Source organism: Variovorax sp. CAN15 (assembly GCF_030462475.1).
GTDB lineage: Bacteria > Pseudomonadota > Gammaproteobacteria > Burkholderiales > Burkholderiaceae_C > Variovorax.
Genome location: NZ_JASMRZ010000012.1, coordinates 1 through 112,162, shown reverse-complemented (window position 1 = coordinate 112,162; position 112,162 = coordinate 1). Strand labels below are relative to the sequence as shown.

Sequence of the window (112,162 nt, the reverse complement as noted above, 5' to 3'; positions counted from 1 at the left end):
GCCATCCTGCCGCCCAACGGCGCCTACCCAGCGCTGGCGCTGCAAGCCAAGCCGCTGGCGCGCGACAAGCTCTTCTATTCGCGCATAGCTCTCGGCGTGAAGAGCGCCAAGGCCGCGCAGCTCGGCTGGAACAAGCGACCGCCGGGCTGGGCCGAGATCGCCAAGGCGGCCGGCGCCGGCCAGCTGCGCTACGGCATGACCAATGCCACCAGCTCCAACACCGGCATGAGCGCGCTCTTCGCCGTGGCCTCCGCGCTCGCGGGCAAGACCGAGGACCTGACCGCGCAGGACGTGGACGAGAAGACGCTGAAGGCCTTTCTCTCGGGCCAGAAGCTCACGGCAGGCAGCTCGGGCTGGCTCGCCGACTCCTACGTGAAGGACCCGTCCGCCATCGACGCGATGGTCAACTACGAGGCAGTGATCCTGCGCGCCAACGAGAAGCTGCCCGCCGCCGACAAGCTCACGCTGATCTACCCGCGCGACGGCATGATCTCGGCCGACTACCCGCTGATGCTGCTCAACGCCGACAAGCGCGATGCGTACACCAAGCTTGTCGCGACGCTCAAGGCCGCGCCCTTCCAGCGCGATGCACTCTCCGCCGCCTTTCTGCGCCCCGCCAATCCCGAAGTGGCAGCGGCCAGCGCGCTGCCCACCGCCGCCGTGGCCGAGCTGGGCTTTCCCAACCGGCTGGAGGTGATCGACGCGGTGCTCGGCACCTACCAGTCGCAATGGCGCAAGCCCGCCACCTCGATCTTCGTGCTCGACCTCAGCGGTTCCATGGCCGGCAAGCGGCTGGCATCGATGCGCGAGGCGCTCAAGCTGCTCTCGGGCGCGGACGAAGCGGCCAGCGCGAGCGCGCGCTACAGCGCCTTCCAGAGCCGCGAGCGCGTGGTGCTCATCACCTTCTCCACCGATGTGCAGGAACCGGTTTGGGTGCGCTTCGACGCCGACCACATCGCAGCCGCGCGCGAAGAGCTGCGCCGGCTGGCCGATTCGATGTCGGCCAACGGCGGCACCGCCATCTACTCTGCGCTGGCAGCGGCCGAAGACCTCGCGCGCAAGGAACAGCAGCGCGAGCCCGACCGCTTCGTGAGCATCGTGCTGCTGACCGATGGCGAGAACAACTCGGGCCTGAAGCTGCGCGACTTCCGCGAGCGCTACGCGGCAGGCGGTTTTCCGGCGCGCATCTTCCCGATCCTGTTCGGCGAGGCCAGCGTGAGCGAGATGCAGGAAATCGCGCAGCTCTCGGGCGGCCGCGAGTTCGACGGCCGCAAGCTGCAGCTGGGGCAGGTGTTCAAGGAAATCCGGGGCTACCAGTGATGCCGCAGCGTTCGCTGAAGCTGCGCGCGCTGTTGTTCCTCTACGGCAACGGCAACATCCTGGGCTGCGCGCTGGCGTTGCTGGGGCCGGCGCTGCTCTTCGCCGGCGTCATCGATCGGGGCTGGCTGCTCATCACCGCCGGCCTCTACGTTGCCGGCTGCCTGCTGGGCCGCAAGGCACCCGAGCTGGAGCGCCGCATCGAGGACAGCCTCAGCGTCGAGCAGACGCTGGAGCGCCTCGACCGCGTGGTCGCGCAGGCGCAGCCGCACCTCACCGAGGACATGCGCAAGAGCCTCGACAACGTGCGCGGCTCGGTGGGCGAGGTGCTGCCGCGCCTCGTGGGCGCGGGCTCGCACGGCGACGACCTGTTCACCGTGCGCGAGACCGTGCTGCGCTACCTGCCCGAGACGCTGGCCAACTACGTCGCGTTGCCACCGGCCTTTCGCATCACGCATGCGGTGAAGGACGGCAAGACCGCGCGCCAGCTGCTCGGCGAGCAGCTCGGCCTGCTCGACGCCAAACTGCGCGAGATCGTCGCCAACGTGGCTTCGAGCGATGCCGCCGCGCTGGTGGCCAATGGGCAGTTCCTCGAGAAGAAATTTCGGCAGCCGGATTTTCTGGCGGGCTGACGCCGTTCGAGCGCTCGTCGGGCTGCTCACGCAGCTGAAGGCACCGCGTCGTCCACGCTCCACGGCGCATACACCTCGGCGTGCAGATCGGGCGAATTCACCTTGGCCAGCAGGTCGCGCACGTCGTCCTTCACGCGCGCCAGCGACAGGCGCACGCCGCGCACGCGCACGTAGGCGGCGAAGTCGCACAGCGCCTCGATGCTGGTCGCGTCGAGGTCGGGCGATTCCTCCAGGCTCAGCACCATGCGCTGCAGGACCGGCGTGGCGTCGATGCGCGCGCGGATCGATGCGAACACTGCATCCGCGTTGCCGAAGAAAAGCGGCACCTCGGGCCGCGCGATGAGCACGCCCGGCGGCACCACCGCCTCGGGGTGGCGCGCGGTGTCGACGAAGTCGTGGCTCTGGCCCAGCCGCCCGAGCCAGCTCACCGTGGTGCGCGAGAAGCCGCGAAGCAGCAACAGCAGGCTCACGCCGATGGCTGCCAGCAGGCCGTTGAGCACGCCCAGCACCAGCACCGCCGCGACCGCCACCAGCGCCACGAGCCGATCGCGGCGCCAGTGGAAGTAGGGCCGCAGCGAGGCCGGGTTCAGCGTGTGGCTCACCGCGTGGATCACGATGGCCGCCAGCAGCGGCTCGGGCGTGTGCGCGATCCACGGCAGCAGCGTGAGCACCGCCACCAGCACCACCAGCCCTGCCACGATGCCCGCCGCGCGGCTCCTTGCACCGGCTGATTCGTTGGCCGACGTGGCCGAATAGCCCGCGCCCACCGGCATGCCCTGGAACAGCGCCGACAGCAGGTTCGCGCCGCCCAGCGCCAGCAGGTCGCGGTTGGCCGACACGTTGTCGCCATGGCGCATCGCGAAGGTGCGGATGGAGCCGTAGGACTCGGCATAGAGGATCAGCGCCATCGCGAAGGCCAGACCGCCGAGGTTCTGCCACTGCGCGCGGTCGAGCCGCGGCACCGCCGGATGCGAGAAGTCGAGCGAGATCGGCCCCACCGCCGCCACGCCCCATGCATGGCAGAAGCCCTGCACGTCGAGCACGATGCCCGCCACGATCACCAGCAGCGCCGCCGGCACCGCGCGCCAGCGTGCGAGGCCGCGCAGCAGCACCAGCGCCACCAGCGCCATGGCCGCGCCCGCGAGGTTCCAGTGCCGCCATTCGGCCACCACCCCGGTGAGGAGCCCGAGGAAATCGCTGTGCGCCGGATGCACGTCGAGCACCTTGGGCAACTGCTTGACCACGATGGTGAGCGCCAGCCCCAGCGCGAAGCCGCGCAGCACCGGCTTGGCGATCAGGCTGGACACCGCGCCAAGCCGGGCGACACCCGCGATGACGAAGAACACACCGGCGAGAAGAACGATGCCCATGCCCATCGCCAGCCGCGTGGCGGTGTCCACGCCAACGATCGAAGTGGTGGCCGCGAACAGCACGGCGGCCGAGGAAGATGTGGCGGAAACGATCGCGAAGCGGCTGCTGCCGAAGAGTCCATAGACCAGCAGCCCCGCGAAGAGCGCGATCACTCCGGCCTGCGGCGGCAGCCCCGCGATGCCCGAATAGGCCACAGCCTCGGGAAGCAGCAGGCCTGCGATGGAAATACCCGCCACGATGTCGGCGAAGCCGGGGCGGCGGGCGTTGGCTGTCGGAGTTGGTGCGGTTTCGGCGGCCATGGGCTGGCAAGTGTGCTTTTGTCGCCTCATGCTGGCAATGGCTGGCGGACCGGAAGCTGACTCGTCGAACGGGCATACTCCCGCGCGCCCGAAAACCACATTTCTCTACGACAAGGCTCCAATGTCAGGACACGGCTTTCACGTGCACGGCCCGCACGACCACGAACTCGAGCACGCCGCATCGGGCGGCCACGGAGACGGCCATGGACGCAGCCACGATCACCATGCGACGGAGACGACAACGGCGCATGAGCAATCCGGCGGCATGAGCACGACGAGCAAGATCGCGATGTGCACCGCCGTCATCGCCACCTTCGGCGCCATCTTCGCGTACATGGGCGGCGCCACCCAGGCCAACGCCGGCATCTACAAGAACAACGCTGCCATCAAGAAGACCGAAGCCTCCAACCAGTGGAATTACTTCCAGTCGAAGAGCACCAAGCAGGCCCTCGCCGAGTTCGCCCGCGACACCGCGACGGACGATGCACGCAGGCAAGGCTGGCAGGCCAAGGTGACGCGCTACGAGCAGGAGAAGACCGACATCCAGACCGAGGCGAAGAAGCTGGAGGCGGAGGCGAGCCAGTGGGATGCGAAGTCGGATGAGCAGATGCATCAGCATCATCGGTGGGCTCAGGCTACTACTGTGTTGCAGGTTTCTATTGCGCTGGCTGCCATTGCGTTGTTGACCAGGCGGAAGTGGCTGGAGAGGGCGATGTTTGGGGTGGCTGTGGCGGGGCTTGCTGTGGGTGGGTTGGCGGCGTTTCACCTATAGGCGCAGCCGCGCTCGGGCTGACTGAGTACCGGGCGCGTGAGTTACCTACTTCCACTGAATGCCCGTGATGGGATGTTCACGAAACCCACCAGTTCAGCACGAAAAAAGTGACGGGTCGTCAGGCAGGTGGAAGAGGATGTCACCTCGGCCTGCAAGCGGGCCGGCTCTGCTTACGAGGCGGCGGACGCCGCGCTCTCATTGTGCAACGCGCTCAGCCGCACCCAACGCCAATCGAGGGCGGCGGCTCGACGAGTTGGCGTACCGGGAACCACTTGCATGAAACCGGCCGGGCTCGCGCCCGCACGTCGAGCCGCCAAAACTGGAGACACGAACGACGAAGCCGCAGACCCTGCGCGGTGACTGCGGCTTTACGTCGCAGTGATTTCAGCGGGACGCCAATCCCGATCACGCCTTTGTTTGACGTGACGGGCGCTGCATAGCCACGCAGAGCGGCCTCACTGATCCCTCACTGATCTTCTTCCCGCCCCCGATACTGCCCCATCAAGACCTGCTGCACATTCGGCGGCACGGCCTCGTAGTGCGACAGCGTGATCGTGTACCGCCCCTGCCCACTCGTCATCGCATTGAGCCGCGACTGATAGCTCGCCAGTTCCGCCATGGGCACCTGCCCCCGCACAGCCGCAGCACCCGCCCCAAGAGTCGAAGTGCCGGTGACCAGCCCGCGCCGTGACGAAAGATCGCTCGTCACATCGCCCACGGCATGCTCGGGCGCCACGATCTCGATCTGCACGATCGGCTCCAGCACCACCGGCCTGGCCTCGCGGATGGCGGCCATGAATGCCTTGCGGCCGGCCGTGGCAAACGCGATGTCCTTGCTGTCCACGCTGTGGTGCTTGCCGTCGTGCACCACCACGCGCACGTCCACCACGGGGTAGCCCGCGATGGCGCCGCACGCCAGCACTTCGCGCACGCCTTTCTCGACGGCGGGAATGAACTGGCCCGGAATCGCGCCGCCCCTGACTTCGTCGGCGAACTCAAATCCATCGCCGCGCGCGAGCGGTTCGATGCGCAGAAAGACTTCGCCGAACTGGCCCGCGCCGCCGGTCTGTTTCTTGTGGCGGTGATGGCCCTCGGCTGGCGCGGTCACGGTCTCGCGGTAGGCGATGCGCGGCGGGCGTGTCTGGACTTCGAAGCGATACACCTCGCGCAGGCGGTCGAGCACCATGCGCAGGTGCAGCTCACCCAATCCGTAGAGAACTGTCTCGTTGGTCGCGACCACGTGCTCGATGCGCAAACAAGGGTCTTCGGCCGCAAGCTTGCCGACGATCTCCCATGCGCGCTGTTCGTCGCCGTGGCGCTTGGGCTCGACGGCCAGTCCGTGCACGGGCACCGGAAACTCCAGCGGCGCGAGATGCACATGGCTGTCTTCCGCCGCGTCGTGCAGCACGGCGTCGAACTGGATCTCTTCCACCTTCGCCACCGCCACGATGTCGCCCGGCACGGCGCGCGACACTTCCACGTGGTCCTTGCCCTGGAGCATGAACAGGTGTCCCACCTTGAAAGGCTTGCGGCCATCGCCGATGTAGAGCTGGCTGTCGCTCGCGACGGTGCCCTGGTGCACGCGCATGATGCCGAGCTTGCCGACGTAGGGGTCGCTCGTGACCTTGAACACATGCGCCAGCACATGCAGCGACGCATCGGGCCTGGCCTGCATCGGTTTGGCATCCGCGCCTTCGCCAAGCAGGAAGTCCGGTGGATTCGCTTCGCTCGGGTCGGGCAGCAGCTTGACGATGATGTCGAGCAGCTCCGCCGCACCCGCGCCGCTGCGCGCCGAGACGAAGCACACGGGAATCAGGTGCCCTTCGCGCAGCGCCTGTTCGAGCGGCGCATGCAGCTCGCTGGCGTCCACGTCGCCGTCCGTCAGGTAGCGCTCGACAAAAGCCGCGTCGACCTCGACGACCTGCTCGACCAGCGCGCGATGCGCCGCGTCGACGGCGCCGATGTCGGACTCGCCTTCGCGGTTGTAGAAGCAGTCGATCACGCGCGTGCCGCCGGCCGCGGGCAGGTTCAGCGGCAGGCATTCGCGGCCGAAGGTGGACTGGATCTGCTCGAGCAGGCCGGCGAGGTCGGCACCGGGGTCGTCGATTCTGTTGACGACGATCAGGCGCGCGAGGTGGCGCGAGGCCGCGTAGTCCATCATGCGCAGCGCCATCGGCTCGATGCCGGTGCTTGCGTTGACGACGACGGCGGCGGTTTCGACAGCCTCCAGCGCGGGCAGGCTCTGGCCCAGGAAGTCGGCGCCGCCGGGGGTGTCGATGAGATGGATGCGCGTGCCGTCGTGCACGAGGTGCATCAGCGACGCATTGAGCGAATGCTGCATCCGCTTCTCGAGCGGGTCATGGTCGCTGACGGTGGTGCCGCGTTCCACGCTGCCGCGTGCGCCGATGGCACCGGCCTCGTGCAGCAGGGTCTCAGCAAGGGAGGTCTTGCCGGACGCGGAGGCGCCGACGAGCGCCAGGGTTCGCACCGCTTCCATTTCGGCCGCGAGGCCGTTCGATCGGCTTGGCATGCGTGGCTCCTTCACGCCTGCAAACAGGCCCGGCGGCCCGCTTGGGCTCGGGTGCTGCGCGCGGACGCCGGGTCAGCCTACGGTATTGACCGTACCGATGCAAGCGGAAATGGCCGGGTCGCGAGGGGCCGTTCGCTAGACTGTGGGCGTGAACTCTTCCTCCGAGCCTCCCAGTAGGCCGCTGGCCTGCGCCAGCACTCTCCCGCAAAGCGGCGCTGCGACCGACCCCTGCGCAGCCGTCTTCCGCCTTCAGCCTCCCCAGTCGCCCGTTTCTGGCATGGCCCGCGCCATGCCGGACCGTGGTCATCCGCGCGCCTCCTTCCAGTCATGATCGAACTGCTCTCCGACCCGGCTGTCTGGCTCGGTCTTCTGACGCTGGTCGTCCTGGAGATCGTGCTGGGCATCGACAACCTAGTCTTCATCGCGATCCTCGCGGAGAAGCTGCCGCCGCACCAGCGCGACAGGGCTCGGCTCATCGGCCTGAGCCTTGCGCTCTTCATGCGGCTGGCGCTGCTGTCCATCGTCTCGTGGCTGGTGACGCTGACCACGCCGCTGTTCTCCCTGTGGGGGCAGGGCTTCTCGGGGCGCGACCTGATCCTGTTCGGCGGTGGCCTGTTCCTGCTGTTCAAGGCCACCTCCGAGCTGCACGAGCGGCTCGAAGGCGTTGCGGCGCGCACCACCGCCGGCCCGGTGGCCTACGCGAGCTTCACGCTGGTGGTCACGCAGATCGTGGTGCTCGACGCCGTGTTCTCGCTCGATGCAGTAATCACCGCCGTGGGCATGGTCGACCATCTGCCCGTGATGATGGCCGCGGTCATCATCTCCATCGGCATCATGCTGTGGGCCTCCAAGCCGCTCACCCGCTTCGTGAACGCGCACCCCACGGTGGTGATGCTGTGCCTGAGCTTCCTGCTGATGATCGGCCTGAGCCTCGTGGCCGAGGGCCTGGGCTTCCACATTCCCAAGGGCTACCTGTACGGCGCCATCGGCTTCTCCGTGATGATCGAGGCGCTGAACCAATGGGCGCGGCGCAACGAGCTGAAGCACGAGGCGCGCAGGCCGCTGCGCGAGCGCACGGCCGAGTCGGTGCTGAGGCTGCTGGGAGGCAGGGCGCGCGGTGAGCCCGCGCCCGGCGGTGCCGATGCGTCCGACGCAACGCCCGAAGCGCAGGAAGAGCCAGCCTTCGCCATCGAGGAGCGCAACATGGTGAGCGGCGTGCTCTCGCTGGCCGAGCGCACCGTGCGTTCGGTGATGACGCCGCGCGCCGATATCTCGTGGGTGGACCTCGACGACGATCCGGTGGCGGTGCGCGAGCAACTGCTCGACACGCCGCACGGCATCTTCCCCGTGTGCCGAGGCTCGCTCGACGAGGTGGTGGGCGTCGCGCGAGCCAAGGACCTGCTGGGCCAGCTGCTGCGCCACGGAAGGATCGACGAAGGCGCCGGCCTGCGCGCGCCCATCTACGTGCCCGAATCGACCACGGCCATCCGTCTCATCGACACGCTGCGCGGTGCGCGCGGCCAGCTCGCGCTGGTTGCCGACGAGCACGGCACGCTCACCGGCGTGGTGACGCCCATCGACGTGCTGGAGGCCATCGCCGGCGAGTTCCCGGACGAGGACGAGACGCTGGAGATCCTGCAGACCGCGCCCGATGCCTGGACCGTTTCCGGCGGCGCCGACCTGCACCTGCTGGAGCAGGCGCTGCAGACCCACGGCCTCGTGGGCGACGACGACAGCTACACCTCGGTGGCGGGCCTGCTGCTGGCGCGCTTCGGCGGGCTGCCGCCGCGCGATGCCCGCTGGACGCACGACGGGTACGATTTCGTGGTGACCGAGGTCGATGCGCAGCGCATCCGCACGGTCATCGTCCGCCGGGTGCCGGTGGACGACCCCGAAACCTGACCCGCACCGACCACCATGACCGCCAACCGCCGCCAGCCCGTCGCGCTGAACAGGGCCTACCGCCTGCTGAACCACGGCCCCACCGTGCTCGTGAGCGCCGCGCATGGCGGCAAGCGCAACATCATGGCCGCGGCCTGGGCCATGCCGCTGGACTTCGACCCGCCCAAGGTGGCGGTGGTGCTCGACAAGAGCACCTGGACGCGCGAGCTGCTCGAAGGCGCCGGCACTTTCGCGCTGCAGGTGCCGGTGCGCGCCCAGCTCGACCTGACGGAGACGCTGGGCAACAGCTCCGGCCGCGAGATCGTCGAGCAGTCGGGGCAGGACAAGTTCGCCACCTACGGCCTCTCTACCTTCGCGGGCAAGGCCACCGACGCGCCCCTGCTCGAAGGCTGCGCCGCCTGGCTCGAATGCAGGCTGCTGCCCGAGCCGTCCATCCAGCAGCGCTACGACCTGTTCCTCGGCGAGGTGATCGCCGCGCAGGCCGACGAGCGCGTGTTCTCCAACGGGCGCTGGCATTTCGACGGGCACGACGAGCTGCGCACGCTGCACCATGTGGCGGGCGGGCACTTCATCGTCGACGGTGAAGCGGTCGATGCGCGGCCGCTGCCGCCTGTCGTCCGTTAGCCGGGCTCAAGCCGAGCAGCTGCCGCCTGCCGCTGGTGCCATCGGCACGGCCCACGGCAAGCGCGAAGGCCGGGCCGCATCGAACCCGGGGAGCGGCGGCGCTGTTCGGAGGGGCATGGGCGAGGGCGAGAGGGTGCGCGCAGTCAGTCACGCGACCGGCCGGTTCGTCAGCCTCGCCGCAGGCACCGCGAGAGCGGCGCGAGCGTGATCCCGCTGTTGCGGCCGGCCTCGAGTGGCAGCGCGAGCAGCGCCTTGTACTCGCGCAGGCGCGCATCGCCGTGCGGGTCGCCGGGCATGATGCCGGCGGACGGATGGCACATGAGCACGTCGCCGGTACGGCAGGCCGAGAGCCATTCGCGCAGGCGCTGTTCGTGCCTGTGCATGTCGCCCGAGAAGTCGTAGACGCCCAGCAGCCGGTTGCTGGTGGGAATGCCGCGCCGCGCGGCCAGTGCCGCCAGCCGCGCACCGCCCAGCGCATGGATGACCCCGGCCTTCAGCCGGTCGGGCCCATGGCGCCAGCCCGGCGCCGTATTGCGGATCCACGGCGGTGACGAGGCATAGCGCCGCATGATCTCTTCCACCAGCAGGTCGCGCACCACCGGGAACTGGTGCACGTGCCGGTGCCCGTCCACGAAGGCGGGAGCGCGGCCCATGGCGTCCTCGAAGCGGGCGAACTGGTCGCGGATGTCGGCCTGCAGACCCGGCGCGAAGATGGTGCGCGTCCAGGTCCGCGCGAGCAGGCCGCCCAGCCCCGGCTCGGGCCCGCCGGGATGCACGGGCCGTGTGAGGTCCAGGTGCAGGCCGGTGTCGAACTCCGCCGGTTCCAGGCGCCGCAGCACCATGGCGCCGGCCAGCCACGCCTCGCGGCGCACCATGCCGCTGGTCGCGGAGATCTTTCGCCGCTCGGCAAGCTCGAACACGGCCGAGTTGATGCCCGCGCTCATGCCGAAGTCGTCGGCGCAGATGCAGAGGTAGCGGGGCGGTTCAGCCATTGCCGCCGTTCGTGCCGGAGGGGCGGGCAGAGGGCGGGGCGGAGGCCGGGTTGGGGAAGGGCACCGCATCCAGGCAGTGCGGGTCGCCCGTGGCGCTGCCCGGGAAGCGCCACGCCGCCAGCCCGTCGTTCACCGCCACCAGCTGCGCCTGATGCAGCCAGGGGTTCGCGAGATGCGCCGTGTTCGAGCCGATGAGCCAGGTGGTGCGCGGCACGCAAAGTACGTCCGCGACCTGCCTGCGATCGACCAGCGTGCGTGCCGCGCGCGCCGGATCGAAGCGGCTGGCGTCGAAGATTTCCTTTCGCCAGTTGTCGCGCGTGTCTCCGGCGGCGGCCTTCCAGTCGTCCGAGACCATCACCGGTTCTTTCAGGTTCCAGTAGAAGGGGATCTCGTAGTGGTAGCTGTCAAGCATCAGCACCTGGTCACCCGGTGCCACCGCTTGCCCAGCCGGCAGCCGCAGCCGCGTGCCCGGCGGCGAGGAGTACACCATCACCGCGATCACGCAGGCGATGCACACCGTCGCCGCCGCCAGGGTCGTTGCCCGCAGCCTGGGCAGCAGCGTCTCGGGCGGGCGTCCCGCCAGCACGCGCAGCGTGATCAGGTACGCCAGCGGGGGCAGCGCCGGCAGCACGTAGCCCACCAGCTTGGAGCGCGGCAGCGAGAAGAACACGACGATCACCGCGAGCCAGATCCACATCAGCCGGTCGATGTCCGGCTGGCGGGGTCGTGCCGCGTCGTCGTTCGCGCCGCGCGGCACGAATACCCAGGCGAACCAGGGCAGCGTGAGTCCCGCCAGCACCGGCAGATAGAACCAGAAGCCGTGCTCGTTGTTGAAGCCCGAGGACGCGAAGCGCCGGAAGTGCTGGGTGATGACGAAGTAGTCGAAGAACTCCGGATACTTCATCTGCATCGCGACGAACCACGGACCGGCCACGGCCAGCAGGATTGCCCAGCCCGGTACCCACAAGGCCATCCGCAGCGCCGCGAGCCTGCGCGTTGCCGCGCACCAGATGACGATCACCATGGCGGGCAGCACGAGGCCGATCAGCCCCTTGGCCAGTAGCCCGGCCGCCGCGAAGAGATAGGCGCCGGCCAGCAGCGCGCGCCACGGCTCCTCGCGCTCCCGGGCCAGCGCGGCGCCAGCCGCCAGCAGCACGGTGCAAGAGATGCAGCCCGCCACCAGCATGTCGAGGTTGGCGAACTGCGCGCCCAGGAAGAAAAAGGGCGTGGTTACCAGCACCACCGTGGACAGCAGCGCCAGCCGCACCGTCGACCAGCGGCGCAGGAAGAGAAAGAGCGCCGCCGCCGCCATGCAGCCCCCCAGTACGGAGGGTAGCCGCGCCGACCATTCGACCGGTCCGGTGACCGACATCGCCGCCGCGCCTATCCAGTAGAACAGCGGCGGTTTGTGAAAGAAGGGCAGGCCGTCGAGACGGGGCACCAGCCAGTCGCCCGAATGCAGCATGGCGAGTGCGACGCCACCGTAGCGGCCCTCGTCGGGCGCCATCAGCGGGCGCATCCATGCGGTGGCCAGCAGCCAGGCGAAGAGGGCGGCGATGAGCCATATCGGTTGAGGGGCGGTCCACCATGGGGAGGCTGGTCGTTTCATGTCTTCCCGGTCTCGAGTCCCGTGCCGCGCTCGCTGCGCACCACGTACAGCGGCCGTCCCTTCACTTCTTCGTAAATGCGCGCGATGTACTCGCCCACGATGCCGGTGGAGATCATCTGGATGCCGATGAAGAACATCAGGCTCACGACGATGGTGGTCCAGCCCGACACCTCGTTGCCGAACAGCAGATAGTTGATTGCCACGAAGGCGCCATACCCGAAGGCCGGCACCGCCAGCATCAGGCCCGCCACGCTCACCGCGCGCAGCGGCCAGGTGGTGAAGGCCGTGAGCCCGTCGATCGCCAGCCGCACCAGCCGGCGTGCGTTGAAGGTGCTGGTGCCCTCGGCGCGCGGCGCGGGCGTGTAGGGCAGCGCCACGGCACGGAAGCCCACCCATGCGTACAGGCCTTTCATGAAGCGGCTGCGCTCGGGCAGGCTCATGAGCGCGTCGACCACCTTGCGGTCCATCAGGCGGAAGTCGCCCGCGTCCTTGGGCACGGCGAAGCGGTCGGATGCGTTGACCAGGCTGTAGAAGAGCCTGCTGCCGAACTGCTTGAAGCGGCTTTCGTCGCTGCGCTGCTCGCGCACCGCGTACACCACCTCGGCGCCGGCCACCCACTGCGCGATCATGGTGTGGATGAGCTCGGGCGAGTGCTGCAGATCGCCGTCGAGCAGCACCACCGCGTCGCCCGTGGCGGCGGCGAGGCCGGCGGTGAGCGCGGCTTCCTTGCCGAAGTTGCGCGACAGCGAGATGCAGCGAAAGCCAGAGAGCTCGCACCAGGCTTCGGCCACGGCAACGGTGTCGTCGGTGCTGCCGTCGTCCACCACGATGATCTCCCAGCGCATGCGCGTGGCCCAGAGGATGTCTTCGAGCAGAGGCAGCAGGCGCCGCAGGTTCGGCCCCTCGTTGTAGCAGGGGATCACGCAGGAGATGCTGCGTGTCTCGTTCTGCGCGGCGGGTTGCGCGCCGGTGTCGGCTTCAGCGGCCAGCAAGGTGGCATCGCCGGTCTGCGGCAGGCGGATCGGTGCGCGCGCATGCCTGCTGTTGTCGGTCGAAGAAATCATGGATGCCTCCAGAATGAAGCGGCCGCCGCCGTGTCGTCGCGAGTGCGGCCTGCTGGCGACGGCGGAAAAGAAAGAAATCGGTGTGCAAGGTGCTGCGTGATGGCAAGCAGCCCGGCGATCGCGCCCCCCAGCAGCAGGCCGGCGGCAATGTCGAGCGGGAAATGCACGCCCACGTAGACGCGGCCCCAGCCGGTGGCGGCTGCGAGCGCCAGCAGCGGCAGGCTCAGCCTGCGCAGGCCGGGGCGCAGCAGGAAGGCCAGCGCCACCATGAACATCACGGTTGCGTGCGCGCTGGGCAATGAGCCGCGGCCGGCGTGCTCGATGTAGGCGGGTGCCAGCCCGAGAACGAAGGGGCGTGGCATGTTGACTGCCGTCGCGATCGCATGCGAGGCCATCGAAGCCAGGCCGGCGAACGCCGCGACGATGCACAGGTAGGCGCGCTCGGCGCGGTGCCGCCACAGCGCGAAGGCGAGCACGCCCGCGCACATCCAGCTGCCCCAGAGCGCGAAGGCGGATGCGACGGACAGCACCCACGGCGTCGGCTGGCTGCCGGCCGTGAGCCACAGGAAGAGCGTATGGTTCAGTGCGTTCATGACGCCACCTTCCCTGGCGTGATCTGGGGCCGTGGAAACTCGGGCGAACGAAGCCAGGCGGCGCGATGCGCGCAGCAATGAAAACCGGACATGGTCGAACCTTTCGACAGGTGAAGAGATGGCCCGCTGCGAGGCGCAGCAGACCGCCCGACGCGCGAGGCGTCGTCGTGTCTCAGCTGACGGAAGGTGGTGCGACGGTCGGCGGCAAGCGCCGCCAGGGCTGCGCTGGAGGTGGCGCGCCGCCGTGCGGCGGCACGCGTTCGGGCGCTTGGCGCACGATGGGAACGGTGAGCCGGGCGACGGCCATGGCCAGCGGCAACAGCGCGAGAACCATCGCCATCAGCGTGCTCAGCGCGAGATCGAAGGCATCGGGGTGGTCGATGCTCGCGGCAGCCTGTGCGAACAGCGTGGTCTCGCGGTCGGACGGATGGTCCGCGCGATCGTCGGCCTCGAACTGGGTGGTTTCGCTGGCGCCGCGTACGCGCAGCATCGGCTCGTCTTCCAGACCGTCGCAGCGGAAATGGGCCGCGATGAAGGGCTGCAGAAGAATCAGCAGCATGCCCGCCACACACCACGCCTTGTGGTGTGCGTCGACGAAACGGCGGACGCGTGCGAGCAACAGCATGCGCGAATGCTATGAGGCTCGTGTGAACCGAACCTGATCGGGCGGGTCAGCATCCCGCAAGGTTCCGGATGACGCCCGTATGAAAAAGGGCGTCGACGATGAGGTGCCTTGCGAACGTGAAAAAGGTCTCGCGCCGTACGGCTCGTCACACATCGAGGTAAACGTTCGTCAACTACGCTGCCGCGAGCGCGTTGGTCGCTGCATGCACGTGCTTTCGTGCGATTCACAAGGAGCGATCTTGAAGAAGACCCTTTTCCTGCTGGCGGCCAGTTCCGTGTTTGCCGTCTCTGCCTTTGCACAGCAACCAGCCGCTCCCGCGACGGCCAGCCCCGCCACGGCGCCGGCCGCTGCCACGGCACCTGCTCCAGCGGCGACGAAGCCCGCTGCCGCACCTGCTGCCGCTGCGCCAGCGGCCAAGCCCGCAGCCGCCCCTGCCGCCGGCCAGGTATGGGTCAACGGCAAGGTCTATCACTGCGCCAACGACAAGTACTTCGGCAAGACCAAGCGCGGCTCGTACATGTCCGAAGCCGATGCGAAGGCCAAGGGCGCGCACGCCGCCCACGGCAAGGCTTGCTGAGCATCGAAGTCATGTGAATAGCGCCCCGTCAGGGGCGCTTTCTATTTGGCGCAGCGAAAGGCCTTGCGCCCTCCAGAGCGGCGCGGCGGGCCCTAGAACACGAACGGAATGAACCGCCGCGTGCCGCGCATGTACGCGCGGTAGTCGTCGCCGAAGTGCGCGATGCACTCCTGCTCGTCGCGCAGCGCCGTCATGAACAGCAGCACCGTGGCCGCGAGCACCAGCGCCAGCGTGAGCCAGCTGAACTGCTTGAGGAAGGCGCCCCAGGCCAGCAGCATCAGCGCCGTGTACATGGGGTGGCGGATGTAGCGGAAGGCGCCGCTGCTGACGATGGCCGATGTCTTCTCGAAGCCGTAGAGGGCCGGGTCGTCGTTGCGCGCGTCGCTGGGCTTGCCCTTGGCCTTCAGCAGCCGCACGGCGTGGATCGGAAGCCAGATCGACACCACGAAGAAGAGCGACGAGATGATCTGCCTGGGCGAGAACGGATCGTCGTGCCACCAGGGCAGGTTCAGCACGATCAGCACCAGCATGCATTCCCACGCGAAGAAGCGGTAGAAACCGTGCGAGCCCGGCTGGCTCAGCGGGCCGCGCGACACGTACACCAGCGCGGCCGTGCCGGCAACGAAAAGGAAGATCTGGATCCAGAAGAGCATGGCGGGCGAATTTACACGGCCCGCGGGCTTCAGCCCGAAATGGAGAAGCCGCCGTCAACGGGAATTGCGGTTCCCGTCACGTAGTCCGACGCGGCGCTCGCCAGGAATACGGCCGTGCCGGCGATGTCGCCCGGCTGGCCCCAGCGGCCGGCGGCGGCGCGGGCCTTGACGCGCTCGTAGAGGCCGGGAATCTGGCTGCGCGCACCGTCGGTCAGCTCGGTCTCGAACCAGCCCGGCAGGATCGCGTTGACCTGGATGTTGTCCGCCGCCCAGGAGAGCGCCGTCGACTTGGTGAGCTGCACGATGCCGGCCTTGCTGGCGGCGTAGGCCGGTGCGTAGGGCGCGCCGAAGATCGACATCATCGAACCGATGTTGATGATCTTGCCGCCGCCCGCGGCCTTCAGGTGCGGGTGCGCGGCGCGGCTGCACAGGAAGGCGCTGGTGAGGTTGGTGTCCATCACCTTGTGCCACTCGTCCAGCGCGAGCTGGTCGACCGGCTTGCGCACCGTGGTGCCCGCGTTGTTGATGAGGATGTCGAGCCGGCCGCAGCGCGCGGCGGCATCGTCGAAGAGCCTGGCCACCGAGGCCTCGTCGCTCACGTCGGCCTCCAGCGCGAAGCTGTTGCTGCCCAGCGCCTTCAATGCCTCGACCGCGGCAGCCGATTTCTGCGCGTTGCGCGCGGCGACGATGACGCGGGCGCCGGCCTTGGCCAGCCCTTGCGCCATGCCGAGGCCGATGCCTCCGTTGCCGCCCGTGACGAGCGCGACTTTGCCGGTGAGGTCGAACATGGAAGACGGGGAGGAAGACATCAGGCGGTGGCCGAGGCGGCGGGCGCTTCGGGCTTCTTGGAAACGAGGGTCAGGATATCGTAGCTGGCGACCAGCTCGCCGTCCTGGTTCGTCACCTCCACGTCCCATGCCGCCACGCCCTGGCCCTGGCCGCTCGCGTCCTTCTTGTTGCGGTCGATCTTGCGCTTGCAGGTCAGGCGCGCGCGGATGGTGTCCCCGATGCCCACCGGCTTGGTGAAGCGCAGCGTGTCCAGGCCGTAGTTGGCCAGCACCGGCCCCGGCGAGGGCGACACGAACAGGCCCGCCGCCGCCGACAGCACGAAATAGCCGTGCGCGATGCGCTTGCCGAAGGGCGATTCCTTCGCCGCCACCTCGTCGAAGTGCATGTAGAAATAGTCGCCCGAGATGCCGCCGAAGGCCACGATGTCGGCCTCGCCGACGGTGCGGCGGTGGGTGAGCAGCGAATCGCCGACCCGCAGGTCTTCGAAATAGCGGCGGAAGGGGTGCACCTCGCTCTCGCGCACGGCCGCGCCGCGCACGTGCTCGCCGGTGATGGCGGCCAGCATGGTGGGCGAGCCCTGCACGGCGGTGCGCTGCAGGTAGTGCTTCACCGCGCGCAGGCCGCCGAGCTCCTCGCCGCCGCCCGCGCGGCCGGGGCCACCGTGCTTGAGCTGCGGCAGCGGCGAGCCGTGGCCGGTCGATTCGGCTGCGGCCTCGCGGTCGAGCACCAGCAGCCGGCCGTGCCATGCGGCGGCCACCGGAATGGCCTTGGCGGCGGTGGCCGGGTCGCGCGTGACCAGCGTGCCGACCAGGCTGCCCCGGCCGCGCGCGGCCAGCGCCAGCGCCTCGTCGATGCCGTCGTAGGGCATCAGCGTGCTGACGGGGCCGAAGGCTTCCACGTCGTGCGCTGCGTCGTGTTCGAGCGGCTTGCGGCTCAGGAGCAGCGTGGGCGCGAAGAAGGCGCCTTCGCTCACGCCGTCGCCCACGGGCGAAAAGCCGTCGCGCTCGCCGTACACCAGCTCGGCGCCCTGCAACAGCGTGGCCACGCGCTCGGCCACGTCGGCCTGCTGGTCGCGTGAGGCCAGCGCCCCCATGCGCACTTCCTCGCGCGAGGGGTCGCCCACCACCGTCTTCGCGAGCCGTGCGCGCAGGCGCTCGGCCACCGCGTCGAGGTGCTGGCGCGGCACGATGGCGCGGCGGATGGCCGTGCACTTCTGGCCGGCCTTGATGGTCATCTCGCGCGCCACTTCCTTCACGAAGAGATCGAACTCCTCGTCGTCGGGCGTCACGTCGGGCGCGAGGATCGCGCAGTTCAGCGAATCGGCCTCGGCATTGAACGGGATCGACTGGCGCACGATGTTCGGATGCACGCGCAGCTTGGCGGCCGTGTCGGCCGAGCCGGTAAAGGTGACCACGTCCGGCCCTTCGAGCCGGTCTAGCAGGTCGCCCGTGCTGCCGATGACCAGCTGCAGGCTGCCCGCGGGCAGGATGCCCGACTGCACGATGAGCCGCACCAGCGCTTCGGTCAGATAGCTGGTGGCCGTGGCCGGCTTGCCGATGCAGGGCATGCCCGCGAGGAAGCTGGGCGCGAACTTCTCGAGCAGGCCCCACACCGGGAAGTTGAACGCGTCGATGTGCACCGCCACGCCGCCGCGCGGCACCAGGATGTGCGTGCCCGCGAAGCCGCCCTTCTTGCCCAGCGGGAAGGCCGGGCCTTCGTGCACCAGGTTGCCCGAGGGCAGCTCGTTGGTGCCGATGCCGGCGTAGGCGCTCAGCGTGCCGGCGCCGCCTTCGATGTCGATCCAGCTGTCGGCGCGTGTCGCGCCCGTGTGGGCCGAGATGGCGTAGAGCGTTTCCTTGTTCGCAGCGATGTACTTGGCCAGTGCCTTCAGGCGCTCGGCGCGCTGCTGGAAGTCGAGCTTCATGAGCGCGGGAATGCCGGTGCGGCGCGCGTACTGCAGGGCTTCCGCGAAGTCGATCGCCTCGGCGTGCGTCGCGGCCACGGGCTTGCCGTTGACGGCGCTGCGCAGCTGCTGCGCGGCCTGCTGGCCGATCCAGCGGCCGGCGATGTAGCTTTGGAGGGTGGTGGTCATGGGCGGTGTCCTTTCCGTGTTGCTCCTTCCCCCTCTGGGGGAAGGTTGGGATGGGGGCTGTCCCCGAATTCAGGCCGTGTGGAGTTGGAGGCCGCGTGCCCCCACCCCGGCCCTCCCCCGGAAGGGGAGGGAGGAAAACCGGTCATTCCTTCTTGCCGATGCCCAGGTAGGTATCGATGATCCGTTGGTCGTGCAGCAGGTCGCGCGCTTTGCCTTCGAGCGCCACGGCGCCCATCTCAAGCACGTAGGCGCGGTCGGCCACCTGCAGCGCGGCGCGGGCGTTCTGTTCCACCAGCAGCACCGACACGCCATGGCTGCGCAGCTGCGACACCACGCGCAGCACCTCGCGCACCACCAGCGGGGCGAGGCCCAGCGAAGGCTCGTCGAGCATCAGCAGGCGGGGCCGCGCCATCAGCGCGCGGCCGATGGCCAGCATCTGGCGTTCGCCGCCTGAGAGCGTGGAGGCCATCTGCGGGCGGCGCTCCTTCAGGCGCGGAAAGATTTCGAAGATCTCGTCCATGCGGGCGCGCTGATCGCGCTTGCCCTTGCGCCACTGGTAGAAGCCGCCGAGCAGCAGGTTGTCTTCGACCGACATCTCGCCGAACAGCTCGCGCCGCTCGGGCACCAGAGCGACACCGCGCGCCACCATGGTCTCGACACTGGGGCGCGCCACGCGTTCGCCGTCGAGCATCAGCTGGCCGGTGGAAGGCAGCAGGCCCATGGCCGCGCACAGCAGCGTGGTCTTGCCGGCGCCATTGGGGCCGATGACGGTGACGATCTCGCCTTCGTTCACCTGCAGGCGCACGCTGTGCACCGCCTCGACGGTGCGATAGGCGACGCAGAAACTTTCCAGCCGAAGAATGGGATGGCTCATCGTGCGTCCTCAAGCAGTTCGTCGTCGGCGCCGCCCAGATAGGCTTCGAGCACGCGCGGGTTGGCCTGCACTTCGGCGGGCGTGCCGGTGGCGATGACGGTGCCGAACTCGAGCACCGTGATGCGGTCGGCGAGGTTCATCACGAATTCCATGTCGTGCTCCACCACCAGGATGCCGAGGCCTTCGGCGCGCAGTTGGGCGAGCAGCTCCGAGAGTGCGCGCTTCTCCAGGTGGCGCAGGCCGGCGGCGGGTTCGTCCAGCAGCAGCACCGAAGGCTGGCCGGCAAGCGCGCGGGCGATTTCCACTACGCGCTGCTGGCCCAGCGAGAGCGATGCGGCGGGTGTGTCGGCATGCGCACCGAGGCCGCAGCGTTCGATCTGCCTGCGGGCTTCGGCCATCAGCGCGGCCTCTTCAGCGCGGTCCAGGCGCAGCATGGCCGACAGCCAGCCGCGCTTCGCACGCAGGTGGGCACCGAGCGCCACGTTCTCGACCACGCTGCGCTGGCCGAGCAGGCGCACATGCTGGAAGGTGCGGCCCAGGCCCAGCGAGGCGAAGGCGCGCGAGGGCTTGCCTGACATCGGCTGCCCCACCAGGCGAACCTCGCCCGTGGTCGGGTCGTCCACGCCCGAGATCATGTTGAAGAAGGTGCTCTTGCCCGCCCCGTTGGGGCCGATCAGCGCGTGCACCTCGCCGGCCTTCAGCGTCATCGAGATGTCGTTGTTGGCCACCAGGCCGCCGAAGCGCTTGCTCACGCCGTTGGCTTGCAGCAGCAGCGTGCCGGCGGCAGGCACCGCGCGCTGCGCGAGCTGCACGGAGGTCGATGCGGCGGGGCCAGCGGCGGCACGCGGCACTTCGCGCACCCAGCGGCGCGAGAGCCGCGCGAGCGTGGGCCACAGGCCGTCGGCAAAGCGCTGCAGCACGAAGAGCATCAGCAGGCCGAACACCACCACTTCGAAGTTGCCGCTGGTGCCCAGCAGCGCGGGCAGCACGTCCTGCAGCTTTTCCTTCAGCAGCGTGATCAGCGTGGCGCCGAGCACCGCGCCCCAGAGATGGCCCGCGCCGCCGACCACCGCCATGAACAGCATCTCGATGCCGATGTTCAGGTTGAAGGGCGTGGGGTTCACGAAGCGCTGCATGTGCGCGTAGAGCCAGCCCGAGATGGCCGCGAGCAGGGCGGCCAGCACGAACAGCTTGATGYGGTGGCGCGCGGTGTCCACGCCCATCGACTCGGCCATCAGCCGGCCGCCCTTGAGCGCGCGGATGGCGCGGCCCTCGCGCGAGTCGAGCAGGTTGTGCATGGCCCACAGCGCGAGCAGCAGCACCGCCCAGATCACCACGCCCAGCATGCGCGGCGTGGCGAACGACACGCCCGCCACCACCAGCGGCGGAATGCCGGTGATGCCGGTCTGGCCGCCGAGGAACTCCATGTTGCCCAGCAGGAAGTACAGGCTCAGGCCCCAGGCGATGGTGCACAGCGGCAGGTAGTGGCCCGAGAGCCTGAGCGTGACCGCGCCGAGCGCCCACGCCAGCGCGAAGGTCAGCACCAGCCCGAGCAGCAGGCCCAGCCACGGCACCAGCGCCGAGCCCGCGAGGCCGCCGAGCCAGCCGGCGGCGGCGGGAGAGGTGCAGATCCACGCGGTGGCGTAGGCACCCATGCCGACGAAGGCGGCCTGGCCGAAGGAGGTCATGCCGCCCACGCCGGTCAGCAGCACGAGGCCCACGGCCACCAGCGCATACAGGCCGATGTTGCTGAGCACGCTGACGGTGAACTCGGGCAGCCAGCCCCAGGCCAGCGCGAGCGCGACGATGAAGACGAGGGTGAGCACGCGCGGCGTCACGAGCGGGCGGCCCTCGGGCACCGCGTTCACGGCGGCGGGAGCGGTGGTCGGTGAAGACGGGTTCATTCCTCGTCCTCCACGTGATGGCTGTTGAGCGAGCGCCACAGCAGCACCGGGATGATCAGGGTGAAGACCAGCACTTCCTTGTATGCGCTGGCCCAGAAAGAAGAAAAGGCCTCCAGCAGGCCGACCAGCAGCGCGCCCGCGAGCGCCAGTGGATAGCTCGCGAGCCCGCCGACGATGGCCGCCACGAAGCCCTTCAGGCCGATCAGGAAGCCGGTGTCGTAGTAGACCGTGGTGATCGGCGCGATCAGCAGGCCCGAGATGGCGCCGATGACGGCCGCCAGCGCGAAGCTCAGGTCGCCCGAGAGCTCGGTGGGAATGCCCGAGAGCCGCGCACCCACGCGGTTGATGGCGGTGGCGCGCAGCGCCTTGCCGACCATGGAGCGGCCGAAGAACCAGAACATGGCGACTACCAGCACCAGCGTGACGCCGACCACCACCAGCGACTGGCCGCTGACCGGAATGCCGCCGAGATCGAGGCGCAGTTCAGAGAACGCGCTGGTGCGCGAGCCCTCGGCGCCAAAGAAGAAGAGGCCGAGGCCGACCAGCACGCCATGCAGCGCCACCGAGACGATCAGCAGCATCAGCACGCTTGCGTCGGCCAGCGGGCGATACGCGACGCGGTACAGCAGCGGACCCAGCGGCGCGATCAGCACCAGCGTGGCGAGCGACTGCATCGCAAGGGAAGTGGGCTTGAAGCCGAGCACCAGCACCGCGGCCGCAACCGGGAAGGCCACGCACCAGGTCAGCGCCGAGCGCCAGTCGACGGTGGCGCCGCGCTTCCAGCGCCAGGCCTCCACCACCAGCACGATCGCCGCAAGCGCCAGCAGCAGCCACAGCGTGGAGGGTGCGCGGCCGCCTTGCAGCGCGGCCATGGAGAGCGCGCCGAAGGCGACGAACTCGCCCTGCGGGATGAAGATCACGCGCGTGACCGAAAACACCAGCACCAGCGCGAGCGCCATCAGTCCGTAGACCGCGCCGTTCACGATGCCGTCCTGCCCGAGCAGCAGGGCGATCTGCAAATCCATATGAAACCTTCGGGCTTGGCCCTTGTATCGAGTCAGTGCGTTGCATTGCTCCTTCCCCCTCTGGGGGAAGGCGGGGATGGGGGCAGGCGGCGTTAGTTCAGCGCAGTGCTTCATCGCATGCCGTCGTGCTCCCACCCCGCCCTCCCCCAGAGGGGGAGGGAGCGAAGACATCAGGGCTGGTATTTCCAGGCGCCGTTTTCGATCTTCACCATCACGCGTGCGCGCTGGTCGAGACCCAGGTGGTCGGTGGCCGTCATGTTGAACACGCCGTGCGCGCCGGCCACGTCCTTGGTCTGCTCCAGCGCGTCGCGCAGCGCGGCGCGGAACTCGGGCGTGCCGGGCTGGGCCTTCTTCAGCGCGACGGGCACGGCCGAGCTCATCAGCAGGCCGGCGTCCCAGGCGTGGCCGCCGAAGGTCGAGACCGAGCCCTTGCCGTAGGCGGCTTCATACGCGGCCACATAGGCGAGCGCGGACTTCTTCACCGGGTTGCTGGCCGGCAGCTGGTCGGCCACCAGCACGGGGCCGGCGGGCAGGAAGGTGCCTTCCACGTCCTTGCCGCCCACGCGCAGGAAGTCGGCGTTGGCCACGCCGTGGGTCTGGTACATCTTGCCGGTGTAGCCGCGTTCCTTCAGCGTCTTCTGCGGCAGCGCGGCCGGCGTGCCGGAGCCGGCGACCAGCACCGCGTCGGGCTTGGCGGCCATGATCTTCAGGGCCTGGCCGGTCACCGAGGTGTCGGTGCGGGCATAGCGCTCGTTGGCCACGATCTTGATCTTCTTCAGGTCGGCGGCCTTGGCGAACTCCTGCGACCAGCCTTCGCCGTACGCGTCGGAAAAACCGATGAAGGCGACTGTCTTCACGCCGTTGGCGGCCATGTGCTCGGCGATGGCCAGCGACATCATGATGTCGTTCTGCGGCGTCTTGAACACCCACTTCTTCTTGGCGTCCATCGGCTCGATGATGCGCGCCGACGCGGCCACCGAGATCATCGGCGTCTGTGCCTCGCTGGCCACGTCGATCATGGCGAGCGATGCCGGCGTGGTGGTCGAGCCCAGGATCACGTCGACCTTGTTCTCGGCGATGAGCTTGCGCGTGTTGTTGACGGCCGCGGTGGTGTCGGAGGCGTCGTCCAGCACGATGTAGTTGATCTTCTGCCCGCCGATCGTCTTGGGCATCAGCGAGATGGTGTTCTTCTCGGGGATGCCCAGCGAGGCTGCCGGGCCGGTGGCCGAGATGGTCACGCCGACGTTGACGTCGGCCCAGGCCGCGAGGGCCGTGGCGCACAGGGCGGCGGTCAGCAGGGGCTTGAAGAATTTCATGTTGCTTTGTCTCCGGGTTGAAAATCGATTGAGGCCTGAAGTATCTCCGTTGCAGGTGTCTTTTTCAGGGCACCCGTGGAACCGGCTTTGCCGGGCCACCGGGTGCGCCCCCTTGAGGGGGGATCCGAAGCGACACGAAGTGCGCGGAGATTCGGGGGTGGGTTCATCTTTCAGCGCTCGTCGAAGGAAAGCGTGACGCATTCGGTCAGAGGGTGCGCCTGGCAGGTCAATACGAAACCAGCGGCCACTTCATTCTTGTCGAGCGCGAAGTTTCTTTCCATGCGGACTTCCCCGTCCACGCACTTGGCGCGGCAGGTGCCGCACACGCCGGAGGTGCACGAGAACGGCACTTCGAGGCCCGCGGCCGATGCCGCGTCGAGGATGCTGGGCTGGCCTTCGGTGAAGGTGATCTCGCGCTGCAGCCCGTCGCGCACGATGGTGACTCGCGACTGCTTCGCGTCGCCCGGCTGCGCCTCGTGCACCACCGCGCCCACCTGCGTGGCCGAGGGCAGGGCGACGCCGAAGCGCTCGATGTGGATGCGGTCTTCCGGCACGCCGGCGGCCAGCAGCGCGGCCTCGGCCTCGTCGTTCATCTGGAACGGGCCGCACACGTACACATGGTCGATCTGCGCGGCGGGCACCACGCTTTGCAGGAACTCGCCGATCTTCTCGCGGTTCATCACGCCGAAGCCCAGTGGCGAATCGGTGTGCTCGTCGGAGAACACGTGCTGCAGCACGAGGCGCGTCATGTAGCGGTTCTTCAGGTCCTCGATCTCTTCCTTGAACATCGTGGACTGCAGCTGGCGGTTGCCGTAGATCAGCGTGAAGCGGCTTTGCGGCTCGCGCGCCAGCACCGTCTTCATGATCGACAGGATGGGCGTGATGCCGCTGCCGCCGGCAATGCCGACGTGGTGGCGCGCCAGCGTGGGCTCGATGGGCACGAAGAAGCGGCCCTGCGGCGCCATCACCTGCAGGGTGTCGCCGGGCTTCAGGCTGGCGTTGATCCAGTTGGAGAACACGCCGCCGCGCACCTTGCGCACGCCCACGCGCAGTTCGCCGTCGTCGAGGCCGGCGCAGATCGAATAGGAGCGGCGCAGGTCCTGGCCGTCGATGTCGTGGCGCAGTGTGAGGTACTGGCCCTGCGTGAAGCCGAAGACCTGCTGCAGGTCGGCCGGCACCTCGAAGGAGACGATGACGGCCTCGGCCGTGTCGGGCTCGATGGCCTTCACGCGCAGGGGGTGGAAGAGGGTGCTCATCGCGGGGGAAGTCTCAGATGGGTTTGAAGTGTTCGAAAGGTTCCCTGCACGCCATGCAGCGGTACAGGGCCTTGCAGGCGGTGGAGCCGAATGCGGAAAGGCGCTCGGTGCGCTCGCTCGCGCAACGCGGGCAGGCGATGCGTTCGCCTGCGATGCGGCCGAAGAGCTTGATCGGCATTGCGGTGCCGGCGGCCTGCTCGGCGTTCAGGTGCGCGGGCGGTGCGATTCCGTAGGCCTTGAGCTTGGCGCGGCCCTCGTCGCTGATCCAGTCGCTGGTCCAGGCGGGTGCGCGGCGCAATGTGGCGCGTGCGCGGCCCAGACCGGCCTGTTCGACGGCGGCCAGCACGTCGTGCTCGATGGCCTCGGTGGCGGGACAGCCTGAATAGGTCGGCGTGAGCACGATCTCCAGGCCGTCGTCGTGCTCGATCACGTCGCGCACGATGCCGAGGTCGCAGACCGACACGGCCGGCACCTCGGGGTCGGGCACGGTGCGCAGCACGGCCCATGCGGCGTCGACGCGCGAGGCCAGTGCGTTCACCACACGCCTCCGGGGAAGCTGCGCTGCAGGTGCTGCATCTCGGCAAGGATGTAGCCCATGTGCTCGCTGTGCACGCCGTGCTTGCCGGTGCTGCGGAAGGCGGCTTCCTTCGGCATGGCGAGGCCGGCGGCGTCCAGCACCTGCTGCATCTCGGCGAGCCAGGGTTCGCGCAGCTCGCTCCATGCCGGGCCGAGGCCGCTGGCGCTTGCGGCGGCATCCACCTCGTCGCTGAAGAAGAGCTCGGGCATGTAGAGCCACAGCTGCTTCAGCGCCTTCTCGGTGCGGCGGCGCGATTCCTCGGTGCCGTCGCCCAGGCGCACCACCCAGTCGCCCGAGTGCTGCTGGTGGTAGCGCGCTTCCTTCAGCGCCTTGCCGGCGATGGCGGCCACCTCGGGGTCGTTCGACGCGGCCAGGCGCTGCCACAGCAGCTTGAGCAGCGTCGAGACCATGGTGTTGCGCACCACGGCGAAGGCGAAGTCGCCGCGCGGCAGTTCGGCGATGGTGAGGTTGAAGTAGTCGCGCTCGTCGCGCAGGTAGGCGAGCTGGTCTTCGTCGTGCTCGCGGCCGGCGCCTTCGAGCTTGCCGGCGTGCGTGAGCAGCGCACGGGCCTGGCCGACGAGGTCGAGCGCGATGTTGGCCATCGCGATGTCTTCCTCCAGCACGGGCGCGTGGCCGCACCATTCGCCCAGGCGCTGCGCGAGCACGAGGCATGTGTCGCCGATGCGCAGCAGGTATTGCACGGCGGGCGTGCGGTTCAGTTCGATCGATGCTTGCATGATGTTCGCGTCAATGGCCGCTCACATGTGGTCGACCGACTTGGGCAAGGCATAGAAAGTCGGGTGGCGATACACCTTGTCCTCGGCCGGGTCGAAGAACATGTCCTTGTCGCCCGGGTCGCTGGCCACGATCTGGTCGGAGCGCACCACCCAGATGCTGCTGCCTTCCTGGCGGCGGGTGTAGACGTCGCGCGCCATCTGGATCGCCATCTTCGGGTCGGCGGCGTGCAGGCTGCCGCAGTGCTTGTGGTCGAGGCCGGCCTTGCTGCGCACGAACACTTCCCACAGGGGCCACTCTTGCTTCTGTTCGACGGTCATGCCGCCTCCTTCATAGGTTGTTTGCTGGCGTGGGCCATCGCGGCTTCGCGCACCCACGCGCCGTCTTCCCAGGCGTCGACGCGGGCCTGCAGGCGTTCGCGGTTGCAGGGGCCGTCGCCGCCGATCACGCGCCAGAACTCGCTCCAGTCGATGGCGCCGAAGTCGTGCGCCTGGCGCTCTTCGTTCCACTTGAGGTCGGGGTCGGGCAGGGTCACGCCTAGGATGCGGGCCTGCTCCACCGTGGCGTCGACGAACTTCTGGCGCAGCTCGTCGTTGCTGAAGCGCTTGATGCCCCAGCGCATCGACTGCGCGCTGTTGGGCGACTGGTCGTCCGGCGGGCCGAACATCATGATCGAGGGCCACCACCAGCGGTTGACCGCGTCCTGCACCATGGCCTTCTGCGCATCGGTGCCGTGGGTCATCATGGTCAGCAGCGATTCGTAGCCCTGGCGCTGGTGGAAGCTCTCCTCGCGGCAGATGCGGATCATGGCGCGCGCATACGGCGCGTACGAGCAGCGGCAGATCGGCACCTGGTTCATGATGGCCGCGCCGTCCACCAGCCAGCCGATGGTGCCCATGTCGGCCCAGGTCAGCGTGGGGTAGTTGAAGATCGAGCTGTACTTGGCCTTGCCGCTGTGCAGCGCCTCGAACATCTGGTCGCGCGAGGTGCCCAGCGTCTCGGCGGCGGCATACAGGTAGAGGCCGTGGCCCCCTTCGTCCTGCACCTTGGCCAGCAGGATGGCCTTGCGCTTGAGCGTGGGCGCGCGGCTGATCCAGTTGCCCTCGGGCAGCATGCCGACGATTTCCGAGTGCGCGTGCTGGCTGATCTGGCGCACCAGCGTCTTGCGGTAGTGCTCGGGCATCCAGTCCTTCGCCTCGATGAAGTCGCCGGCGTCGATGTGCGCGTCGAAGCGTTGCTCGAGCTGCATCTCCTCGGCGGAGCGCACGGCCTTCTGCTTGCCGTCGCCCGCGTCCTTGCCCATGGTGTCCATTGCCTGGGTGTACATGTGCGTGTCCTTTCGGTCGGTGTTGGAAGTGGCTTGTTTCAGCGCGGGCGCGTGTCGATCACGCGGCGCGCCTTGCCGGTCTGCGTGCGTTCCATCTCGTCGGGGCCATGCACCACCACGCGGGTGGAGATGCCGATGAGCGTCTTCACGCGGTGCTGCAGCCAATCGCCGATGGCAGCGCGGTCGGCCGAGGCGACGTCGGCCGGCTTGAGTTCGCAGTGGATCTCGACCTGGTCGAGCTTGTCGGCGCGGCTCACGTGCACCTGGTAGAGGCCCGAAAGTGCCTGGTGCGCGAGCACGATCTCTTCCACCTGCGTGGGGAAGACGTTGACGCCGCGGATGATCATCATGTCGTCGCTGCGCCCGACGATCTTGCCCATGCGGCGGAACGAGCGCGAGGTGGGTGGCAAGAGGCGCGTGAGGTCGCGCGTGCGGTAGCGCACGATGGGCATGGCCTCCTTGCTCAGCGAGGTGAAGACGAGCTCGCCTTCCTCGCCGTCGGCCTTCAGCTCGCCCGTCTCGGGGTCGATGATCTCGGGGTAGAAGTGGTCTTCCCAGATGACGGGGCCGTCCTTGCTCTCCACGCATTCGCTGGCCACGCCCGGGCCCATCACTTCGGAGAGGCCGTAGATGTCGACCGCGTCGATGCCGGCCCTGGCCTCGATGTCGCGGCGCATCGCCTCGGTCCACGGCTCGGCGCCGAAGATGCCGACCTTCAGCGAGCTGTCTTTCGCGTCCAGCCCCTGCCGCTCGAACTGCTCGATGATCACCTGCATGTAGCTGGGCGTGACCATGATGATGTCGGGCCTGAAGTCCTGGATGAGCTGCACCTGCTTCTCGGTCTGGCCGCCCGACATCGGGATGACGGTGCAGCCCGCGCGCTCGGCGCCGTAGTGCGCGCCCAGGCCGCCGGTGAAGAGGCCGTAGCCGTACGACACGTGCACCATGTCGCCGGGGCGGCCGCCCGCGGCGCGGATGGAGCGGGCGACGAGGTCGGCCCAGGTGTCGATGTCCTGCAGCGTGTAGCCCACCACGGTCGGCTTGCCGGTGGTGCCCGAGGAGGCGTGGATGCGCGCGACCTTCTCGCGCGGCACGGCGAACATGCCGAAGGGGTAGTTGTCGCGCAGGTCGCTCTTCACCGTGAACGGGAACTTCGACAGGTCGGCCAGCGACTTCAGGTCGTCAGGGTGAACGCCCTTGTCGTCGAAGGCACGGCGGTAGTGGGGCACGTGCTCGTAGGCGCGCTGCAGCGTGGTGCGCAGGCGGGCGAGCTGCAGCGCCGCGATCTCGTCGCGGCTGGCGGTCTCGATGGGCTCGAGCTCGCCGGGGGCGGGGCGTTTGACTGTCATGTGTGTTGTCTCCTCAGGCGGCTGCGGCGGCAGGCGGAACGGCCGGGCGGCCCTTGGCGGTGTAGGAGCGGCCGCGGAAGATCGCGACGCGCTCGCCGCGCTGATTGGTGATTTCGGTGTCGTACACGCCGGTGCGCCCGGCCTTCGACACCTCGTGGCAGCGCGCGGTGAGCACGTCGCCCTCGCGCGCGGGGGCGATGAAGTCGATGGCGAAGCCCGAGGCCACGGTCAGCTCGTCGTACGAGTTGCAGGCGAAGGCGAAGGTGGAGTCGGCCAGCGTGGCCATGAAGCCGCCGTGGCAGATGGCGTGGCCGTTGAGCATGTCCGGGCGCACGCGCATCTCGATGGTGGCCTGGCCGGGGCCGACCTCCACGATGTGCATGCCCAGGCCCTTGCTGGCGTTGTCGTTGGCGAACATGCCGTCGCGGACGTACTCGGCCGTCTGCTGGGGCGTGCGTTGGGTGTCGGTCATGGCTCAGCGATCCTTGAAGACGGGCGCGCGCTTGGCGCGGAAGGCTTCGACGCCTTCGCGGTAGTCGTTGGCGTTGCCCATCTCGCGCTGGATGCGGGCTTCTTCGGCAAGCGCCGCGCCCAGGTCCATGTGCTGTGCGGCGGCCATGGCCTCGCGGGTGGCGACAAGGGCGCGCGTGGGCATGCCGGCCAGCTTCGATGCGAGCGCGGCTGCGGTGCCGGCGAGTTCCGCGTCGTCCACGCACTGCCAGATCAGGCCGATGCGCGCGGCTTCCTCGGCGGACAGCTTGTCGCCGAGCATCGCGATGCCCAGCGCGCGCGCGGAGCCGACGAGGCGCGGCAGCAGCCAGGTGCCGCCGGTGTCGGGCACGAGGCCGATCTTGGTGAAGGCCTGGATGAAGCTGGCCGAACGCGCGGCCACCACGAGGTCGCAGCACAGCGCGAGGTTGGCGCCAGCGCCGGCTGCCACGCCGTTGACGGCGGCGATCACCGGCACGGGCATCGAGCGCAGGCGCGCGACCAGCGGGGCGTACCAGTTGGAGATGACGTGGCCCAGGTCCTTGGGCGCGGCGCCGGGCGTGGGGTCGGGCGCGACGGACGGGTCGGCCAGGTCCTGCCCCGCGCAGAAGGCGCGGCCTGCACCGGTGAGCACCACGCAGCGCACGCTCGCATCGCTCGCCGCGGCTTCCAGCTCGGCCATCAGTGCTTCGTGCAACTGGGTGGTGAAGCTGTTGAGCGCAGCGGGCCGGTTCAGGCTCAGCGTGCGCACGGCGCCGGCGTTGGCGGTGAGTACCAAAGGCTCAGTCATCGCGTGTCTCTTTCATCCTTATGGGTATGGGCCGGCGTGCAAACACTATTGACCGACCGTTCGGTTGATTTTAGGATCGACCCCGGCGGCGGCACAAGGCGGCTCGATCAGGGCAAACCCTGAGAGCCGCAAAAAGCCAGGCCCAGCCAAGACAAGGAGACAGACCGAATGCCCAGCTATTCCATCGACGGCGTGATCCCGGTCGTCGATCCGAGCGCCTACGTGCACCCCACGGCAGTGCTGATCGGCGACGTGATCGTCGGCCCCAACTGCTACGTGGGCCCCTGCGCCAGCCTGCGCGGCGACTTCGGCCGCATCGTGCTGGAGGAGGGCTCCAACGTGCAGGACCACTGCTGCATCCACGGCTTTCCGGACAACGACACGGTGGTGGAGGTCAACGGCCACATCGGCCACGGCGCGATCCTGCACAGCTGCATCGTGCGGCGCGACGCGCTGGTGGGCATGAACGCGGTGGTGATGGACGAGGCCGAGATCGGCGAGAAGGCCATCGTCGCCGCCTGCGCCTTCGTGCCGGCCGGCATGAAAGTGCCGGCGCGCACGCTGAGCGCGGGCATCCCGGCCAAGGTGAAGCGCGAGCTGACCGAGGACGAGATCGCCTGGAAGCTCGAAGGCACGCAGACCTACCAGGCGCTCACGGTGCGCAGCCTCGCGAGCCTGCACGAGGTGGAGCCGCTGACCGGCGTGGAGAAGAACCGCCCGCGCCTGCCGGCCACCGAGGTGCGTTCGCTCATCGCCACCAAGCGGGGCTGAGAGCCCGTTCGCGCTTGGTGCAAGATCGCGCGTTTCCTTCAACCGAACGACAACCGAGGAACAGCAACCGATGCCGCGTGGAAGATCCGCCACCTACGAGGACCAGCGCGAGTTCATCCTCGCGCAGGCCGCCCAGCTGTTCGCGCGCAGCGGCTATCCCGCCACCTCGATGAACCAGGTGGCCGAGGCCTGCGGCCTCTCGAAGGCCACGCTCTATCACTACTACAAGGACAAGAGCAGCCTGCTCATCAGCATCGCCGAGACGCACGTGTCCAGGCTCGCGGCACTGGTGGCCGAGGAAGAGGCCTCGACGCACACCGACGAGCAGCGCCTGCGCCGCTTCATCTACCGCATCGTCGAGGAATACGCCGGCGCGCAGGACGCGCACCGCGTGCTGACCGACGACGTGCGCTTCCTGGAAGAGGCCGACCGCGAGCGCGTGCTCGACAAGGAGCGCGAGGTGGTCGCGGGCTTCGCGCGCGCGGTGTCGGCCTTGCGCCCCGGCGCGCCCAGCGACGACCTCGCCAAGCCGCTGACCATGCTGCTCTTCGGCATGATCAACTGGATGTTCACCTGGATGAAGCCCGACGGCCGGCTCGACCACGCGGCCATCGCGCCGATCGTGGCCGACCTGTTCCTGGGCGGCATCGGGGCTGTGAAGTCGCCCGAGGCGACAGCTGCCCCGCGGGGCGCTAGAGAATCCGGTTGAACCAGAGCAGCGACAGCCCGGCCGACAGCAGCGTCAGCACCGCCGCGCACATTGCGAACAGTGCCGAAATCTCGGTTTCCTTCTTTTCCACCGTGAGCTTGGAGCTCAGCGTCTCGTAGACCTTCTTCAGGTCGTTCGCGGTGCCCGCGTAGAAATATTCGGCGTTGGTCTTGTTGGCGATGGCCTTGAGCGTGTCCTCGTCGAGCCGCACGCGCATCGACCAGCCTTCGAAGCCGATGGTCTCGCCGTCGACCGTGCCCACGCCCACCGTGTAGATGCGCACGCCGCGGTCGGCCGCTGCCTTGGCCGCGTCCAGCGGATCGACGCCGGTGGTGCGCTGGCCGTCGGTCAGCATGATGACCGCGGCCGAGGTGAAGGAGCCCGGCGCCACGGGCGTGAATTCCTTGAGCTTCTTCTCGTTCTGGTCGATCGCCGCGCCGCGCTGGCGGCTGGGCGAGCTGAACTGCTCGACGTCGATGCCCGCGTCGGGGAAGAGCGTGGCCAGCGACACCACGATGGCATTGCCGGTGGCGGTGGCGCGCTGCAGCTGGAAGCTGTCGATGGCGGTCATCAGGTCTTCATGGTTGGTGGTGGGCAACTGCGCCACCTGCGCGCTGCCCGCGAAGGCGACGATGCCAACCTTCACGCTGCGCGGCAGGTCCTTGATGAAGCTCTTGGCCGCTTCCTGCGCCGCCACCAGCCGGTTGGGCTGCACGTCGGCCGCGCGCATGCTGCCCGAGACGTCCATCGCCAGGATGATGGTCTGCTGGTTCGACGGCAGCACCACCACCGCCATAGGCCGCGCCGCGGCCACCAGCATCGCGGCCATGGCCAGCAGGAACAGGAGGGGCGGCAGGTGCCGCCGCAAGCTCTGCCCGGCGCCCATGGCCTCGCGCACGATCGACAGGCTGGCATAGCGCACCGCCAGCTTCTTCTTGCGCCGCAGCAGCCAGAGATAAAGCAGGATCAGCAGCGGCAGCGCCGCCAGCAGCCAGAGGAATTGAGGCCAGAGAAAAGTCATGCTGCCACCGCCTTCATGCCAGCCTGGCCGATGCGCGCGCGGCGCTTGCGCAGACCGGCGAAACGGACGATGGCTTCCACCAGGTCGTCATTGGTCGAGAGTTCGAGCGCGTCGACGCCGGCTCGCGCCAGTGCCTCGCGCAATGCGCTTTCGCGCTCGGCCGCCAGCCTGGCGAAGCGCTTGCGGAAGCCCGCGTCGTGGGTGTCGACCCACAGCTGCTCGCCAGTCTCGGCGTCGCGCAGCGGCACCAGGCCGAGGTCGGGCAGCTCCAGCTCGAGGGGGTCGAAGAGGCGCACCGCGACCACCTCGTGGCGCTGCACCAGCTGGCCCAGTGGGCGTTCCCAGCCCGGTTCGCTGAGGAAGTCGGACACCACGAACACCGTGGAGCGGCGCGGCATCAGCGTGGCGGCTGACTTGAGCAGGTCGTCCAGCCGCGTCATGCCTTTCTGCAAAGGCTCGGCCTTGCCGGCGCGCTTTTCCATCGCGTGCAGCAGGTGCAGCACATGGCGCCGCCCGGTGCGCGGCGGGATCACCGCCTCCAGGTCGCTGCCGTAGACCAGTGCGCCCACCCGGTTGCCGTGCCGCGTGAGCAGCCGCGCCAGCACGCCGACGAAGCCCGCCGAGATCTCGCGCTTGGCCTTCAGGCCAGAGCCGAAATCGACCGAGCGGCTCAGGTCGAGCACGAACCACGCGGCCATCTCGCGGTCTTCGGTGAACACGCGCACGTGCGGCGTCTGCAGCCGCGCGGTGACGTTCCAGTCGATGTGGCGCACGTCGTCGTGGTGCTGGTATTCGCGCAGGTCGGCCAGGTCGAGCCCGGTGCCGCGCATCAGCGTGCGGTAGTCGCCCTGCAGCAGGCCGTCGAGGCGGCGGATCACGGTCCATTCGAGCCGGCGCAGCGCGCGTTCGGCCCCGCCGGCTTCGATGGCGAGCCGGTCGTCGTTCGCGGCCGCTGGGGCCTTGCGCCACCAGCTTTTCATGCGATTCCGGGGAACACCGCGGAACCGGCTTTGCCGGGCCGCAGGTGTTGCCCCCTGCAAGGGGGTTGGCGAAGCGACACGAAGTGCGCGAAGACTGGGGGTGTGCTCATTTCAGGCCACCAGCTTTTCATGTTCCAGAGGCTTTGGAGGAGCGGGGACTGCGCGCATGATCTTCTCGACCAGGCTGTCCGGCGTCAGGCCTTCGGACAAGCCCTCGTAGGAAAGCGTCACGCGGTGGCGCAGCACGTCGGGTACCAGCGCCGTCATGTCTTCCGGCAGCGCATAGCTGCGGCCGCGCAAGAGTGCCAGCGCGCGCGCGCCTTCGGTCAGGCTGATGCTGGCGCGCGGGCTGGCGCCGAAGGTGATGAAGCGGCGCAGGTCCTTCAGGCCGTGCCTCTCGGGCGTGCGCGTGGCGGACACCAGCTTCACCGCATATTGAATCAGCGACGGGTCGACGTACACGCGCCGCGCCTCGGCCTGCAGCGCCGCGAGCTGCTCGGTGGTGGCGACCGGCGTGGCGCTGACGGGCGCGCCGATCACGCGCTGGACGATGACGAACTCTTCCTCGTCGGTGGGATAGTCGACCAGCACCTTCATCATGAAGCGGTCGACCTGCGCCTCGGGCAGCGGGTAGGTGCCCTCGGTCTCGATGGGGTTCTGCGTGGCCATCACGAGAAAGGGGCGCGGCACCTTGTGCGTCTCGCCCGCGATGGTCACCTGGCGCTCCTGCATCACTTCGAGCAGCGCGCTTTGCACCTTGGCCGGCGCGCGGTTGATTTCGTCGGCCAGCAGCAGGTTGGCGAACACCGGGCCCAGCGAGGTGCTGAAGTCGCCGGTCTTCTGGTTGTAGATGCGCGTGCCCACCAGGTCGGCGGGCACGAGGTCGGGCGTGAACTGGATGCGCTTGAACTGGCCGCGCACGGTGTCGGCCAGCGTCTTCACGGTGAGCGTCTTCGCCAGCCCCGGCACGCCTTCGACCAGCAGGTGCCCGCCCGCGAGCATGGCGACCATCACGCGCTCCAGGAACCGGTCCTGGCCCACGACCACGCGCTTCACCTCGTAGAGGATCTGCTCCATCAGTTCGGCCGTGCCGGCTGGCGTGGGATTGGAGGTGGTCTCTGCTGTGCTCATGCGAAGGGCTTTCGAGAGGAAGGGAAGAGAACAGGATCAGAAAGGCGGCGAACCCGCGGCCGATGCCGCGTTCTCGATGGGCACCGCGAAGCCGATGCCGATGAAGGTGCGCTGCTGCGTCGGGTTGAGGATGGCGGTGACGATGCCGAGCACCTCGCCGTCCATGTTGATGAGCGGGCCGCCCGAGTTGCCGGGGTTGGCGGCCGCGTCGAACTGGATCAGGTTGCCCAGTTCCTGCTTGCCCTCGGGCGAGCGGAACGAGCGCTTCAGGCCTGACACCACGCCGGCCGACACCGAAGGCCCGATGCCGAAGGGAAAACCCACCGCCGCGACCTGATCGCCGGGGCGCAGGTCGGCGGTGGAGCGCATGGTGGCGGGGATCAGGTCGTCGGGAATCTTCTGCGCCTGCAGCACCGCGAGGTCGTTCTCGGGCTGCACGCCGGTGATGGTGGCGGGCGCCTCCAGGCCGTCGTAGAAGGTGACCTTGATCTTGTCGGCGCCGGCGACCACGTGCAGGTTGGTGAGGATCACGCCCTTGTCGACGATCACCACGCCCGTGCCCACGCCGCGTTCGTACTCGCCCGGCGCACCGCCGTCGTTGGGCGCCTCGGGCGGCTTGCCCTTGGCCATGTTGCGCCCGCGCTTCTGGGTCTTGGCCTCGGGCGTATTCTTCTCCTCGCCGTAGCTCACCACGCGCACCACCGATGGCCGGATGATGTCGGCCGCCTTGGCCGCGGGCGAGGGCAGGGTGTTGGTCTGCAGCGTGCGCAGTACGGCCGCGTCGATGTCTTTCTGGGTGAGAACCTTGGCGCCAGGGCGCGGCGCCCACAGCACGGCGCCGGTGACCAGCGCGGCCGAGAGCATGACGAGCAGCGCGAAGCTGCGGCGGCCGGGTTGCCAGCCGGATTTCTTCACGGGGGCTTCAGGAGGTACGGAGCCGGCGCCGGCCGTCTCGGGCGATGGCGGCGCATCCGCCCGTTCGGCCGCCTCGTCTGCGGCCGGTGGCAGCGTGCGGGGCGAGCGGCTGTAGAAAGCGGGCCTGCGCATCGGAGTACCTCCGGCTTAAAAAATCGCGATCGCGTGTAGAGGAGTTCACAGTAGCACGCTTTCCGCGCCTGCGCATCCCATCGGGCATCATCGCGCGATGGCTACCTTCATCGATACCCACTGTCATCTGGACGCGCCCGAATTCGGTGCGGAGATGCCGGTGCTGCGCGCCCGGGCCGCCGAGCGCGGGGTCGCCTTGTGTGTGATCCCGGCCGTGGCCGTCTTCAACTTCGCCACGGTGCGCGAGCTGGCCCATGCGCAGGGCGATGCCTATGCGCTGGGCATCCACCCGCTGTGTACCGGCGAGGCGAAGGACGAGGATCTGGAAGCCCTCGATGCCGAGCTGGCCGCCCGCCGCGGCGACCCGAGGCTGGTGGCTGTCGGCGAGATCGGTCTGGACTACTTCGTGGAAGGGCTCGACGGCGAAAAGCAGGAGCGGTTTTTTCACACTCAGTTGCAACTGGCACGCAGGCACGGGTTACCCGTGCTCATCCACGTGCGGCGCTCGGTCGACAAGGTGCTCAAGCATCTGCGGCAGACGGCGGCCGGCCGGCCGTGGCAGGGCATTGCCCATGCGTTCAACGGCAGCGGGCAGCAGGCCGGTGCGTGCATCGAGCTCGGCCTCAAGCTCGGCTTCGGCGGCGCGGTGACCTTCGAGCGCGCCCTGCAGCTCCGGCGCCTGGCATCGACGCTGCCGATGGAGTCGATCGTGATGGAGACCGACGCGCCAGACATCCAGCCGCACTGGATCTACCGCACGCAGGCCCAGCGCGATGCCGGCGAGCCGCAAGGGCGCAACGAGCCGGCAGAGCTGCCGCGCATCGCTGAAGTGGTGGCGCGGTTGCGGGGCATCGGCATCGACGCGCTGGCCGAAGCGACCACTCGCAACGCGGTCGCGGCGCTGCCGAAGCTCCAAAGTCTGCTGTCCGTGTCGGATGGCCGGAAACCCCTCGCGTAGGCCGATGCCCCGAGTTGCGTCCAGGCGCGCCAAGGGCCCCTTTTTGCTGTCATCCTTGAAGTTCGAAGTGGCGTTGGTTGTGCAGTGGCACATCCGTCACTCCAATATTTCACTCAAAAAAGGAGCCTCTCCATGACCAAGTCCTTTGTTCGTACCGTTCCCGTCGTCGTCGCCCTGGCGTTGGCATCCGTCGGCCTGTCGGCCGTCGCGCAGACCGCAGCCACCACCACCGAGCCATCCACCACCGAGAAGGTGAAGGAAGCCGGCAAGGACGCGGTGCACGCCACCGAGCGCGGCGCTGAAAAGGCCTGGGACGCCACCAAGAGCACCACCAAGAAGGCCGTGAACGCGACCGAGCGCGGCACCAAGAAGGCCTGGAACGCGACCAAGCACACCACCAAGAAGGCGACCAGCGCCACCAAGAACGCAGCCGCCAAGACCGGCGAGGCCGTCGAGAACGCCGGCCACAAGACGGCCGACGGCATGCGTTCCACCGGCAAGGCCATCGGCGAGAAGATCCCCGGCACGGCCGAGAACGAAGCCGCCAAGAAGTAAGCAGTTCCGGACTGGTTCCGGACCTGTTGCGCAGCCCTTCCAGGCTTCGCGAAAGAACCCGCTTCGGCGGGTTTTTTCATGGGCGGCGAAAGCACGCGCGCGACAGTGGCACGATTGCCGCCCATGAATCCTCCCGCCGCATCCATGGCCGCCGCGAGCCCGCTGCTCACGGGGCTCGCGCCCATCGTGTCGCCGGCCACCGCCGTGCTGATCCTCGGCAGCTTTCCGGGGGTGAAGTCGCTCGAGCGGCAGCAGTACTATGCACACCCCCAAAACCAGTTCTGGAAGATCTTGCAAGCCGTGTGGCCCGACATTCCCCAGCCTTCGGGCGCCGACAGCTATGGGCCGCGCTGCCAGTGGCTGCTCGACCGCGGCCTGGGCGTGTGGGACGTGTACGCGTCCTGCGAGCGCGAGGGCAGTCTCGACTCGGCCATCCGCGCGCCCGTGGCGAACGACATCGCCGGCCTGCACCTGCCGAAGCTCGCGGCCATCGCGCACAACGGCGGCGAGAGCTTCAAGCATGCGCGCCACACGCGCACCCTTGGCGTGCCGGTCTACCAGCTGCCTTCCACCAGCCCCGCCAATGCGTCGTGGAGCTTCGAGCGCAAGCTCGCGGCCTGGCGCGAGGTCCTGGCCGCCCACCAACTAGTCGCCTGACCGGCCGCATCGATGGCATCGAGCAAAACTCCTGTTTCCCTCCCTGAAGTCAATTTCTCCGACTGGGGCGACATCCGCTACCTGCACCTCGGCACCGAATGGGTCCAGGGCTCCATGAAGCTCGATGCGCCCTTCGAGATCGAGCTCGAGTACGTGCAGCGCATGATGGCCTGGCTGCTCTTCGTCGACGGCAAGACCGTGGCCGGCCGCCATGCCATGCAGCTCGGCCTGGGCGCGGCCACGCTCACCAAGTTCAGCCGCAAGATCCTGCGCATGCGCACCACCGCGATCGAGCTCAATCCGCAGGTGGTGTCGGCCTGCCGCGGCTGGTTCAAGCTCCCGCCGGACGACCCGAAGCTGCGCGTGGTGATCGCCGATGCCGCCGCCGAGATCCGCAAGCCCGAGTGGCACGGCACGGTCGACGCGCTGCAGGTCGACCTGTACGACCACGAGGCCGCCGCGCCCGTGCTCGACAGCGAAGACTTCTATGCCGACTGCCGCGCGCTGCTCACTGAAGACGGCTGCATGACGGTCAACCTCTTCGGCCGCTCGTCGAGCTATGAGCGCAGCCTCGAGAAAATCTCCACCGCCTTCGGTGCCGACGCCGTCTGGGCCTTCAAGCCGACGCGCGAAGGCAACACGGTGGTGCTCGCGCAGCGCACGCCAAGCCGCCCGAAGCGCGAGGCGCTTGCCGAGCGCGCTCAAACGATCCAGACTCGCTGGGGCTTGCCCGCACCGAAATGGCTGCGGGTCTTCAAGCCACTGAATCCGACACTCACCCGAACCTGAACTCGAACGACCAACGGCACATGAGCGCTGTACCCGCTGCTTCCGCCCCCGCCCCGCTGGCCGCGCGCCACGAAGGCCCGCTCGACCTGCGCCGCCTGATCGAATGGCTCGCCGCCGATGGCGTGATCTCCCCCGTCGAGGCCAAGCGCACCATCGCACGCTGCGCGCAGGCCGAGAGCCGGCAGGCCCCGCTGGTGCGCCTGGCCAACGTGGCCATGACGCGCGAGAGCGACAACAAGCCGCTCGATCTCGAAATGCTCACGCAATGGCTCGCGGGCCGCGCGGGGCTCTCCTATCTGCGCATCGACCCGCTCAAGGTCGACGTGGGCAAGGTGGCCGACACCATGAGCGCGGCGTACGCCGAGCGCCACAAGGTGCTGCCGGTGCAGGTGCTGCCCAACGAGGTGGTGGTGGCCACGGCCGAGCCCTTCCTCACCGACTGGATTGGCGAGGTGGAGCGGCAGGCGCGCCGTTCGGTGCGGCGCGTGGTCGCCAACCCGGCCGACATCCAGCGCTACACGGCCGAGTTCTTCGCGCTCGCGAAGTCGGTGCGCGCCGCGCAGAAGGCCGGCGGCAACACCAGCACCACGAGCTTCGAGCAGCTGGTGGAGCTCGGCAAGAGCAACAAGCAACTCGACGCCAACGACCAGAGCGTGGTGCAGGTGGTCGACTGGCTGTGGCAGTACGCCTTCGACCAGCGCGCCAGCGACATCCACCTGGAGCCGCGCCGCGAGCAGGGCGTGATCCGCTTCCGCATCGACGGCATCCTGCATCCGGCCTACCAGATGCCCATGGGCGTGATGAACGCGATGGTCGCGCGCATCAAGCTGCTGGGCCGCATGGACGTGGTCGAGAAGCGCCGCCCGCTCGACGGCCGCATCAAGACCCGCAACATGCGCGGCGACGAAGTCGAAATGCGCCTGTCGACCCTGCCGACCGCCTTTGGCGAGAAGATGGTGATGCGCATCTTCGACCCCGACACCGCGGTGAAGGACCTCGACGCGCTGGGCTTCGCGCAGCACGACGCGCAGCGCTGGGAGCAGCTCGTCACCCGGCCCAACGGCATCATCCTGGTGACCGGGCCCACGGGCTCGGGCAAGACCACCACGCTGTACTCCACGCTCAAGCGCGTGGCGACCGAGGAGGTCAACGTCAGCACGGTGGAGGACCCGATCGAAATGATCGAGACCTCCTTCAACCAGACGCAGGTGCAGCCGCAGCTCGACTTCGGCTTCACCGAGGGCCTGCGCGCACTGATGCGGCAGGACCCGGACATCATCATGGTCGGCGAAATCCGCGACCTGGCGACCGCCGAGATGGCGGTGCAGGCCGCCCTCACCGGGCACCTCGTGTTCAGCACGCTGCACACCAACGATGCGCCCAGCGCCATCACGCGGCTGATGGAGCTGGGCGTGCCCTCTTACCTCATCAACGCCGTGATGCTGGGCGTGCTCGCCCAGCGCCTCGTGCGCACGCTGTGCCCCAACTGCAAGCAGCCCGACGACACCGTCACCCGCGAGAAGCTGGAGGCCATCGTCAAGCCCTGGCAGATCACGGGCTCGGTGCGCGCCTACAAGCCGGTGGGCTGCGTCGACTGCCGAATGACCGGCTACATGGGCCGCATGGGGCTCTACGAACTGCTGAGCGTCAGCGAGCCTTTCAAGAGCCAGGTCACGAAGGAGCCCAACCTCGCCGGGCTGCGCCGCCAGGCCGTGATCGACGGCATGCGGCCGCTGCGGCTGGCCGGCGCGTTGCGCGTGGCCGAGGGCGTGACGACCATCGAAGAGGTGCTGAGCGCCACGCCGCCGCTGGAGTAGGGCCTGTTCCCAGCCATCCGGGAGGCGATGAATACTCCCGGGTTATCCCTAAGACTTTGGTTAGTGGAATCCACATCGGCCTGACCGGAAGCTGACTGGACAATCCCGCATCGAAATTTGTTCGAGGAGACTGTTCGTGAAGATCAAGAGTCAGAAAGACTTTTTCTCGGGTCTGATGTTCACGGTGGTGGGTGTGGCGTTCGCATGGGGCGCCACCACCTACACCGTGGGCACCGGCGCCCGGATGGGACCGGGTTATTTCCCGTTGATGCTCGGCATCCTGATGGCCCTCATCGGCCTCGGGATCATGTTCACCGGGCTCACCGTCGAAACCACCGACGGCGAGAAGATCGGCAAGTGGGCCTGGAAGCAGGTGGTGTTCATCCTGGGCGCCAACCTCGCATTCGGCGTGCTGCTCGGCGGCCTGCCGAGCATCGGTGTTCCGGCCATGGGCATGATCATCGCCATCTACGCGCTGGTGATCATCTCCAGCCTCGCGGGCCACGAGTTCAAGCTGCCCAGCGTGCTGGTCCTGGCCACCGTGCTGGCCGTCGGCAGCTACGTCGCCTTCATCTGGGCGCTCAAGCTCCAGATCCAGGTCTGGCCGACCTTCATCACCGGTTGAGAAGAAAGCCGACCACATCATGGAATTGTTTGAACACCTCTCGATGGGTTTTGGCGTTGCCTTTACCTTCACCAACCTGCTGTACTGCCTGATCGGCTGCATCCTGGGCACGCTGATCGGCGTGCTGCCGGGCATCGGACCGGTCGCGACCATCGCGATGCTGCTGCCGGCCACGTACGCGCTGCCGCCCGTGTCGGCGCTGATCATGCTGGCCGGTATCTACTACGGTGCCCAGTACGGTGGTTCGACCACCGCGATCCTTGTGAACCTGCCTGGCGAGTCTTCATCGGTGGTGACGGTGATCGACGGCTACCAGATGGCGCGCAAGGGCCGTGCGGGCCCGGCGCTCGCCGCTGCCGGCCTGGGCTCGTTCTTCGCGGGCTGCGTGGGCACGCTGATCCTGGCCGCATTCGCGCCGCCGCTGACCGAGCTGGCCTTCAAGTTCGGCCCCTCCGAGTATTTCTCGCTGATGGTGCTGGGCCTGATCGGTGCCGTGGTGCTGGCTTCGGGCTCGCTGCTCAAGGCCATCGCGATGATCGTGCTGGGCCTGCTGATGGGCCTGGTCGGCACCGACGTGAATTCGGGTGTCGCCCGCTACAGCTTCGACATTCCGGAGCTCACCGACGGTATCGGCTTCGTGGCCATCGCCATGGGCGTGTTCGGCTACGGCGAAATCATCGCCAACCTTTCGCGCCCCGACGACGAGCGTGAAGTGTTCACCGCCAAGGTTTCGGGCCTGTTCCCGACCAAGGAAGACTTCAAGCGCATGACGCCCGCGGTGCTGCGCGGCACGGCGCTGGGTGCGGCCCTGGGCATCCTGCCGGGCGGTGGCGCGCTGCTGGCTGCCTTCGCGGCCTACACGATCGAGAAGAAGACCAAGCTGAAGCCGGGCGAAGTGCCCTTCGGCAAGGGCAACATCCGCGGCGTGGCGGCTCCCGAGTCGGCCAACAACGCCGGTGCGCAGACCTCCTTCATCCCGCTGCTGACGCTGGGCATTCCGCCCAACGCCGTGATGGCGCTGATGGTGGGCGCGATGACCATCCACAACATCCAGCCGGGCCCGCAGGTGATGACCAGCAACCCCGAGCTGTTCTGGGGCCTGATCGCCTCGATGTGGCTGGGCAACGCGATGCTGATCATCCTGAACCTGCCGCTGATCGGCATGTGGATCAAGCTGCTGTCGGTGCCCTACAAGTACCTGTTCCCGGCCATCGTGCTGTTCTGCGCGATCGGGGTGTACTCGACCAACAACAACACCTTCGACATCTGGATGGTGGGCATCTTCGGCCTGGTGGGCTACACCTTCTTCAAGCTGGGTTGCGAGCCTGCGCCGCTGCTGCTGGGCTTCATCCTCGGCCCGATGATGGAAGAGAACCTGCGCCGCTCGCTGCTGCTGTCGCGTGGCGACTGGAGCGTGTTCGTCACGCGCCCGATCTCGGCGAGCCTGCTGGCTGCCGCGGCCCTGCTCCTGATCATCGTGCTGCTGCCGGCCGTGAAGTCGAAGCGCGAAGAGGCTTTTGTCGAGGATTGAGTTCGCCCCCAGGCTGCGCGCACTTCGTGTCGCGCGCGCCAACCCCCTTCCGGGGGCAACACCTGCGGCCCGGCGAAGCCGGTTCCGCGGAGACCAGATTCGCCCCCAGGCTGCGCGCACTTCGTGTCGCTGCGCCAACCCCCTTCCGGGGGCAACACCTGCGGCCCGGCGAAGCCGGTTCCGCGGTGTTCCACGAAAGACGGCGCCCCCTTCGGGCGCCGTTTCTTTTTCAGGGCTTCTGCGCGCGCGGCGGCTTCATGTGCTGCCGCGCCATCGCCAGGAAGGCCATCGCGGCCGGGCTCAGCGGATGCTTGGCCAGCCGGATGGCGACCACCGGGTACTCCAGCACGGGGCGCGTCACGCCCACGGCGCGCAGGTTGCCGGGCATCAGCACTTCGACATAGCGCGGCGCCAGCGCCACGCCCGCGCCGGCCTGGATGAGGCCGAAGGCGGTCGACAGCATCGAGACGTGATGCACCACCCGCGGATACACGTTGGCCACGCTCGCCAGCTGGCGGCTCACGGCGCGCCACACGTTGGCGTCGGGGTTGACGTGGATGAAGGGCAGGTTTTCCAGATGCCTGGCCTCGACCGATTCATGCTGCGCCAGCGGATGGTCGTCGCGCACGAAGAGCGCCATGCGCTCGGTGAAGAGAGGCTCGGTCGCCAGTTCGGAATGCTTCTGGCCGATGTCCGAGCCGAAGCCCAGGTCGGCCTCCTGCGAGAGCACGCGCGAGATCATCTGCTCGGCCGTGCTGTCGAGCAGCGTGGCCGCGAGCGTGGGGTGTTTCTGCGAGAAGCGGCCCAGCAGCGGCGGCAGCAGGGCGCCCGCGGTCAGGTGGCCCACCGCGAGCACGATGCGGCCCTCGCGCAGCTGCGACTGCGAGCGGCAGGCGCCGACCGAGTCGTCGATCAGCCGCAGCGCGCGCACGGCGGTGTCGACCATCATCTGGCCCGCGTTGGTCATGCGGATGCGGCGCCCGCGCACCACCAGCGGCTGCGCGAGTTCTTCCTCGAGCCGCTTGATCAGATGGCTGATGGCGGGCTGGGTGAGCTGCAGGGCCTCCGCCGCCAGCGTGAAGCTGCCGGTCTCCGCCACCGCCGCGAGCGCCCGCAGCTGCTGCAGCGAGATTTCTTCAGCGAGGACTCTTGTCATAAGCAACGTTGATAGTTGAATAAGCCGAATTATCTGGCTTGATGCGCCAGCGGTGCATAGCATGCTCGGTTCCCACTGGCACAGAATTCTTTCCCGCACATGAAACGCCTCCAGTTCCTCCAGGTGCTCGCCGTCGCGCTGCTCGGCATGGCCGCCTCGTCCGCCAGCCTGGCGCAGGGCTATCCGAACAAGCCGATCCGGCTGATCGTTCCGTTCCCGGCGGCGGGTGCCACCGACCTTTTCGCCCGCACGCTGGGGCAGAAGATGGGCGACAAGCTGGGCACCACGCTGGTGGTCGACAACAAACCGGGCGCTGGCGGCGCCATCGGCTCCGACCAGGCCGCCAAGGCCGCGCCCGACGGCTACACCATCCTGCTGGCCACCACCAGCACGCACGCCATCGGCCCCGCCATCAGCAAGCTGCCCTACGACACGGTGCGCGACTTCACGCCCATCGCGCACGTTGGCGATGCCGCCAGCATCATGCTGGTGCCGGTCAATTCGCCCGCGAAGACGGTGCGCGAGTGGATCGACTACGCGAAGAAGAACCCCGGCAAGCTCAACTACGCATCGAGCGGCAACGGCACCATCGTGCAGCTCACGGCGGAGCTCTTCAAGGCGCAGGCCGGCGTGTTCGTCACGCACATTCCCTACAAGGGCACGGCGCTGGCCATTCCCGACCTGATCAGCGGCAAGGTCGACGTGCTGTTCGACTCGCTGCCCACCGGCATGCCGCACGTGCGCGACGGCCGCCTGCGCGCGCTCGGCGTCACCTCGCTCAAGCGCAGCCCGCTGGCGCCCGAACTGCCGCCCATCGCCGACACGCTGCCCGGCTACGAGTCGAACACCTGGTTCGGCTTCTACGGCCCGAAGAACCTGCCGGCGGACATCGTCGCGAAGATCAACAAGGCCGCCAACGACGCGCTGGCCGACCCCGAGGTCAAGGAAAAGCTCGCGCGCCTGGGCATCGAGCCCGCCGTGCCGGGCACGCCGGACCAGTTCGCGAAGATGGTCGCCACCGACGCAGCCAAATGGAAAAAGATCGTCATCGACCGCAAGATCACCAACGAGTGATGGCTCTCCCCCAGGCTGCGCGAACTTCGTTCGCTTCGCCAACCCCCTTCCGGGGGCAACACCTGCGGCCCGGCGAAGCCGGTTCCGCGGTGTTCCCGATTGTTCAAGTCATCTTTGAAGGCACGTCATGAAGTTTGACTACACCAACCCGTACCTCTCCACACGCATCCCGATCTTCGCGCGCAACGTGGTCTCGACCTCGCACCCGCTGGCCTCGCAGGCCGGGTTGCGCATCCTGCAGCAGGGCGGCAACGCGGTCGACGCGGCCATCGCCACCGCTGCCGTGATGACCCTGGTCGAGCCGGTGAGCAACGGCCTGGGCAGCGATGCCTTCTGCATCCTGTGGGACGGCAAGGAACTGCACGGCCTCAACGCCTCGGGCCCGGCGCCCAAGGCCTGGACGCCCGAGTACTTCAAGAACAAGTACGGCGCCGATGCCGCCACGCCGCCCATGCGCGGCATCGACTCGGTCACGGTGCCGGGCGCGGTGCGCGGCTGGGTCGCAATGAGCGAGCGCTTCGGCAAGCTGCCCTTCGCCGACCTGCTGGCGCCGGCCATCGACATCGCCGAGCGCGGCTACCTGGTGCCGCCGGTGGTGCAGGGCAAGTGGGCCGCGGCCGCGCCGCTGCTGGGTTCGCAGCCGGGCTTTGCCCAGACCTTCCTGCCCTGGGGCCGCGCGCCGGAGGTGGGCGAGATGTTCCGCTTCACGGCCGCCGCACGCGCGCTGAAGGCCATCGCACGCACCAGGGGCGAGGCCTACTACAACGGCGAGATCGCCGAGGCGCTGGCGAAGTTCTCCGTCGAGCAGGGCGGTGCGCTCACCGTGGCCGACCTCGCGGCCTACCAGCCCGAGTGGGTCAAGCCGATTTCGCGCGACTACCGCGGCCACACGCTGCACGAGATTCCGCCGAACGGCCAGGGCATCGCGGCGCTGATCGCGCTGGGCATCCTGGAGAAGTTCGACATCGCCTCGCTGCCGGTCGACTCGGTGCAGTCGCAGCATCTGCAGATCGAGGCCATGAAGCTGGCCTTCGCCGACGTGTACCGCTACGTGTCGGAGCGAAAGACCATGGAGGTGACGACCGAGCAGATGCTCGACGACGCCTACCTCGCCTCGCGCGCGCGCCTCATCGACGTGAAGAAGGCGCAGGACTTCAAGGCCGGCAACCCGGTGAAGGGCGGCACCATCTACCTCACGGCCGCCGACGAGAGCGGCATGATGGTGAGCTTCATCCAGAGCAACTACATGGGCTTCGGCTCGGGCTGCGTGGAGCCCGAATACGGCATCAGCCTGCAGAACCGCGGCCACGGTTTCAGCCTGAAGGCGGAGAGCCCGAACGTGGTGGCGCCGGGCAAGCGGCCGTTCCACACCATCATCCCGGCCTTCCTCACCAGGGACGGCCAGCCGGTCATGAGCTTCGGCGTGATGGGCGGCAACATGCAGCCGCAGGGCCACATGCAGACGCTGGTGCGCATGCTCGACTACAAGCAGAACCCGCAGGCCGCCTGCGACGCGCCGCGTTGGCGCTTCAACGCGGGGCTGGAGATCAACGTCGAGGCCGCGATGAACCCGGCCACGGTGCAGGGCCTGCGCGACCTGGGCCATCACCTGGAAGTGATCAACGACTCGTACCAGGACTTCGGCGCCGGCCAGTTCATCTGGCGCGCGGGCGAGCCCTCGGTGGAGGGCTACGTGGCCGCCAGCGACCCGCGCCGCGACGGCGTGGCCGCGGGGTACTGAGCGCAAGCCAGGGGTTTGCGCTTGCCGCGATGATCGGGGGATGAACAAGACAGCCGCGTCGGCAGGCATCTCTCCACAAGCTCCTCGCGATGCCGCCAGGAAGGGCATCGCCGCCGGCCTCGTCCTCGCCACGCTGGGCGCCATCGCGTTCAGCGGCAAGGCCATCATCGTCAAGCTCGCGTACCGCTACGGCGTGGATGCGGTCACGCTCATCATGCTGCGCATGCTCTTCGCGCTGCCGCTCTTCGCGCTGATGGCGTGGTGGGCCGGGCGCGGCAAGCCGGCGCTCACCGGGCGCGACTGGATCGGCGTGATCGGCCTGGGCTTCTCGGGCTACTACCTCGCGAGCTTCCTCGACTTCGCGGGGCTGGCCTACATCTCGGCCAGCTTCGAGCGGCTGATTCTTTACCTCAACCCCACGCTGGTGCTGTTCTTCGGCTGGCTGCTCTACCGGCGCCACCCGACGCGCCCGCAGGTGCTGGGCATGGTGGTGAGCTATGCCGGCGTGCTGCTGGTGTTCGGCCACGAACTCTGGACCGGTGGCGGCGGCAAGGGCGGCGGCGCGGCGGCCTGGGGCGCTTTCCTGGTGTTCCTGAGCGCGGTGAGCTACGCGGGCTATCTCGTCTACAGCGGCGAGTTCGTCAAGCGGCTGGGGTCGCTGCGGCTTGTGGGGCTGGCGACCACCGTGGCCTGCGTGCTGTGCATATTGCAGTTCGTGCTGACGCGGCCGATGAGCGTGGCGATGGCGGTGGCGCCGGAGGTGGTCTGGCTGTCGGTGCTCAATGCCACCCTGTGCACGGCGGTGCCGGTGCTGATGGTGATGATGGCCATCGAGCGCATCGGCCCCGCGATGGCGGCGCAGACCGGCATGATCGGGCCGCTGTCGACCATCCTGATGGGGGTGGTCATACTCGGCGAACCGTTCACGCCGTGGATCGCGGCGGGTACCGTGCTCGTGATTGCGGGCATTTTCGTTTTCACGCGCAAGGGGCGCTGAAGCCCCTGGCGCTTTTGTTTTCACTGGAGCAAGAACATGGATCTGGGTATTGCAGGCAAGACCGCGCTGGTGTGCGGCGCGAGCAAAGGGCTGGGCTACGGCTGCGCCGAGGCGCTGGTGCGCGAGGGCGTGAACGTGGTGATCGTGGCACGCGGCGCCGAGGCGCTGGAAGCCGCCGCGAAGAAGCTGACCGAGGCGGCTGGCGCTTCGGGCCCCTTCGTCAAGCAAGTGGCGGCCGACATCACCACCGAGGCCGGCCGCGCCGCGGTGTTCGCGCTGGGCCATGACTTCGACATCGTCGTCACCAATGCCGGCGGCCCGCCGCCCGGCGACTTCCGCAACTGGGACCGCGAGGCCTGGATCAAGGCGGTGGACGCCAACATGCTCACGCCCATCGAGCTCATCAAGGCCACGGTGGACGGCATGGCCAGGCGCGGCTACGGCCGCATCGTGAACATCACTTCCAGCTCGGTGAAGTCGCCCATCGACATCCTGGGCCTGTCGAACGGCGCGCGCAGCGGCCTCACCGGCTTCGTGGCCGGCGTGGCCCGCACCGCGGTGGCGGCGCAGGGCGTGACCATCAACAACCTGCTGCCGGGTTCTTTCGACACCGACCGCCTCAAGGGCACCATGGCCGGCGCCGCGCAGAAGTCGGGCCAGGACTTCGACACCGTGTGGGAAGCCCGCAAGAAGAACATCCCGGCCAAGCGCTTCGGCACGCCCGCCGAGTTCGGTGCCATCTGCGCGTTCCTGTGCAGCATGCAGGCCGGCTACATGACCGGCCAGAACATCCTGGCCGACGGCGGCGCCTACCCTGGCACCTACTGAGCGCGATTCACGAGAGCGACGGGAGGCGCATCGTGAGCAGGGAGTCATTCAAAAAAATAACGCTGGTCTCGGTCACCGGCCTGCCCGACGCGCGCGGCGCGGCGCTGGCGCTTCGGCACAGCCAGGCGCAGATGCCCGGTGCCCGCGCGCTGCTGTGCAGCCCGAAGGCGCCGGACGACCTTGCGCCCGGCATCGAACATCTGCCGATCGCGCCGCTGAACTACCACGAGTACAGCTGGTTCATGATGTTCGCGCTCTGGCGCGTGGTGCAGACCGAGTTCGCGCTCGTCGTGCAGGACGACGGCTGGGTTGTCAACGCCGCCAACTGGAGTGACGAGTTCCTGGGCTGCGACTACATCGGCGCGCCCATCCATCTCGCGAAGATCGATGCGTCCCAGGGCACGTACTGGCGCAACCGCTTCGAATGGGCCGACGAACTCGGCAAGCCCGGCCACGTCGTCACGCCGATACAGAACGGTGGCTTCAGCCTGCGCAGCCGGCGCTTCATGCGCGCGCTGGTCGACCATCCGCACATCCGCGTGGAGATTCCGCCGCCCGATGCGGTCGGCGGCGAGCCGCTCAGGATGCACTGGGACCACAACGCGCTGCTGGAGGACGTGCAGCTCAGCGGCGTGCTGCGCCCCGCGCTCGAAGCCGTGGGCATGCGCTTCGCGCCGCTGGAGCTGGCGCGCGGCTTCGCCATCGAGCACGCGGGGCCGCAGCTGCACCATGGCTACAACGCGATGCTGCTCTTCGGGCATCACGCAAAAGTGCGGCAGCTTGCAAGCCTGTCGCCGCTCACGCTGCGTTCGCTGATTCCGCTGTCTCAGCTCGACGGCTGGTATGGCGAGCGCGACATCCTGCAGATGTTCGAGCGCAACGGCTACCGCATCGAGTTCGCGCCGGAGCCCGAGGCGAAGACGGCGGCGATGCCCACGCGCAAGGTCTACGACTGCATCACCTACAACGGCGAGGCCGACATCCTCGCGGCGCGGCTGCACGAGCTGTCGGATTTGGTCGATTGCTTCGTCATCGTCGAGGCCGACCGCACCTTCAGCGGCGAACCGAAGGCGCTGCGCTTCGACCCCGCCGACCCGCGCATCGCGGCCTTCCTGCCGCGCATCCGCTACGTTGCGGTGCACGACATGCCGGTGGTCGACGAGGCGGCCGATGCTGCGGCGGTGGTGGGCGACTGGCATTTCGATACGCCGAAGTCCGGCTTCTGGATACGCGAGAAGTTCCAGCGCAACCAGGTCATGCGCGGGCTGCACGATGCAGCGCCGCACGACCTGGTGATGATCTCGGACGCCGACGAGATTCCGCGCGCCGAGATCGTCCGCGCGATGCGCGACGAGCGGCGGCACGAGGTGTTCGGCCTGTGCCTGGCCTTCTATTACTTCTACGCCAACTACCGCAACGTCGAGGGGCCCGAGGCGTCTTCGGTGTGGACGGTTGCGGCCACTCGAGCAACGCTCGACAGGCTCACGCCCGACCAGCTGCGCATGCGCGTGCGCAGCGGCGCGCAGCCGGGGCTGATCCTGGCGGATGCCGGCTGGCACTTCTCGTACCTTGCGATGAGCGAGGACGCGGTGCGCGCCAAGATCCGGGGCTTCGCGCACCAGGAATACAACTCGCAGGCCTTTCTCGATGCCATCGACATCCCCGCGCTGCTGGCTTCGGGGCGCGACCTCTACGACCGCCCGGGCTATGCCTGGCGCGTGGTGGACAAGGCCGAGGCGCCGCGCTGGATGCGCGAGCGGCCCGAACTGGCGCGGCTCTTCGCCTGAAGGCTGTTGTCAGCGTCGCGACGCCACCACGATCCCGCCCACGATCAGCAGGAACGCCGCGCCGTGATACCAGTGCGGCGGCTCCCGCAGGAAGGCCGCCGACAGCACCGCCGCGAACAGCGGCGTGAGGTTCATGAAGATGCTCGCCGCCTGCGGCCCCGCGCGCTGCACGCCGGTGCCCCAGCAGCGGTACGCCACCACGGCCGGGCCGATGCCGATGAACAGCATCGCAGCGATCAGCGGCCAGCCGAGCTCGATGTGCGCGGGCGTCAGTGTCCATTCGCCGGCGGCCAGCGCCCCCGACCACGCGAGGCCGAACACCAGCTGCGCCATCAGGAACGAGGCCCAGTCCTTGCGCACGGCGGTGGGCTCGTGCGTGCGCGCCAGCAGCCAGCTGTAGAAGGCCCAGGCGATGGTGCCCAAAATCATGTAGAGATCGCCCGGCACCAGCCGCAGCCCGAGCAGCTGCCGCCATTCGCCGCGGCTGAGCACCAGCAGCACGCCCGCCATCGACAGCAGCGCGCCGCCGATCTCGCGGCCGCTGACGCGCGCGCGAAAGAAGAGGGCGCCCACCGCCAGCATCCACAGCGGCAGGCTCGAGCCGACCAGCGTCACGTTGATGGGCGTGGAGGTCTGCAGCGCCAGGTACTGGAAGGCGTTGTACAGGCCGATGCCCAGCAGCCCGAGCACGGCGTAGCGCTTCCAGTGCGCCCACAGCGGGCTGTCGCGGCGCAGCACCTGCGCGGCCAGCGGCAGCAGCAGCACGAAGGCGATGACCCAGCGCACGAAATTCAGCGTGAGCGGCGAGACCAGCTCCCGCACCAGCCGGCCGACCACGGCATTGCCGGCCCAGAGCAGCGGAGGAACGACGAGGAGGAAGACGGTGAGGGGAGCGAGGCGCTGCGGCTGTGTCTGCATGGCCGCCGACTCTACCGGGCAATGATTCCCCGCGCCGTCGCCGGAAGCTCAAACATGGCAGGATGCCTTCCCCATTTTCTTTTCCCTTCTTTCCTTTCCAGAGCGTGGAGACCGCAACGATGAAGAGCAAAGCCGTCCGTATCGACCGCAATGGCGGTCCCGAAGAACTCAAGATCGTCGAGGTGGAAGTCGGCGAGCCCGGCCCGGGCGAGATTCGCATCCGCCACAAGGCCGTGGGCCTGAACTTCATCGACACCTACCAGCGCAGCGGGCTCTACCCGTTCCAGATGCCGCTGCAGCTCGGCATGGAGGCCTCGGGCGTGGTCGAGGCGGTGGGCGAGGGCGTCACCCACCTGAAGGCCGGCGACCGCGCCGCCTATGCCAGCCAGCCGCCCGGTGCCTACAGCGAGTTGCGCGTGATGCCGGCGAAGAACGTCTGCAAGCTGCCCGACGACATCTCCTTCGAGACCGGCGCGGCCATGATGCTCAAGGGCCTGACCACGCAGTACCTGCTGAAGAAAACGCTGCCGGCCGAAGGCCTGCAGGCCGGCGACTTCATCGTGTTCCATGCCGCGGCCGGTGGCGTCGGGCTCATCGCCTGCCAGTGGGCCAAGGCGCTGGGCCTGCAGCTGATCGGCACGGCCGGCAGCGACGCCAAGTGCAAGCTCGCGCTGGAGCATGGCGCGGCCCACGCCATCAACTACAGCACCGAGAACTTCGCGGCGCGCGTGAAGGAGATCACCGGCGGCAAGGGCGTGAAGGTGGTGTACGACTCGGTGGGCAAGGACACCTTCGAGGGCTCCATCGACTGCCTGCGCCCGTTCGGCCTGCTGGCCATCTTCGGCAACGGCTCGGGCCCGGTGCCGCCGGTCAACCTCGGCGTGCTGGCCTCCAAGGGCTCGCTCTACATCACCCGGCCCACGCTTTTCACCCACATGGCCACGCGCGAAAGCACGCAGGCGATGGCCGACGACCTGTTCGCCGTTGTGCGCAGCGGCGCGGTGAAGATCCCGATCGACCAGCGCTATCCGCTGGCCGAGGTGCAGCAGGCGCACCGCGACCTGGAAGCGCGCAAGACCACGGGCTGCACGATCCTCACGCTCTGACTCCGAGCGGGCAGGCCGCGCCGGTCTTGTCCTACCGGCGCAGGGGTGTCATGCCTTCGACTTGTGCCCAGCGCAATTTGTAGCCTGTGGAAACACAGCGCAAAGGCCAAAGGCGGCATAAGGCGCAGGCACACAGTTCAGAGGCAGCATCCGATGACCCCCGTTCGCACCTTCATCGTCGAAGACAACCCCACAATCCGCCGCAACCTCGCGGGCACCCTGCGAGAGGTGGCGAGGGTCGAGCCCGTCGGCGAGGCGGAGACCGAGGCCGAAGGTTCGCGCTGGCTCTCGGGCAATCTCTCGCAGTGGGACCTGGCCATCGTCGACCTGTTCCTGAAGGACGGCACCGGCTTTCGCGTGCTGGAGGCCTGCCGCAACCGCAGCCCCTCGCAGAAGATCGTGGTGCTGAGCAACTACGCGACGCCCGACATGCGGCGCAAGTGCACTCATCTGGGCGCCGATGCCGTGTTCGACAAAGCCACCGAGATCGAGGACCTGATCGAATATTGCCTGCGCCACCGTCAGGCGCAGTTCAGTTCGTCCACGGCACACTGAAGACGTGTGGTGAGGCGCTGTGGCGGGTCATTTGCCGGCCCCCCGGCGGCAAATACCGGAATTGGCCGAAAATCTCCCCCTGAAGGCGCGAGGAGCACGCGCCGGGCTCCGCAAAGTGGCGACCAGATTCATGCGCGGAAATCACACATTCCCCTGCTGAGTCGGCCCGCGCACCTGCAACGCGCGTGGCGTTCGTCCCGAGTTGCAACATGTCCCGCCCCCGTTTTCTTCCCGACAACTTCACCCTCGCGCTTCTCTCGGTCGTGACCCTCGCCAGCCTGCTGCCGGCCAGCGGGCGCCCCGCGCACTTCTTCGAGGGGCTGACCACGGTGGCGATCGGCCTGCTGTTCTTCCTGCACGGGGCCAAGCTGTCGCGCGAGGCGATCGTCAACGGGCTCATGCACTGGCGGCTGCATTTGCTGGTGTTCGCCAGCACTTTCGTGCTGTTCCCGGTGCTGGGGCTGGTGCTCAAGCCGATCCTGCTGCCGCTGGTGACGCCCGAGCTCTACACCGGCGTGCTGTACCTGTGCGTGCTGCCGGCCACCGTGCAGTCGGCCATCGCCTTCACCGCGATGGCCAGGGGCAACATGCCCGCTGCCATCTGCAGCGCGTCGGCCTCCACCTTGCTGGGCGTGTTCATCACGCCGGTGCTGGTCAACCTCGTGGTGCTGCCCAGCGGCGGCCATGGGGCTTCTTCCTCGCTGGACTCCATCGGCCGCATCCTGCTGCAGCTGATGGTGCCCTTCGCGGCCGGCCACCTGCTGCGTCCGCTGATCGGCAAGTGGATCCAGCGCCGCGCCGCGGTGCTGAAGTTCGTCGACCAGGGTTCGATCCTGCTGGTGGTCTACACCGCATTCAGCGCGGCAGTGATCGAGGGGCTGTGGAAGCAGGTGCCCGCGCACGCGCTGGTCGGCCTGCTGGTGGTGTGCGCGGTGGTGCTGGGCCTGGCGCTGAGCCTCACGACGCTGCTGGCGCGCAAGCTGGGCTTCGACACGGAAGACGAGATCACCATCGTCTTCTGCGGCTCCAAGAAGAGCCTGGCCAGCGGCATCCCGATGGCGAAGGTGCTCTTCGCTTCGCATGCGGTGGGCGCGATCGTGCTGCCGCTGATGCTGTTCCACCAGATGCAGCTGATGGTCTGCGCGGTGCTGGCGCAGCGCTATGCGCGGCGCGGGCGCGACGAGGCTTCGCTGCTGAAGACGGCCGGGCAGGCCAAGTAAGAACCAGGAGGGCGCTCAGCCCTCGATCTTCCCCAGCCGCGATTCCCTCAGCCGGCTGGGCGCCAGCGCTCCGGCCGACTCCAGGATCGGATACGCGATCGAGCAGATGTGCGAGTTGATGCGCTTCAGGTCGCTGATCAGGTCGATGTGCAGCGAGCTGGTCTCGATGCTCAGCGTGGTGCGGTCCGACAGCCGGTCGAGGTGGGTGGTGGCGTAGGCCCGTTCCAGGTCGCGGAAGCGCGCCTTTTCCTCCAGCAGCTTCTGCGCGTCGCGCACGTTGCCGTTGAGGAACACGCTCATGCTCAGCCGCAGGTTGGCCACCAGCCGCCCGTGCAGCTCGACGATCTCGGCCATGCCGGCTTCGGAGAAGTTGCGCTGCGGTTTGATCTTCTTGTCCTCGACGTCGATGATCACCCGTTCGATGATGTCGCCGATCTGCTCCATGTTGATCGTGAAGCTGATGATGTCGGTCCAGCGGCGGCTTTCCTCCTCGCCCAGCGCCTCGCGCGAGATGCGCGTCATGTAGTACTTGATGGCCGAGTAGAGCTCGTCCACCGTGTCGTCGAGCTGGCGCAGCTCCTGTGCCAGGCGCAGGTCGTTGTGTCGGATCACGTCCAGGATGCCGATCAGCATGGTCTCCACCACGTCGGCCTGGTGCAGCGCCTCGCGCGCGGCGTTCGAAATCGCGAGCGAGGGCGTCGACAGCGCCGAGGGGTCTAGGTGGTGCGGCCGCATGGTGCCGGCCGGCTGCTGAGGTTGCGGCAGCAGGTGCGTCACCAGCCTGGCGACCAGCTGGGTGAGGCCGATGAAGCCCACGCTGATCACGATGTTGAAGGCCAGGTGGAACAGCACCACGCCGTGCGTCTGGTTCGGCAGCTGGGGCTGCACGTAGCGGATCCACAGGCCGACGAAAGGCGCCACGATGGCCACGCCCAGCGCCTTGAAGAGCAGGTTGCCGATGGTCACCTGCCGCACCGCCACCGCCGACTTGGCCGTGGTCAGCACCGCCAGCAGGCCGCTGCCGAGGTTGGCGCCGAGCACCAGTCCGAGCGCCACGTCCAGCGGCACCACGTTCGAGCTGGCCATGGCCGCCACCAGCAGCACCACCGCCAGGCTTGAATAGGCCACGATGGCCAGCACCGAGCCGATGGTGATTTCCAGCAGCACGTCGCTGTTGATCGACGCCAGCAGCGCGCGGATGGCGGGCGAGGAGAAGAGGGGCTCGGTGGCTTCCACCACCAGCTGCAGCGCCAGCAGCATCAGGCCCAGCCCGATCAGCACCCGGCCGACGCGCCCCGCCACGGTGGCCGAGCGCGTGATGAAGAGCACCACCCCCACGAAGATGAACATCGGCGAGAGCCACGAAAGGTCTGCCGAGAACAGCACCGAGATCAGCGCCGTGCCCACGTCGGCGCCCCGCATCACCGCCAGCGCCGCCGGCAATGTGACCAGCCCCTGCCCGACGAAGGACGAGGTCATGAGCGAGGTGGCGGTGCTCGACTGCACCAGTGCCGTCACGCCGATGCCCGAGAGGGCGGCCGTGAAGCGGTTGCGCATGCTCTGTACGAGGATCTTGCGCAGGTTGGCGCCGAACACGCGAAGAACACCGGTTCGGACCAGGTGCGTGCCCCAGACCAGCAGGGCCACCGCCGCCAGCAGATTCAGGAGGTGCTTCATGGAGGTCGGGTTCTATCCTTTCTTTTCGTTATGGTTCGTTTTCGACCCCATTTTCCACAAGTGAGCGCTCAGGGCTAGTCGATGAGCGCTCCGTTGTCGTGGAACGGGTAGGGCCCCTCGAAGCTGCCCGATGCAGCCAGATGGGTGACGAGCCGGCGCTCGCGCGCGGACCAGGCATGCACCCGGAACGAAGGCGGCTCCAGCGTCCAGGCCGAGTCGGCATTGGGCGCCAGGTCGAGGCAGACCTGATGGGCCTGCGCCGGCGAGGTCGAGGCGATGGTGCCGCCGAAACGCACGTCGATGGCCCGGTGCAGGTGGCCGCAGATGATGCGCTCGACGTTCGGATGGCGCGAGACCAGTGCTTCGAGCGCATCGGCGCCCTCCAGCAGGCCGATTTCGTCCATGTGGCCGATCAGCGTCTCGAAGGGCGGATGGTGCATGGCGATGACGACCGGCTCGCCGCGGCAGGCGTCGAGCTGCGCCTCCAGCCAGGCCAGGCGCTTCTCGCACAGCGAGCCGTGGCTGGCGCGGGGCACGCAGGTGTCGAGCGCGAGCAGCCGCAGGGCGCCGATGCGCACCGAGTACTGGATGAAGCCGCCGTCATCCGTGCCCAGGTAGGCATGGTCGGGGAAGCTGCGGCGCAGCTGGTCGCGGTCGTCGTGGTTGCCGGGCATCAGGTAGACCGGCATGGTCAGCGGGGCCAGCAGGCGGGCCAGGTGCTCGTACTCGGCGGCGCGGCCGAAGTCGGTCAGGTCGCCGGTGACGACCACCGCGTCGGGCTGCTGGCGCAGGGCCAGCACCGACTGCACCGCGCGCTCCAGATACGGCGCCGTGTCTATGCGGCCATAGGCCAGCCTGCCCGGTTCGCGGATGTGCAGGTCGGTGAGCTGGACCAGGATGGTGTTGGCGGTTTCGGTCGTCGTCATGCGATGGTTTCTTCCTGCGACGTCATCAGGCGTTCGGGCTGGATGCGAAGCCCCACCGTGTCGCCCGGCCCGAAGGGATTGTCGCGCCCCACGTCGGCCATCAGCATGGGCTGGTCCTGCGCGCGCAGGTGCAGCTGAACGCGGTCGCCGAGGAAGGTGCGGCGCTCGACAACGGCGGCGCCCCAGTCCAGCTGGGGTGTGCCGACCTCGATGTCCTCGGGCCGCACCAGCAGGGTTTCATGGCTGCGCCACGCCTGCGGGCAGGGCAGGGTCGTTCCTCCGAGTCGGACAACGCCCTGGGCGATGGCGTCCTGCCCGCGCTCCAGCCGGTTGACCCGGCCCAGGAACTCGGCCACGAAGGGATGCGAGGGCGCGCGATACAGGTCTTCGCCGCGGCCCACCTGCACGATGCGGCCCGCGCGCATCACCGCGAGGCGGTCGGCGATGGCCAGCGCCTCCTGCTGGTCGTGCGTGACGTGGATGGCCGTGATGTGCAGGCGGCGCAGCAGCTCGGCCAGCTCGTCGCGCAGCGATTCCTTGAGCTTGGCGTCGAGCGCGGCCAGCGGCTCGTCGAGCAGCAGCACGCGCGGGCGCACGGCCACTGCGCGCGCCAGGGCCACGCGCTGGCGCTGGCCGCCGGAGAGTTCGGAGGGGCGCTTGTTCTCAAGGCCGCCCAGCCGCACCAGGTCGACCAACTCGCCGACGCTGCGCTTCTCTTCCTCGGGCGAAACGCCCCGGATGCGCAGGCCGTAGCCGATGTTGGCCGCCACGGTCATCTGCGGAAAGAGCGCATAGCTCTGGAACACCATGCCCACGCCGCGCTGCTCCACCGGGCGCTGCGTGACGTCCTGGTCGCCGAACACGATGCGGCTGCCCGCGTCGGGAGATTCCAGCCCGGCGATCAGCCGCAGCAGCGTGGTCTTGCCGCAGCCCGAGGGGCCGAGCAGCGCCAGCACCTCGCCGGCCTCCACGCGCAGGCTGGTGGGCTGCAGGCCGCGCGTGCCGTCGGTGTAGGTCTTCGCGCAGTTGGCGATGTCGATGGGGATTCGTTCAAGTTCCATGGCGCTTCTGAATGAGATTGGCAAGGTACTGCAGGCCCCACAGCACCGGAAGGATGACGGCGAAGAAGACCAGCGTGTAGGCCGATCCGATCTCGATGCGCATCGAGGCATAGCTGTCGGCCAGGCCCACGGGCAGCGTGCGGGTGAGCGGCGTGTGCAGCATCCAGGTGAGATTGAACTCGCCCACCGAGAGCGTGAACACCATCAGGCTGCCGGCCACGATGGCCGGGAACACCGCGGGCACCAGGATGCCCATGAAGCGCTGGCGGAAGTTCGCGCCCAGCGAGCGCGCGGCCTCCTCGAGCGCGAGCAGCTCGTCGCGCTGGAAGGCCGAGCCCACGGTACGCACCATGAACGGCAGCGTGAAGACGATGTGGCCCACGAGGATGAAGGCGAAGCTCTGGCGGAAGGCGGTGAGCTGGCCGTAGGCGAGTATCAGCGCGAGCGCCGTGGCCAGCCCCGGCACCGCGACCGGCAGCGTCAGCAACTCCTCGAAGACGCGTGCCGCGCGCGAGCGGCTGCGCGCCAGCGCGTAGGCGCAGGGCACGCCCAGCAGCACGGTGCCGGCGACGCAGGCCACGGCCAGCGCGAGCGACCAGCCCACGGTGCCGCCGTAGTTCTCCCACACCTCGGCCAGCCAGCGCAGCGTGAAGCCGCTCTTGATGCCCGTGCTGTAGTTGTTGACCAGGCCCGCCATCACCGACAGCAGCATGGGCGCGATCATGAAGAGGCTCACGATCACCGTCACCGCGAACAGGAACGGAGCCTTCGGTTGAGTGTTCTTGCGCATGGTGCGAGCCTCAGCGTGCGACGGGGTTGGCGCCGAAGCGGCGCGCCACGAACAGCACCATCCAGGTCACCACGCCCAGCGCGATCGACAGTGACGCGGCCAGTGCGAAGTTGGCGTAGTTGGTGAACTCGTTGTAGATGGTGATCGGGATCACCTCGAACTTGCTCGCCAGCGTGAAGGCGGTGCCGAATGCGCCCATCGAGGTGGCGAACAGGATCGCGCCGCAGGCCAGCGTGGTGGGCGCCAGCTCGGGCATCCACACGTCGCGCGCCACGCGCAGCCGCGAGGCGCCCAGCGAACGCGCGGCTTCCTCCAACTGCGTGTTCATCGATTCGGCCGCCGCGGCGTAGGTGGCGATGGCGCGCGGCAGCGAGAAATAAAGGTACGCCAGGAACAGCCCGAGCAGGCCGTAGGCGAAGGTGATGCGTTGGCCGAAGAGGCTGTCGCTCAGGTCCGCGACCACACCTTGCCGCCCGCCCAGCAGGATCACGAAGAAGCCGATGATCACGCCCGGGAACGACAGCGGCAGCGTGAGCAGCGACAGCAGCATGCGCTTGCCGACGAAGGCGCGGCGCGCGAGATAGATGCCCACGGCCGCGCCCAGCACCAGCGTGGCCAGCGTCACGGCGACCGAGAGCACGACGGTGTTGACCATGCTCGCGAGGTAGCGCGCGTCGGTCAGCACCGCGAAGTAGGTGGCCCAGCCCTTGCCGGCGGGCAGCGTAAGCAGGCGCACCACCGGCAGCAGCCAGAAGGCCGCGAAGAAGGCGGCCGCGGGCGCGACGCAGGCCAGCAGGCGCCAGCGCGGGTTCCAGGCACTGGCGGTCTTGGAGGATGTGGCTTGCGTCATCGCGCGCGGGGTCCGCTCAGCGGACTTCCTTCAGGTACTCGTCGGAGAAGGCCTTCTGAGCGKCGGCCATGCGGCCGTAGTCCACGCTCTTGGCGCGGGCGTATTCGCTGGCTGGCAGGAACTGCGCTTCGATGTCCTTGGGCATGGCGTTGGCGCGTACCGGACGCAGGTAGGCCTTGGCCCAGATCGCCTGGCCTTCGTCGGACAGGGTGAAGTCGAGCACCTTCTTCGCGTCGGCCGCGTGCGGGGCCTTGGCGACCAGGCTCATCACGTAGGGCACGGCGAGAGTGCCCTMGCTCGGGATCACGAAGGCGACGTTGGCCTTGTCCTTGTACTTGGCGCGGTAGGCGTTGAAGTCGTAGTCGAGCAGGATCGCGATCTCGCCCGACAGCACGCGCGCGTACGACGTCTGCTTCGGCACGATGGGCTCGTTCTTCTGCAGCGCCTTGAAGTAGTCGATGGCCGGCTTGAAGTTGTCGAGCGTGCCGCCGCGCGCCTCGTTCACCGCGACCGCGCCCACGTAGCCGACGAAGGCCGAGGCCGGGTCGAGGTAGCCGATCAGGCCCTTGTATTCGGGCTTGAGCAGGTCGGCCCACGACTTCGGCACCGGCTTGCCCTTGAGCGCGTCGACGTTGACCATGAAGCCCAGCGTGCCCGAGTGGATGGTGAACCAGTTGCCGGCCGGGTCCTTCATGCCGTCGGGAATGTCTTTCCAGGCGGCGGGCTTGTAGGGCTCGACCAGGCCGTCCTTGGCGGCCTGCACCGCGAAGGTCACGCCGAGGTAGGTGACGTCGGCCACGGGGCTGGCCTTCTCGGCCGACAACTGCGCGAGCGACTGGCCCGAGTTCTTGTTGTCGGGCGGCACGGTGATGCCGGTCTTGGCCTTGATGGCCTTGAGCTGCGTGCCCCAGTCGGCCCATTCGGTCGGGCAGTTGTAGCAGATGGCGGTCTGGGCCATGGCGCTGCCAGCGGCGAGCGCGGTGGCGATCAGCCCGAGGCGGGCCAGGCGATGAAAGCTGAGAGACATGATGAGAAAGCTCCTTGGATGGATGTAGGCAGTCAACGAGGGGTTATGAGGGTCAGGGAATCGCGGTGTTGTTGTCGTGTCTGTTGTTTTGGCTCTCGTGCACCGAGGCGCACGACTCGCCGTCTCGGAATGAATGGGCAAGCAGCAGGCTCGCGTCGGCCTGCAGCGCGGCGCCGCTGGCCATGGCCTGGATCAGCAATTCGACGCTGTGGCGGCCGATGTCGCCGCTGGGCTGGGCGATGGTGGTGAGCGCGGGCGTGAGGTCTTCGCCGAGCGCGATGCCGTCGAAGCCGACCACGCTGAGGTCGCCGGGCACCGACAGGCCGCTGAGGTACGCGGCGCGGATGCTGCGGATGGCCAGCAGGTCGTTGGAGCAGATCAGCGCGGTGGGCCGGTTGCGCGCCTGCAGCTGCTTCGAGAGCGCATCGACGGCCGTTTCGACGAAGGGCACCTCGATGAGCGCGGGCGCCGGCAGGCCGGCCTCGGCCATGCCCCTGCGGTAGCCGCGATAGCGCTGCTGCGCGCGGTCGGAGGCCGCAAGCGTGCCGCTGACCATCGCGATGCGGCGGTGGCCCAGCAGCACGAGCCGCGCCACCGCGTCGGCCACCGCGCCTTCGCTGTCGACCGACACGCAGGGGTGCGCGGGATGGCGGTTATAGGCCAGCACGTAGGGCACGCCGGCCGCCTGCAGGCGGGGCAGGGCGGCGGAGGTCGAGGGGTTCGAGACCACGAGGATCAGGCCATCGACGTTGCCGGCCAGCAGCAGGTGCACCGCGCGCTCTTCTTCGTCGATCCGGTAGCCGGTGGTGATCGGGATGATCGCGTAGCCCCCGGCGATGGCCGCGCGGGCGATGCCCTGCAGGCATTCGGCGAACGTGGGGTTCAGCAGGGTGGGAAGCACCACGCCGAGCACGCGGCTGCGCTGGGTGCGCAGGGTGCGCGCGCTGGCGTTGGGCACGTAGTTGAGCTCGCGTGCCACGCGTTCCACCAGCTCGCGCGTGGCGGGCGTCACCTTGTCCGGAAAGTTGAAGGCGCGCGAGACGGTGGCCACCGAGACCCCGGCTTTGGCTGCAACGGCTTGGATGCTCATCGTGCGGTGTTCATGTAATCGATTACATTGAACCGCGGCAGTATGACTTTGTTATGACATCGGGAGAAAGCGGGAAAAACCCTCGGCCTTGGCGCGAGCGAAGGCCCAAATAAGAAGGGGCCCGGCGGGCCCCTTCGAGAGAACGTTACTTGCCCCGGCGAACCCGCCGGATCTCGTCGACGATCAGGCAGATCGCCCCGAGCGTGATGGCGCTGTCCGCCGCGTTGAAGGCCGGGAAGTACCAGTTGCCCGCGTGGAAGCTCAGGAAGTCCACCACGTAGCCGTGCATCATCCGGTCGACCACGTTGCCGATGGCGCCGCCCAGGATGCAGGCCATGGAGAACGAAAACAGCTTCTGCCCAGCGTGCGACTTCAGCATCCACACGATGAACACCGCCGCGCCCACGCCGATGGCGGTGAACAGCCAGCGCTGCCAGCCCGAGTGGTCGGCGAGGAACGAGAAGGCGGCGCCCGTGTTGTGGGCGCGCACCACGTTGAAGAAGCTGGTGACGTAGGTGGCGTCGCCGAGCTTGTAGTAGCCCAGGATCAGCGTCTTGGTGAACTGGTCGATGATCACGATGATCACTGCCAGCCCGAGCCAGGGCCAGATGCTGCTGCCGCGCGAACGCGAGGCCGACATGGAGCGGGCGGCGGCCATCAGGCAAAGCTCCGCGATTCGCCGGCGCCGAACAGGTTGCTGGTGCAGCGCCCGCAGATGGTCGGGTGGGCCGTGTCGTGGCCCACGTCGTCGCGGTAGTGCCAGCAGCGTTCGCACTTCTGCGCGGTGCTCGGCGTCACCACCGTCGACAACGTCTCGCCGGCCGCCAGCGCGATGGCCGAGGTGATGAAGACGAACTTCAGGTCATCGCCCAGCGAGCCCAGCAGCGCGAAGTCATCGGCCGTGGCCGTCAGCTGCAGGTTGGCCTGCAGCGACGAGCCGACCTTGCCCTCGGCGCGCACGGCCTCGATGTCCTTGTTGACCACGTCGCGGATTTCGCGGATGCGGTTCCATTTGGCCAGCAGGGCCTCGTCGGGCGCTTCGAACTTGCTGTAGGTCTGCGTGAAGATCGAGTCGCCCGGCTTGCCTGTGCCCACGATCTTCCAGGCTTCCTCGGCGGTGAAGCTCAGGAAGGGCGCCATCCAGCGCAGCATCGCCTGCGAGATGTGCCACAGCGCCGTCTGCGCGCTGCGGCGTGCCAGCGAGCCCGGGGCCGTCGTGTAGAGACGGTCCTTCAGGATGTCCAGGTAGAAGCCGCCCAGGTCTTCCGAGCAGTAGATCTGCAGCTTGGCCACCACCGGGTGGAACTCGTACACCTTGTAGTGCGCGAGGACCTCGGCCTGGAACTGCGCCGCGCGCGACAGCGCGTAGCGGTCGATCTCGAACAGCTGGTCGAGCGGAACGCCGTCTTTTTCGATGTCGAAGTCGCTGGTGTTCGCGAGCAGGAAGCGCAGCGTGTTGCGGATGCGGCGGTAGGCGTCGACCACGCGGGCGAGGATCTTGTCGTCGCCCGCGATGTCGCCCGAGTAGTCGCTCGCGGCCACCCACAGGCGGATGATTTCCGAGCCCAGCTTGTTGCTGATTTCCTGCGGGTCGATGCCGTTCTTGAGCGACTTGCTCATCTTGATGCCCTTGGCATCGACCGTGAAGCCGTGCGTCAGCAGGCCCTTGTACGGTGCGCGGTCTTCCAGCATGCAGGCGATGAGCAGCGACGAATGGAACCAGCCGCGATGCTGGTCGTGGCCTTCGAGGTACAGGTCGGCCTCGGGGCCCGTCTCGTGGTGCACCGTGGGGTGCGTGCCGCGCAGCACGTGGGAGAAGGTCGAGCCCGAGTCGAACCACACCTCGAGGATGTCGGTGCTCTTGGTGTAGTGCGGCGCGTCTTCGGCACCGAGGATTTCCTCGACGGTGACACGGCTCCAGGCCTCGATGCCGCCCTTCTCGACGATGTCGGCGGCCTGGTCCAGGATTTCCATGGTGCGCGGATGCAGCTCGCCAGAATCCTTGTGCAGGAAGAACGGGATCGGCACCCCCCAGCTACGCTGGCGGCTGATGCACCAGTCGGGGCGCCCGGCGATCATGTCGTGCAGGCGCGCGCGGCCGTTCTCGGGGTAGAAGCTGGTCTGCTCGATGGCGTCGAGCGCGGTCTGGCGCAGCGTCTTGGGGGCCTTGTCCTTGGTGAACACGCCTTCGCCCTCGTCCATGCGCACGAACCACTGCGCCGCGGCGCGGTAGATCACCGGCGTCTTGTGGCGCCAGCAGTGCGGATAGCTGTGGGTGATGGTCTCGGTGGTCAGCAGGCGGTTGGCATCGCGCAGCGCGGCGATGATTTCCGGCACGGCCTTCCAGATGTTCTGGCCGCCGAAGAGCGGGAAATCGGGCGCGTAGCTGCCGTTGCCCTGAACCGGGTTCAGGATGTCGTCGTAGGCCACGCCGTGGGCGATGCAGGAGTTGAAGTCGTCCACGCCGTAGGCGGGCGAGGAGTGCACCAGGCCCGTGCCGTCGGTGGCGGTGGCGTAGTCGGCCAGGTACACGGGCGACAGGCGCCGGTAGCCGGCGTCCGCGTCGTACAGCGGATGCTCGAACTCCAGCCCGCCGAGCTTCTCGCCCTTGACCGTGGCCAGCACCTTGCCGTCCAGCGCATAGCGCGTCATGCACATCTCGACCAGCGAGTTGGCCAGGATCAGCAGGCCGCGCTCGGTGTCGACCAGCGAGTATTCGAGGTCGGGGTTGAGGTTGATGGCCTGGTTGGCCGGGATGGTCCACGCGGTGGTGGTCCAGATCACGGCGAAGATGTCGCCGAGGATCGTGTGGTCGGTGCCGAAGGCCTTGAGCACCTTCTCGCGCTCGTGCGCCTTGAAGGCCACGTCGATGGTCTGGCTCTTCTTGTCGGCGTACTCGATTTCGAACTCGGCCAGCGAGGAGCCGCAGTCGAAGCACCAGTACACGGGCTTCAGGCCGCGGTAGACGAAGCCGCGCTCGATCACGCGCTTGAACGCGCGCAGCTCGCCGGCTTCGTTGGCGAAGTCCATGGTCTTGTAGGGATGGTCCCATTCGCCCAGCACGCCCAGGCGCTGGAAGTCGGCCATCTGCTGGGCGATCTGGCCGGTGGCGAAGGCGCGGCTCCTGGCCTGCATCTCGTCGCGGCTCAGGTTGCGGCCGTACTGCTTTTCGATGGCGTTCTCGATCGGCAGGCCGTGGCAGTCCCAGCCGGGCACGTACAGGGCGTCGTAGCCTTCGAGCTGGCGCGCCTTGGTGATCATGTCCTTCAGGATCTTGTTCACCGCGTGGCCCATGTGGATCTGGCCGTTGGCGTAGGGTGGGCCGTCGTGCAGGATGAACTTGGGCGCGCCATGGCGGGCGTCGCGCAGGCGGTGGTAGACACCTTCATCATTCCATTCCTTCACCCAGCCCGGCTCGCGCTTGGGCAGGTCGCCGCGCATCGGGAAGGGGGTGTCGGGCAGGTTCAGCGTGGAACGGTAGTCTTTGGGAGAAGCGGCGTCAGACATGTTGGGTACGAAACAGAGGGGGCTTCGACAGGCTCGGCCCGAACTGCCCGGAAAAAAGGAGCGCGTCGGTGCGGGAGGTAAAGCCGTTCGCCCTGAGCTTGTCGAAGGGCGGCAGCACGGTGCGTGCAGGGCTAAATTCGATCGCGCGTGGTCTGGCGATGGGTTTCGGCGTGGGTCGAGGCAAAGAACGCGCGAGCGTCGCGGCCATCCTTCGCGATGCCCGCGGTGAGGGCTTCGAGGCTGGTATAGCGCAATTCGTCGTGCAGTTTGTGCAGAAGTTCCACGCGGACGATTTTACCGTAGGCCCCTTCGGCGCCCAGATGGGAGGGCCACTCCAGGCAATGGGTTTCGAGCAGCACCCGCCCGGCATTGACGTCGTTGGCGTCCAGCGAGGGGCGCACGCCGAGGTTGGCCACGCCCGGCAGGGGCTGTTCGGACAGGCCGTGCACCAGCACCGCGAAGATGCCGCTGGCAGCCGGTTTCCAATGTTTGAAGCGCAGGTTGAGTGTGCGAAAACCGTCGTCCTTGCCCGGCGCCGAGGCGCCCAGCGCCCGGCCCAGCTTGCGGCCATGGACCACATGGCCCGAGATGGTGTACGGGCGGCCCAGCAGCGTATGGGCGTCGGCCATTCGGCCTTCGGCCAGCGCCTCGCGCACGGCTGAGCTGGAAACCCGCAGGCCGTGAACCTCATAGCTGTTCATGCGCGCCACGTCGAAGCCGCGAGCGTCGCCGGCCGCGTCGAGCATGGCGTAGTCGCCGGCACGTTTGGCGCCGAAGCGGAAGTCGTCGCCCACCAGCACGTAGCGCGCGCCCAGGCCGTCGATCAGCACGTTCTGGATGAATTCCTCGGGCGATTGCGAGGCGAGCCGGGCGTCGAAGGGCAGCACGATGGTCTGCGCCACGCCGCAGGCCGCCAGCTCGCTGAGCTTGTCGCGCAGCGTGCCGATGCGCGCCGGTGCCAGGTCGGGCTTCTTGGTGATGGCGGCGAAATAGTCGCGCGGATGAGGTTCGAAGGTGAGCACGCAGCTGGGCAGCCCGCGCTGGCGGGCCTCGGTCTGCAGCAGCGCGAGCATGGCCTGGTGTCCACGGTGCACGCCGTCGAAATTGCCAATGGTGAGGGCGCAGGCGGGGGCTACGCCAGGGTGCCGGAAGCCACGAAAAACCTGCATCGGTGAGTATCTTTTTGATAGCGCCTTTCGCCCGTCAAATGGGCGAATCAGGCCGATTTGTCACAAAGCCGGTATATTGTGACGCAGTGCGTTGACCGGCGTGGGTCTCCAACGCGCTCCGTGTCCCTGGTCTTTCCGTGTTCTCTCCCTTTTCGAGGAGGCGTGTGTGAAGGTCTTGAAGCTGTCGGCCCAAGGGCTGCCCCAGTCATGGATTTCGCTGGAACAGGCGGTGATCCACTACGCGGCGGACGAAGTCCGCTGGGAAGTGGGCGCGCAGGTGGCGGTGTTCCGTGGCGGCCACAACGCGATCACCGGCGAGCAGTCGCAGATCGCGATCAACAGCATCATCGGCACCAAGGGCGTGCCGCGCATCAACCCCTTCGCGCTGCGCCCCGGCCTCACCAACAGCAAGCTCTTCGCGCGCGACCGCAACATCTGCGCCTACTGCGGCGGCCACTTCCACGAAGACGAGCTCACCCGCGAGCACATCATCCCGTTCGCCCAGAAGGGTATCGACACCTGGATGAACGTGGTCACCGCCTGCAAGCCGTGCAACCACCGCAAGAGCAGCCGCACGCCCGAGCAGGCCGGCATGCCCCTGCTGTACGCGCCCTACGTGCCCAGCCTCTGGGAAGACTTCATCCTGCGCAACCGCCGCATCCTGGCGGACCAGATGGAGTTCCTGATGGCGCACCTGCCGCAGAGCTCGCGGCTGCACGATTCCTAGCTGACCTGCGCTCTCAGCGCTTCCAGTCAGGCGGCCGTTTCTCGATGAAGGCCTGCACGCCTTCCAGTGCGCTCTCGTCCATCATGTTGCAGGCCATGGTCTGGCTGGCGTCGGCCAGCGCGGCTTCGATGCCGGTTTCGAGCTGGCGGTAGAACAGGGCCTTGCCCAGCGCCAGCGCCGTGCGGGGCTTGGCGACGATGCTGGCGACCAATGACTCGACCGCCGCATCCAGCTCTTCAGGCGGTGCCACGCGGTTGACCAGCCCCTTCTCGCGCGCCTCCTGCGCGCTGATGAATTCGCCCGTCACAAGCATCTCGAAGGCTTCCTTGCGCCCGAGGTTGCGCGAGAGCGTGACGCTCGGGGTGGCGCAGAAGAGGCCCACGTTCACGCCACTGACCGCGAAGCGGGCTTCGCTCGACGCGACCGCAAGGTCGCAGACGGCGACCAATTGGCAGCCAGCCGCCGTCGCGATGCCGTGCACGCGAGCGATCACCGGCACGGGCAGCTTCTGGATCGACAGCATCATCGCGCCGCAGCGCTCGAACAGCTGCTCGTAGTAGTCCAGCGAGGGGGATGCGCGCATTTCCTTCAGGTCGTGGCCGGCGCAGAAGGCCTTGCCAGCCCCGGCGATGACCACCGCGCGCACGTTGCCGTCGGCCGCGACCTCGGCCAATGCCCGCTCGAGCGCGCCGAGCAAGCCTTCTGAGAGCGCGTTGAACGCGGATGGCCGGTTCAACGTCAGCGTGACCACGCCGCGTGCGTCGCGCGACTGCAGGACGAAGGGGGCGTCGGTAACGTCGGTCATGGCCTGCTCCATCAGTACGTCAGCTCGAGCACGGTGACGTGCTCCCTCGCCGCCGGCCAGGTCAGGCCGGTGATGCGCTCGCCGTTGAATTCGCCGGTCACCGCACGCTGCGGCTCGGCGGCGGCGACGCGCAGCCGCGAGCTCGACACGCCCGCTCCCTTCGGCGGCACGCCCGCCGGCGGGCTCTGGCCGTCGAAGCGCATGGTGTCGCGCTGGGCGTCGAAGTAGCCGCGCGGCCGCGTGAAGACGACGACCGCGCCAGCGCTGCCGTCGGCCGGCGTGACGCGCTCCGGCTTCAGGTTCACCACGCCGCTGCTGCGCGGAAAGGGGCTGCGGTAGATGTGCGTGGTGCCGTAGCTGGGCGTGGCCAGCACGAATTCGTAGGACGCGTCGCCGCGCGCCTTGAAGGGGCCCCAGCGGCCGTCGGCGCCGATGGACTTGGTGAAGACCGCCTGGCCGAGCCGCGCGCCTGTGGCGGGATCGACTGCGTAGACGCTCACCGTGGCGCCGTTCAGCGACAGGTTCTCGGCACCGATCGCGCGGCCGTTGAGCACGACGTTGGCCTCGGGCGCGACCTCGGTGGTGCGCGGCGCCTGGCCGGTCAGGAACTGCCAGGTCGCAGCGAAGGCTGCGGGCGAGAACGAAGTCTCGCGGTGGTCGACGCGCGGCAGCACGATGTTGGTCGCGCCCTTGAGCGCCGGTCCGTCGAAGCCGATGTTGGTCGGCTTGCCGGGCGCGCCGATCCACACGCCGTCGGGCTGCGCGTACTTGTCGTTGTTGTCGGAGCGCAGGGTGAGCCACTTCACGCCGGGCGTGACTTCCTCGCCGTTCGGGCCCTTCGGCGCATTGAGCTGCTGCATGAAGCCCGAGAGCCCCGAGAACTCGTTGTTTTCGCGCAGGCCCTTCACCGCCCAGATGCCGTGCGCCGGGTTGCCGCCCAGCACCACGTGGCTCACTWCCGCCGCGCCGCCGCCGTTCTGCACGTAGTTGCGGATGGTGTTGCCGCCGCGCGAGTTGCCGATCAGCACCACCTTGCTCGCGCCGGTGGCCTTCAGCACCTTGTCGACCTCGGCCTTGAGGAACACGGCCGATTCGCCGGTCGAGCTGCGCCCTGGTTGCGCCACCGCGTCGTCGTCTCGCGCGAGCGGGTTGGGCTGGTCGACCGCGAACAGCCGGTCGCGCGGCCAGCCGTTCGACTCGAAGCGCCAGATCGTCGTCTGCCAGAGAGCGGCCGAGTCGCCGTTGCCGTGCATGAAGACGATGGGCGGGCGCTCGGTGTACGAGGGCGTGGGAGAGATGGCGCAGGCAGTGAGCATCGCGGTGGTGGTTCCTGCGGCCATGGCGACGAGGAGGGTACGGCGGGTCTGCATGTTTCGTTCCTGGGGTCCGGAGTGAGGGGCCAAGTGAAAACACCCGCCAGCGATGAGCGGGCGGGCGTTGGATGCTAGCGGAACACCGCGGAACCGGCTCTGCCGGGCCGCTGGTGTTGCCCCCGGTAGGGGTTGGCGAAGCGACACGAAGTGCGCGCAGCCGGGGGGCGAGCCTTGTCCTAGGCGAAGACGCCGGCGGTGTCCTGCATGCGGGCGGAGACCTCGCCCAGGTGGTGCAGCGTATCGCCGAAGACCATTTCCATCTGCGTGAGCTTGCGGAAGTAGTGGCTGCCGATGTATTCGTCGGTCACGCCGATGCCGCCGTGCAGCTGCACCGAGTTGGCGGCGATGTAGCGCATCGACACGCCGAGCTGGTACTTGGCGCGTGCCAGCGCCTGGCGGCGCTCGTCGGCCGGGGCGTTGAGCTTGAGCGTGGCGTAGTAGCTCATCGAGCGGGCCAGCTCGAGCTGCATCTTCATGTCGGCGACGCGGTGGCGCAGCGCCTGGAAGCTGGAGATGACCACGCCGAACTGCTTGCGCTGGTTCAGGTACTCGACGGTGAGGTCCACGGTCTTGTCCATCACGCCCACGCCCTCGGCGCAGGTGGCGGCGATGCCGACGTCCACCGCGTATTCGAGCGCGGCGAGGCCGTCGAGCGTGACCAGGGTTGCGTCGGCCTTGTCGAACACGACCTCGGCGGCACGGGAGCCGTCCTGCGTGCCGTAGCCGCGCGCTTCCACGCCGCTGGCGCTGCGCTCGACCAGGAAGAGGGCGATCTTGCCGTCGACCTTCGCCGGCACCAGGAAGGCATCGGCTTCGTCACCCACGGGCACAACGCTCTTGGCGCCGTTCAGCGACCAGCCGTCGCCGGCCTTGGCGGCATGCGCCTCGCACACGTCGAGGCGATAGCGCGCCTTGCGCTCCTGGTAGGCCAGCACGACGATGGCCTGGCCGCCCGCGATGCGCGGCAGCCAGCTTTCCTTGGTGTCTGCGCCCGCGTAGCCGCTGAGCACAGCGCCGGCGATCAGCGTCTGCGCGAAGGGCTCCAGCACGATGCCGCGGCCCAGTTCCTCCATGACGACCATGCCGGCCACCGGGCCCATGCCCAGGCCGCCGTCGTCTTCGCTGATATAGAGGCCGCCCAGGCCGAGTTCGGCCAGTTCGTCCCAGGCCTCGCGCGAGAAGCCGCCCTTGGCCTCGATGCCACGGCGGCGCTCGAAGTCATAGCCCTTGTCGACCCATTTGCGCACGGCGTCGCGCAGCTGTTCCTGGTCGTCGGTGAAATTGAAATCCATGTTCGTGTCTCCTCAGCCCAGGACCGTCTGCGCGACGATGTTGCGTTGCACTTCGTTGCTGCCACCGTAGATGGTGGTCTTGCGCATGTTGAAGAAGGTCGACGCCAGCGGCGCGAGCGCCGGGTTGCCGCCCGGGAAGTTGCCTTGCCAGCCGGCTTCCATCGCCTCGCGGATCAGCGGCAGCGAGTACGCGCCGCCGGCCAGCATCATCAGTTCGCTGTAGCGCTGCTGGATCTCGCTGCCGCGGATCTTGAGCAGGCCCGCAACGTCCAGCGAGTTCTTGCCCGAGGTGGCGGCCGAGAGCACGCGCAGCACCATCATCTCGAGCGCGACGATGTCGACTTCGAGCCTGGCGATCTCGTCGCGGAAGCGCTGGTCTTCGTACACGCCTTCGGACTTCGCGATGCGCTTGAGACGCTCGAGCTCGCGCTTGGCGCGGTTCACGTCGGCGATGTTGGTGCGCTCGTGCGAGAGCAAGTGCTTGGCGTAGGTCCAGCCCTTGTTCTCCTCGCCGATGAGGTTCTCGGCGGGCACTTCGACGTTGTCGAAGAACACTTCGTTGACTTCATGGCCGCCGTCGAGCAGCTTGATCGGACGCACGGTGACGCCGGGCGACTTCATGTCCAGCAGCAGGAAGCTGATGCCGGTCTGGGGCTTGCCGTCGCTGCTGGTGCGAACGAGGTTGAACATCCAGTCGCCATACTGGCCGAGGGTGGTCCAGGTCTTCTGGCCGTTGACGATGTACTTGTCGCCCTTGCGCTCTGCCTTGGTCTTCAGCGATGCGAGGTCGGAGCCCGAACCCGGTTCGCTGTAGCCCTGGCTCCACCAGACTTCGCCGCTGGCGATTCCGGGGAGGAAGCGCTTTTGCTGCTCGGCGTTGCCGAAGGCCATGATCACCGGGGCGACCATCACGGGGCCGAAGGGCACGATGCGCGGCGCGCCGGCCAGCGCGGTTTCTTCCTCGAACAGGTGGCGCTGGACGGCGGTCCAGCCCGGGCCGCCGAATTCCTTCGGCCAGCCGTAGCCCAGCCAGCCCTTCTTGCCGAGGATCTTGGCCCAGCCTTGCAGATCGTCGCGCGTCAGTTCGAGCGCGTTGTGTACCTTGTTCGAAATCTCCTTGGGGAGGTTTTCCTTGACCCAGGCGCGAACCTCTTCGCGGAACTTCTGTTCTTCGGGTGTGAAGCTCAAATCCATGCGTGCCTCGCTGTGTTGATCGGTTCACCGCAGACGCGGTTTGTCTCCGGAGCCACGAGTTTTAGCACGGTCGTGCTGTGATGCGGTGTCCGCGCCGCGACAAGCGCGGGTTGCAGTGCCCGTGGCGGACGCCGGATGCCGGGCACGGATAATCCCGCCTCCCATGAAGAACATCGTGATCCTGATCTCCGGCGGCGGCTCCAACATGGAGGCCATCGTGCGCGCCGCCGGGCGCGACCGCTGGGCCGAGCGCTTCGGCGCGCGCATCGCCGCCGTGGTGAGCAACAAGGCCGAGGCCGGCGGGCTGGCGATCGCCAGGGCCCAGGGCATCGACACCGCCGTGGTCCCGCACAAGGATTTCGCCACCCGCGAGGCTTTCGACGAGGCGCTGGCGAAGGTGGTCGACGGCCATGCGCCGGCGCTGGTGGTGCTGGCGGGGTTCATGCGCATCCTGACGCCGGGTTTCGTCAACCGCTATGCCGGCCGGCTGGTGAACATACATCCCTCGCTGCTACCTGCGTTTCCGGGGCTGAACACGCACCAGCGCGCCATCGAGGCAGGCTGCAAGGTGGCCGGCGTGACGGTCCATCAGGTTACAAGTGAGCTCGATCACGGGCCGATCCTGGCGCAGGCCGCCGTGCCGGTGCTGCCGGACGACACAGCCGCAACCCTGGCTGGACGGGTGCTCGCACAGGAGCATCTGTTGTATCCGCGTGCCATTGCGGGCTGGCTGGCGGATACATCGCGTCACAAAGAGTAAAGTTGTTTATATTCGCGGGTTTTCGGGAGTCCAGAAAGTGAAGAACCAATCGTTGTTGCTGGCGCTCGCCGGTGCTGCCCTGATGGTGGGCTGTGCCGCTCCGGCGCCCGCGCCCGCGGCAGCTCCTGCGCCGCCGCCGGAGCCGGTGTATCAGTGCAATGCGGACGGTGCCCGCTTTGCCGTTGGCCAGCCGCTGACGCCCCAGCTCGAAGCAGCCGCCCGCGTTCGCGCAGGCGCCGGCGCTGTGCGCGTGCTGAAGCCGGGCGAGGCGACCACGATGGAACTCAATGGCGGGCGGCTCAACCTCGACGTCGACGCCCGCAACCGCGTGACGGACGTCCGCTGCGGCTGACCCTCATCCGGCTTGCTGCGAAAAAGATGGCGGGCCAGCCAGGCAGGACAGCGTTGGCAGCCCGTCTGGTCAGATCGGTGTGAATCTTCTGCGCGCGACGCCGTCTACCTCCACGGTTTCGCCGAACATGGCAGCCGGCCGGACCCAGAGGCCGTGCGCACCGTACAGGGCCCGGTACAGCGTCATCGGCTCCAGCGTCTCGCTGTGGCGCACGGTGCCGAGCACTTCGTATTCACCGCCCTTGTAGTGGCGGTAGCGCCCGAGGGGCGTTTCGATCAGGGGAGGGAGGTCTTCGTCGTTCAACGGCGGCTTGCCTTTCTTCAAAAAACTGGCGGGCTTGATTTGACTGGAGTCGGATGGATCGCGCTGATTTTGTTCACCTGGTTCGACTGAGCGAGCATGCCAGTGCGGACGACAGCGCGCGCTACCGACGCAGCGTCGCGGCCTTTGCCGCGCTCGGCTACCTGTGGGTGCTGGGCTGCCTCGGGCTGTCGGTGGGCATCGTCGCCTGGGTGCTTTTCACGATCGGCGAACAGCGCTTCAACTTCACGCGCGGCTGGCTGCTGCTGTTCGCCCTGGGCCTGCTGTGGGCGACGCTTCGCGCGCTGTGGGTGCGCTTCGACGATCCCGAGGGTATCGAGTTGCGCCGCGAAGACGCGCCGGCGCTCTTCGAGGCTCTGGATCGCATACGCACCCGCATCAAGGGACCGCCGGTCCACCACGTCTACCTCGACGACGACTTCAACGCCAGCATCCGGCAGGTGCCGCGCTTCGGCCTGTTCGGCGGCGCCGTCAATTCGCTGAGCATCGGGCTGCCGCTTCTGATGATGCTCGACCGGCGGCGGCTGCTGTCGGTGCTGGCCCACGAATACGGCCACCTGCGCGGCAACCACGGCCAGCTGAGCGCGTGGATCTACCGCACCCGGCTGTCGTGGCTCAAGCTGGATGCCAGCCTGCAGCGCAACGAGGGCGTGATGGCGCTGTTCTCGCAGGCCTTCTTCCGCTGGTACTTTCCGCGCTTCGCGGCCAAGACCTTCGCGCTGGCCCGCCAGGACGAATACGAGGCCGATCGCATCTCGGGCCGGCTGCTGGGCGCATCCGTGGCTGCGGCCGCGCTGACCGAGATCGCGATCAAGGGCAACTGGTACGCCAACGAGTTCTGGCCCTGGCACTGGGCTCGCGCCGAGCACGAGCCGATGCCGCCGGGTCCCTTCGAGGCGCTGCGCAAGCGGGTGCGCACGCCTCCCGACGACGACTTCGCGCGCCAGGCGCTGCGCGAGGCGATGCGCCGTGTGAGCGACCTGGAAGACACCCACCCGGTGCTGCGCGACCGGCTGGAGGCGCTGGAGCAGAAGGCGGTCATGCCCGAGTGGTCGATGCGCCCGGCGCTCGAAATGCTGGTCGACCGCAAGAAATGGATCGCGCATTTCGACAGCCAGTGGCGCCGCGCCCATGCCGCCGACTGGAAGCAGCACCATGCGCACCGTTCGCGCATCCGCGAGCGCATCGCGGTGCTGGCGGCGCGCGGCGAGCGCAACACGCCGGATGAAATGGTCGAGTGGGCCGATTCCGAGCGGCGGCTCGACCCGTCGGCTCCCGTGCGCGTGCGCTACGAGAGCGCGCTGCAGATTGCTCCCGAACATCCCGGCGCACTGCGCGGACTTGCCCAGATGCTGCCGGCAAGCGACCGCGAGGCGCGGCTTGCGGTGCTCGAGCGCCTGCATGGTTCGGGCGCAGCCAGCCGGTGGTGGGCGGCCAAGAGCGCCGTCGCCTCGCTCGAGGACCCGGACTCGGGGCCGCACGACGAAGAAGCGCTGAAGCTGTGGCGCGGCCGGCTCAAGGAGGCGGAGGAGGCGGAAGCGCGTGCCTGGGAGGAGATCACAGGCACGCCGTTCTTCAGCCAGATTTCGCGCCACGACCTCAACGACTACGAACTGGGCGAGCTGCGGGCCGACCTCGTGCGCTGCCTGCCCGCGTCCCGGGCCTGGCTGGTGCGCAAGATCCTGCGCGAATTTCCCTGGCGCCGTGCCTACATCGTGTTCGTCGAGCTGCCGGGGCTTGACGACGAGGACCGATGGAATCTCTGCCGCCAGCTGGAGCAGACACTCACGCTGCCAGGCGCCGCGCTGGTGCTGTGGGCCGGCCATTCGCCGAAGCTGGAAGACATCGAGCGCGAGGCTTTCGGAGCGGTCTGGGTGCGCGACGCCTAGCCTTTCGGGCCGGGTTCCCCGCGGCTGAGACAATCGGGGGATGCATCCCAAAGCCCTGTTGGAGGCGACCGCCGATCTGGTCGGCCTCGTCCTGAAGTTCGATCATCCTGCCGACCAGGTCGTGTCGCGGTTCTTCCGCGACCACCGCGAGTTCGGCCCGCGCGAGCGCGCGACGCTTGCCGAAACCGTCTACACCGTGCTTCGCAAGAAGCTGCTTTTCGACCACCTCTCGCCCTCCGGCAGCGGCTCGAAGGAGCGCCGCATGGCGATCCTGGGCTTCCATGGCCCTCGCGATTTCCTGAAAAGCGCGCTCAACGACACCGAGAAGCGCTGGCTCGACAACTGTGACGCCGTGAAGCCCGACGACCTGCTGGAGCGCCATCGCCACAACCTCCCCGAGTGGCTGGTGGCGCCGCTGAAGGCGCAGCTCGGCAACGGCTTCTGGCCGCTGGTCGAGGCCCTGCAGCAGCCCGCGCCGCTCGATCTGCGCGTCAATGCGCTGACCGACAAGCGCGCGGATGTTAAGGCGGAGCTTGCGCTGGCTGCTATCAAATCGGAAGCGACGCCGTTTTCGCCCTGGGGCCTGCGCATCGACGGCAAGCCTGCGCTGACCAAGCTGGATGCCTTTGCCCGCGGCGCCATCGAGGTGCAGGACGAGGGCTCGCAGCTGCTGGCTCTGCTGCTGGATGCCAAGCGTGGCGAGATGGTGGTCGATTTCTGCGCCGGCGCCGGCGGCAAGACGCTGGCCATCGGCGCGACGATGCGCAACACCGGCCGGCTCTACGCCTTCGACACCTCGGCGCATCGGCTGGACGCGCTCAAGCCGCGTCTGGCGCGCAGCAAGCTGTCGAACGTGCATCCGGCCGCCATCGCCCACGAGCGCGACGACCGGATCAAGCGCCTCGCGGGCAAGATCGACCGCGTGCTGGTCGACGCGCCCTGTTCGGGGCTGGGTACGCTGCGGCGCAATCCGGATCTGAAATGGCGGCAGTCGCCCAAGTCGGTGGAGGAATTGACGGTCAAGCAGACGGCCATCCTGCAGAGCGCCGCGCGGCTGGTGAAGTCGGGCGGGCGTCTGGTTTACGCCACCTGCAGCGTGCTGCCGGAGGAAAACGAGGCGATCGCCGAGGCTTTCAGCGCCGCCAATCCCGACTTCGTGCCTGTGGATGTGGCGGAATTGCTGCAGGGGCTCAAGGTCGAGGGTTTCGAGGCGCTGTGCTCCGGCGGGGAGGGCGCCAGGCGCTACCTGCGGCTGTGGCCGCACCTCCATTCGACCGACGGTTTCTTTGCCGCGGCCTGGAACCGGAAATAGAGGACGGACTCCAAACTAGGGTTAATCTGCGATTTTCGTGAAGGTTTAAAGGGGTTGTTTTAGGCCCTCGGACCTTAAAATCGGGGGTTATCTGAAGACCGCACCTTCGTGCGGCCATGATGGAGTACCTGACTCAATGTTGCTTCCTGACTCCGCCGTTCTGAATGCGGCCATCCAATGGCTCGGACACGGCCTGTGGGACCTCGCATGGTGGCAAGTCGTGCTGTACACGCTCGCCACCACGCACATCACGATTGCCGCGGTCACGATCTTCCTGCACCGCACGCAAACGCACCGGGCCATGGATCTGGGCCCGATCCCGTCGCATTTCTTCCGCTTCTGGCTCTGGATCGGCACCGGCATGGTGACGAAGGAGTGGGTCGCGATCCACCGCAAGCACCACGCCAAGTGCGAAACCCAGGACGACCCGCACAGCCCGCAGGTCAAGGGCATCGAAGAAGTGCTCTGGCGCGGCGCCGAGCTGTATCGCGCCGAATCGAAGAACAAGGAAACGATGGAGCGCTACGGTCACGGCACGCCCGATGACTGGATCGAGCGCAACCTGTATTCGCGCTACAGCTGGCAGGGCGTCGGCCTGATGCTGGTTCTGAACCTGGCGCTGTTCGGCACGCTCGGCATGGCCGTGTGGGCTGTGCAGATGCTCTGGATCCCGATCACCGCCGCCGGTGTGATCAACGGCATCGGCCACTACTGGGGCTATCGCAACTTCGAGGCGCCCGATGCCAGCCGCAACATCATGCCCTGGGGGCTGATCATCGGCGGCGAAGAGTTGCACAACAACCACCACACGTACCCGACCTCGGCCAAGTTCTCGGTCAAGAAGTACGAGTTCGACATCGGCTGGATCTACATCCAGGCGCTGCAGAAGCTGGGCTGGGCCAAGGTCAAGAAGGTGCCGCCGAAGATGCTGATGGGCGACATCCAGCCCGTGGCCAACGAGAAGACGCTCGAGGCCGTCATCGCCAACCGCTACGAAGTCATGGCAGGTTATGCGCGCGAAATGCGGCGTGCCACCAGCCAGGAGCTGGAGACGCTGAAGACCAAGGGTGCAGACCTGTCCGTGCTCAAGGCTGCCAAGCGCTGGCTGCATCGCGACGACGACAAGGTGCCTGCCTCGGCCCGCTCGCACGTGGTGCAGGCCCGTGCCGCGCATCCGGTGCTCGACAAGATGGTCACGATGCGCGAAGAGTTGCGCCAGCTGTGGCTCAACACCTCGCAGTCGCGCGAGCAACTGGCGGCCGATCTGGCGGCTTGGTGCCATCGTGCGGAAGCCAGCGGTATTGCTGGCTTGCGCGACTTCTCGACCCGTCTGCGCGCTGCCCGCGCCTGACGCTAAAAAAGGGCTTGTCCCTGAATGAAAGCCGGCCTGAGGGCCGGCTTTTTTATGCCCGTCGTTTTCCGCATGGATGCCAAATGCTCGACAAGAACGTGAAACGAAATAGACGGGCAATAAAAAACCCGCTGTGTTTGCAGCGGGTTTTTTATTTGGAGAAACCGGGCCGAATTACTTCAGCTTGATTTCCTTGTATTCGACGTGCTTGCGCGCCTTGGGGTCGAACTTCATGATCGACATCTTTTCAGGCATCGTCTTCTTGTTCTTGCTGGTCGTGTAGAAGTGGCCGGTACCCGCAGTGGATTCCAGCTTGATCTTTTCGCGTCCGCCTTTGCTCGTTGCCATGATTCAGCTCCTTAGGCTTGGCCGCGTGCGCGCAGGTCTGCGAGCACGGAATCGATACCGTTCTTGTCGATCAGGCGCAGCGCAGCGCTAGAAACACGCAGGCGAACCCAGCGGTTTTCGGTCTCGACCCAGAAACGGCGGTATTGCAGGTTCGGCAGGAACCGGCGCTTGGTTTTGTTGTTGGCGTGGGAAACGTTGTTTCCGACCATCGGGCCCTTGCCCGTTACGTCGCATACGCGTGCCATGAGGACACTCTTTCTTGAACAGCTGGCACCGGTGCGATCAGGGCGATCGCAGGTGTTTTGCAGCTTGACCTCGCCAGAAAACGGGTGGCGGTACCCCGGCTTCGCCGCGACCCGGAAGAGGGTCCTGTTTCGGCAAAGCCTCGGATTATAGCCCTTTTGAGCGCCCGCCGGTTACAGCGTGCCGTCCTGCTCCAGGAAGCGTTGTGCGTCGAGTGCGGCCATGCAACCGGTGCCGGCGCTGGTGATGGCCTGGCGGTAGACGTTGTCCTGCACGTCGCCAGCGGCGAAAACGCCCGGAATGCTGGTCATCGTCGCGAAGCCCTGCAGCCCGGAGCGGGTCAGGATGTAGTTGTCCTTCATCTCCAGCTGGCCCTGGAAGATGTCGGTGTTGGGGTGATGCCCGATGGCGATGAAGCAGCCCTTGAGGTCGATCTGCTCGGTGGCGCCGGTCTGCGTGTTCTTGATTCGGATGCCCGTCACGCCCGTGTCGTCGCCCAGCACCTGGTCGAGCTCGTTGTGCAGCTTCAGCACGATCTTGCCCTCGGCGACCTTCTCCTTGACCTTGTCGATCAGGATCGGCTCGGCGCGGAACTTGTCGCGGCGGTGCACCAGGGTGACCTTGTTCGCGATGTTGGCGAGGTAAAGCGCCTCCTCGACAGCCGTGTTGCCGCCGCCGATCACACAGACCTCCTGCTCGCGGTAGAAGAAGCCGTCGCAGGTCGCGCATGCGGAAACGCCGCGGCCCATGAACTTCTGCTCGGAGTCGAGGCCCAGGTACTTCGCGGAAGCGCCGGTGGCGATGATCAGCGAGTCGCAGGTGTAGGTGCCGCTGTCGCCGGTGAGGGTGAAGGGGCGCTTGCTCAGGTCGACCTTGTTGATGTGGTCGAACACGATCTGCGTCTTGAAACGTTCCGCATGCTCGAGGAAGCGCTGCATGAGGTCGGGGCCTTGCACGCCGTGGACGTCGGCCGGCCAGTTGTCGACCTCGGTTGTGGTCATCAACTGCCCGCCCTGGGCGATGCCGGTGATGAGCAGGGGCTGCAGATTTGCGCGTGCTGCATAGACGGCGGCGGTATAGCCGGCGGGGCCTGAGCCCAGAATCAAAACCTTGGCGTGTTGGGGAGCGGACATGAGTAGAAAACCTAGGATGGACGCTGCTTCAGCGTGTACATTTTCAGGGTGGTAGCGATATATATGGAGTATCACTGCCCGGTTCAACACCGGGTAAACGGTGTTTTCAATGCGCGCGATTGTAGTAATCCATCGGCTTGCTGCTTTCTGGATTGCTCCGCCCGCTGTCTCAGGGATTGATAAATGTCGATGCTGTCCAACCTCGAATTGCTTCGGCGCGTTCCATTGTTCGCGTCGTTGACGGCCACGCAGTCCGCCAGCATCGCGGACGCGATCATCAAGAAGCGCTTCAAGCGCGCGGAAGTCGTCGTGGAGCAGGGCAAGAAGTCCGATGCGCTCTACATCATTCTGACGGGGCGGGCGCGCGTCACCAGCGCCGACAGCCGCGGGCGCGAGGTCATCCTCGCCACGCTGCACCCCGGCGACTACCTGGGCGAGATGAGCCTGATCGACGACGAGCCGCATTCAGCCACCGTGCGCACCGAGATCCAGTGCGACGTGCTCATGCTGGGCCGCGATGCCTTCGCGCGTTGCCTGCCCGAGAACTCCTCCATGGCCTACAACATCATGCGCGGCCTCGTGCAGCGCCTGCGCCATGCCGACCGCAAGATCGAGTCGCTTGCGCTGATGGACGTCTACGGGCGCGTGGCCCGCTCGCTGCTCGAGTTCGCCATCGAGGACGGCGCAGGCAACCTCAAGGTGCGCGACAAGATCTCCCGCCAGGACCTGGCCAAGATGGTCGGCGCCTCGCGCGAAATGGTGAGCCGCGTGATGAAGGATCTCGAAGAGCGCGGTTTCGTCCAGACGCAGGAAGACGGATCGATGATCGTCAAGGAACGGCTCCTGTCGCTGGCCTGAGCCTCCAGGGCCGGGGTCGCCGTTACCGGCGGCCCCGGCCTTTTGTTGTAGTGTTCGTGCATCCGGCCCCTGTTTCCCGAGGCCGGGAGCCGTGTTTTTCATGACCTATTCGCTGAATACGCTTCAATCTTCTTCTGCCGCCGAAGGGCAACCGGTGCGCGTGCGCGCCATGCGCTTCGCCCACGAGATCACGCTGATCGCAGGATTCGCAGCGCTGCTGTTCTGGCTGCTCTCGATGCTGAGCTTCACGCCCTCCGACGCCGCCTGGTCCACATCGGGCACCGGGGGCGAAATCAAGAACTGGGGCGGCCGCATCGGCGCCTGGCTCGCTGACGGCAGCTACTACGCCGCCGGCTACTCCGTCTGGTGGTGCCTTTTCGCCGGGCTGCGGGCATGGCTCTCCTCGCTGGCCAGTTGGCTGCGTGGCGGCGAGCCTGCGTCTTCCGAGCAGCCTGCGCCGCGCGGGCGTTTCAACCGCAGCCGCCTTGCCTTCTGGCTCGGCCTGATCCTGCTGCTTTGCGCGAGCACCGTGCTCGAATGGTCGCGCCTGTACCGGCTGGAAGCCCACCTGCCGGGCTCCGGCGGTGGTGCGCTGGGATATTTGGTTGGGCCGGCCAGCGTGCGCTGGATGGGATTCACCGGTTCCGCGCTGGTCGCCATCGCCGGCGGCGTGATCGGCTCCGCGCTGGTGTTCCGCTTCTCCTGGAGCCTGATCGCCGAACGCATCGGCGCCCGCTTCTATTCGCTTTTCGAGTCGCGCCGCGAGAAGCGTGAATTGGCTGCCGACATCGCCATGGGCAAGCAGGCCGCCCGCGAGCGCGCGGAGGCTGACGAGTCCGCCTACTCGCGTGGCGACATCGATTCCGGCCGCTCCGAGCCTTCGCTGTCGCCGGCGTCCGGTGGTTTTGCAGGTGGCAATGGTGCTGGCGACGAAATCCCCGTCGACCCGCGCCCCAAGCGCCGTCCCTCATCTCCGCCTGTGCAGATCGAACCCGCGATGACCGAGGTGCCTCGCAGCGACCGCGTCGTCAAGGAGCGCCAGAAGCCGCTTTTCAACGAACTGCCCGATAGCAAGCTGCCGCAGGTCGACCTGCTCGACGCCGCGCAGGCGCGCCAGGAAACGGTGTCGGCCGACACGCTCGAGATGACCTCGCGCATGATCGAGAAGAAACTGAAAGACTTCGGCGTCGAGGTGCGCGTGGTGCTGGCCTCGCCGGGCCCGGTCATCACGCGCTACGAGATCGAGCCTGCCACTGGTGTCAAGGGTTCGCAGATCGTCAACCTCGCAAAGGACCTGGCGCGCTCTCTCTCGCTGGTGTCTATCCGGGTGGTCGAGACCATTCCGGGCAAGAACTACATGGCGCTGGAGCTGCCGAACGCCAAGCGCCAGTCGATCAAGCTCAGCGAAATCCTGGGCTCGCAGGTCTACAACGAAGGCAAGTCGATGCTCACCATGGGCCTCGGCAAGGACATCATCGGCAACCCGGTGGTGGCCGACCTCGCGAAGATGCCGCACGTGCTGGTGGCCGGTACCACCGGCTCGGGCAAGTCGGTGGGTATCAACGCGATGATCCTGTCGCTGCTCTACAAGGCCGAGGCGCGCGACGTGCGCCTGCTCATGATCGACCCGAAGATGCTCGAGATGTCGGTCTACGAAGGCATCCCGCACCTGCTGGCGCCCGTGGTCACCGACATGCGCCAGGCCGCGCACGGCCTGAACTGGTGCGTGGCCGAGATGGAGCGCCGCTACAAGCTCATGAGCAAGCTGGGCGTGCGCAACCTGGCCGGCTACAACACCAAGATCGACGAAGCCAAGGCGCGTGAGGAGTTCATCTACAACCCCTTCAGCCTCACGCCCGACGACCCCGAGCCGCTCAAGCGCGAGCCGCACATCGTCGTGGTCATCGACGAACTGGCCGACCTGATGATGGTGGTCGGCAAGAAGATCGAAGAGCTGATCGCCCGCCTCGCGCAGAAGGCGCGCGCGGCCGGCATCCACCTGATCCTTGCCACCCAGCGCCCAAGCGTGGACGTGATCACCGGCCTCATCAAGGCCAACATCCCGACTCGCATCGCCTTCCAGGTGTCGAGCAAGATCGACAGCCGCACCATCCTCGACCAGATGGGCGCCGAGGCGCTGCTGGGCATGGGCGACATGCTCTACATGCCCAGCGGCACCGGCCTGCCGATCCGCGTGCACGGCGCCTTCGTGAGTGACGACGAGGTGCACCGGGTGGTGGCCTACCTCAAGAGCCAGGGCGAGCCCGACTACATCGAGGGCGTGCTCGAAGGCGGCACCGTCGATGGCGACGGTGAGGGCGACCTGCTCGGCGGCGGTGGCGACGGCGAGAAAGACCCGATGTACGACCAGGCGGTCGAGGTGGTGCTCAAGAACCGCAAGGCCAGCATCTCGCTGGTGCAGCGTCATCTGAAGATCGGCTACAACCGCGCCGCGCGCCTCGTCGAGGACATGGAGAAGGCCGGCCTCGTCAGTGCCATGAGCGGCAGCGGTCAGCGCGAGATCCTGGTGCCGGCGCGCGCGGCCGAGTGAGCGGTCGCGAAGCCGCTGCTATTCAGGTTACGTGCTGAAAGGCAATTTGCAAAAGCGCCGAGCGGCATTGCAAATCTTCATCCAGACCTACACCTGCCGCAATTCGCGACGGGTAGGGTCGAAAGCCTGATGCCACAGCCATTCAGAGGAATCCAAATTGAAATTGCGTCACTGGCTACTGATCGGCCTGCTGAGTTCCGTCAACGCCTGGGCAGGCGGGCTCGACAGCCTCGAAACCTTCGTGAAGACGGTGAAGTCCGGCCGTGCCGACTTCACCCAGACCGTCACCGCCCCCGCGCGCGAGGGGCAGCCGGGCCGCACCAAGACTTCGACCGGCACCTTCGAATTCCAGCGTCCCGGCAAATTCAAGTTCGACTACCAGAAGCCCTTTGCCCAGAGCATCGTGGCCGACGGCAGGACGCTCTGGCTCTACGACGCTGACCTGAACCAGGTCACGCAGCGCGCGCAGGCGCAAGCGCTGGGTTCCACGCCCGCGGCGCTGATCGCCGCGGCACCCGACCTGAAGGCCCTGCAGGCCGATTTCACCCTCGAGTCCGTGCCCGACCGCGACGGCCTGCAGTGGGTCAAGGCCACGCCGAAGAACAAGGAAGGCCAACTGCAGAGCGTGCAGGTCGGCTTCCAGGGCGATGCACTGGCGGCGCTCGAGATCCTCGACAGCTTCGGCCAGCGCTCTGTGCTCAAGTTCAGCAAGGTTGAAGTGAATCCTTCGCTGCCGGCCAGCGTGTTCGACTTCAAGCCGCCGGCCGGCGCGGACGTCGTCAAGCAATAAGCAAGCAGCAAGCAAGCTCACCGGATTGGCCTCCACCGCCCACCAGCCCCTCGCCGAGCGCCTGCGTCCCAAGACATTGGGCGAGGTGATCGGCCAGCAGCACCTGCTCGGCCCGGGCATGCCGCTGCGCATCGCCTTCGAATCGGGCCAGCCGCATTCCTGCATCCTCTGGGGGCCGCCTGGCACGGGCAAGACCACCATCGCGCGCCTGATGGCCGATGCCTTCGATGCGCAGTTCCTGAGCATCAGCGCGGTGCTCGGCGGCGTGAAGGACATCCGCGAGGCGGTCGAGCGCGCCACCGCCGCGCGCGACGGGCTGACGCAGCAGCGCACCATCGTCTTCGTCGACGAGGTGCACCGCTTCAACAAGAGCCAGCAGGATGCCTTCCTGCCGCACGTGGAGTCGGGCCTCTTCACCTTCATTGGCGCGACCACCGAGAACCCCTCGTTCGAGGTCAACTCCGCGTTGCTGTCGCGTGCCGCCGTCTACGTGCTGCAGTCGCTCGACGAGGGCAACCTCAAGCAGATCGTGGCGCGGGCGCAGGCGATACAGGCGGTGCCCGCCATCGACGACACCGCGGTCGACCGCCTCGTGGCCTATGCCGACGGCGATGCCCGAAGGCTGCTCAACACGCTCGAAACCCTGGCGGTCGCGGCACGCGCCGAGAAGCTCGACCACATCACCGACGAATGGCTGCTGCGCGTGCTCGGCGAGCGCATGCGCCGCTACGACAAGGGCGGGGAGCAGTTCTACGACACCATCAGCGCGCTGCACAAGTCGGTGCGCGGCAGCGACCCCGATGCCGCGCTCTACTGGTTCGTGCGCATGCTCGACGGCGGCGCCGATCCACGCTACATGGCGCGCCGGCTGGTGCGCATGGCCAGCGAAGACATCGGCCTGGCCGACCCGCGCGCGCTGCGCCTCGCGCTCGACGCTGCCGAGGTGTATGAGCGGCTGGGTACCCCCGAGGGCGAACTCGCGCTGGCCGAGTGCGTGGTCTACCTCGCGATCGCGCCCAAGTCGAACGCCGTCTACAAGGCCTACAACGCGGTACGCGCCCTCGTGAAGACCGACACCACGCGCCCGGTGCCCATGCACCTGCGCAATGCGCCGACCAAGCTCATGAAGCAGCTCGACTACGGCAAGGGCTACCGCTATGCGCACGACGAGGAGGGCGGTTTCGCCGCCGGCGAGCGCTACCTTCCCGACGGCCTGGAAGGCCAGGTCTTCTACGAACCGGTGGAGCGTGGACTCGAGATCCGCATCGCGGAAAAGCTGCGCGACCTGCGCCGGCGCAACGACGAAGCCAAGGGCTGATACGGCTGTCTATACCCTGTTGCAGCATGCGCGCAAAGCGTGCATGACCCCACGCGCATACAGCATGACGTGAGCGGGTAAACCCCGGTCCGCGCGCACCGAATCGGCGCTGGCGCGTGACTACAATCCCGCCCACAAATCCGCCGGCGACACATGTTGGCTGGTTTTTTGCTTGTCAAGCCAGGGGCGCCAAACCGGTGTCCCGGTGGGTGAATGGCACCCCAACGGTGCAACACATAGGAAATCGCGTTATGGACATTTTGCTGCAGCAGATCATCAACGGTCTGGTTCTCGGCAGCATGTACGCCTTGATAGCCCTGGGCTATACCATGGTGTACGGCATCATCAATCTGATCAACTTTGCGCACGGCGAGGTGCTGATGGTGGGGGCTCTCACGAGCTGGACCATCATCGGGCTCATGAAGGACGGCATGCCCAACACACCGGGCTGGCTGATCCTCCTCATCGCGCTGATCATTGCCTGCGTCGTCGCGGCGACCCTCAACTTCGTGATCGAGAAGGTGGCCTACCGGCCGCTGCGCAACAGCCCCAAGCTCGCGCCGCTCATTACCGCCATCGGCATGTCGATCCTGCTGCAGACGCTGGCGATGATCATCTGGAAGCCGACCAACAAGGCGTATCCGACGCTGCTGCCTTCCGACCCGATCCACCTCGGCGGCGCGGTCATCTCGCCCACCCAGGTCATGATCCTCAGCGTCACGGCGTTCTCGCTCGTGGTGCTCATGTGGCTGGTCAACTACACCAAGCTCGGCCGCGCGATGCGCGCCACCGCCGAGAATCCGCGCGTCGCCGCGCTGATGGGCATCCGCCCCGACATGGTCATCTCGGCCACCTTCATCATCGGCGCCGTGCTCGCGGCCATCGCGGGCGTGATGTATGCCTCCAACTACGGCATCGCGCAGCACGCGATGGGCTTCCTGCCCGGCCTCAAGGCCTTCACCGCGGCCGTGTTCGGCGGCATCGGCAACCTGGCCGGCGCGGTGGTCGGCGGCATCCTGCTCGGCCTCATCGAAGCCATCGGCTCCGGCTACATCGGAACGATCACCGGCGGTGTGCTGGGCAGCAACTACAGCGACATCTTCGCGTTCATCGTGCTGATCGTCATGCTCACGCTGCGTCCGTCCGGCCTGCTGGGCGAACGCGTGGCCGACCGCGCCTGAGGAGCTTGCGATCATGAAGAACAGCAAGAACCTCGCTCTCTGCCTCATCGGCGCCATTGCCGTGCTCGCGCTGCCGCTGCTGCTGCAGATGCAGGGCAACGCCTGGGTGCGCATCGCCGACATCGCACTGCTCTACGTGCTGCWGGCCCTGGGCCTGAACATCGTGGTCGGCTATGCCGGCCTGCTCGACCTGGGCTACGTCGCCTTCTTCGCGGTGGGGGCCTACCTCTTCGCATTGATGGGCTCATCGCATCTGACCGAAACCTTCCCGTGGTTCGCCCAGATGTTCCCGAACGGCATGCACACCTCGCTGCTGATCGTGATACCGGCGGCCTTCGTGCTGGCGGCGGTGCTCGGCGTGCTGCTGGGCGCGCCCACGCTGAAGCTGCGCGGCGACTACCTCGCCATCGTCACGCTCGGCTTCGGTGAAATCATCCGCGTGTTCCTGAACAACCTCGACCAGCCGGTGAACATCACCAACGGTCCGAAGGGCATCACCTCGATCGACTCGATCAAGTTCTGGGGGCTCGACCTGGGCAAGCCGCTGAAGTTCGACGGCTTCACCATCTCCTCGGTCACGCTCTACTACTACCTGTTCCTGGCGCTGGTGCTGGTCACCATCCTCATCTCGCATCGCCTGCAGCTCTCGCGCATCGGCCGCGCATGGATGGCCATCCGCGAGGACGAGATCGCCGCCAAGGCCATGGGCATCAACACCCGCAACATGAAGCTGCTGGCCTTCGGCATGGGCGCCAGCTTCGGCGGCGTCTCGGGCGCGATGTTCGCGGCCTTCCAGGGCTTCGTGTCGCCCGAGTCCTTCAGCCTGATGGAGTCGGTGATGATCGTGGCCATGGTGGTGCTGGGCGGCATCGGGCACCTGCCCGGCGTCATCCTCGGCGCGGTGCTGCTGGCGGCATTGCCCGAAGTGCTGCGCTATGTAGCCGGCCCGCTGCAATCGCTGACCGACGGCCGCCTCGATGCTTCCATCCTGCGCCAGCTGTTCATCGCGCTGGCCATGATCGTCATCATGCTGATGCGCCCGCGCGGCCTGTGGCCCTCGCCCGAGCATGGCAAGACGCTCGCCAAGAAGGGCGTGGCGCCCGTCGACCCGGCCCATGCGGCCGTGGCGCCCGGATCGCTGCAGACCCACGCGCCGGGCGTCGACACGCCCGCAGACGAACTGCCGGGCGCGGCTTCCCGTCCCATGTCGATCAATCCCTGAACGCCCGAGGAAGAATCAACATGACGACAGAGACCATCCTCGACGTTCGCGGCATCTCCAAGCGCTTCGGCGGGCTGCAGGCCCTCTCGGACGTGGGCATCACCATCAAGCGCGGCCAGGTCTACGGACTGATCGGCCCCAACGGCGCCGGCAAGACCACCTTCTTCAACGTGATCACCGGCCTGTACACGCCCGACAGCGGCACGTTCGAACTCGCGGGCAAGCCCTACCAGCCGACGGCGGTGCATGAAGTGGCAAAGGCCGGCATCGCGCGCACCTTCCAGAACATCCGCCTCTTCGCCGAAATGACGGCGCTCGAGAACGTGATGGTCGGGCGCCACATCCGCACCCATTCAGGCGTGCTCGGTGCGATGTTCCGCACCGGCGGCTTCAAGGCCGAGGAGAAGGCCATCGCCGACCGCGCGCACGAACTGCTCGACTATGTGGGCATCGGCAAGTTCGCCGACTACAAGGCGCGCACGCTGTCGTACGGCGACCAGCGCCGCCTGGAAATCGCTCGCGCGCTGGCCACCGACCCGCAGCTCATCGCGCTCGACGAGCCGGCCGCCGGCATGAACTCCACCGAGAAGGTGGCGCTGCGCGAGCTGATCGACCGCATCCGCCGCGACAACCGCACCATCCTGATCATCGAGCACGACGTCAAGCTCATCATGGGCCTGTGCGACCGCGTGACCGTGCTGGACTACGGCAAGCAGATCGCCGAGGGCACCCCGATGGACGTGCAGAAGAACGAGAAGGTGATCGAGGCCTACCTCGGCACCGGAGGACATTGAGATGACGACCGCAACGATGAGCGAACAAGACACCGCGGCCGGCACCGCGCAAGCCAGGACGGCCGGCAAGACGCTGCTGAAAGTCAGCGGCCTGAAGGTCGGCTACGGCGGCATCCAGGCCGTCAAGGGCGTGGACTTCGAGGTGCGCGAGGGCGAGCTGGTCTCGCTGATCGGCTCCAACGGGGCTGGCAAGACCACCACGATGAAGGCCATCACCGGCACACTGCCGGCCGGAGCCGGCAGCATCGAGTTCCTGGGCCGCAGCATCAAGGGCCGCGGCGCGTGGGACCTGGTGGAAGAGGGCCTCGTGATGGTGCCGGAAGGCCGTGGCGTGTTCACGCGCATGACCATCACCGAGAACCTGCAGATCGGCGCCTACATCCGCAAGGACAAGGCAGCCATCGCGAGCGACATGGAGCGCGTGTTCGTCACCTTCCCGCGCCTGCGCGAGCGCAAGGACCAGCTGGCCGGCACCATGTCGGGCGGCGAACAGCAGATGCTGGCCATGGGCCGTGCGCTCATGGCGCGCCCCAAGGTGCTGCTGCTGGACGAGCCCACCATGGGCCTGTCGCCGATCATGTGCGACAAGATCTTCGAGGTGGTGCAGACCGTGGCCTCGCAGGGCGTGACCATCCTGCTGGTGGAGCAGAACGCCAACCGCGCGCTGCAATTGGCCGACCGCGGCTACGTGATGGAGTCCGGGCTCATCACCATGAGCGGCGATGCCAAGAGCCTGCTGAGCGACCCGCGCGTTCGCGCGGCCTACCTGGGCGAATAAGCCCAGCCCGCCGGCTCTCCGGACTCGTCTTTTCCCCGATCCGTTCCAGTAACACCGCGGCACCGGCTCTGCCGGGCCGCAGGTGTTGCCCCCTGCAAAGGGGGTTGGCGCAGCGGTACGAAGTGCGCGAAGCCCCGGGGGTCAGTCGACCTTTGCTCCGGTGGCCTTGACGACCTTCTCGTACTTGGCCAGTTCGCTCTTCATGAAGGCACCGAACTGCTCGGGCGAGCTGCCCACGGGCTCGGCCAGCAGCGAAGCGAAGCGCGTCTTCGTCTCCGGCGCGTTCAGTGCCGCCACGAAGGCCTGGTTGAGCTTCATGACCACGTCGTGTGGCGTCCCGGCCGGCGCGACCAGGCCCCACCAGGTGTCGATGGAGAAGCCCTTGAGCGTGTCGGCCACGGGCGGCACGTCGGGTAGCGAGCTGCTGCGCTGCAGCGTCGTCACCGCGAGCGCCTTGAGCTTGCCCGAGCGTATGTTCGGCGCGGCGGTGGCGAGGTTGTCGAAGTTGAAGTCGACCTGGCCCGAGATCAGCGCCAGTTGCGCCGGATTGCCGCCGTTGTACGGAATGTGCAGCGCGAAGATGCCCGCTTCCTTCTTGAACAGCTCGCCCGCGAGGTGCCCCGCGCTGCCGTTGCCGCCGCTGCCGTAGTTCAGCTTGGCGGGGTTGGCCTTGGCGTAGCGGATCAGGTCGGCCACGCTGTTGATGTTCAGGCGCTTTGCCGTGTCGGCGTTCATCACCAGCACGTTGGGCACGCGGACCATCTGAGTGATCGGCGCGAAGTCGGTCGCGGCGTTGAATGGCATCTTGCTGTAGAGCCACGGGTTCACCGCGTTGGTGGCGGTGGCGGCGATGCCGATCGTCAGGCCATCGGCTGGCGCCTTCGCCACCGCGTCGGCGCCGATGTTGCCGCCCGCGCCGGGCTTGTTGTCGATGATGACCGTACCCAGCGTGTCCTTCACGCGTTCGGCCAGGATGCGCGCGGTGTTGTCGATCGGTCCGCCCGCCGCATAGGGAACCACTAGGCGGATGGGGCGCTGCGATTGCTGCGCCATGGCCTGGCCGGTGCCCAGCAGGGCGGTGGTGCTTGCGATCAGGGAGAGGAGGAAGTGTCTCGTCTTCATTTTGTTCTTGGGTCAGTCGTTTTCGGGGATCAAGGGTGGATGGATCTCAGGGCAGGGCCTTGTCCGCCTCCGTGGTGAACGCGTCGGCGAAGAATTCTTCCTCGGGCAGACCCGCCAGCGCCACGTAGTCGCGCTTGGCCGAGTCGACCACGATGGGCGCGCCGCAGGCATACACCTGGTGGCCGGAAAGGTCGGCGAAGTCTTCGAGCACGGCCCGGTGGACGAAGCCGGTGCGGCCGGTCCAGTTGTCCTCGGGCGTGGCGTTGGAGACCACCGGCACGTAGCGAAGGTTCGGCATCTGTGCCATCTGCTCGCGCAGCCAGCCGTCCATGTACAGGTCCTCGGGGCGGCGGCCGCCCCAGTAGAGCGTGGCGGGCCGGTCGATGCCCTTGAACCGCATGTGCTCCAGCAGTGCCTTGATCGGCGCGAAGCCCGTGCCGGAGGCCAGCAGGATCATCGGCTTGTCGGAGTCCTCGCGCAGGAAGAAGCTGCCGAAGGGGCCTTCGATGCGCAGGATCTCCTTTTCCTTCATCGTGCCGAACACGTGGTCGGTGAACTTGCCGCCGGGCAGGTGCCGCAGGTGCAACTCGATGCCCGTGCCGGGCTGGGCCAGCGTGTGCGGCGCATTGGCCATCGAGTAGCTGCGGCGCGCGCCGTCGCGCAGGATGAATTCGACGTACTGGCCGGCGTGGAACTGCAGCGGTTCGCCGGCCGGCAGCTGCAGGCGTACCAGCATCACGTCGTGCGACTGGCGGGTGAGGGCCATCACCCGCACCGGCATCTTGCGGATCGGCAGCGCGCCGGCCTCGGTGACCTGGCGAGATTCGAGCACCACGTCGCTCGTGGGATGGGCGCAGCAGGTGAGCACGTAGCCGGCGAGTTGCTCCTCGGCGCTCAGGGCCTTGCTCTGGTGCGGGCCGAGGGTGACCTCGCCCGAGAGCTTCTTGCACTTGCAGGAGCCGCAGGCGCCGTCCTTGCAGCCGTAGGGCAGGCCGATGCCCTGGCGGATGCCCGCGGCCAGGATGGTTTCGTCGCCCTGGACCACGAAATGGCGCCCGCTGGGCTCGACGGTGATGGAAAAGCCCGCTTCGTGCGGCGCTGTGGCAGTCATCGGTATTCTTCGAGGGGTAATGCTCTTTCCGGGCCGCCTGCGGCCAGGGGAGCAGCAACTGAATTGGGAAGACGGGAACAGGATTTTGCCTTCAATCAATAGCCCCTCCGGCGCGCTGCCAGCGCGGTTCCGGCGAGAACGCCTGCTGATCGTCGGTTGCGGCGATGTCGGCCAGCGCGTGGCGCGCGACCTGCGCGGCCGCATGCAACTGGTGGCGCTCACTTCATCGGCCGACCGCGTGGGAGCCCTGCGCGCGGCCGGAATACGCCCCCTGGTAGGCAACCTGGACGATCCGGCCACCCTTCGCCGCCTCGCCGGCATCGCCACCCGCGTGCTGCACCTGGCGCCCCCCGCGCGCGACGGCGGCCCCGCCTGGTGGCGCGACCAGCGCACCACGACGCTGGCGCGGGCCCTGCGGCTGCGCTCCGTGCCTTCGGCTTTCGTCTACGGCTCCACCAGCGGCGTCTATGGCGACTGCGGCGGCGCCCGCATCGACGAAACCCGCACGGTGTGCCCCGACACCCCGCGCTCCCACCGCCGCGTCGATGCCGAACGCGCCGTGCGCTGGCTCGGCCGCAGCGCGGGCGTGCGCGCCAGCATCCTGCGCATTCCCGGCATCTACGCGCCCGACCGCGAGAACGGCACCCCCCGCGCCCGCCTGCAGCGCGGCACGCCCGTGCTGCGGCGCGAGGACGACGTCTACACCAGCCACATCCACGCCGACGACCTCGCCCGAGCCTGCATCGCCGCGCTCTACCGCGGCAAGCCGCAGCGCGTCGTGCACGCCGCGGACGACACCGAACTGCGCATGGGCGACTACATGGACCTCGCCGCCGACCTCTACGGCATGCCCCGCCCGCCCCGAGTAGCCCGAGGCGAGGCCGAGCGGCAGCTTCCGCTGCAACTGCTGAGCTTCATGGGGGAATCGCGCCGGCTGGACAACACAAGGCTGAAGCGCGAGCTAAGGGTGCGCCTGGCGCACCCGACGGTGCACACCGGCCTGCGCGAAGAGACCGAGCTGAAATAAAAAGGAAGAGAGAAGGGGCCCTATTCCAGGGACACCGTGTAACCGGCTCCGCCGGGCCACCGGTGTCGCCCCCGGAAGGGGGTTGGCGAAGCGACACGAAGTGCGCGAAGCCTGGGGGAGAGCCAAGTTCTGCCGGGCCACCGGTGTCGCCCCCGGAAGGGGGTTGGCGCAGCGACACGAAGTGCGCGAAGCCTGGGGGAGAGCCAAGCTGGTGCCCGGGGCCGGAATCGAACCGGCACGCCTTGCGGCGGGGGATTTTGAGTCCCCTGCGTCTACCAATTTCACCACCCGGGCAGGGTTCTGAACGAAGCCCAAAATTATGGCACAGTGGCTGCATGAATTACCCGACGATCGAAGACGCCATCGGCAAGACCCCTCTGGTCGCACTGCAACGCATCAATGCCGCAGAAAACGCCAGGCGCGGCAACGTGATTCTCGGCAAGCTCGAAGGCAACAATCCCGCCGGTTCCGTTAAGGACAGGCCGGCCCTCTCGATGATTCGGCGCGCAGAGGAACGCGGCGAAATCAAGCCCGGCGACACGCTCATCGAAGCCACCTCCGGCAACACCGGCATCGCGCTTGCGATGGCCGCAGCCATCAAGGGCTACCGCATGGTGCTCATCATGCCGGAGGACCTCTCCGTGGAGCGCGCACAGACCATGAAGGCCTTCGGCGCCGAACTGGTGCTCACGCCCAAGAGCGGCGGCATGGAATACGCGCGCGATCTTGCCGAGCAGATGGTGGCCCAGGGCAAGGGCCGCGTGCTCGACCAGTTCGCCAACCCCGACAACCCGCGCATCCACTACGAGACCACCGGCCCCGAGATCTGGGCCGACACCAAGGGCAAGGTCACGCACTTCGTGAGCGCCATGGGCACCACCGGCACCATCACCGGCGTCTCGCGCTTCCTGAAAGAGAAGAACCCGGCCGTGCGCATCATCGGCGCGCAGCCGGCCGAAGGCTCGCGCATTCCGGGCATTCGCAAGTGGCCCGCCGAGTACCTGCCGAAGATCTTCGATCCCAGCCGCGTCGACGAGGAAATCAGCGTGAGCCAGAGCGATGCCGAAGAGATGTGCCGCCGCCTCGCGCGCGAGGAAGGCATCTTMGGCGGCATCTCTGCCGCAGGCGCGCTGTGGGCCGCGCTTGAAGTGTCGAAGACGGTGGAGAACGCCACCATCGTCTTCGTGGTCTGCGACCGCGGCGACCGTTATCTCTCCACCGGCGTCTTCCCCGCCTGACAAGGCCCGCCCCCAGGCTATGCGCACTTCGTGTCGCTTCGCCAACCCCCTCCGGGGGCAACACCTGCAGCCCGGCAAAGCCGGTTCTGCGGTGTTCCTGGAAGGGGCCACTACTCAACAACAAGAAGGCTGAGAACCCCATGCCCCATCCCAAGTTCTGCCAGGTCTGTGCCACGCCGCTCGAGTGGATCGCGCTGATGGAAGACGGCGGCCCCAAGGAGCGCCTGCGCTGCACCAACTGCGGCCACACGCACTGGAACAACCCGACTCCCGTGCTCGCCGCCATCGTCGAGTACCGCGGACAGGTGCTGCTGGCGCGCAATGCGGCGTGGCCCGGCAAGATGTTCGCGCTCATCACCGGCTTCATGGAAGCCGGCGAAACGCCCGAGGAAGGCATCGCGCGCGAGGTGAAGGAAGAAACCAACCTCGACGTGAGCGCCACGAAGATCGTCGGCGCCTACGACTTCCAGCGCATGAACCAGGTGATCATCGCCTACCACGTGGTGGCCGACGGCGAGGTGAAGCTCTCGCCCGAGCTTGTCGACTACCGCCTCTACGACCTGCCCGATCTCAAGTGCTGGCCCGCCGGCACAGGCTATGCGCTGGCCGACTGGCTGCGCACGCGCGGCCACGAACCGGTGTTCTTCACCGCCGCCGAGAATGAGGAGCGCCGCCGCGGCCTCAACTTGCCCCCGGAGCCCGGCAATGCAAGTTGATCGCGAACTCGACACGCGCGGCCTGAACTGCCCGCTGCCCATCCTCAAGGCGAAGAAGTCGCTCAACGAGATGGCGAGCGGCCAACTGCTGAAGGTGGTGTCGACCGACCCTGGCTCGATCCGCGACTTCCAGGCCTTTGCGCGCCAGACCGGCAACGAGCTGATGGAGCAGGAGACCGTCGGCACCGACTTCATCCATGTGCTGAAGCGCCGCTGAAGTACAGCAGCGACGACAAAAAAGAAAAGGGCCGCTGTCGCGGCCCTTCGTGCATCTGCTCGAAGCGGTGGATTACAGCTTCAGGCTCTTGAGGTACTCGCGGAAATCCGCGCCCACTTCGGGGTGCGCCAGCGCCAGTTCCACCGATGCCTGCAGGAAGCCTTCCTTGCTGCCGCAGTCGTAGCGGATGCCCTTGTACGAGTACGCATACACCGATTCCTTCTTCATCAGCGCCGCGATGCCGTCGGTGAGCTGGATCTCGCCGCCCGCGCCCTTGGGCTGGTTGCGGATCTCGTCGAACACGCCCGGCGTGAGGATGTAGCGGCCTGCCACGCCGAGGCGCGAGGGCGCTTCTTCGGGCTTCGGCTTCTCGACCATGCGGCTGACCTTCACCAGGCCTTCTTCGACCTTGTCGCCGGCCACGATGCCGTAGCGCTTGACGTGTTCGAGCGGCACTTCCTGCACCGCGAGCAGCGAGCCGCCGAGGCGGCCGAAGGCTTCGGTCATCTGCGCCAGCACCGGTTGGCCGCCGTCGGGGCCGACCATCAGGTCGTCCGCCAGCAGCACGGCGAAAGGCTCGTTGCCGACCAGGTGCTCGGCGCACAGCACCGCGTGGCCCAGGCCCAGCATGCGCGGCTGGCGCACATACGAGCAGGTCATGTCGTCGGGCATGACCGAGCGGGCGATGTTCAGCAGGGCGGTCTTGCCGCTGGCCTCGAGCTGGCTCTCGAGTTCGTAGGCGGTGTCGTAGTGGTCTTCGATGGCGCGCTTGTTGCGGCCGGTCACGAAGATCATGTCGCGGATGCCGGCTGCATACGCCTCTTCGACGGCGTACTGGATCAGCGGCTTGTCGACCACCGGCAGCATTTCCTTGGGTTGCGCCTTCGTGGCCGGCAGGAAGCGGGTACCGAAGCCGGCAACGGGGAATACGGCCTTGCGGATGCGGGTCGCGGATGTGGACATGGGCGGTTCAGCGTCTTTCGTCAAAGAGGGGGATGGCAGGATGCGAAACGGCGCGCAGCCGCTCCAGGCATCCTAAACGCCTTCGAAACCCGGAGTCTGTCAGCCGAGGCGTACAAGCTGATCGCGCAAACGTTCCAGAGTGGCGGTGAAGTCAGTCAGACGTTTACGTTCCTGCTCGATCACGGCCGGCGGGGCCTTCGCGACGAACGCTTCGTTACCCAGCTTGGAGTGCACCTTGGCGATCTCGCCCTCGACGCGCGCGACTTCCTTGCCGATGCGAACCTTCTCCGCGGCCTTGTCGATCTCCATGTGCAGGCACAGGCGCGCGGCACCCACCACCGCGACCGGCGCGGCTTCGGCGGCAGCCGACCACGAGGCCTCGTCGTCGAAGACCTTCACTTCTTTGAGCTTGGCGAGCGCCTGCAGCACCGGCGCGGATTCGCGCAGGAAGGCCGCGCCTTCGGCATCGTCGGCCACCGCGTAGAGCGGCAGGCGCGTGGCGGGCGATACGTTCATCTCGCCGCGCAGCGTGCGGCAGGCATCCACCAGCGCCTTCAGCCGCGCCACATGCGCCTCGGCGGCCTCGTCGATCTTCTCGGGCTGGCTCTTCGGATAGGCGGCGACCATGATCGACTCGCCCTCACGTCCTGCAACCTTCGAAACCTTCTGCCACAGCTCTTCCGTGATGAACGGAATCACCGGGTGCGCCAGGCGCAGCAGCGTCTCGAGCACACGGATCAGCGTGCGGCGCGTGGCGCGCTTCTGCGCGTCGTCGCCGGTCTGGATCTGCACCTTGGCGATTTCCAGGTACCAGTCGCAGAACTCGTCCCAGGCGAACTGGTAGATCGCGGTGGCCACGTTGTCGAGGCGGTACTCCTCGAAGCCCTGGGCCACCTCGGCCTCCACGCGCTGCAGCTTCGACACGATCCAGTAGTCGGCGCGGCTGAACTTCAGGTAGCCGTGCGCCTTGCCGCCGACCTTGCAGTCCTCCTTGCTGTGCTCCAGCAGGCCGCAGTCCTGGCCTTCGCAGTTCATCAGCACGAAGCGCGTGGCATTCCACAGCTTGTTGCAGAAGTTGCGATAGCCCTCGCAGCGCTTCGAGTCGAAGTTGATGCTGCGGCCCAATGAGGCCAGCGAGGCGAAGGTGAAGCGCAGCGCGTCGGCGCCGAAGGCCGGGATGCCGTCGGGAAACTCTTTTTGCGTGTTCTTGCGAACGGCCGGCGCCGTCTCTGGCTTGCGCAGGCCCTGCGTGCGCTTGTCCAGGAGCGCGGGCAGCTCGATGCCGTCGATCAGGTCCACCGGGTCGAGCACGTTGCCTTCGGACTTGCTCATCTTCTTGCCCTGCGCGTCGCGCACCAGGCCGTGGATGTACACGTGCTTGAACGGCACCTTGCCGATGAAGTGCTTGGTCATCATGATCATCCGGGCGACCCAGAAGAAGATGATGTCGTAGCCCGTCACCAGCACGGTCGAGGGCAGGTACAGGTCGAGGTCCTGCGTCTTCTCCGGCCAACCGAGGGAAGAGAAGGGCACCAGCGCCGACGAATACCAGGTGTCGAGCACGTCCTCGTCGCGCACCAGCTTCCTGCCGGGCGCCTTGGCCTGCGCGGCGGCTTCGTCTTCCGCCACGTACACGTTGCCTTCCTCGTCGTACCAGGCGGGAATCTGGTGGCCCCACCACAGCTGGCGCGAGATGGTCCAGTCCTGGATGTTCTCCATCCAGTGGTTGTAGGTGTTGACCCAGTTCTCGGGCACGAAGCGCACCTCGCCCGACTTCACCACGTCGATGGCCTTCTGCGCGATCGACTGGCCGTCGGCGCCAGGGCGCGTCATGGCCACGTACCACTGGTCGGTGAGCATCGGCTCGACGATGGCGCCCGAGCGCGCGCAGCGCGGCACCATCAGCTTGTGCTTCTTCACCTCGACCAGCAGGCCCAGCGCGTCGAGGTCGGCCACGATGGCCTTGCGCGCCACGAAGCGGTCGAGGCCGCGGTACTTCTCGGGGGCGTTGTCGTTGATGGTGGCGTCGAGCGTGAGCACGCCGATCATGTCCAGCTTGTGGCGCTGGCCGACGGCGTAGTCGTTGTAGTCGTGCGCGGGCGTGACCTTCACGACGCCGGTGCCGAACTCCTTGTCGACGTAGTCGTCGGCAATGATCGGGATCAGCCGGTCCACCAGCGGCAGCTTCACGCGCTGGCCGATGAGATGCTTGTAGCGCTCGTCTTCGGGGTGGACCATCACGGCCGTGTCGCCGAGCATGGTCTCCGGCCGGGTGGTGGCCACGGTCAGCGTGCCGCTGCCGTCTTCGAGCGGGTAGGCGATGTGCCAGAGCGAGCCGTCTTCCTCTTCGCTTTCCACTTCGAGGTCGCTCACCGAGGTCTTGAGCACCGGGTCCCAGTTGCCAAGGCGCTTGCCGCGGTAGATCAGGCCTTCCTCGTACAGCTTCACGAAGGTGTGGGTGACGACCTTGGAGAGGTCGTCGTCCATGGTGAAGTACTCGCGGCTCCAGTCCACCGTGTCGCCCATGCGGCGCATCTGCTCGGTGATGGTGTTGCCCGACTTTTCCTTCCACTCCCACACGCGCGCCACGAAGTTCTTGCGGCCCAGGTCATGGCGGCTGACCTTCTGCTCCTGCAGCTGGCGCTCCACCACGATCTGCGTCGCGATGCCCGCATGGTCGGTGCCCGGCACCCACAGCGTGTTGTCGCCCTTCATGCGGTGGTAGCGCGTGAGGCTGTCCATGATCGTCTGGTTGAACGCATGGCCCATGTGCAGCGTGCCCGTCACGTTGGGCGGCGGCAGCTGGATCGCGAACGATTCGGCGCCTTCCCTGGGTTGCTGCGTGCCTCTGAAGCCGGCCTTTGCATAGCCGCGCTTCTCCCATTCGGGGCCCCAGTGCGCCTCGATGGCGGCGGGCTCGAACGATTTGGAAAGGCTGTCCAGACCAGGCTGGGCGGGAGGGGTGGTGGGTTCGCTCATGGGGAAATGCAGAACGGCCCTTGGGGAGCCGTTGGGGGACACAGGTGAGGTAGCCCGCGATTTTACCGGGGCGGCTCCCCGTCACGGCCGCCACTGATAATTCCGGCATGCTGTTCCTGCTTTCCCCTGCGAAGTCGCTCGACTACGAAACCCCCGTCCCCTCCGAAATCCCCGCCACCCAGCCCCATTTCGAATCGCCCCGCGGCCCCTCGGTCGAACTCATCAAGCTGCTGCGCGAGAAGTCGCCCCAGCAGATCTCCGAGCTCATGAGCCTGTCGGACAAGCTCTCGGCCCTGAACGTGGCCCGCTACGAAGCCTGGTCCAGCAAGAGCAGCCCGAAGAACGCCCGCCAGGCCGCCTTCGCCTTCGACGGCGACGTCTACGGCGGGCTCGATGCCCGCACCCTCACGAAGGCGCAGCTGGCCTGGGCGCAGGACCACGTCTGCATCCTCAGCGGCCTCTACGGCCTGCTGCGCCCGCTCGACCTGCTGCAGCCCTATCGCCTCGAGATGGGCACCCAGCTCGCCAACCGCCACGGCAAGGACCTCTACGCCTTCTGGGGCTCGCGCATCGCCGAGCACCTGAACCAGCGCCTCGCGGCCGACAGCTCGCCGGTGGTCATCAACGTCGCGTCGAACGAGTACTTCAAGTCGGTGGACCGCAAGGTGCTCAAGGCCCGTGTGGTCGAATGCGTGTTCGAGGAGTGGAAGGGCGACAGGTACAAGATCGTGAGCTTCTTCGCCAAGCGTGCCCGGGGCCTGATGGCGCGCTGGGCCGTGCAGCACAAGGCGGCCACGCCCAAGGCACTGGAAAAGTTCGACCTCGAGGGTTATGGTTTCGACGCTCAGGTATCGACAGCCGAAAGGCTGGTGTTCAGGAGAAGGCTGGGATGACCCCCAGTCTTCGCGCACTTCGTGTCGCTTCGCCAACCCCCTTCCAGGGGGCAACGCCGGCGGCCCGGCAAAGCCGGTTCCGCGGTGTTCCTGGTGCGAGCAGCGGTGGTTTCATGCGTCTTGAGTCTTGGCGCAACTTGGAGGAATACTGAGATGTCGCAAGCGATCAGTCCGGAACTGCGCGAATGGCTGGTGGCCCAGCTCGCGGCCGGGCATTCGGTGCCGGCGCTGCGCGCGTCCATGCGCGCGGCGGGCTGGCAGGACGCCGCCGCCGACGTGGCGCTGGCCCAGCTCGAAGCCGGTTTCCCGAACGTGGAAGTCGCGCTGCCGCCCGTGCAGGCGAAGATGCCCGGGCCCGACCTCGACGGCGCGCCGCTTTACATCGACGCGGGCGATCGCCGCGTGCAGGTGCTGCAGACCATGCGGCATCCGCGCGTGGTGGTCTTCGGCAACCTGCTGTCGGCCGAGGAGTGCGAAGGCCTGATCGCCGCCGCGCGCGTGCGGCTCGCGCGCTCGCTCACGGTCGAGACGCGCACCGGCGGCGAGGTGCTCAACGTCGACCGCACCAGCGACGGCATGTTCTTCGAGCGCGGCGAGAACGAGATCGTCGCGCGCCTCGAGCAGCGCATCGCCGCGCTGCTGCGCTGGCCGCTCGAGTTCGGCGAGGGCCTGCAGATCCTGCGTTACGCCCCCGGTGCGCAGTACCGCCCGCACTACGACTACTTCGACCCCAGCGAGCCCGGCACGCCCACCATCCTCAAGCGCGGCGGCCAGCGCGTCGCCACGCTGGTGATGTACCTGCAGGAGCCCGAGGGCGGCGGCGCCACCACCTTTCCCGACGTGGGCCTCGAAGTGGCCCCGGCGCGCGGCTGCGGCGTGTTCTTCAGCTACGACCGGCCCGACCCCGTCACCCGCACCCTGCACGGCGGCGCGCCGGTGCTGGCGGGCGAGAAATGGGTCGCCACCAAGTGGCTGCGCGAGCGCGAGTTCAAGTAAGCGCAGGCACAGCGAAGCAATCGATGAAAGTCACCGCCAACGGGCTGCAGATCGAGGTCGACGACAGCGGAGGCGAAGGGCGCCCCGTCATCCTGCTCATCATGGGTCTGGGCATGCAGCTCGTCGCGTGGCCGACGGCCTTCGTGCAGCAGCTGGTGGACGCGGGCTTTCGCGTGGTGCGCCACGACAACCGCGACATCGGCCTGAGCCAGGGCTTCGACCACGCGGGCGTGGGCAACCTCGTGTGGGAAACCATCCGCCACCGGCTCGGCCTGAAGGTGCGTTCGGCCTACACCCTGCAGGACATGGCGCTCGATTCGCTCGGCGTGCTCGACGCGCTGGGCATCGGCAAGGCCCACATCGTCGGCGCCTCCATGGGCGGCATGATCGCCCAGCGCATCGCCGCTTTCGCGCCGCAGCGCAGCACCAGCCTCGTGAGCATCATGAGTTCCAGCGGCGCGCGCGGCCTGCCCGGCCCGCGCCGCGAGGTCACCTCCATGCTCATGCGCCGCCCGGCGGGCCGCGACGAGGCCGCGCTGGTCGCGCACAGTATCCGGCTGCTGCGGCTCATCCAGAGCCCGGCCTATCCGCAGACCGACGAGGAGCTTTCCGAGCGGCTCGTCTTCAGCATGCGCCGCTCCTACCATCCGGCCGGCCTGATGCGGCAGATGCTGGCCATCGGTGCCGACGACGAGCGCCCCAGGCTGCTGCCGAGCATCCAGTCGCCCACGCTGGTGCTGCACGGCGATGCCGATGCGCTCGTGCCCATCGCCTGCGGCGAAGACACGGCCCGGCGCATTCCGGGCTCGAAATTCGTTTCCGTTCCCGGCATGGGCCACGACCTGCCGCCCGAGGTGTGCGCCATCCTCGCCGACCACATCGCACCGTTCGCGCACGCGGCCGAAGCCAGAAATTCAAAGCCATGAGCACAGACCACAACCCCAACACCCCCGAGCAATCGCAACTGGGCCGTGCCTCGGCCTACGCCGACCACTACGACCCCTCGCTGCTGTTCCCCATCGCGCGCGCCACGCAGCGCGAGGCCATGGGCATCAAGGCCGGTGCTTTGCCCTTCTTCGGCGCCGACCTATGGACCGCCTTCGAGGTGAGCTGGCTCAACCTGCGCGGCAAGCCGCAGCTGGCCATCGCGCACTTCACCATCCCCTGCGAGACGCCCAACATCATCGAGAGCAAGAGCTTCAAGCTCTACCTCAACAGTTTCAACAACAGCCAGTTCGCCAGCGTCGACGCGGTGCGCGAGCGCCTGCGTGCCGACCTGTCGGAGGCTGCGTGGCGCGGCAGCGACCAGCAGGCCACCATCGGCGTGACCCTGCTGGCGCCCGACATGTTCGACCGCGAGCCGGTGCACGAGCTCGACGGCCTCGACCTCGACCGCCTCGACATCGAGTGCAGTCACTACCAGCCCACGCCCGAGCTGCTGAGCAGCGACGCCACGCAGGCCCCCGTCAACGAGACCCTCACCAGCCGCCTGCTGAAAAGCAACTGCCTCGTCACCGGCCAGCCCGACTGGGGCAGCGTGCAGATCCGCTACAGCGGCCCGCCCATCGACCAGGCCGGCCTGCTCGCGTACATCATCAGCTTCCGAAACCACAACGAGTTCCACGAACCCTGCGCCGAGCGCATGTTCACGGACATCTGGAGCCGCTGCAAGCCGACCAAGCTCGCGGTGTATGCGCGCTACACGCGGCGCGGCGGGCTGGACATCAATCCGTTCCGCACGAGCTGGCCGCAGGCGCTGCCGCCGAACATCCGGACGGCAAGGCAGTAAAGCCCGGGGGGCCGGCCGCCGAAGCCCCTCTTCGGAAACCCCAAACCCGCTGTCGCCCTCCCTGTGGCATTCTGGATTTCGCCCGCGACCCCGCGGGCGAACGAACATCCACAGCAGAGGCAAGCATGGTTGAAGGAAAAGTGGTCGTCGTCACCGGCGCGGGCGGCGGCATCGGGCGCGACATCGCGCTGGCGATGGCGGCGCATGGCGCGAAGGTGGTGGTCAACGACATCGGCGCGGCGCTCGATGGTGCCGGCGGCAGCGCTGGGCCGGCGCAGCAGGTGGCCGACGAGATCCGCGCGGCCGGCGGGCAGGCCGTGCCCAGCACCGACAGCGTGGCCGATGCCGCGAGCGCGGCGCGTATCGTCGAATGCGCCGTAGAGAGCTTCGGGCGCATCGACGCGGTGGTGAACAACGCCGGCATCCTGCGCGACCGCTTCTTCCACAAGATGTCGGTGGACGAGTGGGACTCGGTGCTCAAGGTGCACCTGTACGGCGCGTACTTCACGAGCCGCGCGGCCGCCACGCACTTCAAGGAGCAGAACTCGGGCGCGCTGGTGCACATGACCTCGACCTCGGGCCTCATCGGCAACTTCGGGCAGGCCAACTACGCGGCGGCCAAGCTCGGCATCGTGGCGCTGTCGAAGTCGATCGCGCTGGACATGCAGAAATTCAACGTGCGCTCCAACTGCATCGCGCCCTTCGCCTGGAGCCGCATGATCGGCGCGATTCCCACCGACACCGACGAGCAGCGCGCCCGCGTCGACAAGATCAAGCAGATGACGCCCGCCAAGGTCGCGCCGCTGGCGGTCTACCTTGCGAGCGACGCCGCGGCGGCGGTCAACGGCCAGATCTTCTCGGTGCGCAACAACGAGATCTCGCTCATCAGCCAGCCGCGCCCGGTGCGCTCCATCCACCGCTCGGAGGGCTGGACGCCGCAGAGCATCGCCGAGCACGCCATGCCCGCGATGCGCGCCAGCTTCTTCGAGCTCGACCGCTCGGCGGACGTGTTCAGCTGGGACCCGGTCTGAGGACAAACCCGCACGGGGCGGCGAGCGGGCTCATTCGCCGGACAATGCGCGTTCCGTTTCCCCTTGATACCGGCGCCCGGTGAACCTGCACTTCGACCTGTTCGACCTGAAACTGTTCGTCTACGTGGCGGACGCGCACAGCCTCACGCGCGGCGCGGAGAAGGCCTGCATCTCGCTGGCCGCCGCCTCCACGCGCATCAAGCAGATGGAAGAAGCCGTGGGCGGCAAGCTGCTGCATCGCAGCGCGCAGGGCGTGAGCCTCACGGCGGCGGGGCAGGCGGTGCTCTACCACGCCAAGCGCGTGATGCAGCAGATGGAGCACCTGCGCTGCGACATGCAGGACTTCGGCAAGGGCATCAAGGGCCACGTGCGGGTGTTCGCCAACACCACTTCCATCACCGAATACCTGCCGCAGAAGCTGGCGGGCTTCCTCACGCAGCATCCGGCCGTGCAGGTGGACCTGCGCGAATACCTCAGCGAGGAGATCGTGCGCGCGGTGGCGGACGGCGAGGCCGACATCGGCATCCTCGCGGGCGACGTGCATACGGGCGACTTCGACGCGCGCCCCTTCGGCAGCAACCAGCTCGTGCTGGTGGTGCCTGCCACGCACCGCCTCGCGGGCGCGCCCTCGGTGGCCTTTGCCGACACGCTCGAAGAGCAGCACGTGGGCCTGCACCACGGCAGCGCCATCCACCGCTTCCTGCAGCGCCGGGCCGAACTCGCGGGGCGCGGCTTCAACCCGCGCATCCAGGTCAGCAGCTTCGAGGCCATCTGCCTGATGATCGAGGCGGGTGTTGGCGTCGGCGTGCTGCCGGCGTCGTCGGCGCAGCGGCTGTCGATGGCCATGCGCATCTCGACCGTGGCGCTCAGCGACGCCTGGGCCGAGCGCGAGCTGAAGCTGATCGCGCGCAGCCGCGAGCAGCTGCCAGCCTCCGCGCGCGAACTGTTCGACCACCTCGTCGCGTCATGACGCTCACCCCCAGGCTTCGCGCACTTCGTGTCGCTTCGCCAACCCCCTTGCAGGGGGCAACACCTGCGGCCCGGCAAAGCCGGTTCCGCGGTGTTCCTGACCTTGGCCGTGGCGAGCGAGCGCATCGTGGGCGATACATCGGCTCCTCGAAACACCTGAACGACGGGGGCGCATGTCCGCCGACCTGAAGTCGCTGCGCCTGTTCGTGACCGTGGCCGATCACGGCAGCATCAGCGAGGGCGCCAAGCGCTGCCACATCGCGCTCGCGGCGGCCAGCAAACGAATCTCCGACCTCGAAGCCCGCGCGCGGCTGCCGCTGCTGGTGCGCCATGCGCGCGGCGTCACGCTCACCTCGGCGGGCCACGGGCTGCTGCTGCATGCGCGCGCCGTGCTCTCGGCCATGGACCGGCTGGGCGCCGAACTCGACGACTTCCAGAACGGCGTGGCCGGCGTGGTCAGCATCACGGCCAATGCGTCGACCATCGCGCAGTTCCTGCCGGCGCAGATCGGCTCCTTCCTGCGCCTGCACCCTGTGCTGAAGATCGATTTGCAGGAGCGCGCCAGCACCGAGGTGGTGAAGGCGGTGCAGGCGGGTCTTGCCGACATCGGCGTGATCGAGGGCAACACGCCCGCCGACGGCCTCGAATGCCTGCCCTACCGCACCGACGAGCTGGCCGTGGTGGTTGCGCGCGACCATCCGCTGGCGCGGCGCAGGCGCATCGGCGTGGACGAGGTGCTGCGCCACGACCACATCGTGGTGCGCGAAGGCACGGCCCTGCACCGAGTGCTGCTGGCCGCCGCTCTGGAGGCCGGCGTGCCGCTGAAGGTGCGCATGCAGGTGGGCAGCTTCGACATGGTCTGCCGCATGGTGGAGCAGGGCGTGGGCATCGGCGTGCTGCCCTATGCGGCCATCCTGCCGCAGCTGCAGATACTGAAGCTGCGCTGCCTGAAGCTCGACGCGCCGTGGGCGCTGCGCCGGCACCTGCTGTGCGTGCGCAGGCAGCAGGACCTGACGGTGGCCGCGCGCTCGGTGCTGGAGCACCTGGGTTTGCCCGACTGAGCTGCCGGATCCGTCGAGCCTTCGCGCCGCGCGAAGCCTCGCTCCCGCCAAAAACGAATTGTTCTCCGGCGGCGCGCGCGCAAAGATGCGCGCTCCAGCAAAGGAGACAGACTTGAAGATCGTTCGCGTCAGCGCCACGCCGCTGAACATTCCCGTCACCATCGACGTGGTCGGCCTGAACAAGCAGACCTCGCTGTCGCTGTGCCTCACCGAGATCGAGACCGACACCGGCCTCGTCGGCCACGGCATGACGGCCATCACCGAGGAGGAAATCATCGCCGCCGCCGTGCGCGAGGTGGCCGGCCCCGCGCTGGTCGGCGAAGACCCGATGGCCACCGAGCGCCTGTGGGAAAAGCTCTATTGGCTGCTCTCGCCGCGCGGCCAGACCGGCTACGCGAGCCACACCATCGCCGCGCTCGACATCGCGCTGTGGGACATCAAGGCCCGTGCGCTCGGCCAGCCGCTGTGGCGCCTGCTGGGCGGCGCGCGCGCGAAGGTGCCGGTGTACGCCACCTTCGGCTTCGGCTTCTTCGAGCGCGACCAGCTCGCGGCTGCCGCCAAGCTGTGGGTGTCGCAGGGCTTCCAGCGGCTGAAGATGACCGTGGGCAACCACGCGCTCGCGCGCCGCGACGAACCTCGGCCGCTCGACGAAGTCATCGCGGAAGACGTGCGCCGCGTCGCCGCCGTGCGCGAGGCCGTGGGCCCCGATGTCAAGCTCTACGTCGACGCCAACTGCGGCCTCGACCTGTTCCACGCCACCGAGCTGGCACACCGCATCGAGCCCTACGGCATCAGTTTCTTCGAGGAGCCGCTCACGCAGAACGACGTGCGCCAGATGGCCCAGCTGCGCTCGCGCACCCGCATTCCGCTGGCCTGCGGGCAGAACGAGGGCCTGGCCTTCCGCTTTCGCGACCTGCTGGTGAACCAGGCCGCCGACGTGCTGCAGCCCAACGTGACCATCTCGGGCGGCTACTCGCAGGTGCTGAAGATCGCCGGCATGGCGCAGGCCTTCAACGTGCCCATCGACAACGGCGGCGCATGGCCCTTCCACAACATGCACCTGCACGCGGGCGTGTCGAATGGCGGACTGGTCGAGTACCACTACGTCGCGGTGCAGATGCTCAAGCAGATCTTCGACGGCCTGCCCGTGCCCGACCAGGGCTGGCTCACGCTGCCCGAGACACCGGGCCTGGGCTTCGCGCCGAACGCGGATCGCGTGCGCGAGCTGGCGAAGCTGCCGACCTCGCACGGCAAGGGCAAGGCCTGAGCCACACTTTCTTCCCACACGACCGCGCCGCGACAGACGGCCGGCGTCCGACACAGACAACGGAGACATGATGAAAGCCAGACAAGCGATTCGACCGCCCGCGCGCCGCCATGCATTGCGCGCGATGGCCGCCCTCGGACTCATGGGTGCCCTCGCGGCGCCCATGGCCTGGGCCCAGGCCCAGAAGTACCCCGACAAGCCCATCCGCCTCATCGTCGGCTATTCGGCCGGCGGTGGCGTCGACGCGGTAGCGCGCCTGCTCGGCACGCGGCTGTCGAATGTGCTGGGCCAGCAGGTGCTGGTGGAGAACCGCACCGGCGCCACCGGCCTCATCGCAGCCGATTTCGTCGCCAAGGCGCCGCCCGACGGCTATACGCTGATGATGGGCGACAGCGCCTTGCTCGCCGCCAAGCTGCTGCAGCCGAAGATCGCGCTGGACCCGCTCACCAGCTTCAAGCCGGTGGCGGGGGCCTTCATCTCGCCGCTGATGATCGTGGCCGGCAACGATTTCCCCGCGAAGACGCCGGCCGAGCTGGTGAAGGAGCTCAAGGCCAACGCCTCGCGCTACTCGTACGCCACCTCGGGCGTGGGCACGGTGCAGCACCTGGGCTTCGAGATGCTCAAGCAGGCCACGGGCAGCCAGGTGGTGCACGTGCCGTATCGCGGCGCCGCGCAGATCGTGCCCGACGTGATCGGCGGCCAGATTCCCCTCGGCGTGGTGAGTGCCACCGCCGGCATGGCGCAGGCCAAGGCGGGCAAGCTGCGCGCGCTGGCGATGATGAACACCGCCAAGCTCGAAGGCGCGGAAAGCGTGCCGCCGCTGGCCGATGCCCTGCCGGGCTTCGACGTGGCGCCGCGCATCTTCGTGCTGGCGCCGGCCGGCACGCCCAACGACATCGTCGACAAGCTGTCGGCCGCGGTGAAATCGGTGCTCGACACGCCCGAAGCCGGCACCGCGGCTGCCGCCCAGGGCACGCTGCGTGCCTACTCGACGCCGGCCCAGCTCGGCAAGGACATGGCGGCGGAGACTTTGCGGTGGAAAAAGATCATCGCGGACCAGCACATCGTGGCCGAGGGGAGCTGAGCATGGCGCAGCCTCATCTGGGCCTGATCGTGCCGCCGGCGGCGGGCGCGGTGCCGGTGGACGGTCCGCTGCTGTACGGCGAGCGCATCCGCTTCAGCGCGCTCGGGCTGGGCCTGGGCGAGATCTCCACGCGCGGCTATCTGGACGTGATCGATTCGGTGGTCGGGAAGGCCGTGGCGCTCAAGGAGGAGGGCGTTTCCGCGATCTCGCTCATGGGAACCTCGCTGAGCTTCTTTCGCGGCGCCGACTTCAACCGCCAGCTCGAGATCGAGATGGCGCGCGCCACCGGCCTGCCTTGCACCACCATGAGCAACGCCATCGTCAACGGGCTGCGGCACCTGAAGGTGCGGCGCGTGGCGGTGGCCACGGCCTACATCGACGAGGTCAACGCGCAGCTGCGCCGCTACCTGGAGCACAGCGGCTTCGAGCCACTGGCGCTCGAAGGCCTGTCGATCTCCGACGTGCAGGCCGTGGGCAAGGTGCCGACCAAGGCGCTGGTGGACCTTTGCGTGAAGGTGTTCGAGGCCAGGCCGGGCGCCGACGGCATCCTGATCTCCTGCGGCGGACTGGTCACGCTCGATGCGGTGCGCGAGGTCGAGGAGCGCCTGCAGGTGCCCGTGGTGTCCAGCTCGCCCGCCGGCTTCTGGGACCTGGCGCGCACCGCGGGGCTCGATGCGCGCTCGCCGGGCTGCGGCCGGCTCTTCGCCTGGACCGCGCCGGCCTGAACGGTTTCAGGCCAGCCAGAGTCCCACGCGCGGCGTGTCGGCCAGCTGCCAGATGCGCTGGCACAGCGCCTTGGCTTCCTCCGCCGTCGCGCCTTCGCCGTAGTGCGCGAGGCGCTGCATCTTGTCCTCGATCTCGACGCGGCTCAGGCTGTTGCCGGGGTCGCCCTTGGGCTCGTCGACGCGGCCCTGCAACGTGCGGCCGTCGGCGGTCCGCACGCTGACCTTGCCGATCCAGCGTGCGGGGTAGGCGGTGTCCACCTCCTCGTCGAGCTGCATCGTCACCTTCTCGCGGAAGGCCGAGACCTCGGGCGCGAGGAAGTCGCGGTCGAACTCGCCCAGGCCCGCGCGGCCGTGCACCGCGATCAGACCCAGCACCGTGCCCATCGAGAACTTGCCCTGGTGAACCGTGGCGGGCACGTCCACACGGCCCAGCACGTCGATGGCGCCCTGGTGCACGTGCGTGGTCACGCCCGACACGTCGGCAGGCTTCAGCTTGTTCTGCGTCATCACCTGCAGCAGCGCGTCGGCGGCGGGATGGGTGTGGCGGCAGGAGGCGTGGTACTTGAAGGAGGTCTCGGCCAGTGTCCAGCGCGTGCCGAGGCCGTCGGTGAGCCTGGCCGGGTCGGCGTCGCTGGACATGCCCACGCCCAGGCCCTGCGCGCCTTCGAGGATCTTCGCGGCGCCCGTGAAGCCGTCCTGCGCGAGGTAAGCCGACATCAGGCCGCTGGCGGCGGCGTGCGCGCAATGCAGCTGCTTGGAATCGGCCGCGTCGCGCAAAAACTCCCACACACCGGCCGACTGCGTGCCGGCCGAGCCGAAGGCGTGCAGCATCTGCCGCGGCGTTAGCTCCAGCAGCCGGCCCACCGCCGCGGCTGCGGCGAGCGTGCCGGCCGTCGCGGTCGTGTGGAAGGTCTTGTAGTGCGAGCGGCCGAGGAATTCGCCGACTCGGATGCCGACCTCATAGCCCGCGACAACGGCCGTGAGCAGTTGCGCGCCGCTCGCGCCGATGCTCTGCGCCACGGCCAGCGCGGGCGCGATGACGACTGCGGCCGGGTGGAACACCGAGCCGTTGTGCACGTCGTCCTGCTCCACGAAATGCGAGGCGGCCGCGTTGACCAGCGCCGCGAAAACCGGCGAGGTGGTGCGGCGCGAAGTCAGCAGCTCGCTGGGGCCCTCGGCGGGGCCCATCATCTGCGCGAATCGTTCGATGCTGCGCACCGGCCGTGCGGTGCGCGCGGCGAGCACGGAGCCCAGCCAGTCGAGCATCAGGTCCTCGGTGCGGCGAAGCACGGGGGCGGGGATGGCGTCGAACCTCAGCTCGGCGGCGAAAGTCGCGAGCACCTTGCTCGGATGATCAACAGCAGCGGACGTCATGAATGATCCTTTCGTGGAATGCCGCGGAACCGGCTTTGCCGGGCCGCAGGCGTTGCCCCCTGCAAGGGGGGTGGCGAAGCGACACGAAGTGCGCGAAGCCTGGGGGTTAGTCAAAAGGAACGGGGGAGGCCGAGCATGTGCTCCGCCACGTAGCTCAGGATCAGGTTCGTCGAGATCGGCGCCACCTGGTACAGCCGCGTCTCCCTGAACTTGCGCTCGATGTCGTATTCGCAGGCGAAGCCGAAGCCGCCGTGGAATTGCAGGCAGGCGTTGGCCGCCTCCCAGCTCGCCTTGGCCGCGAGGTACTTCGCCATGTTGGCCTGCGCGCCGCAGGGCTGGTGCGCGTCGAAGAGGCGGCAGGCCTCGTAGCGCATGAGGTTGGCCGCCTCCACCTCGATGAAGGACTCGGCGATGGGGAACTGCACGCCCTGGTTCTGGCCGATGGGCCGGCCGAACACCACGCGTTCCTTCGTGTACTTCGTGACCCGGTCGATGAACCAGTAGCCGTCGCCGATGCACTCGGCCGCGATCAGCGTGCGCTCGGCGTTCAGCCCGTCGAGGATGTACTTGAAGCCCTGGCCTTCCTCGCCGATGAGGTTCTCGGCCGGGATCTCCAGGTTCTCGAAGAACAGCTCGTTGGTCTCGTGGTTGACCATGTTGAGGATGGGCCGTACCTCGAGCCCCTTGCCGATGGCCTCGCGCAGGTCGACGATGAAGATCGACATGCCTTCCGACTTCTTCTTCACCTCCGAAAGCGGCGTGGTGCGCGCCAGCAAAATCATCAGGTCGGAGTGCTGGATGCGCGAGATCCACACCTTCTGGCCGTTGACCACGTAGCGGTCGCCCTTCTTCACGGCGGTGGTCTTGATCTTCGTGGTGTCGGTGCCGGTGGTGGGCTCGGTCACGCCCATGGACTGCAGGCGCAGCTCGCCGTTGGCGATCTTCGGCAGGTAGGCGCGCTTCTGGGCCTCGCTGCCGTGGCGCAGCAGCGTGCCCATGTTGTACATCTGGCCGTGGCAGGCGCCGGAGTTGCCGCCGCAGCGGTTGATCTCTTCCATGATCACCGAGGCCTCGGTCAGGCCCAGGCCCGAGCCGCCGTACTCCTGCGGGATCAGCGCGGCCATCCATCCGGCCCTGGTGAGCGCGTCGACGAATTCGGCAGGGTAGCCGCGCGCTTCGTCGATCTTGCGGAAGTAGGCGTCGGGAAACTGCGCGCACAGGTCGCGCACCGCGTCGCGGATGTCGGGAAAGTTCTTGTCGTTGGCGTTGTTCATCGATTTCTGCTCAATCCTGGCGGGGGCCGCCCGCTTCCTTTTCCACGCGCTGCCAGATCTCGATGGCCATCGGGTCGTCGATCTCCTCCAGGATGTGGCCCACGAGGCCGATGGCGCGCGCCATCACGCCGAAGCCGCGGATGATCTTCCAGGGAAAGCCGAACTCGGCCGCGATCGCACCGATGGCGCCGGTGGCGTTGATCGGCAGCGATTTGCCCGAGACGCGCTCGGCTTCTTCCTGCACCGCCTGCATCAGCGCGACATAGTGCGTGGAAAGCCCGTTCTCCGCCGCGATCTGGAAGAGACGCGGCGTGCGCGGGTCGATGGGCTTGTGCAGCGGATGGCCCAGCCCCGGCACGATCAGCTTGCGCGCGCGGTGGTCGGCCACGATGTCCCTGGCCATGTCGGCCAGCGGGCGCGAGGGCTTCTCGCCGAAGGGAATGGCCTCGTAGAGCATCTTCGCCGCGCCCTCGGTGCTGCCGACGAACACCGTGCCCAGTCCGCACAGGCCGGCCGCCACGGCCGCCTGCAGCGCCTCGGGCGCGCCTGCGTAGGTGAGGCGCGCGGCCAGCGCGCTGGGCGTGACGCCGTGCTCCACCAGCGTGACGACGATGGCGTTGAAGGTCACCGACTCCTGCGGCGTGGGGATGCGCCCGGTCAGCTCCAGGAAGGCCATGTCGCCGAGGTTGAGGTGGCCGAGGATCTCCGAGGGCAGGTCGCGCCCGCGCACGGTGATCCTGTCGGGCGTGCTGTGGCCCAGCTCGGTGTGCAGGGATTTCTTGATCTTGGTGGTCATGGGGGCGAATCTAGCCCCACGCGCGCGCAGCGGCTCTCTGATTGCGAAACCCTCCCTTCGGCAAATGCAAATGCCGCTTTGCGGGGGCTTCTGTCACGCTGCGGCGATGGATCTGGAATCACTTGCCGCCGTGCGCGAATCCGCGCTGGACTACTTCAATCGCAGCCGTGCCCTGCAGCGTCGGCGCGCTCGCATGGAGCGCCCCGGCACCGACGAGGCCGACGAGGCCGAGGGCTGGCAGGACATCGCCGCGCTCGGCTGGCCCGGCATGCTGGCGCCCGAATCGGCCGGCGGGCTCGCGCTGGGGCTCGACGGCGCGGCGGAAATCTTCCGCGCGGCGGGCGAGCATGCGGCCCCCGAGCCGCTGCTTGCCGTGGCGGGGCTCGGCGCGCTGCTGCTGGCACGGCTGGGAACGCCCGGCGCCGACGCCTTGCTCGCCGAACTGGTCGCGGGCCGCAGCCTGCCCGCGCTGGCCTGGCAGGAGAGCGCGGGCGATCTGAGCGCGGTGCCGTTGGCCTGCGGCTGCGAGCGTCGCTCTGGCGGCGGCGTGCTGCTGCAGGGCGAGAAGCTCATGGCGCTGCCCGGCGCGGCCGCCAGCGGCTGGCTGGTGTCGGCGCGCGGCGAGGACGACGCGGTGCTGCTGTGGGTGCCGCGCGGCACCGAAGGCGTGAGCGAGACGCCCGTGCCGCTGATCGACGGCAGCCAGGCCTCGAACCTGCGCTTCGAGCAGGTCGCGCTGCCGGCCGGCGCGGTGCTTGCCGAAGGACCGGCCGCGCAGGAGGCGC

General features: G+C 67.8%; 104 protein-coding genes, 1 tRNA gene and 1 pseudogene (1 of these 106 cut by a window edge). 52 read left to right on the top strand and 54 right to left on the bottom strand.

Features of this window, described 5'->3' with window-relative positions; genetic code table 11:
* A protein-coding gene (locus tag QMO14_RS11700) for a substrate-binding domain-containing protein (RefSeq protein ID WP_301507372.1) crosses the window boundary here: on the top strand, positions 1-1,320 show its 3' portion. The gene continues 273 nt to the left of window position 1, outside the view; only the last 1,320 of its 1,593 coding nucleotides appear in the window; the start codon falls outside the window, past its left edge; it ends in the stop codon at positions 1,318-1,320.
* Complete coding sequence (locus QMO14_RS11695; RefSeq protein ID WP_301507370.1) at positions 1,320-1,949, top strand: hypothetical protein; 630 nt, start codon at positions 1,320-1,322, stop codon at positions 1,947-1,949. Before QMO14_RS11700 ends, QMO14_RS11695 begins: the two co-directional genes overlap by 1 nt.
* 26 nt (positions 1,950-1,975) lie before the next feature.
* Here the strand turns inward: QMO14_RS11695 and QMO14_RS11690 are convergent, their stop codons facing one another.
* A complete protein-coding gene (locus QMO14_RS11690) occupies positions 1,976-3,619 on the bottom strand; it encodes a SulP family inorganic anion transporter (RefSeq protein WP_301507368.1) in 1,644 nt (547 codons plus the stop codon).
* A gap of 121 nt (positions 3,620-3,740) precedes the next feature.
* On the opposite strand from QMO14_RS11690, the gene QMO14_RS11685 reads away from it, so the two are divergent.
* Positions 3,741-4,391: a DUF4337 domain-containing protein gene (locus QMO14_RS11685; RefSeq protein ID WP_301507392.1), complete on the top strand. Its 651-nt coding sequence runs from the start codon at positions 3,741-3,743 to the stop codon at positions 4,389-4,391.
* Positions 4,392-4,857: 466 nt separating this feature from the next.
* On the opposite strand, the gene fusA is transcribed toward QMO14_RS11685, so the two are convergent.
* The gene (fusA, locus tag QMO14_RS11680) at positions 4,858-6,921 is read right to left on the bottom strand and encodes an elongation factor G (RefSeq protein ID WP_301507366.1); all 2,064 of its coding nucleotides are present in this window, start codon (positions 6,919-6,921) and stop codon (positions 4,858-4,860) included.
* A gap of 330 nt (positions 6,922-7,251) precedes the next feature.
* Between fusA and QMO14_RS11675 the strand changes: the two genes are divergently transcribed.
* Together QMO14_RS11675 and QMO14_RS11670 are read left to right on the top strand one after the other, a co-directional pair.
* Positions 7,252-8,823, top strand: coding sequence for a TerC family protein (locus tag QMO14_RS11675; RefSeq protein ID WP_301507391.1), 1,572 nt, complete (start codon positions 7,252-7,254; stop codon positions 8,821-8,823).
* Positions 8,824-8,838: 15 nt separating this feature from the next.
* Positions 8,839-9,447: a flavin reductase family protein gene (locus tag QMO14_RS11670; protein ID WP_301507364.1), complete on the top strand. Its 609-nt coding sequence runs from the start codon at positions 8,839-8,841 to the stop codon at positions 9,445-9,447.
* 167 nt (positions 9,448-9,614) lie between these two features.
* Here the strand turns inward: QMO14_RS11670 and QMO14_RS11665 are convergent, their stop codons facing one another.
* The 5 genes from QMO14_RS11665 to QMO14_RS11645 form a co-directional block, all read right to left on the bottom strand.
* A complete protein-coding gene (locus QMO14_RS11665) occupies positions 9,615-10,439 on the bottom strand; it encodes a ChbG/HpnK family deacetylase (RefSeq protein ID WP_301507362.1) in 825 nt (274 codons plus the stop codon).
* Positions 10,432-12,048 carry a glycosyltransferase family 39 protein gene (locus tag QMO14_RS11660; protein ID WP_301507360.1) on the bottom strand — a complete coding sequence of 539 codons (1,617 nt, stop codon included), beginning with the start codon at positions 12,046-12,048 and terminating at the stop codon, positions 10,432-10,434. Before QMO14_RS11660 ends, QMO14_RS11665 begins: the two co-directional genes overlap by 8 nt.
* Positions 12,045-13,112 (bottom strand): glycosyltransferase family 2 protein, encoded by a 1,068-nt coding sequence (locus tag QMO14_RS11655; protein ID WP_301507358.1) that lies wholly within the window; start codon positions 13,110-13,112, stop codon positions 12,045-12,047. Before QMO14_RS11655 ends, QMO14_RS11660 begins: the two co-directional genes overlap by 4 nt.
* The gene (locus QMO14_RS11650; RefSeq protein WP_301507357.1) at positions 13,109-13,705 is read right to left on the bottom strand and encodes a phosphatase PAP2 family protein; all 597 of its coding nucleotides are present in this window, start codon (positions 13,703-13,705) and stop codon (positions 13,109-13,111) included. Before QMO14_RS11650 ends, QMO14_RS11655 begins: the two co-directional genes overlap by 4 nt.
* Before the next feature lie 172 nt (positions 13,706-13,877).
* A complete protein-coding gene (locus QMO14_RS11645) occupies positions 13,878-14,330 on the bottom strand; it encodes a hypothetical protein (RefSeq protein ID WP_301507354.1) in 453 nt (150 codons plus the stop codon).
* A gap of 238 nt (positions 14,331-14,568) precedes the next feature.
* Between QMO14_RS11645 and QMO14_RS11640 the strand changes: the two genes are divergently transcribed.
* A complete protein-coding gene (locus QMO14_RS11640) occupies positions 14,569-14,907 on the top strand; it encodes a hypothetical protein (protein WP_301507352.1) in 339 nt (112 codons plus the stop codon).
* A 92-nt stretch (positions 14,908-14,999) separates the two neighbouring features.
* On the opposite strand, the gene QMO14_RS11635 is transcribed toward QMO14_RS11640, so the two are convergent.
* The 15 genes from QMO14_RS11635 to QMO14_RS11565 all read right to left on the bottom strand — a co-directional run bounded on the left by QMO14_RS11635 (position 15,000) and on the right by QMO14_RS11565 (position 30,083).
* On the bottom strand, positions 15,000-15,560 hold the full coding sequence (locus QMO14_RS11635; protein WP_301507350.1) for an isoprenylcysteine carboxylmethyltransferase family protein: 561 nt from the start codon (positions 15,558-15,560) through the stop codon (positions 15,000-15,002).
* 29 nt (positions 15,561-15,589) lie between these two features.
* Positions 15,590-16,369: an SDR family NAD(P)-dependent oxidoreductase gene (locus tag QMO14_RS11630; protein WP_301507348.1), complete on the bottom strand. Its 780-nt coding sequence runs from the start codon at positions 16,367-16,369 to the stop codon at positions 15,590-15,592.
* Positions 16,369-18,441, bottom strand: a complete 2,073-nt coding sequence (gene paaZ, locus QMO14_RS11625) for a phenylacetic acid degradation bifunctional protein PaaZ (protein WP_301507346.1) — start codon at positions 18,439-18,441, stop codon at positions 16,369-16,371. Before paaZ ends, QMO14_RS11630 begins: the two co-directional genes overlap by 1 nt.
* 142 nt (positions 18,442-18,583) lie before the next feature.
* Positions 18,584-19,315, bottom strand: a complete 732-nt coding sequence (locus QMO14_RS11620; protein ID WP_301507344.1) for an ABC transporter ATP-binding protein — start codon at positions 19,313-19,315, stop codon at positions 18,584-18,586.
* Positions 19,312-21,219 (bottom strand): branched-chain amino acid ABC transporter ATP-binding protein/permease, encoded by a 1,908-nt coding sequence (locus QMO14_RS11615; RefSeq protein WP_301507343.1) that lies wholly within the window; start codon positions 21,217-21,219, stop codon positions 19,312-19,314. The genes QMO14_RS11620 and QMO14_RS11615 overlap by 4 nt, the downstream gene beginning before the upstream one ends.
* The gene (locus QMO14_RS11610; protein ID WP_301507341.1) at positions 21,216-22,244 is read right to left on the bottom strand and encodes a branched-chain amino acid ABC transporter permease; all 1,029 of its coding nucleotides are present in this window, start codon (positions 22,242-22,244) and stop codon (positions 21,216-21,218) included. The genes QMO14_RS11615 and QMO14_RS11610 overlap by 4 nt, the downstream gene beginning before the upstream one ends.
* A gap of 170 nt (positions 22,245-22,414) precedes the next feature.
* The gene (locus tag QMO14_RS11605; RefSeq protein ID WP_301507339.1) at positions 22,415-23,560 is read right to left on the bottom strand and encodes an ABC transporter substrate-binding protein; all 1,146 of its coding nucleotides are present in this window, start codon (positions 23,558-23,560) and stop codon (positions 22,415-22,417) included.
* A gap of 170 nt (positions 23,561-23,730) precedes the next feature.
* Positions 23,731-24,816, bottom strand: coding sequence for a 1,2-phenylacetyl-CoA epoxidase subunit PaaE (gene paaE / locus QMO14_RS11600; protein WP_301507337.1), 1,086 nt, complete (start codon positions 24,814-24,816; stop codon positions 23,731-23,733).
* Between the two features lie 13 nt (positions 24,817-24,829).
* On the bottom strand, positions 24,830-25,357 hold the full coding sequence (paaD, locus tag QMO14_RS11595; protein WP_301507335.1) for a 1,2-phenylacetyl-CoA epoxidase subunit PaaD: 528 nt from the start codon (positions 25,355-25,357) through the stop codon (positions 24,830-24,832).
* A complete protein-coding gene (gene paaC, locus QMO14_RS11590) occupies positions 25,351-26,130 on the bottom strand; it encodes a 1,2-phenylacetyl-CoA epoxidase subunit PaaC (RefSeq protein ID WP_301507333.1) in 780 nt (259 codons plus the stop codon). Before paaC ends, paaD begins: the two co-directional genes overlap by 7 nt.
* Positions 26,131-26,151: 21 nt before the next feature.
* Complete coding sequence (paaB, locus tag QMO14_RS11585) at positions 26,152-26,448, bottom strand: 1,2-phenylacetyl-CoA epoxidase subunit PaaB (protein ID WP_126023084.1); 297 nt, start codon at positions 26,446-26,448, stop codon at positions 26,152-26,154.
* On the bottom strand, positions 26,445-27,455 hold the full coding sequence (paaA, locus tag QMO14_RS11580) for a 1,2-phenylacetyl-CoA epoxidase subunit PaaA (RefSeq protein ID WP_301507330.1): 1,011 nt from the start codon (positions 27,453-27,455) through the stop codon (positions 26,445-26,447). Before paaA ends, paaB begins: the two co-directional genes overlap by 4 nt.
* A 38-nt stretch (positions 27,456-27,493) precedes the next feature.
* Positions 27,494-28,804 (bottom strand): phenylacetate--CoA ligase PaaK, encoded by a 1,311-nt coding sequence (paaK, locus tag QMO14_RS11575; protein ID WP_301507328.1) that lies wholly within the window; start codon positions 28,802-28,804, stop codon positions 27,494-27,496.
* Positions 28,805-28,817: 13 nt separating this feature from the next.
* On the bottom strand, positions 28,818-29,276 hold the full coding sequence (gene paaI, locus QMO14_RS11570) for a hydroxyphenylacetyl-CoA thioesterase PaaI (protein WP_301507326.1): 459 nt from the start codon (positions 29,274-29,276) through the stop codon (positions 28,818-28,820).
* Positions 29,277-29,279: 3 nt separating this feature from the next.
* Positions 29,280-30,083, bottom strand: coding sequence for an enoyl-CoA hydratase-related protein (locus QMO14_RS11565; protein ID WP_301507324.1), 804 nt, complete (start codon positions 30,081-30,083; stop codon positions 29,280-29,282).
* Positions 30,084-30,251: 168 nt separating this feature from the next.
* Here QMO14_RS11565 and QMO14_RS11560 point away from each other — a divergent pair, with 168 nt between their 5' ends.
* Both QMO14_RS11560 and QMO14_RS11555 read left to right on the top strand, forming a co-directional pair.
* Positions 30,252-30,854 (top strand): phenylacetic acid degradation protein PaaY, encoded by a 603-nt coding sequence (locus QMO14_RS11560; RefSeq protein ID WP_301507322.1) that lies wholly within the window; start codon positions 30,252-30,254, stop codon positions 30,852-30,854.
* Between the two features lie 70 nt (positions 30,855-30,924).
* Positions 30,925-31,563, top strand: coding sequence for a TetR/AcrR family transcriptional regulator (locus QMO14_RS11555; RefSeq protein ID WP_301507320.1), 639 nt, complete (start codon positions 30,925-30,927; stop codon positions 31,561-31,563).
* On the opposite strand, the gene QMO14_RS11550 is transcribed toward QMO14_RS11555, so the two are convergent.
* The 4 genes from QMO14_RS11550 to QMO14_RS11535 form a co-directional block, all read right to left on the bottom strand.
* Positions 31,547-32,584 (bottom strand): VWA domain-containing protein, encoded by a 1,038-nt coding sequence (locus tag QMO14_RS11550; RefSeq protein ID WP_301507318.1) that lies wholly within the window; start codon positions 32,582-32,584, stop codon positions 31,547-31,549. The two genes, QMO14_RS11555 and QMO14_RS11550, sit on opposite strands and share 17 nt — an antisense overlap.
* On the bottom strand, positions 32,581-33,564 hold the full coding sequence (locus tag QMO14_RS11545; RefSeq protein WP_301507316.1) for a DUF58 domain-containing protein: 984 nt from the start codon (positions 33,562-33,564) through the stop codon (positions 32,581-32,583). The genes QMO14_RS11550 and QMO14_RS11545 overlap by 4 nt, the downstream gene beginning before the upstream one ends.
* Positions 33,565-33,675: 111 nt before the next feature.
* Entirely contained in the window at positions 33,676-34,695 is a 1,020-nt protein-coding gene (locus QMO14_RS11540; protein ID WP_301507314.1) for a MoxR family ATPase, read from the bottom strand.
* A 36-nt stretch (positions 34,696-34,731) separates the two neighbouring features.
* The gene (locus tag QMO14_RS11535; RefSeq protein WP_301507312.1) at positions 34,732-35,742 is read right to left on the bottom strand and encodes a S1C family serine protease; all 1,011 of its coding nucleotides are present in this window, start codon (positions 35,740-35,742) and stop codon (positions 34,732-34,734) included.
* A 97-nt stretch (positions 35,743-35,839) separates the two neighbouring features.
* Here QMO14_RS11535 and QMO14_RS11530 point away from each other — a divergent pair, with 97 nt between their 5' ends.
* The 7 genes from QMO14_RS11530 (at position 35,840) to QMO14_RS11500 (ending at position 42,674) form a co-directional block, all read left to right on the top strand.
* On the top strand, positions 35,840-36,700 hold the full coding sequence (locus tag QMO14_RS11530) for a TatD family hydrolase (RefSeq protein ID WP_301507310.1): 861 nt from the start codon (positions 35,840-35,842) through the stop codon (positions 36,698-36,700).
* 132 nt (positions 36,701-36,832) lie between these two features.
* On the top strand, positions 36,833-37,255 hold the full coding sequence (locus QMO14_RS11525; protein WP_301507308.1) for a hypothetical protein: 423 nt from the start codon (positions 36,833-36,835) through the stop codon (positions 37,253-37,255).
* A 123-nt stretch (positions 37,256-37,378) separates the two neighbouring features.
* The gene (locus tag QMO14_RS11520; RefSeq protein ID WP_301507306.1) at positions 37,379-37,912 is read left to right on the top strand and encodes a DNA-deoxyinosine glycosylase; all 534 of its coding nucleotides are present in this window, start codon (positions 37,379-37,381) and stop codon (positions 37,910-37,912) included.
* A gap of 12 nt (positions 37,913-37,924) precedes the next feature.
* Complete coding sequence (locus tag QMO14_RS11515) at positions 37,925-38,701, top strand: spermidine synthase (protein ID WP_301507305.1); 777 nt, start codon at positions 37,925-37,927, stop codon at positions 38,699-38,701.
* Positions 38,702-38,721: 20 nt separating this feature from the next.
* Positions 38,722-40,518, top strand: coding sequence for a GspE/PulE family protein (locus QMO14_RS11510; RefSeq protein WP_301507303.1), 1,797 nt, complete (start codon positions 38,722-38,724; stop codon positions 40,516-40,518).
* Between the two features lie 136 nt (positions 40,519-40,654).
* Positions 40,655-41,143 (top strand): tripartite tricarboxylate transporter TctB family protein, encoded by a 489-nt coding sequence (locus QMO14_RS11505; protein ID WP_301507301.1) that lies wholly within the window; start codon positions 40,655-40,657, stop codon positions 41,141-41,143.
* Positions 41,144-41,162: 19 nt separating this feature from the next.
* Positions 41,163-42,674, top strand: coding sequence for a tripartite tricarboxylate transporter permease (locus QMO14_RS11500; protein ID WP_301507299.1), 1,512 nt, complete (start codon positions 41,163-41,165; stop codon positions 42,672-42,674).
* 229 nt (positions 42,675-42,903) lie between these two features.
* On the opposite strand, the gene QMO14_RS11495 is transcribed toward QMO14_RS11500, so the two are convergent.
* A complete protein-coding gene (locus QMO14_RS11495; protein ID WP_301507297.1) occupies positions 42,904-43,830 on the bottom strand; it encodes a LysR family transcriptional regulator in 927 nt (308 codons plus the stop codon).
* Between the two features lie 99 nt (positions 43,831-43,929).
* Here QMO14_RS11495 and QMO14_RS11490 point away from each other — a divergent pair, with 99 nt between their 5' ends.
* From QMO14_RS11490 to QMO14_RS11470, 5 genes are all read left to right on the top strand, one after another.
* Entirely contained in the window at positions 43,930-44,904 is a 975-nt protein-coding gene (locus QMO14_RS11490) for a tripartite tricarboxylate transporter substrate binding protein (protein WP_301507295.1), read from the top strand.
* A 127-nt stretch (positions 44,905-45,031) separates the two neighbouring features.
* On the top strand, positions 45,032-46,645 hold the full coding sequence (locus QMO14_RS11485; protein WP_301507293.1) for a gamma-glutamyltransferase family protein: 1,614 nt from the start codon (positions 45,032-45,034) through the stop codon (positions 46,643-46,645).
* 40 nt (positions 46,646-46,685) lie between these two features.
* On the top strand, positions 46,686-47,642 hold the full coding sequence (locus QMO14_RS11480) for a DMT family transporter (RefSeq protein ID WP_301507291.1): 957 nt from the start codon (positions 46,686-46,688) through the stop codon (positions 47,640-47,642).
* A 36-nt stretch (positions 47,643-47,678) separates the two neighbouring features.
* Positions 47,679-48,470: an SDR family oxidoreductase gene (locus tag QMO14_RS11475; RefSeq protein ID WP_301507289.1), complete on the top strand. Its 792-nt coding sequence runs from the start codon at positions 47,679-47,681 to the stop codon at positions 48,468-48,470.
* A 32-nt stretch (positions 48,471-48,502) separates the two neighbouring features.
* Positions 48,503-50,257, top strand: a complete 1,755-nt coding sequence (locus QMO14_RS11470) for a DUF5672 family protein (protein ID WP_301507288.1) — start codon at positions 48,503-48,505, stop codon at positions 50,255-50,257.
* Between the two features lie 9 nt (positions 50,258-50,266).
* On the opposite strand, the gene QMO14_RS11465 is transcribed toward QMO14_RS11470, so the two are convergent.
* The gene (locus QMO14_RS11465) at positions 50,267-51,175 is read right to left on the bottom strand and encodes a DMT family transporter (protein ID WP_301507286.1); all 909 of its coding nucleotides are present in this window, start codon (positions 51,173-51,175) and stop codon (positions 50,267-50,269) included.
* A gap of 119 nt (positions 51,176-51,294) precedes the next feature.
* Between QMO14_RS11465 and QMO14_RS11460 the strand changes: the two genes are divergently transcribed.
* The 3 genes from QMO14_RS11460 to QMO14_RS11450 all read left to right on the top strand — a co-directional run bounded on the left by QMO14_RS11460 (position 51,295) and on the right by QMO14_RS11450 (position 54,056).
* Positions 51,295-52,281, top strand: coding sequence for a quinone oxidoreductase (locus QMO14_RS11460; protein ID WP_301507284.1), 987 nt, complete (start codon positions 51,295-51,297; stop codon positions 52,279-52,281).
* A gap of 153 nt (positions 52,282-52,434) precedes the next feature.
* On the top strand, positions 52,435-52,836 hold the full coding sequence (locus QMO14_RS11455) for a response regulator (RefSeq protein WP_301507281.1): 402 nt from the start codon (positions 52,435-52,437) through the stop codon (positions 52,834-52,836).
* 209 nt (positions 52,837-53,045) lie between these two features.
* On the top strand, positions 53,046-54,056 hold the full coding sequence (locus QMO14_RS11450) for a bile acid:sodium symporter family protein (protein WP_301507279.1): 1,011 nt from the start codon (positions 53,046-53,048) through the stop codon (positions 54,054-54,056).
* A gap of 15 nt (positions 54,057-54,071) precedes the next feature.
* On the opposite strand, the gene QMO14_RS11445 is transcribed toward QMO14_RS11450, so the two are convergent.
* From QMO14_RS11445 to QMO14_RS11400, 10 genes are all read right to left on the bottom strand, one after another.
* Positions 54,072-55,733, bottom strand: coding sequence for a Na/Pi cotransporter family protein (locus QMO14_RS11445; RefSeq protein ID WP_301507277.1), 1,662 nt, complete (start codon positions 55,731-55,733; stop codon positions 54,072-54,074).
* A gap of 74 nt (positions 55,734-55,807) precedes the next feature.
* On the bottom strand, positions 55,808-56,659 hold the full coding sequence (locus tag QMO14_RS11440; RefSeq protein ID WP_301507275.1) for a phosphodiesterase: 852 nt from the start codon (positions 56,657-56,659) through the stop codon (positions 55,808-55,810).
* A complete protein-coding gene (locus QMO14_RS11435; protein ID WP_301507272.1) occupies positions 56,656-57,720 on the bottom strand; it encodes an ABC transporter ATP-binding protein in 1,065 nt (354 codons plus the stop codon). The genes QMO14_RS11440 and QMO14_RS11435 overlap by 4 nt, the downstream gene beginning before the upstream one ends.
* Entirely contained in the window at positions 57,710-58,510 is an 801-nt protein-coding gene (locus QMO14_RS11430; protein ID WP_301507270.1) for an ABC transporter permease, read from the bottom strand. Before QMO14_RS11430 ends, QMO14_RS11435 begins: the two co-directional genes overlap by 11 nt.
* A 10-nt stretch (positions 58,511-58,520) precedes the next feature.
* Positions 58,521-59,360 carry an iron ABC transporter permease gene (locus tag QMO14_RS11425; protein ID WP_301507268.1) on the bottom strand — a complete coding sequence of 280 codons (840 nt, stop codon included), beginning with the start codon at positions 59,358-59,360 and terminating at the stop codon, positions 58,521-58,523.
* Positions 59,361-59,376: 16 nt separating this feature from the next.
* A complete protein-coding gene (locus QMO14_RS11420) occupies positions 59,377-60,387 on the bottom strand; it encodes an ABC transporter substrate-binding protein (RefSeq protein ID WP_301507266.1) in 1,011 nt (336 codons plus the stop codon).
* A 52-nt stretch (positions 60,388-60,439) separates the two neighbouring features.
* Positions 60,440-61,477 (bottom strand): LacI family DNA-binding transcriptional regulator, encoded by a 1,038-nt coding sequence (locus QMO14_RS11415; protein WP_301507265.1) that lies wholly within the window; start codon positions 61,475-61,477, stop codon positions 60,440-60,442.
* 145 nt (positions 61,478-61,622) lie between these two features.
* Positions 61,623-62,135: a signal peptidase II gene (lspA, locus tag QMO14_RS11410; RefSeq protein ID WP_301507263.1), complete on the bottom strand. Its 513-nt coding sequence runs from the start codon at positions 62,133-62,135 to the stop codon at positions 61,623-61,625.
* A complete protein-coding gene (gene ileS / locus QMO14_RS11405; RefSeq protein WP_301507261.1) occupies positions 62,135-64,984 on the bottom strand; it encodes an isoleucine--tRNA ligase in 2,850 nt (949 codons plus the stop codon). The genes lspA and ileS overlap by 1 nt, the downstream gene beginning before the upstream one ends.
* Before the next feature lie 131 nt (positions 64,985-65,115).
* On the bottom strand, positions 65,116-66,153 hold the full coding sequence (locus QMO14_RS11400; RefSeq protein WP_301507259.1) for a bifunctional riboflavin kinase/FAD synthetase: 1,038 nt from the start codon (positions 66,151-66,153) through the stop codon (positions 65,116-65,118).
* Positions 66,154-66,319: 166 nt separating this feature from the next.
* On the opposite strand from QMO14_RS11400, the gene QMO14_RS11395 reads away from it, so the two are divergent.
* Entirely contained in the window at positions 66,320-66,880 is a 561-nt protein-coding gene (locus QMO14_RS11395; protein WP_301507257.1) for an HNH endonuclease, read from the top strand.
* Between the two features lie 13 nt (positions 66,881-66,893).
* On the opposite strand, the gene QMO14_RS11390 is transcribed toward QMO14_RS11395, so the two are convergent.
* The 4 genes from QMO14_RS11390 to QMO14_RS11375 all read right to left on the bottom strand — a co-directional run bounded on the left by QMO14_RS11390 (position 66,894) and on the right by QMO14_RS11375 (position 71,544).
* The gene (locus QMO14_RS11390; protein WP_301507254.1) at positions 66,894-67,685 is read right to left on the bottom strand and encodes an enoyl-CoA hydratase; all 792 of its coding nucleotides are present in this window, start codon (positions 67,683-67,685) and stop codon (positions 66,894-66,896) included.
* 11 nt (positions 67,686-67,696) lie between these two features.
* Positions 67,697-69,055, bottom strand: a complete 1,359-nt coding sequence (locus QMO14_RS11385; protein WP_301507252.1) for an alpha/beta fold hydrolase — start codon at positions 69,053-69,055, stop codon at positions 67,697-67,699.
* Between the two features lie 179 nt (positions 69,056-69,234).
* Positions 69,235-70,350: an acyl-CoA dehydrogenase family protein gene (locus QMO14_RS11380; protein ID WP_301507250.1), complete on the bottom strand. Its 1,116-nt coding sequence runs from the start codon at positions 70,348-70,350 to the stop codon at positions 69,235-69,237.
* A 12-nt stretch (positions 70,351-70,362) separates the two neighbouring features.
* Complete coding sequence (locus tag QMO14_RS11375) at positions 70,363-71,544, bottom strand: acyl-CoA dehydrogenase family protein (RefSeq protein WP_301507248.1); 1,182 nt, start codon at positions 71,542-71,544, stop codon at positions 70,363-70,365.
* 163 nt (positions 71,545-71,707) lie between these two features.
* On the opposite strand from QMO14_RS11375, the gene purN reads away from it, so the two are divergent.
* Positions 71,708-72,304, top strand: a complete 597-nt coding sequence (gene purN / locus QMO14_RS11370) for a phosphoribosylglycinamide formyltransferase (RefSeq protein ID WP_301507246.1) — start codon at positions 71,708-71,710, stop codon at positions 72,302-72,304.
* A 37-nt stretch (positions 72,305-72,341) separates the two neighbouring features.
* Positions 72,342-72,656, top strand: coding sequence for an I78 family peptidase inhibitor (locus QMO14_RS11365; protein WP_301507244.1), 315 nt, complete (start codon positions 72,342-72,344; stop codon positions 72,654-72,656).
* 69 nt (positions 72,657-72,725) lie between these two features.
* Here QMO14_RS11365 and QMO14_RS11360 read toward each other — a convergent pair whose 3' ends face one another.
* Positions 72,726-72,959 carry a DUF1653 domain-containing protein gene (locus QMO14_RS11360; protein WP_301507242.1) on the bottom strand — a complete coding sequence of 78 codons (234 nt, stop codon included), beginning with the start codon at positions 72,957-72,959 and terminating at the stop codon, positions 72,726-72,728.
* Positions 72,960-73,012: 53 nt separating this feature from the next.
* Between QMO14_RS11360 and QMO14_RS11355 the strand changes: the two genes are divergently transcribed.
* The 3 genes from QMO14_RS11355 to QMO14_RS11345 all read left to right on the top strand — a co-directional run bounded on the left by QMO14_RS11355 (position 73,013) and on the right by QMO14_RS11345 (position 77,529).
* Complete coding sequence (locus QMO14_RS11355) at positions 73,013-74,866, top strand: M48 family metalloprotease (RefSeq protein WP_301507240.1); 1,854 nt, start codon at positions 73,013-73,015, stop codon at positions 74,864-74,866.
* Between the two features lie 40 nt (positions 74,867-74,906).
* Positions 74,907-76,178, top strand: coding sequence for an RsmB/NOP family class I SAM-dependent RNA methyltransferase (locus QMO14_RS11350; protein WP_301507238.1), 1,272 nt, complete (start codon positions 74,907-74,909; stop codon positions 76,176-76,178).
* Between the two features lie 136 nt (positions 76,179-76,314).
* On the top strand, positions 76,315-77,529 hold the full coding sequence (locus QMO14_RS11345) for a fatty acid desaturase (RefSeq protein ID WP_301507236.1): 1,215 nt from the start codon (positions 76,315-76,317) through the stop codon (positions 77,527-77,529).
* Between the two features lie 174 nt (positions 77,530-77,703).
* Here the strand turns inward: QMO14_RS11345 and rpmG are convergent, their stop codons facing one another.
* The 3 genes from rpmG to trxB all read right to left on the bottom strand — a co-directional run bounded on the left by rpmG (position 77,704) and on the right by trxB (position 79,253).
* Positions 77,704-77,877: a 50S ribosomal protein L33 gene (gene rpmG, locus QMO14_RS11340; RefSeq protein WP_007830291.1), complete on the bottom strand. Its 174-nt coding sequence runs from the start codon at positions 77,875-77,877 to the stop codon at positions 77,704-77,706.
* Between the two features lie 11 nt (positions 77,878-77,888).
* A complete protein-coding gene (gene rpmB / locus QMO14_RS11335; RefSeq protein ID WP_081265743.1) occupies positions 77,889-78,122 on the bottom strand; it encodes a 50S ribosomal protein L28 in 234 nt (77 codons plus the stop codon).
* Positions 78,123-78,293: 171 nt separating this feature from the next.
* Positions 78,294-79,253, bottom strand: coding sequence for a thioredoxin-disulfide reductase (gene trxB / locus QMO14_RS11330; protein ID WP_301507192.1), 960 nt, complete (start codon positions 79,251-79,253; stop codon positions 78,294-78,296).
* 183 nt (positions 79,254-79,436) lie between these two features.
* On the opposite strand from trxB, the gene QMO14_RS11325 reads away from it, so the two are divergent.
* The 8 genes from QMO14_RS11325 (at position 79,437) to QMO14_RS11290 (ending at position 88,745) form a co-directional block, all read left to right on the top strand.
* Positions 79,437-80,111 (top strand): Crp/Fnr family transcriptional regulator, encoded by a 675-nt coding sequence (locus QMO14_RS11325; protein ID WP_093123707.1) that lies wholly within the window; start codon positions 79,437-79,439, stop codon positions 80,109-80,111.
* Positions 80,112-80,211: 100 nt separating this feature from the next.
* The gene (locus QMO14_RS11320; RefSeq protein WP_301507186.1) at positions 80,212-82,662 is read left to right on the top strand and encodes a DNA translocase FtsK; all 2,451 of its coding nucleotides are present in this window, start codon (positions 80,212-80,214) and stop codon (positions 82,660-82,662) included.
* 157 nt (positions 82,663-82,819) lie between these two features.
* On the top strand, positions 82,820-83,452 hold the full coding sequence (gene lolA, locus QMO14_RS11315) for an outer membrane lipoprotein chaperone LolA (RefSeq protein ID WP_301507184.1): 633 nt from the start codon (positions 82,820-82,822) through the stop codon (positions 83,450-83,452).
* Between the two features lie 25 nt (positions 83,453-83,477).
* On the top strand, positions 83,478-84,770 hold the full coding sequence (locus QMO14_RS11310; RefSeq protein WP_301507182.1) for a replication-associated recombination protein A: 1,293 nt from the start codon (positions 83,478-83,480) through the stop codon (positions 84,768-84,770).
* 251 nt (positions 84,771-85,021) lie between these two features.
* Entirely contained in the window at positions 85,022-85,951 is a 930-nt protein-coding gene (locus QMO14_RS11305) for a branched-chain amino acid ABC transporter permease (protein ID WP_301507180.1), read from the top strand.
* A 13-nt stretch (positions 85,952-85,964) separates the two neighbouring features.
* Positions 85,965-87,173 carry a branched-chain amino acid ABC transporter permease gene (locus QMO14_RS11300; RefSeq protein ID WP_301507179.1) on the top strand — a complete coding sequence of 403 codons (1,209 nt, stop codon included), beginning with the start codon at positions 85,965-85,967 and terminating at the stop codon, positions 87,171-87,173.
* Between the two features lie 20 nt (positions 87,174-87,193).
* Positions 87,194-87,967, top strand: coding sequence for an ABC transporter ATP-binding protein (locus QMO14_RS11295; protein WP_301507177.1), 774 nt, complete (start codon positions 87,194-87,196; stop codon positions 87,965-87,967).
* Between the two features lie 16 nt (positions 87,968-87,983).
* A complete protein-coding gene (locus QMO14_RS11290) occupies positions 87,984-88,745 on the top strand; it encodes an ABC transporter ATP-binding protein (RefSeq protein WP_301507390.1) in 762 nt (253 codons plus the stop codon).
* A 141-nt stretch (positions 88,746-88,886) separates the two neighbouring features.
* On the opposite strand, the gene QMO14_RS11285 is transcribed toward QMO14_RS11290, so the two are convergent.
* Together QMO14_RS11285 and QMO14_RS11280 are read right to left on the bottom strand one after the other, a co-directional pair.
* Positions 88,887-89,867, bottom strand: coding sequence for a tripartite tricarboxylate transporter substrate binding protein (locus tag QMO14_RS11285; RefSeq protein ID WP_301507175.1), 981 nt, complete (start codon positions 89,865-89,867; stop codon positions 88,887-88,889).
* Between the two features lie 46 nt (positions 89,868-89,913).
* The gene (locus tag QMO14_RS11280) at positions 89,914-90,978 is read right to left on the bottom strand and encodes a CDP-6-deoxy-delta-3,4-glucoseen reductase (RefSeq protein WP_301507173.1); all 1,065 of its coding nucleotides are present in this window, start codon (positions 90,976-90,978) and stop codon (positions 89,914-89,916) included.
* 85 nt (positions 90,979-91,063) lie between these two features.
* On the opposite strand from QMO14_RS11280, the gene QMO14_RS11275 reads away from it, so the two are divergent.
* A complete protein-coding gene (locus tag QMO14_RS11275) occupies positions 91,064-92,005 on the top strand; it encodes an NAD-dependent epimerase/dehydratase family protein (protein ID WP_301507171.1) in 942 nt (313 codons plus the stop codon).
* A gap of 209 nt (positions 92,006-92,214) precedes the next feature.
* Here the strand turns inward: QMO14_RS11275 and QMO14_RS11270 are convergent.
* A tRNA-Leu gene (locus QMO14_RS11270) sits at positions 92,215-92,299 on the bottom strand.
* Positions 92,300-92,340: 41 nt separating this feature from the next.
* Here QMO14_RS11270 and cysM point away from each other — a divergent pair.
* The 3 genes from cysM to QMO14_RS11255 all read left to right on the top strand — a co-directional run bounded on the left by cysM (position 92,341) and on the right by QMO14_RS11255 (position 94,176).
* Positions 92,341-93,243: a cysteine synthase CysM gene (gene cysM, locus QMO14_RS11265; protein ID WP_301507169.1), complete on the top strand. Its 903-nt coding sequence runs from the start codon at positions 92,341-92,343 to the stop codon at positions 93,241-93,243.
* 140 nt (positions 93,244-93,383) lie between these two features.
* Positions 93,384-93,959, top strand: coding sequence for an NUDIX domain-containing protein (locus tag QMO14_RS11260; RefSeq protein WP_301507167.1), 576 nt, complete (start codon positions 93,384-93,386; stop codon positions 93,957-93,959).
* Positions 93,949-94,176, top strand: coding sequence for a sulfurtransferase TusA family protein (locus tag QMO14_RS11255; RefSeq protein WP_093205394.1), 228 nt, complete (start codon positions 93,949-93,951; stop codon positions 94,174-94,176). The genes QMO14_RS11260 and QMO14_RS11255 overlap by 11 nt, the downstream gene beginning before the upstream one ends.
* Positions 94,177-94,248: 72 nt before the next feature.
* On the opposite strand, the gene galU is transcribed toward QMO14_RS11255, so the two are convergent.
* Both galU and QMO14_RS11245 read right to left on the bottom strand, forming a co-directional pair.
* Positions 94,249-95,139, bottom strand: coding sequence for a UTP--glucose-1-phosphate uridylyltransferase GalU (gene galU, locus QMO14_RS11250; RefSeq protein WP_301507157.1), 891 nt, complete (start codon positions 95,137-95,139; stop codon positions 94,249-94,251).
* 99 nt (positions 95,140-95,238) lie between these two features.
* On the bottom strand, positions 95,239-98,118 hold the full coding sequence (locus QMO14_RS11245) for a valine--tRNA ligase (protein WP_301507155.1): 2,880 nt from the start codon (positions 98,116-98,118) through the stop codon (positions 95,239-95,241).
* A 107-nt stretch (positions 98,119-98,225) separates the two neighbouring features.
* Between QMO14_RS11245 and yaaA the strand changes: the two genes are divergently transcribed.
* The 10 genes from yaaA to QMO14_RS11195 all read left to right on the top strand — a co-directional run bounded on the left by yaaA (position 98,226) and on the right by QMO14_RS11195 (position 107,933).
* Positions 98,226-99,011, top strand: coding sequence for a peroxide stress protein YaaA (yaaA, locus tag QMO14_RS11240; RefSeq protein WP_301507153.1), 786 nt, complete (start codon positions 98,226-98,228; stop codon positions 99,009-99,011).
* A 153-nt stretch (positions 99,012-99,164) separates the two neighbouring features.
* A complete protein-coding gene (locus QMO14_RS11235) occupies positions 99,165-100,007 on the top strand; it encodes a 2OG-Fe(II) oxygenase (RefSeq protein ID WP_301507151.1) in 843 nt (280 codons plus the stop codon).
* A 23-nt stretch (positions 100,008-100,030) separates the two neighbouring features.
* Complete coding sequence (locus QMO14_RS11230) at positions 100,031-100,933, top strand: alpha/beta fold hydrolase (RefSeq protein ID WP_301507149.1); 903 nt, start codon at positions 100,031-100,033, stop codon at positions 100,931-100,933.
* Positions 100,930-101,796 carry an NADPH-dependent 7-cyano-7-deazaguanine reductase QueF gene (gene queF, locus QMO14_RS11225; protein ID WP_301507147.1) on the top strand — a complete coding sequence of 289 codons (867 nt, stop codon included), beginning with the start codon at positions 100,930-100,932 and terminating at the stop codon, positions 101,794-101,796. The genes QMO14_RS11230 and queF overlap by 4 nt, the downstream gene beginning before the upstream one ends.
* A 125-nt stretch (positions 101,797-101,921) precedes the next feature.
* A complete protein-coding gene (locus QMO14_RS11220; RefSeq protein WP_301507145.1) occupies positions 101,922-102,827 on the top strand; it encodes an SDR family NAD(P)-dependent oxidoreductase in 906 nt (301 codons plus the stop codon).
* Between the two features lie 79 nt (positions 102,828-102,906).
* Complete coding sequence (locus QMO14_RS11215; RefSeq protein ID WP_301507143.1) at positions 102,907-103,797, top strand: LysR substrate-binding domain-containing protein; 891 nt, start codon at positions 102,907-102,909, stop codon at positions 103,795-103,797.
* A 172-nt stretch (positions 103,798-103,969) separates the two neighbouring features.
* Positions 103,970-104,857 carry a LysR family transcriptional regulator gene (locus QMO14_RS11210; RefSeq protein ID WP_301507141.1) on the top strand — a complete coding sequence of 296 codons (888 nt, stop codon included), beginning with the start codon at positions 103,970-103,972 and terminating at the stop codon, positions 104,855-104,857.
* A 112-nt stretch (positions 104,858-104,969) separates the two neighbouring features.
* Positions 104,970-106,124 carry a mandelate racemase/muconate lactonizing enzyme family protein gene (locus QMO14_RS11205; RefSeq protein ID WP_301507139.1) on the top strand — a complete coding sequence of 385 codons (1,155 nt, stop codon included), beginning with the start codon at positions 104,970-104,972 and terminating at the stop codon, positions 106,122-106,124.
* 70 nt (positions 106,125-106,194) lie between these two features.
* Complete coding sequence (locus tag QMO14_RS11200) at positions 106,195-107,208, top strand: tripartite tricarboxylate transporter substrate binding protein (protein WP_301507137.1); 1,014 nt, start codon at positions 106,195-106,197, stop codon at positions 107,206-107,208.
* 2 nt (positions 107,209-107,210) lie between these two features.
* Complete coding sequence (locus QMO14_RS11195) at positions 107,211-107,933, top strand: aspartate/glutamate racemase family protein (protein WP_301507135.1); 723 nt, start codon at positions 107,211-107,213, stop codon at positions 107,931-107,933.
* A gap of 6 nt (positions 107,934-107,939) precedes the next feature.
* On the opposite strand, the gene QMO14_RS11190 is transcribed toward QMO14_RS11195, so the two are convergent.
* The 3 genes from QMO14_RS11190 to QMO14_RS11180 all read right to left on the bottom strand — a co-directional run bounded on the left by QMO14_RS11190 (position 107,940) and on the right by QMO14_RS11180 (position 111,377).
* A complete protein-coding gene (locus QMO14_RS11190; RefSeq protein WP_301507133.1) occupies positions 107,940-109,307 on the bottom strand; it encodes an MmgE/PrpD family protein in 1,368 nt (455 codons plus the stop codon).
* Between the two features lie 110 nt (positions 109,308-109,417).
* Positions 109,418-110,581, bottom strand: coding sequence for an acyl-CoA dehydrogenase family protein (locus QMO14_RS11185; protein WP_301507131.1), 1,164 nt, complete (start codon positions 110,579-110,581; stop codon positions 109,418-109,420).
* A gap of 10 nt (positions 110,582-110,591) precedes the next feature.
* Complete coding sequence (locus tag QMO14_RS11180; protein WP_301507129.1) at positions 110,592-111,377, bottom strand: citryl-CoA lyase; 786 nt, start codon at positions 111,375-111,377, stop codon at positions 110,592-110,594.
* Positions 111,378-111,483: 106 nt separating this feature from the next.
* On the opposite strand from QMO14_RS11180, the pseudogene QMO14_RS11175 reads away from it, so the two are divergent.
* Positions 111,484-112,162 (top strand): annotated as a pseudogene (locus tag QMO14_RS11175) (acyl-CoA dehydrogenase); the annotation flags it as partial.

Bases quoted from the DNA above. Each gene is read 5' to 3' on its own strand.
- QMO14_RS11695 (WP_301507370.1), top strand. From the start codon at position 1,320: ATGCCGCAGCGTTCGCTGAAGCTGCGCGCGCTGTTGTTCCTCTACGGC.
- QMO14_RS11690 (WP_301507368.1), bottom strand. From the start codon at position 3,619: ATGGCCGCCGAAACCGCACCAACTCCGACAGCCAACGCCCGCCGCCCC.
- QMO14_RS11685 (WP_301507392.1), top strand. From the start codon at position 3,741: ATGTCAGGACACGGCTTTCACGTGCACGGCCCGCACGACCACGAACTC.
- fusA (WP_301507366.1), bottom strand. From the start codon at position 6,921: ATGCCAAGCCGATCGAACGGCCTCGCGGCCGAAATGGAAGCGGTGCGA.
- QMO14_RS11670 (WP_301507364.1), top strand. From the start codon at position 8,839: ATGACCGCCAACCGCCGCCAGCCCGTCGCGCTGAACAGGGCCTACCGC.
- QMO14_RS11665 (WP_301507362.1), bottom strand. From the start codon at position 10,439: ATGGCTGAACCGCCCCGCTACCTCTGCATCTGCGCCGACGACTTCGGC.
- QMO14_RS11660 (WP_301507360.1), bottom strand. From the start codon at position 12,048: ATGAAACGACCAGCCTCCCCATGGTGGACCGCCCCTCAACCGATATGG.
- QMO14_RS11655 (WP_301507358.1), bottom strand. From the start codon at position 13,112: ATGATTTCTTCGACCGACAACAGCAGGCATGCGCGCGCACCGATCCGC.
- QMO14_RS11650 (WP_301507357.1), bottom strand. From the start codon at position 13,705: ATGAACGCACTGAACCATACGCTCTTCCTGTGGCTCACGGCCGGCAGC.
- QMO14_RS11645 (WP_301507354.1), bottom strand. From the start codon at position 14,330: ATGCTGTTGCTCGCACGCGTCCGCCGTTTCGTCGACGCACACCACAAG.
- QMO14_RS11635 (WP_301507350.1), bottom strand. From the start codon at position 15,560: ATGCTCTTCTGGATCCAGATCTTCCTTTTCGTTGCCGGCACGGCCGCG.
- QMO14_RS11630 (WP_301507348.1), bottom strand. From the start codon at position 16,369: ATGTCTTCCTCCCCGTCTTCCATGTTCGACCTCACCGGCAAAGTCGCG.
- paaZ (WP_301507346.1), bottom strand. From the start codon at position 18,441: ATGACCACCACCCTCCAAAGCTACATCGCCGGCCGCTGGATCGGCCAG.
- QMO14_RS11620 (WP_301507344.1), bottom strand. From the start codon at position 19,315: ATGAGCCATCCCATTCTTCGGCTGGAAAGTTTCTGCGTCGCCTATCGC.
- QMO14_RS11610 (WP_301507341.1), bottom strand. From the start codon at position 22,244: ATGGATTTGCAGATCGCCCTGCTGCTCGGGCAGGACGGCATCGTGAAC.
- QMO14_RS11605 (WP_301507339.1), bottom strand. From the start codon at position 23,560: ATGAAATTCTTCAAGCCCCTGCTGACCGCCGCCCTGTGCGCCACGGCC.
- paaE (WP_301507337.1), bottom strand. From the start codon at position 24,816: ATGAGCACCCTCTTCCACCCCCTGCGCGTGAAGGCCATCGAGCCCGAC.
- paaC (WP_301507333.1), bottom strand. From the start codon at position 26,130: ATGCAAGCATCGATCGAACTGAACCGCACGCCCGCCGTGCAATACCTG.
- paaB (WP_126023084.1), bottom strand. From the start codon at position 26,448: ATGACCGTCGAACAGAAGCAAGAGTGGCCCCTGTGGGAAGTGTTCGTG.
- paaA (WP_301507330.1), bottom strand. From the start codon at position 27,455: ATGTACACCCAGGCAATGGACACCATGGGCAAGGACGCGGGCGACGGC.
- paaK (WP_301507328.1), bottom strand. From the start codon at position 28,804: ATGACAGTCAAACGCCCCGCCCCCGGCGAGCTCGAGCCCATCGAGACC.
- paaI (WP_301507326.1), bottom strand. From the start codon at position 29,276: ATGACCGACACCCAACGCACGCCCCAGCAGACGGCCGAGTACGTCCGC.
- QMO14_RS11565 (WP_301507324.1), bottom strand. From the start codon at position 30,083: ATGACTGAGCCTTTGGTACTCACCGCCAACGCCGGCGCCGTGCGCACG.
- QMO14_RS11560 (WP_301507322.1), top strand. From the start codon at position 30,252: ATGCCCAGCTATTCCATCGACGGCGTGATCCCGGTCGTCGATCCGAGC.
- QMO14_RS11555 (WP_301507320.1), top strand. From the start codon at position 30,925: ATGCCGCGTGGAAGATCCGCCACCTACGAGGACCAGCGCGAGTTCATC.
- QMO14_RS11550 (WP_301507318.1), bottom strand. From the start codon at position 32,584: ATGACTTTTCTCTGGCCTCAATTCCTCTGGCTGCTGGCGGCGCTGCCG.
- QMO14_RS11545 (WP_301507316.1), bottom strand. From the start codon at position 33,564: ATGAAAAGCTGGTGGCGCAAGGCCCCAGCGGCCGCGAACGACGACCGG.
- QMO14_RS11540 (WP_301507314.1), bottom strand. From the start codon at position 34,695: ATGAGCACAGCAGAGACCACCTCCAATCCCACGCCAGCCGGCACGGCC.
- QMO14_RS11535 (WP_301507312.1), bottom strand. From the start codon at position 35,742: ATGCGCAGGCCCGCTTTCTACAGCCGCTCGCCCCGCACGCTGCCACCG.
- QMO14_RS11530 (WP_301507310.1), top strand. From the start codon at position 35,840: ATGGCTACCTTCATCGATACCCACTGTCATCTGGACGCGCCCGAATTC.
- QMO14_RS11525 (WP_301507308.1), top strand. From the start codon at position 36,833: ATGACCAAGTCCTTTGTTCGTACCGTTCCCGTCGTCGTCGCCCTGGCG.
- QMO14_RS11520 (WP_301507306.1), top strand. From the start codon at position 37,379: ATGAATCCTCCCGCCGCATCCATGGCCGCCGCGAGCCCGCTGCTCACG.
- QMO14_RS11515 (WP_301507305.1), top strand. From the start codon at position 37,925: ATGGCATCGAGCAAAACTCCTGTTTCCCTCCCTGAAGTCAATTTCTCC.
- QMO14_RS11510 (WP_301507303.1), top strand. From the start codon at position 38,722: ATGAGCGCTGTACCCGCTGCTTCCGCCCCCGCCCCGCTGGCCGCGCGC.
- QMO14_RS11500 (WP_301507299.1), top strand. From the start codon at position 41,163: ATGGAATTGTTTGAACACCTCTCGATGGGTTTTGGCGTTGCCTTTACC.
- QMO14_RS11495 (WP_301507297.1), bottom strand. From the start codon at position 43,830: ATGACAAGAGTCCTCGCTGAAGAAATCTCGCTGCAGCAGCTGCGGGCG.
- QMO14_RS11490 (WP_301507295.1), top strand. From the start codon at position 43,930: ATGAAACGCCTCCAGTTCCTCCAGGTGCTCGCCGTCGCGCTGCTCGGC.
- QMO14_RS11485 (WP_301507293.1), top strand. From the start codon at position 45,032: ATGAAGTTTGACTACACCAACCCGTACCTCTCCACACGCATCCCGATC.
- QMO14_RS11480 (WP_301507291.1), top strand. From the start codon at position 46,686: ATGAACAAGACAGCCGCGTCGGCAGGCATCTCTCCACAAGCTCCTCGC.
- QMO14_RS11475 (WP_301507289.1), top strand. From the start codon at position 47,679: ATGGATCTGGGTATTGCAGGCAAGACCGCGCTGGTGTGCGGCGCGAGC.
- QMO14_RS11465 (WP_301507286.1), bottom strand. From the start codon at position 51,175: ATGCAGACACAGCCGCAGCGCCTCGCTCCCCTCACCGTCTTCCTCCTC.
- QMO14_RS11460 (WP_301507284.1), top strand. From the start codon at position 51,295: ATGAAGAGCAAAGCCGTCCGTATCGACCGCAATGGCGGTCCCGAAGAA.
- QMO14_RS11455 (WP_301507281.1), top strand. From the start codon at position 52,435: ATGACCCCCGTTCGCACCTTCATCGTCGAAGACAACCCCACAATCCGC.
- QMO14_RS11450 (WP_301507279.1), top strand. From the start codon at position 53,046: ATGTCCCGCCCCCGTTTTCTTCCCGACAACTTCACCCTCGCGCTTCTC.
- QMO14_RS11445 (WP_301507277.1), bottom strand. From the start codon at position 55,733: ATGAAGCACCTCCTGAATCTGCTGGCGGCGGTGGCCCTGCTGGTCTGG.
- QMO14_RS11440 (WP_301507275.1), bottom strand. From the start codon at position 56,659: ATGACGACGACCGAAACCGCCAACACCATCCTGGTCCAGCTCACCGAC.
- QMO14_RS11435 (WP_301507272.1), bottom strand. From the start codon at position 57,720: ATGGAACTTGAACGAATCCCCATCGACATCGCCAACTGCGCGAAGACC.
- QMO14_RS11430 (WP_301507270.1), bottom strand. From the start codon at position 58,510: ATGCGCAAGAACACTCAACCGAAGGCTCCGTTCCTGTTCGCGGTGACG.
- QMO14_RS11425 (WP_301507268.1), bottom strand. From the start codon at position 59,360: ATGACGCAAGCCACATCCTCCAAGACCGCCAGTGCCTGGAACCCGCGC.
- QMO14_RS11415 (WP_301507265.1), bottom strand. From the start codon at position 61,477: ATGAGCATCCAAGCCGTTGCAGCCAAAGCCGGGGTCTCGGTGGCCACC.
- lspA (WP_301507263.1), bottom strand. From the start codon at position 62,135: ATGGCCGCCGCCCGCTCCATGTCGGCCTCGCGTTCGCGCGGCAGCAGC.
- ileS (WP_301507261.1), bottom strand. From the start codon at position 64,984: ATGTCTGACGCCGCTTCTCCCAAAGACTACCGTTCCACGCTGAACCTG.
- QMO14_RS11400 (WP_301507259.1), bottom strand. From the start codon at position 66,153: ATGCAGGTTTTTCGTGGCTTCCGGCACCCTGGCGTAGCCCCCGCCTGC.
- QMO14_RS11390 (WP_301507254.1), bottom strand. From the start codon at position 67,685: ATGACCGACGTTACCGACGCCCCCTTCGTCCTGCAGTCGCGCGACGCA.
- QMO14_RS11380 (WP_301507250.1), bottom strand. From the start codon at position 70,350: ATGGATTTCAATTTCACCGACGACCAGGAACAGCTGCGCGACGCCGTG.
- QMO14_RS11375 (WP_301507248.1), bottom strand. From the start codon at position 71,544: ATGGATTTGAGCTTCACACCCGAAGAACAGAAGTTCCGCGAAGAGGTT.
- purN (WP_301507246.1), top strand. From the start codon at position 71,708: ATGAAGAACATCGTGATCCTGATCTCCGGCGGCGGCTCCAACATGGAG.
- QMO14_RS11355 (WP_301507240.1), top strand. From the start codon at position 73,013: ATGGATCGCGCTGATTTTGTTCACCTGGTTCGACTGAGCGAGCATGCC.
- QMO14_RS11350 (WP_301507238.1), top strand. From the start codon at position 74,907: ATGCATCCCAAAGCCCTGTTGGAGGCGACCGCCGATCTGGTCGGCCTC.
- QMO14_RS11345 (WP_301507236.1), top strand. From the start codon at position 76,315: ATGTTGCTTCCTGACTCCGCCGTTCTGAATGCGGCCATCCAATGGCTC.
- rpmG (WP_007830291.1), bottom strand. From the start codon at position 77,877: ATGGCAACGAGCAAAGGCGGACGCGAAAAGATCAAGCTGGAATCCACT.
- rpmB (WP_081265743.1), bottom strand. From the start codon at position 78,122: ATGGCACGCGTATGCGACGTAACGGGCAAGGGCCCGATGGTCGGAAAC.
- trxB (WP_301507192.1), bottom strand. From the start codon at position 79,253: ATGTCCGCTCCCCAACACGCCAAGGTTTTGATTCTGGGCTCAGGCCCC.
- QMO14_RS11325 (WP_093123707.1), top strand. From the start codon at position 79,437: ATGTCGATGCTGTCCAACCTCGAATTGCTTCGGCGCGTTCCATTGTTC.
- QMO14_RS11320 (WP_301507186.1), top strand. From the start codon at position 80,212: ATGACCTATTCGCTGAATACGCTTCAATCTTCTTCTGCCGCCGAAGGG.
- QMO14_RS11305 (WP_301507180.1), top strand. From the start codon at position 85,022: ATGGACATTTTGCTGCAGCAGATCATCAACGGTCTGGTTCTCGGCAGC.
- QMO14_RS11295 (WP_301507177.1), top strand. From the start codon at position 87,194: ATGACGACAGAGACCATCCTCGACGTTCGCGGCATCTCCAAGCGCTTC.
- QMO14_RS11290 (WP_301507390.1), top strand. From the start codon at position 87,984: ATGAGCGAACAAGACACCGCGGCCGGCACCGCGCAAGCCAGGACGGCC.
- QMO14_RS11285 (WP_301507175.1), bottom strand. From the start codon at position 89,867: ATGAAGACGAGACACTTCCTCCTCTCCCTGATCGCAAGCACCACCGCC.
- QMO14_RS11280 (WP_301507173.1), bottom strand. From the start codon at position 90,978: ATGACTGCCACAGCGCCGCACGAAGCGGGCTTTTCCATCACCGTCGAG.
- QMO14_RS11260 (WP_301507167.1), top strand. From the start codon at position 93,384: ATGCCCCATCCCAAGTTCTGCCAGGTCTGTGCCACGCCGCTCGAGTGG.
- QMO14_RS11255 (WP_093205394.1), top strand. From the start codon at position 93,949: ATGCAAGTTGATCGCGAACTCGACACGCGCGGCCTGAACTGCCCGCTG.
- galU (WP_301507157.1), bottom strand. From the start codon at position 95,139: ATGTCCACATCCGCGACCCGCATCCGCAAGGCCGTATTCCCCGTTGCC.
- QMO14_RS11245 (WP_301507155.1), bottom strand. From the start codon at position 98,118: ATGAGCGAACCCACCACCCCTCCCGCCCAGCCTGGTCTGGACAGCCTT.
- yaaA (WP_301507153.1), top strand. From the start codon at position 98,226: ATGCTGTTCCTGCTTTCCCCTGCGAAGTCGCTCGACTACGAAACCCCC.
- QMO14_RS11235 (WP_301507151.1), top strand. From the start codon at position 99,165: ATGTCGCAAGCGATCAGTCCGGAACTGCGCGAATGGCTGGTGGCCCAG.
- QMO14_RS11230 (WP_301507149.1), top strand. From the start codon at position 100,031: ATGAAAGTCACCGCCAACGGGCTGCAGATCGAGGTCGACGACAGCGGA.
- queF (WP_301507147.1), top strand. From the start codon at position 100,930: ATGAGCACAGACCACAACCCCAACACCCCCGAGCAATCGCAACTGGGC.
- QMO14_RS11220 (WP_301507145.1), top strand. From the start codon at position 101,922: ATGGTTGAAGGAAAAGTGGTCGTCGTCACCGGCGCGGGCGGCGGCATC.
- QMO14_RS11210 (WP_301507141.1), top strand. From the start codon at position 103,970: ATGTCCGCCGACCTGAAGTCGCTGCGCCTGTTCGTGACCGTGGCCGAT.
- QMO14_RS11200 (WP_301507137.1), top strand. From the start codon at position 106,195: ATGAAAGCCAGACAAGCGATTCGACCGCCCGCGCGCCGCCATGCATTG.
- QMO14_RS11195 (WP_301507135.1), top strand. From the start codon at position 107,211: ATGGCGCAGCCTCATCTGGGCCTGATCGTGCCGCCGGCGGCGGGCGCG.
- QMO14_RS11190 (WP_301507133.1), bottom strand. From the start codon at position 109,307: ATGACGTCCGCTGCTGTTGATCATCCGAGCAAGGTGCTCGCGACTTTC.
- QMO14_RS11185 (WP_301507131.1), bottom strand. From the start codon at position 110,581: ATGAACAACGCCAACGACAAGAACTTTCCCGACATCCGCGACGCGGTG.
- QMO14_RS11180 (WP_301507129.1), bottom strand. From the start codon at position 111,377: ATGACCACCAAGATCAAGAAATCCCTGCACACCGAGCTGGGCCACAGC.